We start from the raw sequence: 115,343 nt of genomic DNA on the forward strand, positions 1-115,343 counted from the left end.
CGAGCTACACGTACGATGCCGCGCATCGCCTGACAGATATCACGGACGGCGCAGGTAACACGATCCACTACACGCTGGACAACGCCGGCAACCGGACCAAGGAAGACACGAAGGACAGCGTTGGGGTTCTAGCTCGAACCCTCTCAAGGGTCTTCAACAAGCTTGGTCAGTTGCAGACACATAAGGACGCCTATAACAACGCCGCCGGGTATATCTACGATGCTAACGGCAATGTTGATAAGACGACCGATGCGTTGGGCAGAGTGACGGACGACGACTACGACCCGCTCGACCGTCTAACAAAGACGATCCAGAACCAGGGCGGTCTCAATGTCACCACCCAGTTCCAGTACGACGCCCGCGACCACCTCACCGCGGTCATCGACCCCAAGGGCCTGACCACGGGCTACACCTACAACGGCCTGGGCGACCTGACCCAGCTCAGCAGCCCAGACACTGGCGTCACCGGCTACACCTATGACAACGCCGGCAACCGCAAGACCCAGACCGATGCGCGCGGAGTCACCGCTACGCTCGGCTACGACGCGCTCAACCGGCTGGTGTCGGTCAGCTATCCTGACAGCAGTCTCAACGTCGGCTACAGCTACGACACCGCGGCTACCGCGTGCGCGAACGGCGAGACCTTCGCCGCCGGCCGCCTGAGCCTGATCACCGACGGCAGCGGCAGCACGCAGTACTGCTACGACCGCTTCGGCCAGATGGTGCGCAAGGTGCAGACCACGGCAGGGCGGAGCCTCACCGTGCGCTATGGCTACACCAAGGCCTGGCAGCTGAGCAGCGTTACCTATCCGGATGGCACTGTCGCCGACTACGTGCGTGATGGCCTCGGTCGCACTACCCAGATCGGCGTTACCCGTCCGGGCGGCAGTCGCCAGATCCTGCTGACGTCGGCGAGCTATTACCCTTTTGGTCCGGCTTCGGAATGGGCGTTCGGTAACGGCCGTCTGTTCCAGCGCACGCTGAATCAGAACTATCAGCCTGGCGTGTTCCAGGATCAGAGCACTGGAGGCCTGTCGCTGGGTTATGAGTTCGATGCGGTCGGCAATCTAGCTAAGCTCCGCAATGGCAATCAGGCGAATCCGCCCCTGCGAGTTTATGGTTACGACGCACTCAATCGGCAGACGTCGGCTCAGGACGGTACGACCCAAGCGTTCACCGAACAATACAGCTACGACGCCACGGGCAACCGTACTAGCACCACGATTGGTGGCACAGCAACGGCATACACAATTGCTGCCAATAGCCATCGCCTGACGGATGTCGGTGGCGTGGCGCGCATTTACGACAATGCCGGCAACACTACCGCGATTGGCGGTACCACTCGCGAGTTCGTCTATAGCGACGCTAACCGCATGAGTGCGGTGAAGCAGGGTGGCGTGATCGCCATGAGCTATGCCTATAACGGCAAGGGTGAGCAAGTGCGCCGCAGCAATGGCGCCAACGACTTGCTCGCCGTTTATGACGAGGCGGGGCATTGGCTGGGTACGTACGACAGTACGAATACACCGAAGCAGCAGGTGGTTTGGCTGGACGGCCTGCCAGTAGGACTGATTCTGGAAGCAGCAGCTACAAATCAGCCGTTGCATTACATCGAAGCGGACGCCCTCAAGACCCCGCGTGTGGTTATCGATAGTCTGCGCAATGTCGCCGTATGGTCTTGGCTACTTGTAGGCGAGGCATTTGGTGTCAGTGCGCCGCAGGAGGATACGGACGGCGACGGCACGAGTCTTGTATTCAACTTACGGTTTCCTGGTCAGATCCACGATTCAGTGTCGGGCCTAAACTACAACTACTATCGTGATTACGATGCGGTTGTTGGACGGTATGTCGAAAGCGATCCAATAGGTATGCGTGGAGGTGTCAGCACCTTTTCTTATGTAAGTGATCGGCCTCTTGAAAGCACTGATCGGATGGGCTTGTCCGAGTTCACGAGGGCCGTTCGGGGAGTCGGGATAATCGATACCTACAGAGCCGACTCCGCTTCAGATGATGCGGAAGAAGCAGCAGAAGGCTCCGGATTGCCAGGCCCAATCTCAGGTCCACAAGACGCCTACCGCCATTGCGTGTGGTCGTGCCTCATGACTCAAAGGATTGGGAGCGCTTCTGCAAAATTCATTGGAGATAGCCATGAGCTGGAGGGCCGGGAGAGGCACCAATCTCAGCTCGATGAGGCTATGGATCAAGCCAATAACGCGGCTGGTCGTCAGTGCGGACTCATGAAGGACCAGGACAATTGTCAACAAAGGTGCATGCGAAGAATCTTAGACGGGGGGCTTTTGGGTCCGGGTGGAGTGCCAATGCCGGCTACCGTCCCTGAGCCGCCCAATCCTATGGAGAAGTACCGATGAACAGCTTTGCCAAGTCGATCGCTCTATCCGCGCTGATCTTGCTGTGCGGATGCGGTCAGGACAAACAGTTTGATTCGGCCTCATGGAAGGCGACGCCAGAAGATGAGCGCTATGTATTTGCCGACACGCTGATTGGCAGTGGAATTCTGGTGGGCAAGACAAAGGAGGAGGTCGAGCGTGAGCTTGGGAAGCCTTCACACATTGATGCTGGCGATGGTAGATATTCCTACTTGATCAAGCGTGATGGCACTGGCTTTAACAGAATCACGATGGTGGATATTAAGTTTGGATCGGACGGGCTTGCGCGCGAGGTCTTCCTGCGGGAAGACTGATTCGCGGGGAAGGCTAGCCGACACGTTAGTGCTCTGTGTTGACCGTCCGGCAGCCGCCATTGATCGGAACCGATTGATTACGCGGTTGCCGGGGCGTCGGCGTACACGGCGCTTCATGGGGCTCTACGGGGCTCCATAGGTACAGCACTCCACTTCCATTGACGGCTGCTACGTCGGCATGACGCCAAGCGCCCGCGCCGGGGTTTCTTCACCTGGGCGGGCGTACGATTTTCGCGTGCTCTGGTATTGCGTCTGCCCCGTAGCGAGTAAATGGGCTGTCACCTTTGACACCCAGCGGCGGGCCTTCATCTACGACACAGAGGACGAGGCCCTTGAGGCGGCCAAGGACGCGGCCGAGCGCAACTGGGAAAGGCACCACGTGCCGTCTGGCGTCCAAGTCAAGAAAGGCAAAACGTGGCGGGAAGTGTGTCGGGCTGAGGGCGATCCGCCCCAGATGAGGTGCACACCTGCTCGGCCGACCCGTGCAGCCTGCAGTGAGGTCCTTCCGGTCAGGATTCAACCAGGCGCCGATGTGCTCCCGGCTTGATATTGTTCACCGATATGGCTGGGTATGACGGCGCCACTCACCGGATTCATCGAAGTCGCGGCATTCGTCCAAATCGAACGTCTGCCACACTTCGTCAAGCAATTGCTTTGATAGCGCGCCCGAAGAACTATAGAGGTCTTCTACGCGATCACTAAAGCGCTCCTCATAGATAAAGACTTCGTCGTGAGGCTGCGCGCTTGTAACCTGCTCAAAGCCATTGCCAGCATAAAGGAGGTAATGGCTGCGGATGCCAATCAACGAGATGCCAAACGCCACAGCGCCGGAAAGCCCTTCTCGCGTAAGCAGCTCACTAACCCTTTCTAGAGCGGACTTGGTCTTGTTAGAGCAAGTGATGCTGTCGACGGTGTCTCTTCCGTCGTCCAACCGGTGACGACACTTCCAGGCTACCTCCACCATGCCGCGTCGAAAGCACTGCGCGTACTCCTGAAGTTGGATGTTTGAAGGGAAGGGGCTGAAGAGCAGGCCTTCGCTGTTGTACCGCCTCATCGCGTGCGGGCCGCTACTGAACGCGAAGCCATAGCGTTCCAATTTCTTGAGATCGAATGAGAATTGTTTGGCAAACGAAGCCAGTGGCAACACATGCAGAACTGCATATGAATTGTTGGCGAGCTGCTGGCTTAGCATCAATTCCTGTATGCGTTGCACGCGAGCATGTCGCCACGCCCGCAGTTGCTCCAGTAGCCGGTTTCGTTCGCCGAAGGCATGTCGCAGCTGCATGTAAGTCATTTCCTGATTGACTTGCCCCACCCGACACTTGAACCACATTTTCCCTTCGAGCTGAGCTCGAAACGGGCCATCGAACTGCTGGGGAACTTCGACCACCATTGCGAAGCCCCCCGCGATCTTGACGGAGTCGATTCGCAGTCCGGCGACGCGAGGTTCTATGCAGCCGCTCGCAGCAATATTGAGTAGACGCGTAGCCTCGGCGTCGGCGTCCCCTTGAAGCGGGGCAAATGCACTTGCGCGCCCCTCGGTCTCGACGACGCCGTAGACGATACGGCCACCCCACGTGTTAGCTAACGCAGTGACGTCGTGCAGGAACGACTTCCTGTCCTTGTCGCTAGGGAGTTGGCGCTTGAAATCGAGCGTGACGGTTTCCGGTTCGGCGCGATCGACGATCGCATGAAGCCACTGCTCTGTCGTTTCCATGCGGCCGCTCACATTTGCCGTTCGTGCTCGGGCAGCCGGCCGTGATCGACCAGCAGGTTATGAGGGAAGACCCAGGCGCGTTCGCTGGCGTCGTCACCGACGCGGTCTGCGTCGTCCTGGATGCGCTCGGCGATACCAGCAAAAGCAGGAAAAAAGTCAGCCTCGCCTCGGTACTCGCTCTTCATCTTCGGCATTTCGGCCGCGAGCGCTGGGAATCGGGCAAAGATTTCAGGCCAGGTCAGCATCGGGACTTCCAAGGAGTCGGTGGTAGGTCATGGCCTCGCGCCCGTTGTCGGTCAGCCCGGCGCCAACGCTGGCAATCAGTTGCCGCTCGCGGAGCGCGCGCAGGGTCACGGCCGAAGCATACCGCCCCTCGAATCGAAGCTCTGCCGGCTTGGATCATACGCAGAGTGCCAGCCGCAGCGGCTTGCAGCATCTCGGTCTGCGGCCGGCTCAGGGGCTTCTCGATCCATGGTCTGGGGACTGGCTGCCGCTCGATCACATCGGGTGCAAACCACGGGGTGGCCACCATGCCCGCGCCCACGCTCTCACCTCGCGCCTGCCAGCCGGGCGACCTAGGGACGTAGCGGGGGTTCTTATGGCGCTTCATGGCTGACGCAATTCTGCTCTCCGCTGTCGCGCATACTGCGACCTCCTGTCTGGAGGGCCTTAGGTGAGTGGAACGTGGCTATCGCCTGAAGAGATTGAAGAACTCACCGCGCTAAAGCGGTGGTCCGCGCAGTGTCGTGCTCTAGCGCGGATGGGAATTCCGTTTTTGCCTAATGCTGTCGGCCGTCCGCTGGTGGAGCGGGGTGCGGTTTGTAGTAAGCCGGCACCGGAGCGCACCAAGAAGCGGGAACCGAACTGGGATGCGATGCCGAAGCCCAGGGAAAGGAGCAAGTGATGACCGGAGCGCGTACCCGGTAGTGCCGATGCCGGCTGTTGGCGGAGAGAAGTCGACCACCGCTGGGCGCGGGCGGCAGGTTGAGGCATCTCCATGGCGCAAGCCGTGATAGGCGAGATCGTAGAGTTTGCGGACCTACAGCGCTTGAGTGGCTACCAACGCTTGGCGGACGTGCAGCGATGGGCCGACTTAGCGGGTGTGCCGGCCAAGCCTTGCCGAGGGGGCCTATGGACGACACTCGCGGCCCTGAACTACGCGCTTGGTGTGCGGAATGCGGGGCCGCCTGATGATTCGTATCCGCTGTGGATCGTGTGATTTGCCGGCGGTCGTTTTGAAGAACGGTTGCAGAATAAAAAAGCCCCAGCGCGAGGCTGGGCTTCCTCTTCTTTTGGCGACCGTTCGGGGATGCGCATTCTTCCTGGTCGCGCGCATATTTGCGCATTCGCGGGACATTTCTGGGGCAGCACCGCCGTAAATGCCAAGTATTGGCAGCTACTGAATACAGCAGAAAGGACGGTTTTTCTAGTTGATATCGATTGACTCAAGTTGCTGATTATTATCTCTTTTCGGTCTTGAAAACCGGCGTGGTAGCGATACCACCGTGGGTTCGAATCCCACCGCTTCCGCCAGTTCCGGCCTCGTGGTGAAGCGACACACGAAGGTGTCCGTGGCACCCTGGATTTCCGCACCCACCGTCACGCGACGCGCCGTTCTTTGATGACGGCACCAGACGACGGAATCCGACCAGGATTCCGCCGTCGGCAACGAGATTCGTGCGAGGGGATTACCAGCCCGTCGTGGTCACGCACGGCTGTCGTGGGCCGTTCAGATTGAGCTTGAAGCGCACGGTATTGAAATGCCGCGTCCGCGATGACTGGCAGATCGAAGTCCATTTCGTGCTGGTATACGTCTTGTACTCGGCAATGAAGACCGCCTTGTTGGCCTGCGTGTAGAGCTGCAGGCCAGGTACCTCGGTATCGCTTGTCGGATCGTAGGGCCAGATGCATTCCGAATAGGCGTTGCATTCCTCATTCAACGTCCAGTCGAAATCCCCGACCAGGTCGATGGTCTGGATGATGTCGCCCTTCTGGCCGATCGACATGCCGATTTCGTGAGCCCACTGTGCCAGCTTGCGGTTGTAGTACAGCTGGTCCGCATAGGTGATGGCGAAGCCGGTGGCGCCGTTCTGTGCGCTGGGTTGGTTGGTGGCGGGATCCAGGCTGTTTTCCCATGCATCGATCTCGTCGGGCTCGATGGCGTCGAAGCCCTTGTCCTTGCACATCTGCATGCGCGCTTTCATGACCGGTTCGAGTTCCGCGACGCGGCGGATGTCGAGCCAGTAATGGCCTTCCCAGCCGGCATCGGGCTTGCCCCAGATCTGCGGAGTGATCTGCTGGAACTTCCAGGCATCGCTGCGATAGGTCTCGTAAACGCCTGCGTCGATGTAGCAGATGACTTTCTTGCCACGCGCATGCAGCGCATCGACCGTGCTCTTGGGATTGATCTCGCCATCGATGTCGTAGACATCCGGTTCCGGCAGGGTGCGGCCGGAGAAATCGCGAAGACCCATCTTCACCGGATCGTTCAAATCAAGTGGCGTGGACAGCAGCCAATGGAAGGAGAGCGGTTTGTCCGCGGTTGGCTGCCACCAGGTGACGGACTGCGCGTTGGCGGATGAGGCGAGTAAGGCGCCCAGACCCAGTGTGGTGAGGAAAGCAAAAGCGGGGGAACGAACCATGACGTGCTCCATGTCGGACGGGCGCGATAGCCCGGCGCCACCATAGTTCGCAGTTGTCTCAAATTCTGAGCGCGAGACCTCATCGCGCAGTGCACATCACGCGAGCAGCGGCAAAGCATGCCGCTCCGAGCAGGCGGACTAGTGTTGCGGCAGCGTCACTTCGAAGATGCAGCCGCCGCCCTCACGCGCCAGGCAGCTGACGCTACCGCCATGACGGTGAGCGATCTGCTTGACCAGCGACAAGCCCAGGCCCCAGCCGCTACCGGTTTCCCGACTATTGGCCGGGCGATAGAACGGCTCGAAGATGCGCTCGCGCTCGTCCGCGGCAATGCCTGGTCCGCGGTCGGCGACGTCGATGATGCACGGTCCGTTGTCAGCCATTCGTAGTGAGGCGCGCACGTCCTGTCCGCCATGCTTGAGTGCATTCTCGATCAGGTTGCGAATCAGTTTCCGCAGCAGGCGCGAATCACCTGGTACATCGACGGGGATAACGTCGAAGGGCACATCCAGTCGCACGCATTCCTCCGCCAGCAGCCCCGCGAGGTCCACGCTTTCCGGTACCAATGCGCCTTCGATCGTATCGAGTTTGCTGGCCAGCAGAACTTCTTCGATTTGCGAATCGATCTCCGCGCAATCCTGGCGCATGCCCCGCAGCAATTCGGGGCTGGGGTTGCTCTCGTGCAGGTCGAGCGCCAGGCGCACGCGCGCCAAGGGGGAGCGCAGTTCGTGCGATGCGTTGGCCAACAGGCGCCGATGGGCGTCGAGCAGGTTCGTGACGCGGCCCGCCATGCGGTTGAAGCTCGTACTCAGCGCAGCTACTTCATCGCGGCCGGCGACCGGTGCGCGCGCCGCGAGTTCGCCTTCGCCGAATCGGTCCACGCATTGAGCGAGGGTTTCCAGCCGTAGAGTCAGGCGACGCACCATCGGATACGAGGCCAATGCAACGAGCAGCGTCACCAGCGTGATCACCAGCAACGCGTGCAGATGAAAGGCGCCCGCGTTGGTCCGCATTTGCGCGATCAAAAGGCGTCCATCGCGTAGTCGGATGGAGCGCCATGCGATCGCATGGCCAGCCGATCCCTGCGCGAGGATTGTGGCGTCACCAACGTTCGTCAAAGTGCCTGCGCTGCCGAGTCGTGTGCGCTGCTGGTCGAACAGCGCCACGCCCAGCACCGGCGCGGAGACGAAGTCGGCGAGCGTGCGATCCAGGACGTCGGGAGCCGCGGCGGCAGGCAGTGTGCGATCGAGCAGTGCGGCGACGAAGCGGGCGTGCTCGACTTCGACCGAATGCTGCGAGGTGAATCGCCATGTGGCCACACTGAGCAGGACCACGACGGCCAGCGCGGCGAGCGTGGTGAGATAGATGCGCAGGTACAGATGACGGATCACGCGGACTCGTCCTGGGTTCGGGTAAACAGGTAGCCCGCGCCACGCAGGGTGAGGATGCGTCGGGGTTGCCTCGGATTGTCCTCGATGGCTGCACGGATGCTGGAGATGTGGACGTCGATGCTGCGGTCGAAGGCATCCAAAGCGCGGCCCGATACCAGCTCCAGCAACTGATTGCGGGTCACTACACGGCCCGCACGTTCGGCCAGCGTCACCAGCAGGTCGAACTGGTAGCCGGTCAGCGCACGCACCTGCCCGTCGATGCGCACCTGGCGTGATTCGCGATCGATTTCAAGCCGTCCGAAGCGCAGTACCGGACTAACCACGGCGCCGCCACGCCGCAGCACGGTACGCAGCCGCGCCAGCAGTTCGCGCGGATCAAAGGGTTTGGGAAGGTAATCGTCGGCGCCAAGCTCCAGGCCGACGATGCGATCGGTCGCGTCGCCGCGAGCGGTGAGCATGATGATCGGTACCGCAGTCGTCTCGCGCAGCTTCGTGCAGACGTCCAGGCCGTCGCCGTCGGGGAGCATGAGGTCGAGGATGATCGCGTCCGGCGAGAGGCGACGCTGCTCGCGCAGGCCATCGCCGACCGTGTGGCAGCAGGTGACGCGGTAGCCTGCCTGCGAGAGGTACTGGTCGAGCATGCTGCACAGGCGTTCATCGTCGTCGATGATCAGGAGTTGTTTCGACACGAGTCTGCTCTTGGGCGGTAGTCCCGCTGCCCGGAGGGCAGCGGGTTCGAACGGAGCGGCCCGTTCCGGTATCAGCCGGCATGATGCCCGATGTGCGAAGCGAGCATCTGGTCGAGGGCCGTTCCCAACTTCTGGCGCTGCGCAGGCGTCAACACCTTCGCCACAGCAAGTGCGGTGTCGGTGATGCGACGGCTGGTCGCCGCTGCCAGTTGTTCCTGTTCCGTGCGCACGGCGTCCACTGCGTTCAGATCGATGCCGGGCGCGGTCAGCAGGGTTTTCAGGCGCGTCATGCTGTCGTGGTAACGCCGCAGGTCGGCGTGCTGATCGTCCATTGCACGCCGGACGATGGTCTGGATCTGCTGCTTCTGCGCCGGGTCGGTTCCGACCTCGTCGAGCACCTTCTGGAAATGATCATGCATCGCCGCATGATCCTGGCCGTGCAGATGTGCCAGCAGCCCGCCATTGCTGGCGACCTGGGCCAGCGAAGCGGCGGCTTCCGCCTTGGGCGTGGTGGCCACATAGAGCGTGCCGACGCCGGCGACGAGAGCAAGGGCAAATGCGAGAGCGCGGATTGCGCCAGGGCGGCTTGTGGTGGAGGAATTCGTGTTCATCAGGGCTCCTTGATGTTGGTTGAGAGTCCCCCGTGCGGATCGGGGTGGGGTCAGGCTGACGGAGCCGCGTTCAGCGATCGCTTGCGGTTTGTAAAGATTTGTTGGGGCGCAAACTGGCCGCCAGACACCAACGGAATTGCCTCTGCGCGCGATGGCTTTGGCTGCAGTCGGCCTCCAACTCGGCCATACTCCCGCGTAGGTTCCTCTCCAGCGCCACTGCCGATGGACATCGCTGTCGCCACTCCCGTTACCGATCTCGCACCGACGCTGCAACGCCTGCGCGAAGCATGGTTGAAGCAGCGTCCTTCGTACGAGCAGCGCCGCAATGATCTGCAGCGTCTGCGCAAGGCGTTCCATGCACGCCTGGATGAGATGGCGGAGGCCGTGAGCGCCGACTTCGGCCACCGCTCCACGCACGAGAGTCTGCTCGCCGATGGCATGACCGTGCTCAGCGAGCTCGACCACATGATCGCGAACCTGCGCCGATGGATGCGCCCGCAACGGCGCGGCGTCGGCTGGCAACTGTGGCCGGCGCGTGCGCAGGTGCGATATGTGCCGCTGGGCGTGGTCGGTGTGATCGCGCCGTGGAATTACCCGGTCAATATCTCGCTGGTACCGCTGGCTACGGCGATTGCCGCGGGCAACCACGTGTATCTAAAGCCTTCGGAATACAACCCACGCACGAACGTATTCCTGCGCGACCTGCTGGCCGAAGTATTTCCGCCCGAACGCGTCGCCGTAGCGCTGGGTGGTGCGGATGTTGCCGCGGCATTCGCCGCGTTGCCGTTCGACCACATCATGTTTACGGGCTCGACCGCGGTGGGCCGCAAGATCATGGCCGCCGCGGCGCAGAACCTCACGCCGGTAACGCTGGAGCTGGGCGGCAAGTCGCCTGCGGTGATTGGCGAGGATGCGCCGATGGCGACTACGGCCGCGCGCATCGCCACTGGCAAGCTGTTCAATGGCGGACAGACCTGCATTGCGCCGGATTATGTGCTGGTCCCTGAAGCGCGCCGCGATGAGTTCGTGGCGGCATTGCGCAACGAAGTGGCATCGCGCTACCCGGATCTGGAATCGAGTCCGGACTACACGCGGGTCATCAACGAACCCAACTATCGCCGGTTGCGCGGTTACCTCGACGATGCGCGCGAACGAGGGTTGCAGATCATGCCGCTGGCGGAGCTCAGGGATGCAGCCCTGGCCGAATCAGGGCGCCTGTTGCCGCCGACGCTGGTGATGGAGCCAGGCGACGACGCGAAGGTGATGCAGGAGGAGATCTTCGGACCGATCCTGCCGATCAAGACTTATCGTCGCTTCGATGAAGTGATCGACTACATCAATGCGCACGACCGTCCCCTTGCGCTGTATCACTTCGGTCATGACCGTGAGCAGATCGAACGCCTGCTCGGCAATACGACCGCCGGGGGTGTGTGCGTCAACGAGACCCTGCTGCAGTACGCCTGCAACAACCTGCCGTTCGGTGGTGTGGGTGCCAGCGGCATGGGGCATTACCACGGCCATGACGGCTTCATCACCTTCAGCAAGGCGATGCCGGTGCTGCGACAGGCACGTTGGACACTGTCGGACAAGTTGAAGCCGCCTTACGGCGGCTTCCCCGAGAAGATCATCAGGCTGCTGGTGCGGTAAGGCGGGTCACGACCCGCCGCGCCTCACTTCGCAATCGCAGCGGCAGGCGTGCCGGTCGATTCCGCCGCGTCCCAGCGACGCAGCGCCGCTTCCACGGCATCGACACCGTGCGCCGCAGCGTTGGCATCAATCTGCGCCAGCGTGTCGCCATTGGTGTGGATGACCTGCATCACCTTCGGCATCGCGGCTGGCTTCTTGCCGGCGTACGCGTCGAGGATCGCGGTGATCTCATCGCCGCCCACCATCGAGTACGACACAGCCGGCCAGCCTGACTTGAGGAAGGAGAGGTGGTCGGTGGGCGGGTAGTGTTCGCCTGCGGACAGCTTCAGGCCGTTCGCGCCGGTGCTTTCGCGACTCGCGGCGGTGAGGTTGCCGTTCGCATCGGGCGTCATCATCCACACCGTGTCGCCCCATGCGAACACATCGAAGTTGACATACAGCTCTGGCTTGGCGCCGCCGTTGGCGACGTAGGCCTTGGAGCCCAACAGGCCCTTCTCCTCCAGGTCCCAGAAGGCGATGGCGACGCGATGATGGGCGAGCGGTTTCGCTTTCAGTCGCTGCGCGAGCGCGAGCACCGTCGCGCTACCTGATGCATTGTCGGTCGCGCCCTCGCCCTTGCTGACCTGATCGGAGTGCGCGCCCAGCAGCAACATCGGAGCGGCGCCATCGCCGGAAACATCGGCAAGGATGTTGGTGCCGTTCTGGCCGTCGATCTCGAAAGCGCTGGTGTGCCAGGTGATCCCGAGCTGATCCAGGCGCGTCTGGATCGCGGTACGGCGGCCTGCGCTGGCGTCGGCGTCCGCAATTGCGGCCACGTCAGCGAGCCATGACTTGGCCGCGGCCGACGCCGGTGCCGGAGCTTCGGAAGCGGGGTGCGCGCACGCGGGCAGGGCGAGGGTGCAGGCCAGAATGGCGAAATGCAGGCTGGGGCGCATGGCGTGGGATGTCGGGGTAAGGTCATGCAGTTTGCAACAAACTGGTCGTCGAGGCTTGTGCTGCGCCATGGACCGGTGGACACGGGGTTGGTTGCGCCACCCCCGCGTCGAGGCTAGCCTCGACGCACGGAGCTTCACTCACCAAGGACGGTAAGGATGACCATTCGAGTCTTCATCGTGGACGACCACGCGCTGGTGCGCGCGGGCATGCGCATGATCCTGTCGGCGCAGACCGACATCGAAGTGATCGGCGAGGTGGAAACAGGCGAGGCTGCGCTACCGCTGATCCGGCGGCTACGGCCGGATGTGGTGCTGTGCGACCTGCATCTTCCCGGGCTCAGCGGATTGGAAGTCACCGAGCGGGTCACGCATGGCGGAGACGGTCCGCGCGTGATCATCGTCTCGGTGCTCGAAGATGGCCCGTTGCCAAGACGCCTGCTTGAAGCGGGCGCATCGGGTTACGTCGGCAAGGGCGGCGATGCGCAGGAGCTGTTGAACGCGGTGCGGGAAGTAGCTCGCGGCCGGCGCTACCTTGCCAGTTCGGTCGCCCAGAACATCGCGCTATCGGGAGTAATCGGCACCGTCACTCCCATCGATGCGCTGACCGATCGCGAACTCGAAATCAGCCTGTTGCTGGCGCAGGGCATTCGTCAGAGTGAAATCGCGCAGCGATTGAGCCTGAGCGCCAAGACGATCAATACGCACAAGTCGCGATTGTTCGACAAGCTCGGGATCGGCGACATCGTCGCATTGGTGCGGCTGCTGAAACAGCATGGAATGCTGGATCCAGTGCAAGTGATGTAGCCAGGTCGCAAAAAAAGAAACGGCCGCGATTGCGGCCGTTTCTTTTAGCTGAGCGCCTGCGTCAGGCGCGCTGCTCGTCGTTGTCCTGCTCGGCGGCCTTTGCGGCGGCATCGGCCGGGGCAGGGGCGACCGGTTGCGGTACGTCATCGAACAGTCCCGCCGTGCGCGGCAGTTCCTCGACCGGCAGCTGCGAGGTCGCGGCGGCTGCCGGCTCCTCGTCGATGCTGACCGCTGCTGTCGTGGCAGGCTCGACTTCGGCGCTGACTTCGGTGGCGACATGGCCACCGTCGCCCGGGAGTGCATTCGCGATCTCGCTCTCGTCGGCAGCCTGTTCCAGGCGATCGACGATCACTTCATTCACGGCCTCGGGTTCGACCGGTTCCGGAGCCGGCACGATGCTCGGTTCCACCGCTTCATTGCTGACGACGGCAGCAGGTTCGACTTCGCCGGACGAAGTGACGACGCGAGCGTTGCTATCGCTGACCGCCGGAGTCGGCTGCACTTCGCTGATGACTTCCGCGGCGACATCGGCCGGCGTCTTCCGGGGAGTGGTATTGGCGTTCGACGGAGCACTGACGACGGGTTCGCTAGCCGGCGCGGCGGTGACAACGGCCGACGGCGTGGCAGAAGCGATGTCGTCGAACTCGAACTCCGGCTGCGTGCGCTGCACTGGTGCGATCGGCATCTCGTCGTTGTCGAGAGCGAGGTCTTCGATGTCGATTTCGCCTTCGATGTCGTCGCCAAGCTCGTCCTGCGACAGGCTCTCTTCGTTTTCGCCGGCCAGCGTCGCGGCCTCACCGGCCGCACCCGTACCGCGACGGCGACGACGACCACCACGACGGCCGCGGCGACGGCGACCCGTGCCTTCGGCTGTGCTTTCAGCGCCCGGAATTGCGTTGTTGTCGGCTTCCGTGGCCGGCGCGGCAACGTTGGGGGTGTCAGCGTTCTCGACGCTCACAGTCGCGACAGTCGCCGCGGCAACGGCTGCCGGCGCGAGGGTGGCGACAGTTTCCAGGACCGGAGAAACGGCGACGACTTCAGCCTTGCTGGCTTCCGGCTTCGCCGCCTGAGGCTTCGGCTGCTGTGCCTGCTCGCGCGGGGGCTGCTGTACGCGCTCCTCGCCTTGCTGGCGCTGCGCGTTCTGTTGCTGCTGCTTTTGTTGTTGCTGCTGCTTTTGTTGTTGTTGCGCCTGCTGCTTCTGTTGCTGGGGCTGTTGCTGCTTCTGCTGCTGGCCCTGTTGCTTCTGCTGCTGGGGCTGTTGCTGTTGCTGCTGGCTGCGGCGTTCGTCGCGACGCTCGTCACGGCGGTTGTCGCGACCCTGCTTGCCGCTGCGGCGGTCCTGGCCGTCGCGGCGCGGTCCGCCGCGGTCCTGCGCGCGACCCTGTTGGCTGCGCTCGGCCTGCGTCGGCGCCACCGTGATCGGCTTGCTGCCGCGGAAGAAGCCGAGGATGCGCTCGACGATGCCGACCGACTGGGTCGGTGCCGCTGCAGCGACGGGCGTCGGCGCGGCGGCGACCGGTGCTGCCGGGGTTTCGCGCGCTTCGCGCGGCTCGCGCAGCGGAGCGGGCGAGGTCGGCTTCACGTTGGTCACGGCCGGGAGTGCCGGGATGTTGAGGTGGGCCTTGGTCAGCGCATGCGTCGGCAGCTTGCGTGGGGTGCCGCGCTGGTAGCTGGGCTTGCTCGACTCTTCGCCGAGCTCGTTCTCGCGGATGCGGGTGACTTCGAAATGCGGCGTGTGCAGTTGCTCGTCGGAGACGATCACGATCGGCGCGTCATGACGCTTTTCGATCTCGCTGAGCGCGCGACGCTTCTCGTTGAGCAGGAAGTTGGCGATCTCGGTCGGAGCCTGCACCAGCACCTGGCCAGTGTTCTCCTTCATCGCATGCTCTTCGGCCAGGCGCAGGATCGACAACGACAGCGATTCGACGCTGCGCATGCGGCCATGGCCTTCGCAGCGCGGGCACACGATCTGGCTGGATTCACCCAGCGACGGGCGCAGGCGCTGGCGCGACATTTCCATCAGACCGAAGCGCGAGATGCGGCCCAGCTGGACGCGGGCGCGATCGTGGCGCAGGGCACTCTGCAGGCGATTTTCGACTTCACGCTGGTGCTTGTTCGACGCCATGTCGATGAAGTCGATCACCACCAGGCCGCCCAGGTCGCGCAGGCGCAGCTGGCGGGCCGCTTCCTCGGCCGCTTCCAGGTTGGTGTGGAACGCGGTTTCCTCGATGTCGCCGCCCTTGGTGGCGCGGGCCGAGTTAACGTCGATCGCGGTCAGCGCTTCGGTCTGGTCGATTACCAGGGCGCCGCCGGAGGGCAGGCGCACTTCGCGCTCGTAGGCGCCTTCGATCTGCGATTCGATCTGGAAGCGGTTGAAGAGCGGCGTGTCGTCGGTGTAGTGCTTGAGCTTGCGCAGGTTGTGCGGCATCACCTGTTCGACGAACTCACGCGCTTCCGCATACATCTCCGGGGTGTCGACGAGTATTTCGCCGATATCCGGGCGCATGTAGTCGCGAAGGGCGCGGATGATCAGGCGCGATTCGGCGTAGATCAGGAACGGCGAGGGCTTGCTCAGCGCAGCCTCGGCTACCGACTTCCAGACCTGGAGCAGGTAGTCCAGGTCCCACTGCAGTTCTTCCGCATCGCGGCCTACGCCAGCGGTGCGGATGATCACGCCCATGTCGTCGGGGATGGTCAGCTTGTCCATCGCCTCCTTGAGGGCGGCGCGGTCGTCGCCCTCGATGCGGCGCGACACGCCGCCCGCGGTGGGCGAGTTAGGCATCAGCACCATGTAGCGGCCGGCCAGCGAGATGAACGTGGTCAGGGCCGCGCCCTTGTTGCCGCGTTCTTCCTTGTCGACCTGGACGACGATTTCCTGGCCTTCCTTCAGCAACTCCTTCAGGCCGGCCTTGTTGTGGTCGACGCCGGGCTGGAAGTAGTCGCGGGAGATTTCCTTCAGCGGCAGGAAGCCATGTCGCTCCGCGCCGTATTCGACGAAGGCGGCTTCGAGAGAGGGCTCGAGACGGGTGATCTTGCCCTTGTAGATGTTGGACTTCTTCTGTTCCTTCGACGGCTGTTCGATGTCGATGTCGTACAGGGTCTGGCCGTCGACGATGGCAACGCGCAGTTCTTCCGCCTGCGTTGCGTTGATCAGCATTCGCTTCATTGTTACGTCCTCGCGCGCTTCATTTCCCACCCGAGGGAGGGACGCGCGGAACGCCGTGGGCGTTTCGCCTCTGGATACCGCAAGCCGACTGGCGCGGGGCGAACCCCGGCTGCCGAGATGGCTGACCGCGCGTGGCACGCGCCGTCGGCTTCAATTTCCAGCGCTACGACACCACGGCAGACCGCGGGAGCGCTTTTGTTTCTGTTCCATAAGGCCGGCGACTAATGAGGCCGGAAGCAGATCGGACGAAGGTGAGCCGGCCTGTGCCGTCGCTCGTTTCCTTGGTGCGCCACTTCCCGCTCCCGTCGCACGGGGCGTTGTTCATCTCACGGCGGTTTGACCCACCGGGCGGGAACCGGTTCCGCCGGGCCGTCGCTGCTAACATGGCTGCCCCCAGGGCAGTGGTCAGGCGCGGACCGGATCGCAGGAGCGGGGCTTTCGGCCCCAAAGCCTCTCCGGATGACCGGGGGTTATGGCAACTCCAGCGAAATCAAAACCTTATCTCGCGCCCTCAGTGTAGCAGATCAACCAATCCGATGACCCGTTCAGATACCCCCGCCGCGTCCGGTCCGGGCGCCCGTACCGTTCGCGTGCCCGACGACCGTGATGGCCAGCGCCTCGACAATTTCCTCCTGGGCCAGCTCAAGGGCGCACCGCGTTCGCTGGTCTACAAGCTGGTGCGCTCGGGCCAGGTTCGCGTCAACGGCGGGCGGGCCAAGGCCGAGCGGAAGCTCGCGGCAGGGGATGAGGTCCGGATCCCGCCGGTTCGGCTCGGTGAGCCGAGCGACAAGGGCGCACCTCCCTCCGGCTTCCTGAAGGCCATGGAGGCGGCGATCGTCTTCGAGGACGCGCGCCTGCTGGCCCTCAACAAGCCGTCCGGTGTGGCCAGTCATGGCGGCAGCGGCATTTCCTTTGGTGCCATCGAAACCATGCGGGCGCTCCGTCCGACGCAATCGCTGGAGCTTGTCCATCGCCTCGATCGCGATACTTCCGGCCTGCTGATCATCGCCAAGAAGCGTTCGGCCCTGACTGAGCTGCAGGCCCTGATGCGCGAGGAAGGCGGGATCGCCAAGCGCTATCTCGCCTTGCTCACCGGCCGCATGCCAGACGGGGTGATGACGGTGGATGCACCGCTGCATATCGGCTTGCGCCAGGGTGGCGAGCGGCATGTCCAGGTCAATGCGGCCGGGAAGCCGTCGCTGAGCCACTTCAAGGTGCTCGAGCGTCGTGGTGGCCAGTCCTACTGCGAAGTGCGGATCGAAACCGGCCGCACCCATCAGATCCGCGTGCATGCGCAGCACATCGGACATCCCATCGCGGGCGACGACAAATACGGCAATGCCGACGCCAACAAGCGGCTGCGCGAACAGATCGGCCTGAAGCGCCTGTTCCTGCATGCCTCGACACTGGAGTTCGCCCTCGATGGCGGCAAGGCGCCGTATCTGCTCAATGCACCCCTGGTGCCGGAGCTCATCGACGTGTTGGATCGGTTGGCGTAAGCCGCCGACTGCGTCAGCTCGCGGCGATGGCCGCCTGGTGCCGGCGGGGCAGGGACAGGAATGCCTTCCTGTACGACCAATCCACCAGTTCGCGCAGGTAATCCTCGGGGACGGTGCGCACGTCCACGATCGTGACCCAATGGAACCGCGCCATGAACCGCGCGGGTTTGATTCCCGGGACGTCGGTCAACTCGAGAAAGCGTTCGGGCGTTGTACGGATCGTGAAACGCCATCGCTCGGGCTCGCTGGTCTTGAACCAGGCGAACCGCTTGCCGCCGACGAAGTACACAAGAATGTTGCTGGGGTGGCCGTAAAGTCGGGCTTCCGCGCCGGGAAGCGCCTGGCAATATCGTTTGAGGCCTTCCGTATCCATCCCTACAGGTAGCGATTGCACTCGTCCGGCGGCGGATTCGGCGGATTGAAGGTGACAGGGACCTGCAGCTTGCTCGTCGTCGGTTTGCCATGAACGGTGGCCGGGCGGAACTTCCAGTCGTGCACCGCGGTGACTGCGAGGTCATCCAACGCCTTGCTGCCACTGCTCTGGAAGATATCGATCTTCACCGGGTAACCGTTTGCTGCAAGCGCCACGTTGAGCACGACGGTGCCCCCAATACGCTTGCAGGCAAGATCAGGCGGATAGTTGGGCGGCGGTGTTTCTTGCGCCATCGGCGGCGTGGGCGCAGGTGGCGCCGGCTGCTCCGATTGCGGTTGCTGCTGGCACGCGGACAATAGAATTCCCAGCGGCAGCGCCAACCATGCGATCGATCCCTTGACGAAAAACATGGAGCGTTGCCGACCGGTCATGACTCCTCGCTCAGCCCAGCAGGGCTTCGGTTCGGGCTGCACAGATGAAGTCGTTTTCGCTCAGGCCACCCACGTCGTGCGTGGAAAAGCGCACCACGCAGCGGTTGTAGTGAACGCCGAGGTCGGGATGGTGGTCTTCGCGATGCGCCATATAGGCCAGCGCATTCACGAACGCCATCGTCTCGTAGTAGTTCTTGAAGTTGTAGATCTTGCTGAGCGCATGACCGTCTTCGATCAGCTCCCAGCCGGGGACTTCCGGCATCAACTCGCGCACGCGTGCTTCGCTGAGCTTGTGCTCGCTGCCGCGGCGGGGGAGGCAATGGGCCTGGGAGAGGGGGACGAGATCGCTCATGGGGCTCCTTCCTGAAAGGCGTCGATGCCTCGCCTGAACGAAAATGCATCGGACAATGTCGTAGGGTAGGCACGTGGCGGCTTAAGGCCGCGTGGACCCCGGTAGAATAGCCCGACGCTCAACATTTCCGAATTCGCCCCACCGGCACGTCACTCAAGCCGATGAGCGCGAGACCAAGCCGCATGATCAATATTTCCGAATCCGCCCAGACCCATTTCCGCAAGCTGATCGAGCGCGAAGCGCTGCCCGGTCTGGGCGTCCGGCTGTCGGCCGTCCATCCCGGCACCCCGCGCGCGGACGTGCGCCTGGAGTTCGCCGAACCCGCCGATCTGCAGGGCGATGAGTGGGCGATCGACTGCGAAGGTTTCACCCTCTGGCTCGAAGCCGCCAGCGTCCAGTACCTCGACGGCGCGGAGATCGACTACGAAACCCGCACCACCGGCGGCCAGCTTCAGATCCGTGCGCCGAAGATCAAGGGACACGTGCCGGCCGATTCGGCATCGTTGGTGGAACGTGTGCACTGGGTGGTAGAGAACGAGATCAACCCGCAGCTGGCCGCCCATCGCGGTCATGTTTCGGTGCAGGAAGTGACGGCCGACGGTGTGGTGATGCTGCGCTTCGGCGGCGGGTGTCACGGCTGCGGCATGGCTGACGTGACCCTCAAACAGGGTATCGAGAAGACCCTGCTGGAAAAGGTGCCAGGCGTGACCGCGGTACGTGACGCGACCGATCACGAGACCGGTGCCGCGCCCTATATCCCGCGCGACGCGGCGTAAGAGGGCAGCGGCGCTTGTTTACCGCCGCTGATCTGATCCAAGCCGTGCAGCGGCGGCTGCAGCTGGTAGCTCCCCATCTTCGTCGCCCCCCGGGTGAATTTCCCCCCGGATGGCAGCAATGGTTCGAAGCAATGACCGTGCGCGGCGGCGCCGTCACGGGAGCGACTGCTCAAGCGCTGATCGACGTCATCCTGCAGCGGCCGCTGGCCGAACGCCCGCGGAGAACCGGCGTGCTGACGCGCTGGCAGGCGTTCAACATGCTCTGGCGGCAGGAGTGGCACGGGCCGGAACCAGAAGACCGCAAGGTGCGCTGGTTCGCCGCTGTATTCACGGCGGTATGGCATCTGGTCTTCAGCATCCTGATGCTGTGGTTCTGGTTCACGCAGTCGGCCTACATTGAAGAGGCGACCAAGCGTCGTGGCGAAGTAGTGGTGCAGGTCGAATTCATTGGGCGCGGTACGCCCGAAGAAGTCGGTGGCGGCGAAGCGCAGGAGCCGGCTCCGGAGCTCGAACCGGCGCCCGCGGAGGAAGTCGCCAGCGAGACGCCAGCCCCTTCGACTGATGCGGCGGCACTGCCGACGCCGGCCGTGGAAACGCCAGCGGTCAACGCGCCGTTGCCCGACATCGTGCAACGTGAAGTTCCCGAGCCACAGGTGCCGCCGACTCCACCCGTACAGCAGGCGGTGGCGGTCAGCGCGCCGACGCCGGATACGAGCACCTTCGTGCTGCCACCGCCGACGCCGCGTGTTGTACAGCCGCAAATCCGCGTGCCCGAGATCACGGCGCCCGCGGCATCGATGCAGGCGGTGGAAGTGCCCGAACCGGTGCAACCGATCCAGCGCGAGATCGTGCCGCGTGCGACGTCCTCACCGCGGATCGAGGCGCGGGTTTCGGATGTGGCGCGACGCGAAGTGAGTGCGCCGGTCGAACGCATCGAGCGCCAAGTCGCGACGCCGACCGTCGCACAGCCCACCGTGCGTGCGGCCGAAGCGACGGTTCGCGTACGCGAAGTTCCCGCGCCGGCGACGAGAGCTGCCACTCCAGCGGCCACCGCCGCGCAGGCACCGAGTTCCCCAACCGCGAGTTCGACGGCGCCATCGACCGCCGCGACGAGCGCCCCTGCAAAGCCTGCAGCCAGCGGAACGACACCCGCTGCGGCCAAACCCAGTGGTGCCGCTCCTTCAAACGCGACTGCCGGGCAGGGGCCGAAGCCGATTCCTGCACCGGGCGGTTTCCCGACACCAGTCAAGGCCGACGACTGGGGCGCCTCCAAGCGCAATGTGCCTGGTGGGCAGCGGGGCGAGCCGCATGGTCTCTACAACTCGGAGGGTGGTCCACGCCTGGCGGAACAACCGGTCAATACAGGGCAGCCGCCCGGCACCGTGGACGATCGCATCGTCGACCTCGATCGCTCCGGCACCTGGCTCAAGCGCAAGCCAAACGACTACGAACCGACCACATTCGACAAGTACTGGCGTCCAAACGAAACCCTGCTCGGCGAGTGGGTGCGCAAGGGCATCAAGCGGATGGCAATTCCTATCCCGGGGACGAGCAAGCGCATCGAATGCGTCATATCCCTTCTGCAGCTTGGTGGTGGTTGCGGCATCAACGATCCCAATCTCAACGACCAGCCCGCCAGCGCGCGCCCGCCGCCGGACATCCCGTTCAAGCCGCAGCTGCAGGAAGACAATGGCAGCGTCAAACCAAAAGAGGGTGGCTAGCGCCGCGATTCCAGCGCGATACGTAACCGGTTCGGTTCGGAAAAAGAAAAGGCCCGCTTTCGCGGGCCTTTTTCATGTCCAGCTGGTGATGCCTTACTGCAGGCCGTGCAGGTCGCGCAGGTTGCTGGTGCGCGAAGTGAAGTACGCGCCCAGGTCGGCGATCTGCTGGTCGGTCAGTTCGGCGGCCTGGCCGGACATCAGCGCGTTCTCGCGCTTGCCTTCGCGGTAAGCCTGCAGGGAGTGGGCGATGTAATCGCCGTACTGGCCGGCCAGCTTCGGATAGGTCGGGTCGATCGGCGCGTTGCCTTCGGCACCGTGGCAGTCGACGCAGGCCTGGCCGGTCTTGGCGTTCTTGGTGCTGGCGAGCTTCGCGCCGGCTTCGGCGTTGCCTGCGGGCAGGCCGGCGGAGGAATGCTCGATGGGAGCTTCAGCTTCGGCGCCTTCGGCGGTGGCTTCTTCCGACTTGCTGCAACCGACCAGGGCAACGGCGGCGGTGAGCAGGGCGATGGCGAGGATCTTCTTCGTCATGGTGGGGCTGCTCACTTCAGGGTCGACAGGTAGGCGGCGATGTTGGCGATGTCCTGGTCAGAGAAGCTCTGGGCCTGGGCCTGCATCGTCGGGTGCTTGCGTGCGCCCTTCTTGTATTCGGTCAGCGCGTTGAGCAGGTACTGCTCCGACTGGCCGCCGATCCGGGGCACGTGGTAGCTCGGATACGCGTTCTTGTAACCGGTGATGCCGTGGCAACCCTGGCAGGTGTAGGTGAGCTGCTTGCCGGCGGCGGCATCACCCTTGATGGGTTGTGCGGCCGGGGCGGGTGCGGTCGTCGCCGCGGGGGTGGTGGCGGCCGGCTCCTGCTTCTTCGGTTCGTCGGCAAAAGCGACGGCCGAGGACAGGGCGAGGCAGGCGGCGATCATCAGCGGTCGCATCATGTAATCCGCACTCTCGAAATGGCTGAGTTGTTGTAGGACTGGCGTTTACTAAATCGGGTCGTGCGGGCTGCCGGACGGCCAGGGACGCGCACAAGTCGGCAAGTATAGCCGCGTGAACAGTCGCGACGAAATGCGGCCGGCATCCGACATCGAGAGACGTGCAACCCGACGTCACTGTTTCGCATCCCACAGGACAGATGCCGCGCCCGGCGGAGGCCGTCATGCGGCCACGGAACGAGCCGTGGCGGCAGTCACCATGACCTTCGGCGGATGGCCGTTGTGAAGGTGGGTGATATACCTACATACAACACCGGCATACAGCCAGAACACCAGCCGGAACTTCGTTTAACCGATTGCCCCCAGGGACAGATTCCATGCGCCAGACCCCTCTCAGCCCCAAGTCCACGGTCCCCACCGTGTTTGCCAGCCTGCTCGTTACAGGAGTCCTGGCCCTGGCCGCCTGCAAGGGCGGTGGCGGTGGTGAAGCTGCTGCAGACGGCAAGGATGGAAAGAAGAAGGGGCCGGAAGCGGTCCCGGTGGAAGTCGCCCAGGCCTCGCGCCGCGCGGTGGCTGCCAGCTACACCGGCACCGCCCCGCTGGAAGCCCGCGCCGAAGCCCAGGTGATCGCCAAGGTCTCGGGCGTCGCGCTCCAGGTCCTGGTCGAGGAAGGTCAGTACGTCCACGCCGGCCAGACCCTGGTCCGACTGGATTCGGCTCGTTCGGCGCTGGTGGCGGCCCAGAGCGCCGCCCAGCTGCGCAAGCTCGAGGCCAATTACGCCCGATCGCGCCAGCTGGCCGATCAGAAGCTGATCAGCGCAAACGACAACGACCAGCTGCGTTACGACCTCGAAAACGCCCGTGCCGCCAACAAGGCCGCCAACCTCGAGCTCCAGTACGCCAACGTCACCGCGCCGATGTCCGGCGTAATCGCCTCGCGCTCGATCAAGGCCGGCAATTTCGTCCAGATCAACTCGCCGATTATCCGCATCGTCGATGTCTCGCGCCTGGAAGCCGTGCTCAACGTGCCTGAGCGTGAACTGGCGACGCTGAAAGCCGGCCTGCCGGTCCAGCTCGGCGTCGATGCGCTGCCGGGCAAGACCTTCAAGGGCAAGGTCGACCGCATCGCGCCGGTGGTGGATTCCGGCAGCGGCACCTTCCGCGTCGTGTGCGCGTTCGCCGACGGTGAAGCGCTGCGTCCGGGCATGTTCGGACGCATCAGGATCGACTACGACCAGCGTGCCGACGCCCTCGTCGTGCCGCGCGCTGCACTCCTGGAGGACGAATCCGATCCGGCCGTCTTCGTCGTGCGCAACAAGAAGAGCACCCGCGTCCCGGTCAAGCTGGGCTACATGGATGGCGAATGGGCCGAGGTCCGCAGCGGTATCAAGCAGGGTGAGCAGGTCGTGACCGCAGGCAAGAGCGCATTGCGCGACGGCAGCGAAGTGGTGGTGATCGGCCAGCCGGGCGCCAAGGCGGAATCCGCGGCTCCCGCCACCGCGACCGCGCAGCGCTAAACGGAGGCTTCCAACGTGAGCCACACCTCGCAAGCTTCATCGGGGTTGATCGAGTTCGCCACACGCCGCCGTGTCACGGTGGCGATGGTGACGATCACCTTCGTGTTGTTCGGCCTGATCGCGCTGTCCCACCTCAAGGTCAACCTGCTGCCTGACCTGAGCTATCCCACGCTGACGGTACGCACCGAATACACCGGTGCCGCGCCGACTGAAATCGAAACCCTCATCGCTGAACCGGTGGAAGAAGCCGTCGGCGTGGTGAAGGGCCTGCGCAAGCTGAAGTCGGTCTCGCGCACCGGGCAGAGCGACGTCGTGCTCGAGTTCGCCTGGGGCACCAACATGGACCAGGCCAGCCTCGAAGTGCGCGACAAGATGGAAGTCGTGCAACTGCCGCTGGAAGCCAAGAAGCCGGTGCTGCTGCGCTTCAATCCTTCCACCGAGCCGGTTCTGCGTCTCGCCCTAACGTCGAAGACCGATGGCGATTCCGTACGTGCTCTGGGCGCGCTGCGCCGCTACGCCGAAGAAGACCTCAAGAAGAAGCTCGAGCCGGTCGATGGCGTCGCAGCAGTGAAGGTCGGCGGTGGTCTCGAAGACGAGATCCAGGTCGACATCGACCAGCAGAAGCTCGCGCTGCTCAATCTTCCGATCGAAACCGTCATCCAGCGCTTGCAGCAGGAGAACATCAACATCTCCGGTGGTCGCCTGGAGGAAGGTTCGCAGCGCTATCTGGTGCGCACGGTCAATCAGTTCGCGACCGTGGACGAAATCCGCGAGATGCTGGTGACCACGCAGGCTGCAGGTGGCGGCGCCGCCGCGAACGCGGCTGCCGAAATGGCCCGTGTTGCGGCCGCGACCGGTAACGCTGCGGCGATGGCCGCGGCGCAGTCCGTGCAAAGCGCCAATTCGGGCGGCTCGTCCACCGTGGCCGGCGGCATGCCGGTGCGCCTGAAGGACATCGCCGAAGTCCGCCAGGGCCACAAGGAACGCGAAGCGATCATCCGTCTCGGCGGCAAGGAAGCGGTCGAGCTTGCGATCTACAAGGAAGGTGATGCCAACACGGTCGCCACCGCCGATGCGGTCGAGGCCCGGCTGAAAGAACTCAAGGACCAGATTCCGGCAGACGTCGAACTCACCACCATCGACGACCAGTCGCAGTTCATCCGCCATGCCATCAGCGACGTGAAGCTCGACGCCGTCATCGGCGGCTTCCTCGCGATCCTGATCATCTTCCTGTTCCTGCGCGATGGTTGGAGCACGTTCGTCATCGGCCTGTCGCTGCCGGTGTCGATCGTCGCGACGTTCTTCTTCATGGACCAGTTGGGCCTGAGCCTCAACGTGATGTCGCTGGGCGGCCTCGCACTCGCGACGGGTCTCGTCGTGGATGACTCGATCGTGGTGCTTGAGTCGATCGCCAAGGCACGTGAACGCGGCCTGGGCATCCTCGATGCCGCCATCCAGGGCACGCGCGAAGTGAGCATGGCGGTCGTGGCTTCAACGCTGACCACCATCGCGGTATTCCTGCCGCTGGTGTTCGTCGAAGGCATCGCCGGTCAGCTGTTCCGCGACCAGGCGTTGACCGTTGCGTTGGCGATCGCGATCTCGCTCGTCGTCGCCATGACGCTGATTCCGATGCTGAGTGCGCTCAAGGGCCGCGCACCGATGGCATTCCCGGAAGAGGCACCGCATCCGAAGTGGAAGCCGGCCGCACGCGTGCTCAAGCCGGTCGCGGCCGTCGAACACGGCATTGGCGCGGCGTCGCGCGGCGGGATGTTCGGCATCGCCTGGGTCATCGTGAGGATCTGGCGCGGCATCGTTGCCGTCATTGGGCCGGTCATGCGCAAGGCCAGCGATTTCGCAATGGCGCCTTACCATCGTGCGGAAAGTGGCTATCTGAAGTTGCTGCCCGCGGCGCTGCATCGCCCGTGGATGGTGCTCGGCGCCGCCACCGGTGTGTTCGTGCTGACCTTGCTGACGGTGCCGATGCTGGGCGCGGATCTGATTCCGCAGCTGGCGCAGGACCGCTTCGAGATGACCGTCAAGCTGCCGCCGGGTACGCCGCTGCGCGACACCGATGCGCTGGTGCGTGAATTGCAGCGCCAGCACGCCAAGGACGATGGTGTTTCGGTGCTTTACGGTGTCAGCGGTAGCGGCACTCGCCTGGATGCCAATCCCACCGAAAGCGGCGAGAACATCGGCAAGCTCACGGTCGTGATGGCTAACGGTGGCAGCAAGGCCATCGAGGCCCAGGAAACCGAGCGTCTGCGCGCAACCATGGCCGGCCACGGCAATGCCCAGATCAACTTCGCACGCCCAGAGCTCGTCAGCCTCTCCACGCCGCTGGAAATCGAGCTGCGCGGTACTGACCTCGCCACGATCCAACGCGCCGGTCAGCAGATGGCGGGGATGTTGCGCAAGAACTCGCACTACGCCGACGTGAAGTCGACGGTCGAGCAGGGGTTCCCGGAAATCCAGATCCGCTTCGATCAGGAGCGCGCGGCTTCGCTCGGCCTGACCACGCGCCAGATCGCCGATGTAGTGGTGAAGAAGGTGCGCGGCGATGTCGCCACGCGCTACAGCTTCCGCGATCGCAAGATCGACGTGCTGGTGCGCGCGCAGGAGTCTGATCGCGGCTCTGTGGAAAGCATCCGTCGCCTGATCGTCAACCCCGGCAGCACGCGTCCGGTGACGCTCGATGCCGTGGCGGACGTCGTTTCCACGACGGGTCCGAGCGAAATCCATCGTGCGGACCAGGTCCGCGTGGCGATCGTGTCGGCCAATCTGCGCGACATCGACCTCGGCGGTGCAGTGGAAGAAGTCCAGAAAATGGTCAATGACCAGCCGCTGGGCGTCGACGTGCGCATGCACATCGGCGGTCAGGGCGAGGAGCTGCAGCAGTCGGTGAATTCGCTGCTGTTCGCCTTCGGCTTGGCCGTGTTCCTGGTCTACCTGGTGATGGCGTCGCAGTTCGAATCGCTGCTGCACCCGTTCGTCATCCTCTTCACCATTCCTCTGGCACTGGTCGGTGCCGTGCTGGCACTGCTGCTGACCCGCTCGCCGGTCTCGGTGGTGGTGTTCATTGGCCTGATCCTGCTGGTCGGCCTGGTGGTGAAGAACGCGATCATCCTGATCGACAAGGTCAACCAGCTGCGCGAAGAAGGCGTGGCCAAGCACGAAGCGCTGATCGAAGGCGCTCGCTCGCGACTGCGTCCGATCATCATGACGACGACCTGTACGCTGTTCGGCTTCCTGCCGCTGGCTCTCGCTTTCGGCGAAGGTGCGGAAGTGCGCTCGCCGATGGCGATCACCGTGATCGGCGGCCTGCTGGTTTCGACCATGCTGACGCTGCTGGTGATCCCGGTGGTGTACGACCTGCTGGATCGTCGCGCGGATGCGTACTACCGCGAACGCGGTCTGCGCGCCCGTCGCGAGAAGGCGGAAACCGCCGCCGCCATCGATGCGGATCCGGAGGCGGCAGGATGATCGTCTCCGTCCACTCCATCCTCAAGCAGGGGAGCGACCGCGCATGAGCATTGCCGAGCTGAGCATCAAGCGGCCCGTCACGGCGATCATGTTCTTCGTGTCGCTGTTCGTCGTCGGCCTGATTGCGGCGATCCGCCTGCCGCTGGAAGCCTTCCCCGAGGTCTCGCCGCCTTTCATCTTCGTGCAGCTGCCGTATGCCGGCTCGACGCCCGAAGAGGTCGAACGCACCGTGCTGCGTCCGGTCGAGGAAGCGATGTCGACCATGAGCGGCATCAAGCGCATGGATTCGGAAGCCAAGGCGGACGGCGCCCAAGTCTTCCTCCAGTTCAAGGACTGGAGTCGCGATGCCGCCATCGCAGCTTCCGAAGCGCGCGAAAAGATCGATACGATCCGCAAGGACTTGCCCGACGACCTGCAACGCTATTTCGTCCTCAAGTTCTCCACCACCGACCAGCCGGTGCTCAAGGTACGTCTGGCGAGCCAGACGCAGAACCTGGTCGGTGCCTACGACCTGATCGATCGCGAGTTCAAGCGCCGCCTGGAACGTATTCCGGGCGTCGCTCGAGTCGATATCTCCGGCGCGCCGCCGAATGAAGTTGAAGTCGCGATCCAGCAGGACCGTCTCACCGCGCACGGCATCAGCCTCAACGACCTTACCAAGAGCCTGCAGGCGCTGAATTTCTCGGTGTCGGCGGGCGAGATCGAAGACGGCGGGCGGCGGCTGCGCGTGCAGCCCATGGGTGAATTGACCGACCTGCAGCAGTTGCGCGATCTGGTGATCGCTAACGGGATCCGCCTCAGCGACGTTGCGGACGTGCGACTGAAGCCAGCACGCCAGGACATTGGGCGCCGTCTCGACGGGCGTCCGGCCGTGGGCCTGGACATCTTCAAGGAGCGCAATGCGAACCTGGTCGAGGTCTCGAAGAATGCGCTCAACGAGGTCAAGAAGATCCAGCAAGAGCCGGAGCTTCAGGGTATCCAGGTCAAGATCATCGAAGACCAGGGCGACAACGTCACGACTTCGCTGCTGGAACTGGCCGAAGCCGGCGGCATCGGTCTGATCCTCTCGATCGCGGTGCTGTTTTTCTTCCTGCGCCACTGGCCGTCGACGCTGATGGTGACGTTGGCGATTCCGATCTGCTTCGTGATGACCCTGGGCTTCATGTACTTCGCCGGCGTCACGCTCAACATCCTGTCGATGATGGGCCTGTTGCTTGCGGTCGGCATGCTGGTCGACAACGCCGTGGTCGTGGTGGAGAGCATCTACCAGGAACGCGAACGGATGCCCGACCAGCCACGCCTGGCCTCGATCCTGGGCACCCGTCACGTCGCGATCGCGCTGTCGGCGGGCACGCTGTGCCACTGCATCGTGTTCGTGCCGAACCTGTTCGGCGAGCGCAACTTCATCAGTATCTACATGTCGCAGATCGCGATCACCATCTCGGTGTCGTTGCTGGCGTCGTGGCTGGTGGCGGTGAGCCTGATCCCGATGATCTCGGCGCGTCTGAAGACGCCACCTGCGGTACGCAGCGAAGGCGGCCTGATCCCGCGCATGCAGCGCCGCTATGCCAGCCTGCTGCGCTGGACGCTCGAGCACCGCGGCAAGAGCATCCTCGGCATCATCCTGATCATCCTGGTCAGCTTCGTTCCGATGAAGATGACCAAGGTCAACATGTTCGGTGGCGAAGAGGGCAGGGACACCGAGTTCTACTACCAGTGGAACGGCAGCTACACCAAGGAGCAGATGGCGGACGAAATCACGCGCGTCGAGAGCTACTTCGACGCGAACCGCAAGCGCTTCCATATCCAGCAGATCTATTCCTACTACAGCGAGCAGGGCTTTGCCGGCACGCGGATCACCTTCGATGACAGCGCGGGTCCCATCAAGCCGATGGTCGACACGATCGTCAAGGAGCTGCCCAAGTCGGCACGCGCCACCGTCGGCGCGGGCAACCAGGGCGGGCCTGGCGGCGGTGGTCAGCCGGGGCAGAAGGCGCAGGTGTTCCTGGTCGGCGACTCCACGCAGACGCTGACGGAACTGGGACGTGACATCGTTCCGATCCTCTCCCGTCGCAAGGAACTGCGTGACGTCCGCGTCGACATCGGCGACACCAACAGCGAGCTCAACGTGCGCGTGGATCGCGAGCGTGCGGCGGCGTTCGGCTTCAGTGCGCAGCAGGTGTCGCAGTTCGTCGGTTTGGCCCTGCGTGGTGCGCCGCTGCGCGAGTTCCGTCGCGGCGAGAGCGAAGTCCCCGTGTGGGTGCGCTTTGCCGGTGCGGAGAAGTTCGGCGTCGAAGACATCGCCTCGTTCACCGTGCGTGCTCCAGATGGCCGCACCGTGCCGCTGCTGGCGATGGTGGACGTGGACGTGCGTCCGGCGGCCACATCGATCAAGCGCGCCAACCGCCAGACCACGCTGACCATCACCGCCGGCCTTCCCGACAAGGTGACGATGCCGGATGCGCGCAAGGCGATCGAGGAGTCGTTGAAGTCGGTGTCGTTCCCGGCCGGCTACAGCTACACCTTCGAAGGCGGCGGCTTCGGTGATGACGACGAGGCGATGGGGCAGATGCTCTTCAACCTCTTCATCGCCTTGATCCTGATCTACATCGTGATGGCGGCGGTGTTCGAGTCGCTGCTGTTCCCATCGGCGATCATGAGTGGTGTGCTGTTCTCGGTATTCGGCGTGTTCTGGCTGTTCTGGATCACGGGCACCGAGTTCAACATCATGGCCTTCATCGGCATCTTGGTGCTGATGGGGGTAGTGGTGAACAACGGCATCGTGATGATCGAGCACATCAACAACCTGCGCCGTCGTGGGCTGTCACGCACCGAGGCGCTGGTCGAAGGCAGCAAGGAACGACTGCGTCCGATCCTGATGACGATGGGCACGGCGATCCTGGCGATGGTCCCGATCGCGATCGGCGGCACCAAGATGGGCGGCGAAGGTCCGGCCTACTACCCGATGGCGCGCGCCATTGCCGGTGGTCTGGCGTTCTCGACCATCGTGAGCCTGCTGTTCCTGCCGACGATCTACGCGATGCTCGACGACCTGCGCGCCGGCACCACGCGTGTGATCCAGCGCGCACGCGGTAAGGCTGGGCCGGCGGCGGTCCCGGCTGCGTCCGTTGCAGCGATCCACGCGGAGTGAATTGAGTCGCTCCGCGTCAGCAGCGTATAAAACTAAAGCCGGCCCGCAAGGGCCGGCTTTTTTCTTTCCAGCGATGGTATTGGTAGTGCCTTACGCGTCCTACCTGGATCAGCTCCGCAGTGCGCTTCGAGCTTATCCGGCCAGCTTGCTGGCGATGCTCACACCGGCCAGCCACACGCCGATCATCGTGCCGAAGTTGGTGAGCAGGAAATTCAGCACCACGCGTGCGACGCGATTGCGATACCAGCCGCGCAACGTCTGCGCGTCATCGCGCAGGGCGAGGAAGTCGCCATACGCGGGCTTGCGGCGTTGCGCTTCGATGAGTGCGGTGACCGCACCGGTGGGCACGCCAGGGCGGAACGGCTTCAGCGGAGCCACCAGTGCGGCGGCAATCACACTGAGCGGATGACCGCCGGCCAGGATGCAGCCCAGAGCCGCCAGGCCACCGGTGAACAGCACCCATTGCTTCAGCAGATCCGCGCCAACGGCCATGCCGCCGTGCCAGAAACCCCAGCCAATGCCGGTGAGGATCAGGCCCATGATGATCAACGTGATCCAGGGGATGCGGCGCTTGGCTTTCACGACTTCCAGTTCGGTGCGCAGCGCTTCCGGATCGCGCGTTTCTTCACGCAAGTGTTTGGCCATGCCCTGCAGATGACCGGCACCGACCACCGCGAGCACTTCGCGCGCATCGCCGTGACTCTCGCGCAGACGTGCGGCCATGTAGCGATCGCGCTCGCCGATCACGGCTTCATACAGTTCTGGACTGCTGCTGGCGAATTCGCTGAAGCTGGCCTCCAGCATGTCGCCCTGCTTGAGCTTCTCGATTTCTTCGGCGCCTACTTCGTCATCGGCGAAGAGACTGCCGATCAGTCCGCTGCCGAGCTTCATCCGACCCCAGAAACCCAGCTTCGCCGAGGCACGCTTGAAGGTCAGGCCGACTTCGCGGTCGATCAGGTGTACCGGCAGGTTGCGTTCTCGCGCTTCCAGAACGGCCTGCTTCAGTTCGGCACCGGGCTCGATGCCGAGCTGTTCGGCGAGACGACGCTGGTAAGCCGACAGCGCGAGATTGGCCGCGAACATCGCGACGCGGCCGGTGCGGATGACCTGGATCAGGTCGAGCTTGGCAAGCGCTTCGGGATCTGTGAGGGCCTGCAGGCGCGGCGGATCGAGTTCGACCGCGACGGCATCGAAGCGACCGCTGCCGACGGCTTCCTTCACCGCATCGACACTGGCGCGCGATACATGCGCGGTGCCGAGCAATGTGTAGCGGACGCCGTCGCGTTCAACGATGGCGTGAGGCTGCGTGGTGAGGAAGTCGGCGGGCGTTGCGGTGGCTTCAGCGGTCATCGAGTGTCAACAGGTGCGGCGGAGGACCGCCCGGATTCTTCCAGGCGGCCGCGCAGCATAGTCGTTCCGGGGCAACGCTGTCCGAGGATTCGCGCGATCGCTGCCAGTCCGATTCAGGCAAACCCGTAGGGCAGGTTGGGGCTGGAAACCACACGCTCGCCGACCTGTTCGCCTTGCAGAAAATGCATGGCAGCAGCGATCACGCCAGCATCGTCGGCGATGCGGTTGTGACCAAGGCCACGGGTGCTGAGCAGCCGCGAATCCTGCCAGAAGCGGGCGTAACGCTCGCCCTCGGACCAGGGGACTTCACGATCTTCGACGTCATGCACGATCAGCGCCGGACGGGCGATCTTCGGCGCGTTGTTGTGCGCCTGCAGCTCGTCGACGTCGAAGCGCATGGCTTGCTCGAAGCTCGCGAACATGCGCCGGCCGAGATAGCCGGCCAGCCATACGAAGCGCGAGAAGCGCTCGACCGCTGCGAGCGGATCCGCGGCCGGGGCAATCAGGATGGCGCGTTGCGCTTCCAGCCCGCGTGCCAGCGCGAGAGCGCTGGCCGCGCCACCGAGCGAATGTCCGATCACCGCGGCAGCGGGCCCGAAGTGACGGCCGACCGCAAGCAGGTGAGAGGTGAAGTCGGGCAGGGTGGTGTAGGTGCCGCTGCTGCGACCGTGGCCCGCCTGGTCGAACGCGACCACGGCATAGCCAGCATCGCGTAACGGCTTAAGCCAGGTCGCGATCCGCGTGCCATGACTCGACCAGCCGTGCGCGAACAGGACATAAGGCTGGTGGCCGGGATCGCCCCAGACGTAGGTGTGGATGCGCGTGGCATCGACATCGAGTTCGAGCTCGACGGCGTTTAGCGTTGGCGCCGACAGGGCGCGGGAGCGCGAGGATGCGAACGGCTTCGTAAATAGTCGGCTTGCCTTGCGCACCACGGCCTGGGGTGCGAGCCAGGCGCCGACCAGGAATTCGAACCGGACCGCATAGAGCGGAATAAGATTACGAACGGTCGTGCTAATCGAGGGCGTGCGGTTTGAGGTGACAGCGGCCATGGCAGATACCTCGATGGGGTCAGGGGGAGTTGGCGGCGAACCAGCGCTCGACGGCGCGTTCGCCTAGCACGCGGGCATGGTCGTAACCGAACAGCCCGGACTGGTGATGGACGGTGAGCGGGATCGAATACAGCTCGAAGGCGTATTGCTCGCTGTCGCCGGGGCGCAGATGACCGCATTCGATCGCGAGTTCGATGGCCCGGCGCAGCACGTCGCGCCAGCGCATTTCGTTGCGGGCCACCTGGTCGTGCAGTAGGCCGGGGCGGTCGTCGTATTCGGTGACCGAGCTCATCAGCACGCAGCCGCCCCGGTTGGTCGAGCGGACCCACTCGAACCAGTTGTGCATGATCGCCCGCAGGCGTGGCAGACCACGCGGCTGCGACAGGGCGGGCGTGAGCACCGCATCGCCGAAACGCATGGCGGCGGACTCGATGACCGCCAGCTGGAGTTCCTCGCGCGAACCGAAATGGGCGAAGACGCCGCTCTTTGACATTCCGACCGCCAGGGCCAACGGGCCGATCGACAGACCCTCGACGCCCGAGACCCGGGCCATCTCATAGGCCCGCTCGATGATGGCGTCGCGGGTGGCAGTGCCCTTCGAGGTGGCGGTCATGGCGGACATGAAACGCAAAATAGCACGACCGTTCGTTTAGTGGCGGCCGTTCGTCGGACGACTTCGTGCCGCAGTTTCAGCCTGCGGGGGTTGAGTTGCCGTCGCCCAAGGAGAGTTGCATCTGCACCGTGTCCAGCCAGCGACCATGCTTGCGGCCCAGCCCCTCGAAAATGCCGACGACGCGGAAGCCCATCCGCTCATGCAATGCGATCGAAGCCGTGTTCGAGCGGTCGCCGATCACCGCAACCATCTGGCGATAGCCCATCCCGGTGCAGGTGGCGATCAGGTGCCCGAGCAACGCCCGGCCGATACCGCGCCCATGGAGATCCGGGTGCACATAAACGGTGTCTTCCACCGTCCAGCGATAGCCCTCGCGCATGCGATAGCTGCTGGCGTAGCCATAGCCCGCGAACCGACCGGCGCATTCGGCGACCACGTACGGATAACCCTGCGCGACGATCGCCTGCCAGCGCCGCGTCATTTCCGCATCGTCGGGGACGGTGTACTCGTAAGTGGCGACGCCATCGAGTACTTCACCGGCATAGAGCGCCGTGATGGCCGCCATGTCGGCGGCCGTGGCGGGGCGCAGCACCAGGTCCGCGGGGCCTGCGTGCTGCGTCATATCCATATCAGTCGCGATAACGCTTCAGCAGATCGCCGTAGGCATCGATGCGACGGTCGCGCAGGAACGGCCAGATGCGGCGCACGTGCTCGCTGCGCTCCATGTCGACTTCGCACATCAGGATTTCGGGCTCGTTCTGGTTGGCTTCGGCAAGGAATTCGCCCTGCGGGCCGAGTACATGGGTGGAACCCCAGAACTGGATGCCCGACGTGCCCAGCGGGGAGGGCTCGTGTCCAACGCGGTTGCACGACAGCACCGGCAAACCGTTGGCCACGGCATGGCCGCGGTGACTGAGGATCCAGGCGTTGCGCTGGCGATCCTTCTCCGGCTGTTCGTCTTCCGGATCCCAGCCGATCGCGGTGGGATACAGCAGCAGCTCCGCGCCGGCCAACGCCATCAGGCGCGCGCCTTCCGGGTACCACTGGTCCCAGCACACCATCACGCCGAGGCGACCGACCGACGTATTGATCGGTTCGAAACCGATATCGCCCGGGGTGAAGTAGAACTTCTCGTAGAAGCCCGGATCGTCGGGGATGTGCATCTTGCGGTACTTGCCCGCGGTCGAGCCGTCCTTTTCGAACACGACAGCCGTGTTGTGGTACAGGCCGGTGGCGCGCTTCTCGAACAACGAACTCACCAGCACGACGCCGTGCTGCTTCGCCAATGCGCCCAGGCGTTCGGTGCTCGGGCCGGGAATGGTTTCGGCGAGATCGAACTCACCGACAGACTCGTGCTGGCAGAAGTAAGGGCCGTTATGCAGCTCCTGCAGTAGAACCAAACGCGCACCGCGCTTGGCCGCCTCGGCGACACGGGTTTCGATTACGGCCAGGTTCGCTTCGGCATCGCCGTGGTTGCGTTCCTGGATCAGGGCGACGGGCAGGGTGGTCTTTTTCATGGGCGAATTGTAGGTGCTCAGGCCGCGGCGCACTTCTTCACGGTGTCCCAGGTGCGGGTGGTGATGTCGGTGCCGAAGGTTTTCTCGATCAGCGCCATGAACACGGGCGTTCCGGGCGTGGGTTCGTAGGCGGTAAAGATTTCGCTGCCCTGGATCGCCAGGATCCGGGCGCCGTCCTTTTCGGGCGGCAGCTTGGGCGGAGCATCGAGCGGCTCGCGCAGGAACGTCACGACGCGCTTGGCCGTGGCGGTCAATCGGAAGTCGCGATACGGATCGGCGTCGATCAGGGCTTGAAGGCGAGCGACGGGACGCACCACGGTCCAGAAGCTGCGATCAAGCGACTCCGACATCGCGGCTTCCGCCTTGCGCGCGATTGCGAGCTCGGACCGCGAGGTGGTGTCGAACACGACATTGCCGCTGGACAGCAGGGTCTTGACGTTAGTGAAGCCGGCCGCCTCGAAGCAGCGCTTGAGCTCCGGCATCTTCGCGTTCATCGGGCTGACGCCGCGGAGAAAGGCTACGTAGCGTGGCATGGTCGCTGCGACGATCGGCTCGGGAATTAGGCCGCCACGACGCCGGCGGGCAGCTGCATGGTGATGCAATGCAGGCTGCCGTTCTGCCAGATGAGCGGACGGCACGGGACGGCGACTACTTCGCGATCCGGGAAGGCTTCGGCCAGCACGGCTTGCGCCTGCGCATCGGCTTGGTCGCCATAGGCCGGCATCAGCACCGCGCCGTTGATGATCAGGAAGTTGGCGTAGCTGGCCGCGAGACGGCGACCGTCGTCGATGACCGGTTGCGCCCACGGCAGCGGGAACAGCCGGTACGGCGCGCCGTCGCGCGTGCGCAGCGCGGCGATCTCGTCAGCCATCGCCTTGAGTTCGGCGTAGTGCGAGTCGCTCTGGTCGTCGCAGGCCTGGAACACGATCGCGTCCGGCGCCGCGAAGCGGGCGAGGGTGTCGACGTGTGCGTCGGTGTCGTCGCCCTCAAGGTAGCCATGGTCCAGCCACAGCACGCGGTCCTGGTGCAGCCAACCGGCGAGCTTGCGGGTGATGTCTTCGCGGCTTGCCGCCGGATGGCGCTCGTTGAGGCATCGCCAGGTGCTCAGCAGGGTGCCGTCGCCATCGGTTTCGATGGCGCCACCTTCCAGAGCAAAATCAATGGATTGCCGCGAACTGTTCAAGAAGGTTCCGACTTGCTCGAGGTGCTCGACCAGCTGGTCGTCGAGACTCGCCTCGAACTTGCCGCCCCAACCGGTGAAGCGGAAATCGAGCAGGCGGAAACCGTTGCCCTCGCGCAACGTGATCGGGCCTGAGTCGCGCAGCCAGGTGTCGTCGTATTCGGCGGGAATGAAGTGCACGCGCGAGAGATCCAGCCGCGCCGAACGCAGGCGGGCTTCGGCATAGGTCTGCAGATCGTCGTCGGCAATGCAGATCAGCACCGGCTGGAAGCGCGTGATCGCAGCGACCAGGGCGATGTAGGTCTCCTCGACTTCGCCCAGGCGGTCGGCCCAGTCGGTGTCGGCATGGGGCCAGGCGATCAGGACAGCGGATTGGGTTTCCCATTCCGCGGGGAAGCGAGGGGGGGCTGGATTCATTGGAGGCACAGGCAAAGAAAAACGGCGGGGAATGATAGCCCGCCGTTCCGGATCCGGATTTGGTTTGAGCGACCCGCGCACGAATGCGCGGGTGCAACGCATTACTTGATCGGCGGCTTCGGGCCGACTTCCATCGCGCTGGCCTTGTTGGCCACAACGTCGATCACGCGGCTCTTTTCGAAGTACACGGTGAAGTTCGCATAGGCCCAGCGGTTGATGGTCGGCCACTTGCGCTTCTGGCCACCACGCGGCTCAAGCTTCTCGGAGGGAGCGCCGTACTTCGCTTCGACCTCGGCCATGGTCTGGCCGCGGACTGGCATGGCTGCCTTGTTTTCTTCCTGTACGCGCTCGATCAGCAGCGTGCGGGTCTCAGTCTCGGTCGGGGCCGGCTGGGCTTCAGTAGTTGCAGGCTGGGCCTCGCTCGCGGCGGGCGTGGTCTCGGTCTGGGCCCAAGCTGCTCCGGTCAGGGCCAGAAGGGCGAACATCGGAATGGCGGCAATACGAGCTTTCATAGCGTGGCACTCCCCAGTGGACGGGCGATTGTACGCACAAGCATGCAGAACGCGGCAGCAAGACGCCGTCACGGTTTTGCATGCGGCGTCAGGGCTTGGAAACGCAAAAGGCCGCCTTGCGGCGGCCTTTTCGTCGAACTCAGAACGCTGGCGCTTAGCGCTGGCGAGCCTTGAAACGCGGGTTCGACTTGCAGATCACGAAGACCTTGCCACGGCGGCGAACGACCTTGCAGTCGCGGTGACGGGCCTTCGCCGACTTCAGGGAGGACAGGACCTTCATGACAGACCTCGGACGAAATGGGTGAAAAGGGGGTGGAGCGGAACGAAGCCCGCGATTCTAGAGGGTAAATTGCCGGCAGATCAAGTGGTTGCGTCGAGCGCGTGCGATTCGGGGTGTCGGGACGGCGTTTTTGGGCTTCGTTTCGAGGTCGGATCAGGCGCGGGAGCTGAATCGGTACCCGTCATAATGTCCCGATGACCAACATTATCCCCGTACTCACGATCGACGGCCCTTCCGGTTCCGGCAAGGGCACCATCAGCCGCCTCATCGCCCAGCGCCTGGGCTGGCATTACCTGGATTCCGGCGCCCTGTATCGGGCGGTAGGCGTGGCCGCAGGCTGGGAGGGTATCGACCTGGACGATCACGCCGCATTGGTCCGGTGCACCTTCGATACCACCATCGAGTTCCGGGAGACCGAGGCTGAGCTCAGGGTCGTGGTCAACGGCGTGGATGCGACCGATGAGCTGCGCACCGAAACCGCGGGTGCGGCCGCTTCGGCCATCGCGGCCATTCCGGAGGTCCGCGCCGCCCTCAAGGATCGCCAGCGCGTCTTCCGCCAGTCCCCGGGCCTGGTCGCCGACGGTCGGGACATGGGAACCGTGATCTTCCCCGACGCCCCCTTCAAGGTCTTCCTGACCGCCAGTGCCGAGGAGAGGGCGGAAAGACGCTATAAGCAGTTGATGGAAAAAGGGGTTTCCGTTACATTGAGCGGTCTGCTGCGGGAGATCCTTGCCCGTGACGCCCGTGACGCCCAGCGCGCCGTGGCGCCGTTGCGACCGGCCGATGAAGCCGTCCGCATCGACACCACCGGACTCGGAATCGACACGGTCGTCGAGCAGGTGCTGGCGCTGTTGCCCAAGCACTGAGCGAATCGTCTTTCGCGGCAGATAAAGACCCCATCGCAATTCTGCGATGGGATTTCCATCAACTGGTGCATCGACCCCGATGGCACCGCACAACGGGTGGGTCGCCGGATCCTGGCGGACTTCAACAGTCCCCGTCCCCCGTCTGCGACCCGTGTGTTCAACTGAGTAATTTTCAATGACCGAATCATTTGCCGAACTGTTTGAACAGAGCCAGACCAATCTGGCTAAGCTGAAGCCTGGCTCGATCGTCATCGGCACCGTCGTGGAAGTCCGCGGCGACGTCGTGGTGATCAACGCCGGCCTCAAGTCCGAAGGCATCGTGCCGATCGAACAGTTCCGTAACGATGCAGGCGAAATCGACGTTGCCGAAGGCGACGAGGTCAAGGTCGCTCTCGACTCGATCGAGAACGGCTTCGGCGAAACCATCCTGTCGCGCGAGAAGGCCAAGCGCTCGATGGTGTGGGACGAGCTGGAAGAAGCCCTGCAAGCCAACGCCACCATCACCGGCCGCATCAGCGGCAAGGTCAAGGGCGGCTTCACCGTCGACATCAAGGACGTCCGCGGCTTCCTGCCCGGTTCGCTGGTCGACGTGCGCCCGGTGCGCGACTCGTCCTACCTCGAAGGCAAGGAACTCGAGTTCAAGCTCATCAAGCTGGACCGCAAGCGCAACAACATCGTCGTCTCCCGCCGTGCGGTGGTCGAGAGCGAACATTCGGAAGAGCGCGAGCAGCTGCTTGAGAAGCTGGTCGAGGGCGCCGTGCTGAAGGGTGTGGTCAAGAACCTCACCGACTACGGCGCGTTCGTCGACCTCGGCGGCATCGACGGCCTGCTGCACATCACCGACATGGCGTGGAAGCGCGTGCGTCATCCGTCCGAAGTCGTGGAAGTCGGCGCAGAGCTCGACGTCCGCGTGCTCAAGTACGACCGCGAGCGCAACCGTGTTTCGCTGGGCCTCAAGCAGCTGGGCGAGGATCCGTGGGACAACATCGCCCGTCGTTACCCGGCCAACACGCGCGTGTTCGGTAAGGTCTCCAACGTCACCGATTACGGCGCGTTCGTCGAGATCGAGCCGGGCGTCGAAGGTCTGGTGCACGTGTCCGAAATGGATTGGACCAACAAGAACGTCAATCCGTCGAAGATCGTCCAGGTCGGCGACGAAGTTCAGGTCATGGTCCTGGATGTGGATGAAGAGCGTCGCCGCATCTCGCTGGGCATGAAGCAGGTCACCTCGAATCCGTGGGAAACCTTCTCCGTGCTGCACAAGAAGGGCGACAAGGTGTCGGGCCAGATCAAGTCGATCACCGACTTCGGCATCTTCATCGGCCTGGACGGCGGCATCGACGGCCTGGTTCACCTGTCCGACATCAGCTGGAACACCACCGGCGAAGACATCGTGCGCAACTTCAAGAAGGGCGACACGCTGGAAGCCGTGGTGCTGGCCGTTGACCCGGAACGCGAGCGCATCTCGCTGGGCGTCAAGCAGCTCGAGCAGGACCCGATGGGTCAGTACGTGGCTACCAACGCCAAGGGCTCGATCGTCAAGGGTATCGTGAAGGAAGTGGACGCCAAGGGCGCCACCGTCGAACTCGACGGCGGCATCGAGGGCTACATCTCCGCTCGCGACATCTCCCACGACCGCGTGGACGACGCCAGCAAGGTGCTGAAGGTCGGCGACGAGATCGAAGCCAAGATCGTTGGCACGGACCGCAAGGGCCGCAGCATGCAGCTGTCGATCAAGGCGAAGGACCAGGCCGAGCAGGCCGAAGCCCTGGCTGACTACAACCGTCAGTCGTCGGAAGCCTCCAGCGGCACCACCAAGCTGGGCGCGCTGCTGCGCGAACAGCTGGGCAACAAGGGCGAGTAATCGCCCCCGTTGAGGTAAGTTGTTGAAACAACGAAGGCGGCCCGGTATGCCGGGTCGCCTTCGGTCTGTAAGACGATTCGTGTCCGGGGAGTGTCTCCGGGCACGTGATCGATGAAGGTGGCACTGGGGAGTGCCAGCTTTGCCGTCAGGGGAGTTGAAGCTACGTCATGACCAAGTCCGAACTGATCGAGATCCTGTCGCAGCGTCAGGCCCACCTGAAGGGCGACGACGTGGATCTGGCAGTGAAGGCGCTGCTCGAAATGATGGGCGGTGCGCTTTCTTCCGGCGAGCGGATCGAGATCCGTGGCTTCGGCAGCTTCTCCCTGCATTTCCGCCCGCCGCGCCTGGGCCGCAACCCGAAGACGGGTGAGTCGGTCGCGCTGCCGGGAAAGCATGTCCCCCATTTCAAGCCGGGCAAGGAATTGCGCGAACGCGTCAGTGGCGTGACCCCGGTCGAAGAGAACGACTGACGCCAGTCCTCGAGGTGTCCTGCAAACGGACATCCCATTTGCCCACGCTGTCGGCAAACGACCCCCGATCGACATTTCCCGCCTGCGCGCGTCGCTTAGTCGCAACGCGTCCGTTAAGCTACGTCAGTGACGATGTGGCTCCGGAGGCCGTCATGCGTGTAATCCGCCTGCTGATGGCCTTCGCCTGCATCGCGCTTGGCGCTGTGGTGGGAGCACTCAATCGACAAGGCGCCATCATTGATCTCGGCGCGGCACAGATTCCCACCACGCTCGGCGTCGCACTACTTGTCGCGTTGCTGCTCGGCGTCCTGCTGGGCGGTCTGGCGATTGCAGCCAGCGTCGTCCTGCCGCTGCGACGACGTCTGGCCAGCAGCGAGCGACAACGCACCCCGTCGACCCCCACTACCGGGTCCTGATACATGGAATTCATCAACGAGTGGTTCTGGTTCTTCCTGCTGCTACCGATCGCGGCCGTCAGTGGCTGGGTAATCGGTCGGCGTGGGGGCGAACGCCATAGCGACAGCCAGGTCAGCAAGCTGTCGATGACCTATTTCCGCGGCCTCAATTACCTGCTCAATGAGCAGCCGGACAAGGCCATCGAGCTGTTCCTGCACATTGCGGAACTGGACAAGGAAACCTTCGAGACGCAGGTCGCCCTCGGCCATCTATTCCGCCGTCGAGGCGAAGTCGATCGCGCCATCCGGCTGCATCAGGCGCTGGTGCAGCGTCCGGGCCTGAGCGATCAGCAGAAGGTGCAGGCCTTGCTGGCACTGGGCGAGGACTACATGCGTTCGGGATTGCTCGATCGTGCGGAAACCGTCTTCAGTGATCTGGTTGCGTTGGACACCGCGCCACTGGCACTCAAGCACCTGATCGGCATCTACCAGGCCGAGCGCGACTGGGACAAGGCGATCGAGAACGCGCGGCGCTACGAAGCAGCCACCGGCGAAGCGATGGGCAAGCTGATCGCGCAGTTCGAATGCGAAGTCGCCGAACGCCACCGCGCGGGCGGGGACACCGACGCTGCACGTGCGACCGTGGCGCGTGCGTACGAGGCCGATGCGAATTCGGTTCGGGCCGGAATGATCGAAGGCCGCATCGAGCTGGACGCAGGTAACGATCCGGGTGCGATCCGCGCATTCGAACGCGTGGCGCGCGCTGATCCCGATTACCTCCCGGAAATCCTGCCGCCGCTGCTCTCGTCCTACGAAAGGGTGGGGGACAATCCCGGTGCCAAGGCCTTCCTGGCCGAGATGTGCGAGCACTACCGCGGTATCTCGCCGGTGCTTGCGCTGACCCAGATGGTCGAGGCGGACGAAGGCGTTTCAGCCGCTCGTGCCTACCTTGCCCGCCAGTTGAAGGATCGTCCTTCCGTGCGCGGCGAAGCGGCGCTGATCGACCTTACCCTGGCGGAACAGGCGGATCCGCTCGCCACGCTGCACGATCTCAAGCACATCACCGATCAGCTGCTGGTGCGCAACCCGAGCTATCGCTGCACGCGCTGCGGATTCGGCGCGCGCAGCCATCACTGGCAGTGCCCGAGTTGCAAGGAGTGGGGTTCGGTGAAGCCGTTGCTGAATTACGCGGTGGTCTGACCGGATGCTGATCTGGCTACTGCTGCATTTCACCATCGGGCTCATGGGCACCTGGATGGCCCGGCAATACGCGCTCCGGCGCGAACTGATCGATCACCCGGGCGAGCGTCGCAGTCACCACGTGCCAACGCCACGCGGTGGTGGCCTCTCCATCGTGATAGCGCTGCTCGTGGCCACCTGTGTCGCGGCGTGGCACAGCCCGCAGCAGATCGTGCTGATTGCGGGCTTCGGGTTGGGACTGTTGCTGGTCGCCGGCATTGGCATGGTCGACGACCATCGCCCGCTGTCCCCCTGGCTACGACTTGGGGTGCAGGCTTTCGCCGCCACCGTATTCGCGCTGGCGGTCGCCGGAGCATGGGGCGATCCGTTGGCCGCGATCCTTGCCTTCATCGCCGTGATGGTGCTGACCAACATCTGGAACTTCATGGATGGTATCAACGGCATCGCCGCCAGCCAGGCCGCCGTAGTTGCGGTGGGACTGGCGATGCTTCTGGGCGGGATCTGGGGTTGGATGGCGCTGGCCCTGGCCGCCGCCTGCCTTGGCTTCCTGCCATTCAATTTCCCCAAGGCCCGAGTCTTCATGGGTGACGTTGGAAGTGGGGCGCTGGGATTCGCCTTGGCGGGTCTGTTGGTAGTGGCTTGGAAGCGCAGCGACGTTCCGATGCCTTTGCTGCTGTTGCCGCTTACCCCCTTCCTGGTCGACAGCACGCTTACCCTGCTGCGACGCCTGCTCAGGCGCGAACGCTGGTGGACCGCCCATGCCCAGCATGCCTATCAGCGTTGGGCTTTCCGGCTTGGTAATCACACGCCTGTGACGTTGGCGTACGCAGGCTGGTCGGTCGCGGGGTGGCTGCTGTCGTGGTGGCTGGCGGCCAGGACGGAGAGGGCCATGGTGACCGGATGCGCGATCTGGCTCGCGGCAGCTGCCCTGCTGTGGGCCTTGCTGCAATACTTCCCAGTCAATGAAAGTTCGATTGAAAAGGACAGGAAATGAGTTCCTGGTTTGAGCGATGGAAGAGCCTGCTGCCGCGCCAAGCTGTGGTGCTGCATGACCTTTTCATGGTTTGGCTGGTGTGGCAGGGACTGCACCGTCTGCGCTGGGGCATGGTTCCCAATCCGCCGGAGACCGACCTGTGGAGCACCGAGGTCGCCCTGGTGCTGGCCGCCCAGGGTCTGGTGTTCTGGCAGATCGGCCTTTACCGCGGGCTCTGGCGCTTCGCCAGCGTGCCGGACCTCTGGAACATCGTGAAGGCCTGTGTGCTCGGCCTGTTTGCGATCCTGCTGGGACTGTTCCTCTACAACCGCCTGGACATGGTGCCGCGCACCGTGCTGGTGCTGTACCCATTGGCGCTGATGGCGCTTCTGGGAGCGCCGCGCCTGCTGTACCGCGCCTGGAAGGACAGCCGTACCGAAGGTAGCCGCGAAGGCAGCGTTCGCACGCTGATTCTGGGCGCCGGTCGCGCGGGTGAGGCTCTGGTGCGCGATCTGCGTCGTGTCGGCACGTATCAGCCGGTGGGTTTCCTCGATGACGCTTCCGGACTCCGCGGCAGCAAGGTGCAGGGCATCCCGGTGCTGGGCACCGTGCAGGACGTGGCTGAAATCGCGCGCGAAACGGCGGCGAAGCTGCTCGTCATCGCCATGCCATCCGCCGATGCCAGCGCGATGCAACGCGTATTGGCGGCCTGCGAACGCACCGGACTTCCATTCCGCATGGTGCCGCGTCTGCAGGACGTGCTCGAGGGAAGGTCGTTGCCGGGTGAGCTCAAGGAAGTCGCGATCGAGGACCTGCTCGGGCGTAAGCCAGTGTTACCCGACTGGAAATCGATCCGTGGCTGGCTGGGCGCGCGCACGGTGCTGGTCACCGGCGCCGGCGGCTCCATCGGTTCGGAACTGTGCCGGCAGTGCGCACGCCATGGTGCACGCAGGATCGTCCTGATCGAAATCGACGAACTCGCGCTTATCAACACCGAGACGACGCTCAGGCGCGACTTCCCGGATATCGAGTGTATCCCGTTGCTCGGCGATTGTGGCGACCCGGCGCTGATCAACCACGCATTGAAGCTGACCGAACCCGACGCGGTCTTCCACGCCGCTGCCTACAAGCAGGTCCCGGTGCTGGAGACGCAGTTGCGTGAGGCGGTCCGCAACAACGTGCTGGCGACGAGTACGGTCGCACATGCTTGTCGCGAATACGGCGTGGGTACGTTCGTGCTCATCTCGACCGATAAGGCGGTCGACCCGGTCAACGTGCTGGGCGCTACCAAACGCCTGGCCGAAATGACTTGCCAGTCGCTGGCTGACCATCGTTCCACCCGTTTTGTCACGGTGCGCTTCGGCAATGTGTTGGATTCGGCCGGTAGCGTGGTACCGCTGTTCCGCGAACAAATCCGCCGGGGCGGACCAGTCACGGTGACCGATCCGGAAGTCACCCGGTTCTTCATGACCATTCCCGAAGCCTGTCAGTTGATCCTGCAGGCCTCCGCCATCGGCACGCACGAAGCCATCTATACGCTCGACATGGGCGAACCGGTACCGATCCGACTGCTGGCGGAGCAGATGATCCGCCTCGCCGGCAAGCACCCGGGACGCGATATCGCCATCGTGTATACCGGCCTGAGGCCCGGGGAAAAGCTGCACGAGACGCTCTTCCACGCCGATGAGCGCTATCGCCCAACGGCGCATCCCAAGATCCTACAGGCCGAGCCGCGCCAAGTGTCGGCGCAGAGCATCGAGCACGCCGTGGCCCAGCTGCGAGAGGCCAGCGCACGCTACGACGTCGACGCACTCAAAGTGCTACTGCGCGCCGCTGTACCCGAATTCGAACCAGTCGGTTCGCATGGCGTGCAACATGTGGCGTCTACCGTAGTTGCATTCCCTATTCGTAACGCCAGGAACATTTGATGTCGCCAGCTTCAAAGCAGAACCGCATCCGTATTGCGGTCTTTCCAGTCGCCGGACTCGGCACCCGCTTCCTTCCCGCCACCAAGACGGTGCCGAAGGAAATGCTGCCGGTCATCGACAAGCCTCTGATCCAGTACGCCGTCGATGAGGCCGTGGAGGCAGGCTGCGACACGCTGGTATTCATTACCAATCGCTACAAGCACGCGGTCGCCGACTACTTCGACAAGGCTTACGAGCTGGAACAGAAGCTCGAGCGCGCTGGCAAGGCGGAACAGCTGGACCTGGTGCGCAATGTGTTGCCGTCGCACGTGCGCGCGATATTCGTAACCCAGGCCGAAGCGCTCGGGCTGGGGCACGCCGTGCTGTGCGCCAAGCCCATCGTCGGGGACCAGCCCTTCGCCGTGTTGCTACCGGACGATCTCATCTGGAATCGCGGCCCCGGGGCGCTCAAGCAGATGGCCGACGCGGCCGAAGCGACGGGTGCCAGTGTGATTGCAGTCCAGGATGTTCCGCAGGAACAGACGGCCAGCTACGGCATCGTGGCTACCGAGTCGTTCCAGAATCGTCAGGGTCGGATTACCGCGATCGTGGAAAAGCCGCGCCCCGAACAGGCGCCGAGTACGCTGGCGGTCGTGGGCCGTTACGTTCTCAGTCCGCGGATTTTCGATCTTCTGGAAGCCACGCAGCCCGGCGCGGGCGGTGAAATCCAGTTGACCGACGCCATCGCCAAGCTGCTGGCGGAAGAACCGGTCAACGCGTATCGCTTCCAGGGCACCCGCTTCGATTGTGGCACCCACATCGGCCTGATCGAAGCCACGATCCGCTACGCCCTCGACCACGAAAAGCTGAGTGACTCGGCGCGCCGCTTGATGCAGAACGCCCTGGACGAACTCGGCGTGGAAGACCTGGAGTAAGGCCGCCGGCTACTGATCGCTGCCGCTCCACGGGTTCGGAGCGGCGCGTTTCAGCCGCTGAAATGCCACCAAGCCCAGGCGGCCCATCCGACCAGCAGTCCGGCCAGCGCCAGGGCTGCCGTACCCGCGGCCTCTACCCGTCGCGCCCAGGTTTGCCCAGGCGCGTCGCGTAGCACGCGCACATCGCGCCAGGTCTTCCATTGCGCCGGCGGGAAGCGACCTTCGCTCCTCGATACCTGGCCCAGCTGGCGAAGCGATAGGCCCAGCCCGACGGCGGGGATCGCCAAAGCGATTCCCAAACCGCAAAGCAATAGGCGCACCCAGAACCGGACCGTACTGGGATCGCTGCCGCCCAGTTGCACGGTCAGGTGACTGAGCCACGCCTGCAGTTGCCATAGCAACACGCCGCACATCAGGACGATGCCAGCGAGCAGCCACATGGCGCGCTTGCGATAGGCTTTGTCGGCTGGATGAAGTTCCATCGAGTCTCTCCCCATGGGTTGTAATCACACTCGCGTCGTCCCTTCATGTCCAGTCCGCCTATCAGCTATTACCGCGCTACCGTCACAGAACGCGCATCCGCCGTACCGCTGGTCGCTCCGATCGAGGCGCAGGTATGCGTAATCGGTGGCGGTTTCGCTGGCCTGAACACGGCCTTGGGACTGGCGGAGCGGGGGATGCGCGATGTCGTGTTGCTGGAAGCGGACGAGGTCGGGCATGGCGCTTCGGGGCGCAACGGCGGCTTCGTGTTCGGCGGTTTTTCGCGTGGCGAAGACGCGCTGCTGCGTGAGCTCGGACCACAGCGTGCGCGTGCGCTCTATCAGGGCACGACGGATGCCGTCCGGCTGATCCGTAGCCGCATCGATCAATACGCCATCCAGTGCGATGTCAGCGACTCGGGAATCGTCTGGGCGAATTGGTTCCGCGATCCTGCGGTATTGCGTGAACGACAGGCGTTGCTGGCCGATCACTACGATGCGAATTGGGAATGGTTGCCGCAGGCGGAGCTGCGACAACGCATTCGTAGTGCCCGCTACCACGACGGTTTGTTCGAACGGCACGCGTTCCATTTTCATCCGCTCAAGTACGCGCAGGGCATTGCCCAGGCCGCGAAGGCGCACGGCGTCAGCATTCACGAACGCAGCCCCGTCACCGGGCTGCAACGAATAGGCACACAATGGCGCGTGACTACGCCCCAAGGGGAAGTGCTTGCCAAGGAAGTCGTGCTCGCTTGCGGCGGGTACCTGGCGGGCCTGCGCAGAGCCGTCGATGCAGCGGTATTGCCTATCGCGACTTACGTGATGGTGACCGAGCCGCTTGGTCCGCGCATGAGCGAGGTGCTGTCGACCTCCTCCGCTGTTTACGACACACGTTTCGCTTTCGACTACTACCGGCCGCTGGTGGATGGGCGCCTGCTGTGGGGCGGCCGGATATCGGTGCTCGACCGTTCGCCGGAAGCCGTCAAGCGACTGCTGTACAAGGATCTGCTGAAGGTCTTCCCGCAACTCGAGGGCGTCGGCATCGATTACGCCTGGTCAGGGCTGATGAGTTACGCGCGTCACCAGATGCCGCAGATTGGTCGCATCGATGAGGGGCTGTGGCTTGCTCAGGCGTTTGGTGGACATGGGGTGGCACCTACCACGTTCGCGGGCGAGGTGCTGGCTGCCGCCATTGCCGAGGGTGATGCGCGCTGGCGCGAATTTGCCGATTACGGCGTGGTATCCGCGCTGAAACCCGCGGGGTTCGTCGGTGCCCAGCTCAGCTATTGGTGGGCGGAATTCAAGGACGCATGGAAGGCGGCGCGGAAAGGGAGCGACGACTGACTTCGCAACTTCGACGTTCCATCCACGATGACAATCGGCTGCGCGGAACCGGGCACCATGACAGCCGTTACCGACCAACAGCTGCAACCGGTTATGCAAACCCAGACCATCGAATGGAGCGACTTCGAGAAAGTGATGCTTTGCGCGGGCACTGTGCTGCGCGTCGAGCCTTTTCCGGAGGCACGCAAGCCCGCCTGGAAGTTATGGGTCGATTTCGGCCCACACGGCGTACGCAAGACCAGTGCGCAGGTGAAGGCGATCTATTCCGCGGATGAGCTGATAGGTCGACAGATCGTCGGCGTCGTCAATTTCCCGCCGAAGCAGGTGGGGCCGTTCGTATCCGAATTCCTGTTGACCGGGTTCCACACCGACGAGGGAGTGGTCATCACCACGGTCGAGCGCCCAGTGCCCAACGGTGCACGGATGGCATGACGGGCCGGAAGATGAAATCGAATTAATCTTCCAGACATTCTGCGGAAGGCCGCGGTTGGCTAGCTTCGAAGCGTCATCCAGACCGCGGGGAACTACAAATGCGCCGTTACCTGATGCTTGCTGTTGCTGCCGCCGCACTGTTCAGCATGAATGCCATGGCAGCTACCTCGGGCGCTGCTCCCAAGTCCTTGTCGACGGTTCGCTGCCGCGATGCCAAGGGGCATTTCATCACCTGCGCGAAGAAGGTCGCACCGCAGCATTGTCGTGATGCCAAGGGCAAGTTCGTGGCTTGTTCGAAGTAAGTTTCGAGGTGTGCGGTAAGACAAAGGGCGGCCTAAAGCCGCCCTTTGCATGTTTTTCCGCACACGACGGCTACTTACAGCGCTTCGAAGATCCCCGCCGCGCCCATGCCGGTACCGATGCACATCGTTACCATGCCGTACTTCTGCTGACGACGACGCAGGCCATGCACGATGGTGGCGGTGCGCACGGCACCGGTCGCGCCGAGCGGATGGCCCAGCGCGATTGCGCCGCCGAGCGGATTGACCTTGGACGGATCCAGCTGCGAATCACGGATCACTGCCAGCGCCTGTGCGGCGAAGGCTTCGTTGAGTTCGATCCAGTCGAGCTGGTCCTTGGTCAGGCCGGCCTGTTTGAGCGCCTTCGGGATCGCGGCGATCGGGCCGATGCCCATCACTTCCGGGCGCACGCCGGCGACCGAGAAGCTGACGAAGCGGGCGAGGGGCGTCAGACCGTAGTCCTTGATGGCCTGCTCTGAGGCCAACAGCACCGCGCCGGCGCCGTCGGACATCTGAGAGCTGTTGCCTGCGGTGACCGTGCCGCCGAACTGACCGTTGCGGAACACCGGCTTCAGCTTGCCTAGACCTTCCAGCGACGTGTCCAGGCGCGGGCCTTCGTCGACCTCGACCAGCGTCTTCTTCAGACGGATCGTGTTGCCTGCCAGGTCGGGCAGGTGCGAAACGACTTCGTACGGCGTGATCTCGCTCCGGAATTCGCCGGCCTGGATCGCAGCGATGGCCTTCTGGTGCGAGGCGAGGGCGAACGCGTCCTGATCCTCGCGCGATACCTTCCATTCCTCAGCAACCTTCTCGGCGGTGATGCCCATGCCGTAGGCGATCGCCACGTTCTCGTTGTTGGCGAATACGCTTGGGCTCAGGGCGACCTTGTTGCCCATCATCGGCACCATCGACATCGATTCGGTGCCGCCGGCAAGCATCAGGTCGGCGTTGCCCAGACGAATCTGATCCGCGGCGAGTGCCACGGCCTGCAGGCCCGACGAGCAGAAGCGATTGATGGTCTGCGCGGCCACGGTATTGGGCAGGCCGGCCAGCAGCGCGCCGATGCGCGCCACGTTCATGCCTTGCTCGCCTTCGGGCATGGCGCAGCCGATGATCGCGTCATCGATGCGATTGACGTCGATGCCGGGCGCCTGAGCGACCACGCTGCGCAGCACGTGCGCGAGCATGTCGTCGGGGCGGGTGTTGCGGAACACGCCGCGCGGAGCCTTGCCGACCGGAGTGCGGGTGGCGGCGACGATATAGGCTTCTTGAACTTGCTTGGTCATTGTCGTGATTCCTGTGTCGTCGTCGCTTAGTTGCGCAGCGGCTTGCCGGTCTTGAGCATGTGCGCGATGCGTTCCTGCGTCTTCGGCATCTGCGCCAGGGCGACGAAGTGTTCGCGTTCGAGCTTGATCAGCCATTCCTCGTCGACCAACGTGCCGCGATCGACTTCGCCGCCGCAGAGCACGGTCGCGATCCGGGTGGCGATCTCATAGTCGTGCGGCGAGATGAAGCGGCCTTCCAGCATGTTCACCAGCATCATCTTGAAAGTGGCGACGCCGACGTCGCCGGCTATCTGGATGCGGCGTGCGGGCAGAGGCGGGCGGTAGCCGGATTCGGCCAGCGCACGCGCCTGCGCCTTGGCGACGTGGAGCAGTTCAAAGGCGTTGAACACGACGGAGTCGGTGTCGCGCGCGACCTTGAGCGACTTGGCTTCGAAGGCCGAGGTCGACACCTTGCCCATCGCAACGCTTTCGAACGCGGTCTTGAGCTGGGCGAACACGTCGCCGCCCGGGCCGGCGGCTTCCGAGGCGCGCACCGCGAATTCCTTCAGCCCACCACCGGCCGGCAGCAGGCCGACACCGGCCTCGACCAGACCAACGTAGCTTTCCAGCGCGAACACGGTCTTGGCCGCATGCATCTGGAATTCGCAGCCGCCGCCGAGGGCGAGGCCGCGCACGGCAGCCACCACGGGCACCTGCGCGTACTTGATGCGCTGGCTGGTGGTCTGGAAGTTGGCCACCATGCCTTCGAAGCCCTTGAGGTCGCCGGCCTGCAGCAGGCCCAGCGCGCCTTGCAGATCGGCACCGGCGGAGAAGGGTTCCTTCGGCTGCCAGATCACCAGGCCGCGGAAGTCCCGCTCGGCAATCGCGATGGCTTCCTGCAGGCCATTGAGCACATGGTCGTTGACCGTGTGCAGCTTGGTCTTGAAGCTGACCACGGCGATGTCATCGCCTTCGTCGGCCCACATCCGCACGCCGTCGTTCTCGTAAACCGTGCGGCCTTGCGAAAACTTCTCGCCGATCAGTGCATCCGGGAAACGCTGGCGCGCATACACCGGGTTGGACGAGCGCGGCACCATCGCATGGCGCGATGGGCTGTAGCTTCCGGCGGTGCCGTGCACGCCTTCGCGGCCATCGAACACCCAGTCCGGCAGCGGCGCAGTGCTCATCGCCAGGCCCTTCACGATGTCGTCGGCTATCCATTCGGCGACCTGTTTCCAACCGGCGGCCTGCCAGGTTTCGAACGGCCCGAGCGACCAGCCGTAGCCCCAGCGGATCGCGAAGTCGACGTCGCGCGCGGTATCGGCGATCGATTCCAGGTGATAGGCGGTGTAGTGGAAGGTGTCGCGGAAGCAGGCCCACAGGAACTTCGCCTGCGGGTTCTCGCTGGCGCGCAGGGCGGCGAACTTCTTCGCCGGATCCTTTTCCTTCAGCAGTGCGGCGACGTCAGCGTCGAGTTCACCGGCCGAGACGCGGAAATCCTGCGCCTTGAGGTCAAGGACGAGGATGTCCTTGCCCTTCTTCGTGTAGAAACCGGCGCCGGTCTTCTGGCCCAGTGCGCCCTTTTCGATCAGCGCGGTGAGCCACTTGGGCGCCTGGAAGTACTGGTGCCACGGGTCTTCCGGCAAGGTGTCCGCCATCGTCTTGATGACGTGGGCCATGGTGTCCAGGCCGACTACATCCGCGGTGCGATAAGTCGCCGACTTCGGACGGCCGATCGCCGGACCGGTCAGTGCGTCGACGGTGTCGAAGCCGAGGCCGGACTGCTCGGTGTGGTGCATTGCGGCCAGCATCGAGAACACGCCGATGCGGTTACCGATGAAGTTCGGGGTGTCCTTGGCGTAGACCACGCCCTTGCCGAGCGTGGTGGTCAGGAAGGCTTCGAGGCCTTCGAGCACCGGAGCGTCAGTGGTGCGGGCCGGGATCAGTTCGGCCAGGTGCATGTAGCGCGGCGGGTTGAAGAAGTGCACGCCGCAGAAGCGGTGGCGCAGTTCTTCCGGGAGCACCTCAGCGAGCTTGTTGATGCCCAGGCCAGAGGTGTTCGAAGCCAGCACCGTATGTGCTGGCACGAACGGCGCGATCTTCTTGTACAGGTCCTGCTTCCAGTCCATCCGTTCGGCGATGGCTTCGATGATCAGGTCGCAGTCCTTCAGCAGCTCCAGGCCCGTCTCGTAGTTGGCCGCCACGATGCGCTCGGCCAGCGCCTTGTCGGCGAGCGGGGCGGGGCTGAGCTTGGCCAGATTGGCGATCGCCTTGGTGACGACGCCATTGGGATCGCCTTCCTTCGCTGGCAGGTCGAACAGCACGGTATCCACGCCGGCGTTGGTGAGGTGGGCGGCAATCTGCGCACCCATCACGCCCGCGCCCAGAACCGCCGCGCGACGGACCAGTAGTTTGCTAGACATGTTTCACAAGTCCTTGATTTATAGCGGGACGAACCCGCCGTTGGGTTGCTTGAAGCAGAAGAGGGCGAAGCGTCTTACGGACTACGGAAGCCCGCGGCCGCGAATGTGATGAGTTCCCGCGCCGCACGTTCACGATGCGCTGCTTCGGTGACACCGACAGGACGCTTGATCAGGCCGAAATCGGCCATGGCGTAGGTCAGCGCGCCCACCACGATGTCCAAGCGCCAGTACAGGGATTCCTTGCTCAGCGCGGGCAGGCAGGCGGCGATGGCCTTGGAGAATTCGCGCAGGACATGGCCGTAGTGCTCGGACAGGAACTTGCGCAGGGCGTCGTTCTTCTCCGCGTAGGCACGGGCGATCATGCGAGCGAAGGCGCCGTTGTGGCGGTCCTGCGCCATTGCCAGGGCCGGCTCGACGAAGGCGGCGAGGATCGGCTCGAGCTCGCCGGGGTGGTCCTTCTGGGCCGTCTTCAGCGCGGTGAGGCGCTTCTGGCTCATTTCGTCCATGCGCCGGCGGAAGACCTCATTGACCAGGTTTTCCTTGCTGCCGAAGTGGTAGTTGACCGCGGCGATATTGACGTCGGCGCGGCTCGTGACCTGGCGCAGCGAGGTGCCGGCGAAGCCGAACTGGGCAAAGAGCTCCTCGGCGGCGCCGAGGATCCGGTCCTTGGTGGAGAAGGGGTGCGGGGTAGCCATTCGTGCGGGCGTTTCAACGGGTGGATTCAAACGTGCGTTTGATGCTGAACCATACGCTACCGCACGTCAACCACCCGAAGGTGAACAGGTGCTCCAAACCGAGCCCTACTTGGGCTAGAATTTGCCCCAGCCATATTGGCTAAACCCGCGATTCGACGCGGGTTTTTCTGTTATTCTCGGGCGCGAACACGGACTGTTTCGCGGCCCGCCTATCCGGAGATATTTCCCATGGCGCTGGAGCGCACCCTTTCGATCATCAAGCCCGACGCCGTCGCCAAGAACGTCATCGGCGAAATCTATTCGCGTTTCGAAAAGAGCGGCCTGAAGGTCGTCGCCTCGAAGATGACGCAGCTCTCCCGCAACGAAGCCGAAGGCTTCTACGCCGTGCACCGCGAGCGTCCGTTCTTCAGCGCGCTGGTTGAATTCATGATCAGCGGCCCGGTGATGATCCAGGTCCTGCAGGGCGAAGGCGCCGTGCTGAAGAACCGCGACCTGATGGGCGCCACCAATCCGAAGGACGCTGCGCCGGGCACCATCCGCGCCGACTTCGCCGACAGCATCGACGCGAATGCGGTGCACGGTTCGGACTCGCTGGAGAACGCGGCGATCGAGGTCGCCTACTTCTTCCCGGCGACCGACGTCTTCGCCCGTTGATTTGAAGTAGAGCAATGAACCAGACCCGCGACATCGCCATCGACATCGTCCCTGCTGCTGCCGACGAGGCGACGCAGGCGGCGCTGCGCGAGTCTGTGAGCAAGACCGCGCCGTCGGAGTCGAAGACAAACATCTTCGACTTCGACCGCGCCTCGCTCGAGCGCTTCTTCGAGGAAGAGCTCGGCGAAAAGAAATTCCGCGCGCACCAGGTGATGAAGTGGATTCATCACCGCTACGTCACCGACTTTGCCGGGATGACCGATCTGGGCAAGGTGCTGCGCGCCAAGCTTGAGGAGCGCGCCGTCGTGCATGCGCCTCAGCTCATTTTCGACAAGGAATCCACCGACGGCACGCACAAGTGGCTGCTCGGCATGGATCCCAAGAACGCGATCGAGACGGTCTACATCCCCGACAAGGGCCGCGGCACGCTGTGCGTGTCCTCGCAGGTGGGCTGCGCGCTCAACTGCCAGTTCTGCTCGACCGCGACGCAGGGTTTCAATCGCAATCTGTCGACCGCCGAGATCATCGGCCAGGTCTGGATCGCGGCGCGCCATCTCGGCAACGTCCCGCACCAGCAGCGCAAGCTCACCAACGTGGTGATGATGGGCATGGGCGAGCCGCTGGCGAATTTCGACAATGTCGTGCGCGCCATGAGCATCATGCGCGACGACCTGGGCTACGGCCTGGCCAACAAGCGCGTGACGCTGTCGACGGCCGGCATGGTGCCGATGATCGATCGCCTGGCTGCCGAGAGCGACGTCTCGCTCGCTGTGTCGCTGCATGCGCCCAACGACGAGCTGCGCAGTGAACTCGTGCCGCTTAACAAGAAGTACCCGATCGCCGAACTCATGGAGTCCTGCGTGCGCTATGCGCTGCGCAAGCGCGGCACTTCGGTGACGTTCGAATACACGTTGATGAAAGACGTCAATGACCAGCCGCAGCATGCACGCGAACTCATCCGCCTGATGCGCGAATTCGATCGTCGCGTGCAGATGAAGGATGCGGCCAAGGTCAATCTGATTCCGTTCAATCCGTTCCCGGGCACGCGCTTTTCACGCCCGGACGACGAGGCCATTCGTGGCTTCCAGAAGCTGCTCAACAACGCTGGAATGATCGCCCCCGTGCGACGCACGCGTGGCGACGACATCGACGCGGCGTGCGGTCAGCTGAAGGGGCAGGTGATGGATCGCACCCGCCGCCAGGCGGAATTCCGCAAGCGCCTGAATGCTCAGGGAGCAGGTGATGCCGCAGCGTAAAGCGCTGATGTTGGCAGTCGTTATCGCGGCGATCGCCAGTGGCGGTTGTGGCAACAAGAGCTATGTGCGTACCAGTCTCGGCGAGCGGCACTACGTCGAACCGGCGGTAAATCGCATCAGCGAAAAGCGCAGCAACAAAGAGCGCGATGGCGAAGCCAGCGCACAGCGCGATCTCGCAGAAATGGAGCGCTATCTGTCTGAGGGTGACTTCGCCTCGGTAAAGCAGACCGCGAACGCACTCCTCAAGCGCAATCCCGCGTCGATCGAAGCGCATACGTACTTGGCGGTGGCCTTGGACAAGTCCGGTGACGAGCCTGGCGCCGGCCAGCACTATTTGCGGGCGGCAGAGCTGGCTCCCACCAACGGCGGCATGCTGGGCAACTACGGCATCTGGCTTTGCGAGCAGGGACGGGTGGACGACGCCATGAACTGGTTCGATCGCGCCCTGGCACTGCCCGGTTTCGCCGACTCGCCGGTGATCCTGGCGAACTCTGGTGCCTGCGCCGACAGGGTCGGGCAACAGCAGCGCGCCCAACGTGATCTGCGTCGCGCCATCGAGCTCGATCCCCAGAACCCGGTGGCTCTTGCTGCGCTGGCGACACGTGAGTTCAAGGCGGGCAACGCCTTCGAAGCCAGGGCATTTTCGGAACGGCGTCTCGCTGCTGCACCAGCCGACCCGAAAGCGTTGTTGCTTGCGTCACAAATTGAACAAAAACTCGGCGACAGCAGTGCAGCTGCGCGCTACGTTTCGCGACTGAAAACGGAGTTCCCCGATGCACCGGAAGCACGGAACTCCGCCAAGGGGGATGGTGGCAGGCAATGACGTATTCCGACCAGATGACGGGTGCCGGTGCTGGCGCTGCCCTCAGGCAGGCGCGTGAAGCCGCAGGCATGTCCATCGAGCAGGCGGCCTCACAGCTGCGCATGACCGTGCGCTCCGTGGCCAATCTTGAAGCTGAAGACTGGAGCTCCCTGGGCGCCCCCGTTTTCGTCCGCGGCCAGTTGCGCAGCTATGCGCGCCTGCTGGGCGTGGACATCGAACCCTACATCGAGCAGACGCCGGTGGCCGTGGTTGCGCCGTCGACGCTCGTGAGCCATACCCACACGCCCGGTTATCAGCGTTTCGCCGAACAACTCGGCCGCCGCGCGATCTACGTGGCCATCACCGCGGCAATCGCGGTGCCGGTATGGCTCGGCACGCGTTCGCATTTCGGCAATGGCCAGCTGGCGGTTCAGTCGCTCGACGTGCCGGCAACCACCGCCCAGACCGAAATCGCGACGCCGTCGCGAGCCGCTGCTCCCGACCGCACGCCACTGGTGGCGTCGATCGCATCGCTCCCGGCGGTGCCGCCGTCGGCCGCGGCGCTCACGATCTCGTTCAAAGGCGACAGCTGGGTGGAGATCCTCGGCCCGAACGACCAGGTGCTCGAGCGCGGTCTGCTTGCCGCTGGCCAGCAGCGCATCTACAAAGCCGGCGAAGTCGCGCGCGTGAAACTCGGCAACATCAATGCGGTCGAAGTGAAGCGCGCTGGGGTTGCCGTTGACCTGGAACCGTTCAGCCGCGCGAATGTGGCGCGCTTTACGCTATCCTCTGACGGTTCCCTCGCGCCGGTCGCCAACTGACCCGCGACGCGGGTCACCTCCCACCGGCGACAGCCGGTCTCCTGACGAACCCTGCCTGACCTGGTGGGGCGGAATTCCATGGCGATCGACGAACTTCTAGACGAACACGAACAGAGCGAGCGCGTCCGCGAATGGCTGCGCCGCAACGGCAGCGCTCTCATCTTCGGCATCGCGCTGGGCCTTGCGGCCATCGGCGGCTGGCAATGGTGGCAACGCCACCAGGACGCGAAGCAGTCGCAGGCAGCGGCTGACTACCAGGCTGCCGTAGATGCGATCCAGGCGAATGACAAGGCTGCAACCGCCAAGGCGCAGGCGGTGCCGGAAGGAATCTTCCGGGCGCTCGCGCAGCTGGAGCTGGCCAAGTCGCAGATCCAGGCCAATCAGACGCAAGCCGCAATTGCGACCCTGAAGTCCATCCAGACGCAGAACCCCGCCGTGGCAGCCATCGTCAATCAGCGCCTGGCGCGTTTGCTGATCGATACCAAGCAGGCCGACGCCGCGCTCAAGCTGATGGCGAATGCAGATTCGCTGGCCGCGCTCGAAATCCGCGGCGACGCCCAGCTGGCGCTCGGCCAGCGCGATCAGGCTCGCGACAGCTATAACAAGGCCCTGCTCAAGGCGGAAGTCGGTGCGCCGCAGCGTCGCGTGCTCGAGCTGAAGCTCACCGAAGCCGGCGGTACGCCCCCCAAGACCGAGAGCCAGTCCTGATGACGTCCAACACTAGCCCGACCTTCCGCATGCCGGCCGCACCGGTATTGCTGCGTTCTTCCGCGGTGCTGCTGTGCGCGTTCGCGCTGACCGGTTGCTCCACGGTCCAGGGTTGGTTCGGCGGCAAAAAGAAGGAAAAGCCGAACGAACCCGCAGCCCTGACCGATTTTGCACCGTCGGCGACGGTTACCAAGCTCTGGTCGGCGCAGGCAGGCAAGGGTGAAGGGCGCACGGGTGTCCGACAGGGCCCGGTCATTGCCGATGGTCGCGTCTATGCCGCGGCGCTGGAAGGAGGTGTGCATGCCTTCGACCTGCAGACCGGCAAGCAGGTCTGGCGCTACGAAAGCAAGCTGCGCCTCTCCGGTGGTCCGGGCGCTGGCGATGGACTGGTGGTGATCGGCGGCCTTGAAGGCGAAGTGATCGCGCTCGATGCCGCGACAGGCGCCGAGAAGTGGAAGGCCAAGGTTCCGGCCGAAGTCATAGCCGCCCCCACCATTGGTCTGGGCAGCGTGTTCGTGCGTTCCAACGACGGGCATGTAACGGCATTCGATGCCGCCAGCGGCGAGCGCCGCTGGTTCTGGGTGTACGAAGTCCCCAACCTGAGCCTGCGTGGCAACGATGCCGTGGTCGTGGGTCCGGGCTACGTCTTTGCCGGCAATGACGATGGTTCGGTCAGTGCCCTGGCGGCTACCGATGGCCACACGCTGTGGAACCTGCCGGTGGCAGTGCAGGAGGGCCGTAGCGAGTTGGATCGCCTTGCCGATGTCGACGGCACCCCGGCGCTGGACGGCAGCACCCTGTACGCGACCAGCTTCAAGAAGCAGACCGTGGCCATCGACGCGTCGAACGGTCGTGGGATCTGGGCTTCGCAGTTCGGTGGCGCGGGACGCCTGGGCGTTGGCAGCGATCGACTGGTCGTCGCCGACTCGTCTGGCAGCGTGTATGCGCTCGACAAGAGCAGCGGTGCATCCCTCTGGCAGCAGCCCGCACTGGCGCACCGCCTGCTGACGTCCGCCGTGGTACAGGGCGATTACGCCGTGGTCGGTGACTACGATGGCTATCTGCACTGGATGAAGCTGGAAAATGGCGAGTTTGCCGCGCGCGCCCGTGTCAGCGGGGACGCGCTGCGGGGTTCGCCCGTAGTCGCCGACGGCATCCTCGTGGCCCAGGACATCGACGGCGAGCTGGCCGCGTTCCGCCTCGGCCAGTAACCCTCGGTTGGTCTTTTGCATGACCCCGGCCCGTGGCCGGGGTTATTGTTTGTGCGGTTCGAAGGCTCGTCCCGATCCGCCCCCTTGATTGGCAGGTTTGCATGCTTCCCCTCGTCGCCCTGGTGGGCCGCCCCAATGTCGGCAAGTCGACACTGTTCAACGCACTGACGCGTACCCGTGACGCGCTGGTGCACGACCAGCCCGGCGTGACCCGCGATCGCAACTACGGCGTCTGCCGGCCGGAGGGCCTGCGCCATTTCGCCGTGGTCGACACCGGCGGCATTGCAGGTCACGACGAGGGCCTGGCCGGCGCCACCGCGCGCCAGGCCCGCGCCGCGGCGGAGGAGGCCGACCTCGTCCTGTTCGTGGTCGATGGCCGTGAAGGTCCGTCCGCGCTCGACGACGACATTCTGAAATGGCTGCGCAAAGCCGCCCGGCCGACGGTGCTAGTGGTCAACAAGACCGACGGCATCGACGCCCGCGCTGCGATGGCGGAATTCGCGCGCTACGGCTTCAGCGATGTGATCGCGATTTCGTCCGCGCACCGGATGGGCATCGACGAGCTGCTCGTCGACATCCAGAAGCGCATGCCCGAAGCCGGCAGCTCGGTCGAGCTCGACAACGACCCGAACCGCATCCGTGTCGCCTTCATCGGTCGCCCCAACGTCGGCAAGTCGACGCTGGTGAACCGACTGCTGGGCGAAGAGCGGATGATCGCGTCGGAGGTGCCGGGCACCACGCGCGATGCAGTCTCGATCGACATGGAACGCGACGGCCGCCTGTATCGCCTGATCGACACCGCCGGCCTGCGCCGCAAGTCGAAGGTCGAGGAGGTGGTCGAGAAGTTCTCGATCGTGAAAACCCTCGCTGCGATCGAGGAATGCCAGGTCGCCGTGGTAATGCTCGACGCCGGCGAAGGCGTGACCGACCAGGACGCCAGCGTGCTCGGCTATGCGCTCGATGCAGGTCGTGCCCTCGTGGTTGCGGTCAACAAGTGGGACAACCAGACCGAATACCAGCGCCAGCAGACCGAGAATCTGCTGATGCGCAAGCTGTCCTTCGTCGAATGGGCCGAGAAGGTGCGGATCAGCGCGAAGCATGGCTCGGGCCTGCGCGAGCTGTTCAGCGCGATCCATCGTGCGCACCGTTCGGCAACCACAGAGCTGGGTACCAGCGAAGTCACCAAGGCGATGGAAATCGCCTACGAAACCAATCCGCCGCCCGTGGTGCGCGGTCATGTCGCCAAGATGCGTTTTGCGCATCCGGGTGGCGTGAATCCGCCGACGTTCATCATCCACGGCACGCGCCTGCGCACGCTGGCCGACAGCTACAAGCGCTATCTGGAAAACTTCTTCCGCAAACGCTTCAAGCTGGTCGGCACCCCGGTGCGGTTCGTCTTCAAGGAAGGCGCCAATCCGTACGAGGGCAAGAAGAACGTGCTGACCGAACGCCAGGTGGCGAAGAAACGTCGCATGATCCGGCACGTGAAGCGCGGCAAGTAACGCCTGCGCGGGCATCGCACGGCACTGTCCTTGCTTCCCATCATTCCGCCGGATCAGCTGACGCTGGGCGTTCTTGCCGGTGGTCGCGCCACGCGGCTGGGTGGCGTCGACAAGGCGTGGATGCAGCGTGACGGCGTCCCGCAGGTGCTGCGCTGGCGCCGTCGCTTTGCCGCTGAAGCCAGCGCGATGCTGGTCAGTGCCAACCGCGATTTTCATCGTTACCGGGAAGCAGGCATCGATGCCGTCGCTGATCGTGTTGAAGGCGACTTCGGCCCAATCGCAGGCATCGAGGCGCTGCTGGCGCATTGCCGTACGCCCTGGTTGCTGACCCTTCCGGTTGACCTGGTCGGCGTCAACGATTGCCTGGCGCAGACGCTATGCGCGGAACGCGCACCCAATGGTGCCTTTGCGCGCGACGAAGACGGCGATCAGCCACTCGTTGCACTGTGGAATGTCGAAGTTGCCTTGCCGGCGGCAGGCGCTGCGATCGAGGGCAACGAAAGAGCCATCCATGCCTTGCAGGCCCGACTGCAAATGCCAGCGGTGCACTTCAATGGCGTACGCTTCGGCAACCTCAACACTCCCGACGACCTGCTAGCTGCGGGGATTCGCCATGACTGATTTCCCCACGGGCCTGTTGTTCGACGAAGCCATGTCGCTGCTGCGCGAAACCGCAGTCCGACACCGTCTCGAAACCGAGTCGCTTGCACTGTCGCGCTGCCACGGGCGCGTACTGGCCGAGGACGTTGTCGCGTCGATGCCGCTGCCGCCCTTCGACAACAGTGCGATGGACGGCTTCGCATTCCGCCAGGCTGACTTGCAGGGCAACGAAACCGCGCTGCGCCTGGTCGGCGAACAGTTCGCGGGCCTCGCCCAACCGCTCTCGCTGCAACCGGGCGAATGCGCGCGCATTACGACCGGCGCGCCGATGCCACCGGGTTCGGACACGGTCGCTATCAAGGAAAACTGCCGGCTCGAAGACACAACGATAATCGTGCCGGGCACAACAGCCTTCGGTGCAAATGTTCGTCGTGCCGGCGAAGATGTGCGCGCAGGAGACCTCGTCCTGCAGGCGGGACAGATGCTCACGCCTGCCCGCGTCTCGCTTGCGGCCTCATTGGGAGTAGCGTCGCTCCGCGTTTCGCGCAAGCCGACCGTGGCGGTCTTCAGCACCGGTGACGAGCTGGTCGAGCCCGGAATGCCTTTGGCGCACGGCCAGATCTACGACAGCAACCGCGATCTGCTGATGGGGCTGCTGCGCGCGGATGGGCTTGAGCCAACCGCATGGCCGCGATTGTCCGACGATCCCAAACAGGTGGAAATCGCACTGCGCGATGCCGGTTGCGCGTTCGATCTGATCATCACTGCCGGTGGCGTGTCCGCGGGCGAGAAGGATCACCTGCCGGGCGTGCTGGCCCAGTTCGGACAGACGCATTTCTGGAAGGTGAAGATGAAGCCAGGCATGCCGCTGCTGTTCGGCAGTCTCGATCAGTCCCGCCTGCTCGGCCTACCGGGCAATCCGGTGTCGGTTCTGGCGACGTATCTGACCTTTGGCCGCGCGTTGATCGACGCCTTGCAAGGAAGAGGCGAATCCCGGCCGGTTTGGCATGCCCAACTGGTTGCGCCGCTCGACAAGGTGCATCCGCGTCGGGAATTCATCCGCGGCCACCTCTCCAGTGGCAGCAATGGCGCACTTCATGTCGAAGCCAACGCGGCCACCGGATCGCACCGACTGCGCGCCGCAGCAGATTCGAACGTGCTGATCGTGGTGCCGGAGGGCTCGCAGCGATACGCGGCAGGTCATGTCGTCGAAGTAATTCCCTTATAGCGCGGGTCTTGCACCCGCCCCAGGCGCCTATCGATCCCATTAGGCTTGGTGCATGCCGTAAAGCGATAATGTGCTCATGGCCATTGTCATCATTTCCCCGGCAGAAGCACTGCGCCGCCAGCAGTCCGGCGCGGTGCTCGTCGACGTACGCGAAGCGCACGAGCGCGCGACCGGCTTCGCTACTGGCGCGGTGGGCATCGCGCGTGCCGATCTCGAAGCCGATCCCCACGCCACGCTCGCGCAGACGGATATGGAAGTTCTGCTGATCTGCCAGAGTGGGGCGCGTTCGATGAAGGCCGCACAGGCCCTGGAGCTCGCTGGCTACAGCAACCTTGCTTCGGTCGAGGGCGGCACCACGCGCTGGATCGCCGACGGCCTACCTTTGACGAAGCCGGAGATCGACACCGACTTCTACGACCGCTACTCGCGCCACCTGCGCCTGCCGGAAGTAGGCGAAGCCGGCCAGCGCCGGCTCGAAGCCGCGCGCGTGGCGATGGTGGGTGCAGGCGGGCTCGGATCGCCTGCTGCCTACTATCTGGCCGCGGCCGGTGTCGGCACCTTGGTATTGGCAGACGATGACGTCGTGGATCGCAGCAACCTGCAGCGGCAGATCCTGCATACCGACGCGCGCATCGGCGTCGCCAAGGTCGAATCGGCGCGCATTGCGCTGTCCGCCCTGAATCCGCGCCTGAAGATCGAGAGTTTTCCCGAACGCATCACCGCCGCCAATGTCGAACGCCTGATCGAAGGCGCGGATGTAGTCGTCGATGGCGCCGACAACTTTCCGGTGCGTTACCTGCTCAACGATGCCTGCGTAAAGTTGCGCAAGCCGCTGGTGTATGGCGCCGTGCATCGCTTCGAAGGGCAGGTGAGCGTTTTCGATGCGGGCCGGCATCGTGGTGAGGCACCGTGCTATCGCTGCCTGTTTCCGGAACCGCCACCGCCGGAAGCCGCGCCCAATTGCGCCGAGGCCGGCGTGCTTGGCGTGCTGCCCGGCGTCATTGGCTTGCTGCAGGCGACCGAGGCGATCAAGCTGATCCTCGGGATCGGCGATGCGCTCGCGGGGCGCCTGCTGAACTTCGACGCGCTGGCGATGCGTTTCCGCGAAACCCGCCTGCGTGCGGACCACGATTGCGCGGTATGCGCGCCGGGGCGCGAGTTCCCGGGCTACATCGACTACGCGAGGTTCTGCGCGGGAAGCTGACGGAGGTCGCGATGGGCAGCGGTAGCGGGCGGAAGGGATGGTCGGACATCGTTTCCTGCAGGGCGGCCGCTGCAATCGGCCTGCTGGCATTGGCCAGGGTCGCTTCAGCGGGAAATCTGTGCGAAAGGATTCCGCAATCGCCGCCGAGCTATGCCTCTCGCATCGCGCTGCTCGCCTGCAGCGAAAATGCGATGTGGTACGGGCCGTTCATCGACGCGCAGGGTCGACTGGCGAGCATCACGGTGGCCGAGTCCGAACGCCTGCGCCTGCAGGATGGTTCGCCTGCCTGGCAGCGCGTGGCCGACTACTGGAAAGGCAGCGGCCTGCTGGGGCAGATGGCCGGATATCCCGGGGCTAGCGACTGCAGCTTCACCAGTGCACCAGCTGGCAATGGACACCTGCAAAGCGCCTCCTGCCGCGCCTTCCTGACCGATACGCCATGGTCGGCGGCATTCGTGTCCTACGTGCTGACCCGGGCCGGACTGCCTGGGTTCACCGCGTCGGCGGGCCATATGGACTTCATCCGCGCCGCGTACCGGCATCCGGACACGTCGCCTTATGTATTGAGCGATCCGGACAGCGCGACGCCTGCTGCTGGCGACCTGCTTTGCTTTGCGCGCGGTCGCGAGCCGATTGGCGCACAAGGGCTGCGTGATTTCCTCGCCAGTGGCAACGGCAATGGATTGAACATGCATTGCGACATCGTCATCGCCGCCAATCCCGATGACGACAGCCATCTGTATCTCGTCGGGGGCAATGTTCTGCAGGGCGTGACCCTCAGGGTCTTGCCGCTCAATCGTAATGGCGTGATCTGGGGGCTTCCGCGGCGAACGGGGCTTCCGGCTGACTGCCTGCCGGACAACGAATCGATGTGCAGCTTCAACCGGCAGGACTGGGTCGCGCTGCTGAAGCTCAAGCCTCTACCGGCCCCCAGCGGCATGCCGGCCGTGCCAGAGGTCCCAACGCAGCCCCAGTGCTGCACGCAATGCCCGCTGCCGATGCCTGCCGATCTGCAGCGGTGTCCGCTGCCGCCCATCGATGCACAGCCGCCTTCGGGCGGCTGAGTCTTCTGCGACTGGGTATTTTGCGAACTTCAGGTCACGCGGTCGGGCACGGCCGACGCAGCGGACTTGCGCCGCGGCTTCGCGCGGGGATCCAGCTGCACGTGGAGCACGGCGTTGCAGTGGATGCAGCTGTAGCTGAGGCAGCGGATATCGTCGCTGCCGGTGTTCTGGCCCATCACGCTCTCGATGCGGACATGGAACATCCGCTTGCCGCACTTCGGGCACTCGCCTTGGTTCATGACAGCCTTCTCCGGGTCGGACGGGGTGTCGATCGACGGGACTTCGCGCCTGCGGACGCACGGCGAGTATGCGCCGCAAAGAAGTTCGTGAGGGTGGTGAAAAAATCCGGTGCTTCGGTGAAATTGCCGTGATCGGCACTGGGCAATTCGAGCACCTGCGGCCGATGGGGCAGGGAATCGATCAGGCGCTGGGTATTCGCCGCCGGGATGACTGTGTCGTTGCCGGCGCGGACCACCAGGAGCGGATTGCGGTAGCGGGACAGGTTCGCTATCGAGTCGTAACGATCGCGAGCCAACAGGTGGATGGGCAGCCAGCGGTAATGCGCCTGGCCGACATGCGCCAGGGTGTCGTAGGGCGTGATCAGCGCCAGGCGGCGCACCGGGCGCCTGGCGGCGACATGAGCGGCCACGCCCGTTCCCAGGCTGCGCCCGATGACATCGACGCCGGTCCCGGGATGTCGCCTGCGTACCCGGTCAAACAGAGCCACGGCATCGCCTGCCAGGGCTTCTTCCGAAGGGATGCCCTCACTGGCGCCAAAGCCGCGATAGGCGAGGAGGTACACCGTGTGGTTGGGGAACCAGTGGGCAAAAACGTCGCGGTTGACCTGTACCGGCTCCTTGTTTCCGCCGAAATAGATCAGGGCCTGTTTCTGCCCCGGATTGACCACCCAGCCGCGCAGCCTCACCCCATTGCGTACCAGCGAGAAGTCGGTCTGCTCAACCTCCACCCGGGTGTTCTGCGGGTAATACACGAGGTCGCGCTGGCGCGCGTACATGTAGCCGCAAAGCCCCAGGTACACCAGCGTCAGTGGCATCGCGATCCAGATCATGGCCGTCGCAGCACTCGCGTTAACGAGTTCGAGTTACGAGTTCGAGCCTATCGCCGGCAATGTGATCCGGACGCATTCCCCTCGTCCTTTCGCCGATCGCTTTAGCTTTGGTTATGCAAACGCTGCGCAGCCTCGAACGCGGCCAGTTGTTCCGGCGAGGCCTCGCGTTGGTGCTTGGCCTTCCATTGCGGAAAAGGTTCGCCATAGACCGCTTCGCGCGCCTCGTCCTTGGTCATGGTGATGCCGCGTTGCTCGGCGGCATCGCGGTACCAGTCGGCCAGGCAGTTGCGGCAGAAGCCGGCCAGGATCATCAGGTCGATGTTCTGCACATCGGTACGCTCCTGGAGCAGGTGCTCGCGCAGGCGGCGGAAGACGGCGGCTTCGATCTGGGTGGTTTCGAAATCGGTATCGGACATGGAATGCCGGCAAGCGGCCGGATCGGTTGGGGGATGGGCGATAATGTGCGCCTTCGTCGCTTCGATTCCCACCGGCCCACGCATGACCGCCCGCATCCTTGACGGCAAACGCATTGCCGAAGATCTGCTCGACAACCTCAAGGCGCAGGTCGATGCCCGTGTCAAAGCCGGCAAGCCGGCGCCAGGCCTGGCGGTGGTGCTAGTGGGCAACGATCCGGCCTCGGCCGTATACGTCAAGAACAAGCGCCGCGCCGCGCAGAAGGTCGGCATCCGGGCGATCGACTACGACATGCCGGCGGACACCACCGACGAGCAGCTGCTGGCCCTGATCGATCAGCTCAATGCCGACCCCGAGGTCCACGGGATCCTGGTCCAGCTGCCGCTGCCGGGCCACCGCGACGCCACCCAGCTGATCCACCGCATCGACCCGCGCAAGGACGTTGATGGCTTCCATCCGGAGAACGTCGGCCATCTGGCCCTGCGCCAGTTCGGCCTGCGTCCGTGCACGCCGCGCGGCATCACCACACTGCTGGCCTACACCGACCGGCCGGTACGCGGCCAGAGCGCGACGATCGTGGGCGTCTCCAATCACGTCGGCCGCCCGATGGCGCTGGAGTTGCTGATCGCTGGGTGCACTGTGACCAGTTGCCACAAGTTCACCCCCAAGGACGTACTCGAGCAGTCGGTCCGCAATGCGGACATCCTTGTGGTCGCCGTCGGCAAGCCTCAGCTGATCCCGGGCGACTGGGTGAAGCCGGGCGCGGTGGTCATCGACGTGGGCATCAACCGGCTCGACGACGGGCGCCTGGTGGGCGACGTGGGCTTCGACGCCGCGGCCCAGCGCGCCAGCTGGATCACCCCGGTGCCAGGCGGGGTAGGACCGATGACTGTCGCCACGCTCATGCAGAACACGCTTGAGGCTGCCGAGGCCGCCGGTTGAGCCGCGTAAGCGCGTCGCACGAGGTTTCCCACGCGCTGCGGCGCGTTCCGGCGTCCCGTCGCGTGAAGTCTGGTCGAGGCGCGATGCAGAACACGCTGAAAGCGGCTGACGCGGCGGACAGCTGAGTAGGGCGGGGCTCGATCCGCCGCTCGGCAATGCCAATGGCGGGTTAAAACCCGCCCTACGCAACGACGCATCCCAACTTAGTGAGCGCCGAAACCCCGAAACGGGTTAGAATGACGAGCTTCATCCATCCGGGACCGCCCATGCTGCGTATCCAGGCTGAAGCGCTGACCTACGACGACGTTTCGCTCGTTCCCGCGCATTCTTCCGTCCTGCCCAAGGACGTTTCGCTCTCCACGCGTCTGACCCGCAATCTGTCCCTGCGTCTGCCGATCGTCTCGGCGGCGATGGACACGGTGTCCGAAGCCCGCCTCGCGATCGCGATGGCCCAGCTCGGCGGCATCAGCATCATCCACAAGAACATGAGCCTGGAGGCGCAGGCGGCGCAGGTCGCCCACGTCAAGAAGTTCGAAGCGGGCGTGATCAAGGAGCCGTTCACCGTCGGCCCCGAAACCACGATCGCCGAAGTGCTCAAGCTCACCCGCGCCCGCAACATCTCCGGCGTGCCGGTGGTGGAGAACGGCCAGCTGATGGGCATCGTCACCAGCCGCGACATGCGCTTCGAAAAGAAGCTGGACGATCCGGTCCGCCACATCATGACCAAGAAGGATCGCCTCATCACCGTGCGCGAAGGCGCGTCGGACGAGGAAGTGCTGCAGCTGCTGCACAAGCACCGCATCGAGAAGGTGCTGGTGGTCAATGACGGCTTCGAGTTGCGCGGCCTGATCACGGTCAAGGACATCCAGAAGAAGTCCGACAACCCCAACGCCGCCTACGACAGCAGCGAACGCCTGCTGGTCGGCGCCGCAGTGGGCGTCGGCGGTGACACCGAAGCGCGCATCGCGGCACTCGCCGCCGCCGGCGTGGACGTGGTGGTGGTCGACACCGCGCACGGTCACTCGCAAGGCGTGCTAGATCGCGTGCAGTGGGTGAAGAAGAACTTCCCGCAGCTGCAAGTCATCGGCGGCAACATTGTCACCGGCGATGCCGCACTGGCACTGATGGATCACGGCGCAGATGCGGTGAAGGTCGGCGTCGGCCCGGGTTCGATCTGCACCACGCGCATCGTCGCGGGCGTCGGCGTGCCGCAGGTCACCGCGGTCGACATGGTTGCCGAAGCGCTGCAGGACCGCATTCCGCTGATCGCGGACGGTGGCATCCGCTACTCCGGCGACATCGGCAAGGCCATCGTGGCCGGAGCTTCCACCGTGATGATCGGCGGCCTGTTCGCCGGCACCGAGGAAGCTCCGGGCGAAGTCGAGCTGTTCCAGGGCCGCAGTTACAAGAGCTATCGCGGCATGGGTTCGCTGGGCGCGATGGAGCAGGGTTCGAAGGATCGCTACTTCCAGGATGCTTCCGACGCCGACAAGCTCGTGCCTGAAGGCATCGAGGGCCGCGTCCCGTACCGCGGTCCGCTGCGTGGCGTAGTCCACCAGCTCGCCGGCGGCCTACGCGCGACGATGGGTTACGTCGGTTGCGCGACGATCGAGGAAATGCGCAAGAAGCCGAGCTTCGTGCGCGTGACCAGCGCCGGCACGCGCGAGAGCCACGTGCACGACGTGCAGATCACCAAGGAACCGCCGAACTATCGCGCGGGTTGAATGTGAGCGAAGAAGGGAGACGTCAGTTTCCCTTCTTTGTTTTTGAGTCTCCGTTTTTCCATTTCCGTAGATCGCCGCCCCCATGACGACGAACATCCATAACGACAAGATCCTGATCCTCGACTTCGGCGCGCAGTACACCCAGCTGATCGCCCGCCGTATCCGCGAAATCGGCGTGTACTGCGAAGTCTGGGCCTGGGACCACGACCCGGCCGAAATCGCCAAGTTCGGCGCCAAGGGCATCATCCTGTCGGGTGGCCCCGAATCGACCACGGAGTTCGGGGCGCCAAAGGCGCCGCAGGAAGTCTTCGATTCCGGCCTGCCGATCCTCGGCATCTGCTACGGCATGCAGACGCTCGCTGCGCAGCTCGGTGGCGCTACCGAAGCCGCCGACGCACGCGAATTCGGTCACGCCGAAGTCGAACTCGTCGCGCACGACGCGCTGCTGGGTGGCCTGAGCGACCACGATGGCGAGCCGCGCATCGACGTATGGATGAGCCACGGCGACCATGTCGCCAAGGCGCCGCCGGGCTGGACGATCACCGCCGTCACCGACCGCATCCCCGTGGCCGCGATGGCATTGGAAGATAAGCGTTGGTACGGCGTGCAGTTCCATCCGGAAGTGACGCATACCAAGCAGGGACAGCAGTTGCTGCGTCGTTTCGTCGCCGAAATCTGCGGCTGCCAGACGCTGTGGAACGCCGCGAACATCATCGAAGACCAGATCGCCCGCGTGCGCGAGCAGGTCGGCGATGATGAGGTAATCCTCGGCCTCTCCGGCGGCGTGGATTCGTCCGTCGTCGCGGCGCTGCTGCACAAGGCCATCGGCACGCAGCTCACCTGCGTCTTCGTCGACACCGGCCTGCTGCGCTGGAACGAGGGCGACCAGGTGATGGCGATGTTCGCCGAGCACATGGGCGTCAAGGTCATCCGCGTCAATGCGGCCGACCGCTATTTCGACAAGCTCAAGGGCGTCAACGACCCGGAAGCCAAGCGCAAAATCATCGGCAACCTCTTCATCGAGATCTTCGACGAGGAATCGGCCAAGCTCGCCAATGCCAAGTGGCTGGCGCAGGGCACGATCTACCCGGACGTGATCGAGTCGGCCGGCAGCAAGACCGGCAAGGCACATGTGATCAAGAGCCACCACAACGTCGGTGGCCTGCCGGAGAACATGAAGCTCAAGCTGGTCGAGCCGCTGCGCGAGCTGTTCAAGGACGAAGTGCGTCGTCTCGGCGTCGAACTCGGCCTGCCACGTGAGATGGTCTATCGCCATCCGTTCCCGGGTCCGGGCCTGGGCGTGCGCATCCTCGGCGAAGTGAAGCGCGAGCACGCCGAACTGCTGGCCAAGGCCGATCACATCTTCATCGACGAACTGCGCAAGGCCGGCTGGTACGACAAGACCAGTCAGGCATTCGCGGTGTTCCTGCCGGTGAAGTCGGTAGGCGTGGTCGGCGACGCGCGCGCCTACGAGTGGGTGATCGCGCTGCGTGCGGTCGAAACCATCGACTTCATGACCGCGCACTGGGCGCATCTGCCGTATGACCTGCTCGGCACGGTGTCGAACCGCATCATCAACGAGCTGCGTGGCGTGTCGCGCGTGGTCTACGACATCAGCGGCAAGCCGCCGGCGACGATCGAGTGGGAATGATCCGGAGTCGCTTGCGTGACAGCCGAACCGCGTAACGACGAATACTGGATGCGCCATGCTCTCGAGCTGGCGCATCGCGCCCAGCACGAGGACGACGAGATCCCGGTGGGTGCGGTCCTCGTCTCGGCGGAAGGCGAAATCCTAGGCGAAGGCTGGAACCGCAACATCACCGAAAGCGACCCGACCGCCCATGCCGAAGTCGTGGCGATGCGCGCAGCGGGTGTGAGGCTGGGCAACCATCGCCTGTTGGGCAGCACGCTCTACGTGACGCTCGAGCCGTGTGCGATGTGCGCCATGGCGATGGTGCATGCGCGCGTCAGTCGCGTCGTCTACGGTGCAAGCGACCCGAAGACCGGTGCGGCTGGCAGCGTATTCGATCTGCTGACCGATCCGCGCCACAATCATCGGGTGGAAGTGCAGGGTGGGGTGCTCGCAGAAGAAGCGAGTACGCGGCTCACCAACTACTTCCGCGCCAAGCGCGGCAAGCCGCCGATGTAAACCAATTCCGGTTTGGTTTTGTAGAGCGGAGCTTGCTCCGCTGCCCTTGCGGCGCGAAAAGCGCACTGCGCAGGCGCAGCGCTACAAATGCAGCAGCCGTCCAAACCGCGATCAGCTCCGCTTTCGCGACAGTTCCTGATCCAGTTCGTCGTCGAAACTGCGCACCGATAGACTGACCTCGCTCCCCATCGCCAGACTGGCAAGCAGCAGGAAGCTCACACCGATGATGGCCAATACGGTCGGCATCACGCCCAACCGGAATCCCAGGAAAGCATCGATTGCCAACGCCAGGCTGGTGCCGACAAAGGCGCCCAGCCCAGCGTAGAGAAGTTGGCAGGCGCGCAGCACCAGGTAGGCACGTTGCCGGTGTCTACGGATCTGCAGATCGCGATAGGCGCGGTCGGGGGCCTCTTCCTCCCACGCGACGATGAGCGAACGTAGCCGGTCCACGACGCGCGCCAGCCGCGCGTTGGCCGATACCAGCAGGGAGCCGGTAGCCGCCATCAGCAAGGCGGGCGCAAGCATCGCGGTGAGGATGGCGTAGTGGCCAGGCGAACCGGGATCGAGCATGAGCGGGTTGATCGTGAAGCGGCGGTCACCGCGTGCTGGGCTATGATGCGCCGTCCCGACGAACAGTGCGAGCGCATGGCAGCCCAACCGCAGAAGGAACAACGCCTGATCTGGATCGATCTCGAGATGACCGGGCTCGATACCGACAACGACTCCATTCTGGAAATCGCCACCGTCGTCACCGACGCGCAGCTCGAGATCCTCGCCGAAGGCCCTGAGTTCGCCATTACCCACCCGCTCGAACGACTCGAAGGGATGGACGAATGGAACCGCAACCAGCATCGCAAGTCCGGGCTATGGCAGCGCGTGCTGGAGCACGGCGTCACGATGGAAGAAGCCGAGCAGCGCACGCTCGATTTCCTCGCGCAATGGGTGCCGGCCAATTGTTCGCCGATCTGTGGCAACTCGATCTGTCAGGATCGCCGCTTCCTGCATCGCTGCATGCCGCGGCTGGAAAAGTACTTCCACTACCGCAACCTCGACGTCAGCACGATCAAGGAGCTCGCGCGCCGCTGGGCGCCGGACGTGCTCAATGGAGTCCGCAAGGACGCCAAGCACACTGCACTGAGCGACATCCACGATTCGATCGCGGAGCTGCGGCATTACCGAGTGTTTATGGGCAAGCTCGGCGGTCAGGTCTGAGTCAATAGATGTCGTCGTGTAGTTGCGCGACGACAGCGTGCTGACGGTGCAGCTTTCAGATCAACCGTTGGTCGGGATCTGACCGGCAGGTGCAGACGGCGCCTTGGTGCTGTCGATAGCGGTGTTGTTCAGCAGCTCGCCCAACGCACGCCCATCCATCCCATGATGGAACACGCGTACGTCGCGCGTTGATGTGGGCAGTCCCACGCCCAGTTCAATCATGCCGTTACGGATGGCTTCGGTCAGCTCGCTGCGGGCCTGCTGGACGTCGGCGGTGCGAACCCAGGCGCGCAATTCCAGATTCAAGCGATTGTCGGCCGCGAGACCAGTGGCGATCAGCACCGGTTCCGGTTCCTGCAGTACCTTCGAATGCGTCTTGGCGATCTCGACCAGACGAGAGCGCGTGGCAGCCAGGTCTTCGGCGTGACCGATGCTGGCCGCGACATCGATGCGACGCTTCATGGTCGCAGTGAAGTTGGTGATCGCCGCGGCCGTGATCAGGCTGTTGGGCACGATCACCACGCGGTTGTCCGGCGTGCGCAGTCGCGTCTGGAAAATCCGGACTTGTTCGACCGTACCTTCGAGGCCGGCCGCGAGGATGTAGTCGCCCGCCCGAAACGGGCGCTGCACGATCAGCTGGAAGCCTGAAGCAAGGTTGGACAGCGAGTCCTTGAGCGCAAGACCGATACCCAGGCCGGCGGCGCCAAGTACCGCGAGGAGCGAGGCGGGGGTATATCCCAGCGCCTGCAACGCGGCGAGGATCACGATCACCACCATCGCCGCATAGGCGATGTTGCGCAGGAAGCCACGCAGCGTGGCCTCCGTATGCGTGCGCTCCAGCACCCGATCCAGGGCGCGGGACAGGCGCTTGGCCAGCCACAGACCGATCAGCAGGATCAGCACCGAACCCAGCAGGCGCAGGCCGTAGACCTCGGCCAACGCCCGCCAGTGTTCCAGCGAGTGCAGTTCCTTCAGCGAAATCGTGGTGCTGGCCTGGTCCATGGCGTAGCGATCAGGCCGCAGCCTTCACCTTGGCCAGACGCAGCCAGGTGTCGACGACGGTGTCCGGATTCAACGACACCGATTCGATTCCCTGCTCCATCAGCCACTCGGCGAGGTCCGGATGATCGCTCGGACCCTGGCCGCAGATGCCGACGTACTTGCCCTTGGCGCGCGCGGCCTGGATGGCCATCGACAGCAGCTTCTTCACCGCCGGATTGCGTTCGTCGAACAGGTTGGCAACGATCGCCGAGTCGCGGTCGAGACCGAGCGTCAGCTGGGTCAGGTCGTTCGAACCGATCGAGAAGCCGTCGAAGATGTCGAGGAACTCGTCCGCGAGCAGCGCGTTCGACGGCACTTCGCACATCATGATGACCTTGAGGCCGTTTTCGCCCTTCTTGAGGCCATTGGCTTCCAGCACTTCGATGACCTTGCGGCCTTCTTCCAGCGTGCGCACGAACGGGATCATGACCCAGCAGTTGGTCAGGCCCATTTGTTCGCGCACCTTCTTCACCGCGCGGCATTCCAGCGCGAAGGCTTCGGCGAAGCTCGGATCGATGTAGCGGCTCGCGCCGCGGAAACCGATCATCGGGTTCTCTTCGTGCGGCTCATAACGTGAGCCGCCGATCAGGTTGGCGTATTCGTTCGACTTGAAGTCGGACAGGCGCACGATCACCGGATTTGGCGCGACCGAGGCGGTGATGGTGGCGATGCCTTCGGCGAGACGGTCCACGTAGAAGTCGACCGGGCTGCCATAGCCCGCGATCTTGGCGTCGATCTTCTTCTTGGTTTCGGCGTCCTGCGACGCGTATTCCAGCAGCGCCTTGGGATGCACACCGATGTGGCTGGCGATGATCATTTCCAGACGTGCCAGGCCGATGCCGGCATTGGGCAGCATCGCGAAATCGAAAGCGCGTTCCGGGTTGGCGACGTTCATCATCACCTTGAGCGGCGCCTCCGGCATCTTGTCGAGATCGGCGACGTTACGCTCGAAGGGCAGGGCGCCTGCGTAGATGTAGCCAGTGTCGCCTTCGGCGCAGGAGATGGTGACTTCCTGGCCGTCCTTGATGGTGTCGAGCGCGTTGCCGGTGCCGACGACAGCAGGAACGCCCAGTTCGCGCGCGATGATCGCGGCGTGGCAGGTGCGGCCGCCGCGGTTGGTCACGATCGCGGCGGAGCGCTTCATCACCGGTTCCCAGTCCGGGTCGGTCATGTCGGCGACCAGCACGTCGCCGGGCTGCACGCGGGCCATGTCATCGAGCGAACGCACGACGCGAGCGACGCCGCTGCCGATCTTGTTGCCGATGGCGCGGCCTTCGGCGATCACGTCACCGCGCTTGAGCAGCGCATAGCGCTCGATCTGCGTGGCATGCGCGCGCGACTTCACCGTTTCCGGACGCGCCTGCACGATGAAGAGCTTGCCGCTGACGCCGTCCTTCGCCCACTCGATGTCCATCGGGCGGCCGTAGTGCTTTTCGATCACTAGGGCCTGCTTGGCGAGTTCGTGCACGTCAGCATCGTTGATCGAGAAGGTGTTGCGCAGCTCGGTCGGCGTTTCTTCGGTCCTAACGCGCTCGCCGGGCTTGTCCGAGTAGACCATGCGCAGCTGCTTGGCGCCGATCGAGCGACGCAGGATCGCCGGCTTGCCCTGTTGCAGAGTGGGCTTGTAGACGTAGAACTCGTCCGGATTCACCGCGCCCTGTACGACCATCTCGCCCAGACCGAAGCTGGAGGTAATGAAGACGACGTCGCGGAAGCCGGACTCGGTGTCCAGCGTGAACAGCACACCGGACGAGCCGACGTTGGAGCGAACCATCAGCTGCACGCCCGCCGAGAGGAACACGTCTTCGTGCTTGAAGCCGTGGTGGACGCGGTACGCGATGGCGCGATCGTTGTAGAGCGATGCGAAGACTTCCTTGACCTTGTGCACGACGTCGTCGGCACCGGTGACGTTGAGGAAGGTTTCCTGCTGGCCGGCGAACGAGGCGTCGGGCAGGTCTTCGGCAGTGGCGGACGAACGCACAGCGACGGCGACGTCGGAACCGCCGTTCTCGTCGCACAGCTGCTTGTAAGCCTTGCGGATGTCGGCATCCAGCTCAGGCTGCAGCGGCGCCTCGATTACCCAGCCGCGGATTTCCTTGCCGGCGGCGGTGAGGGCGGGCACGTCCTCGACGTCCAGGGTCGCCAGCTTGTCGTAAATGCGCTGGTGCAGGTCGTTGTGGGCGATGAAGTCCTTGAAGGCTTCTGACGTGGTCGCGAAACCGCCCGGGACAGAGACGCCCAGATTGGCCAGATTGCCGATCATCTCGCCGAGTGAGGAGTTCTTACCGCCCACGCGGGCCAGGTCGGACAGGCGAAGCGCGTGCAGCCAGAGGATGTTCTCGTTCAAGACGGGGGCTCCGTGGGGGTAAGGGCCGGAGGCGGCGGCCGTAGATGTGAAAGGTCGCTATTATCGCCGCTGCGACGCCCCCGGACAAACTTGCCGGGGTGTGATTTCTAGCAATGACCAAGCCCTTGACGAGGTAAGCGATGCCTGGAGTGCGGCCGGTTTTCTATGTGTCCGACGGCACGGGCATCACCGCCGAGACGATCGGTCACAGCCTGCTGACACAGTTCACCCAGACCCAGTTCGTCACCGATCGCTATCCCTTCGTGGGCACGGTCGAGCGCGCCCAGGAATTGGCGGCGAAGATCAGGGCCTCTGGCGAGATGCACGGCGTGCGCCCGGTGGTGATCAATTCATGCATGGACAGCAACGTCGGCGCGGCGTTGGCCGAGAGCGGGGCGTTGATGCTCGACGTCTTTGCGCCCTTCATCGAGCCACTGGAGCGGGAATTGGGCGAGGTGCGGGAGCGTCGCATCGGCCAGGCCCATGGCCTGGTCAATTTCGAGACCTATCACCGCCGCATCAACGCGATGAACTTCGCGCTGACCCATGACGATGGTGCTGCCACCGACTATGCCGGTTCCGACGTGATCCTGGTGGCCGTGTCGCGTGCCGGCAAGACGCCGACCTGCGTGTACCTGGCGCTGCATTACGGCATCCGCGCGGCGAACTATCCCTTGACCGAGGAGGATCTCGAGCACGACCGCCTGCCGGCTCGTTTGCGCCCCTATCGCAGCAAGCTGTTCGGCCTGACCATCGATCCGGTCCGTTTGCAGCAGATTCGCCAGGAGCGTCGTCCGAATTCCCGCTATGCCCAGTTCGACACCTGCAAGCGGGAGGTCGCGGCGGCAGAAATGATGTTTAGGGGTGAGGGGATTCCGACCCTTAGTACGACGCATACGTCGATCGAGGAAATCGCCAGCAAGGTGCTGACGACACTTGGCATCCATCGGGAGATGTTCTGAACCCGACGTACTGAACGAGATGCCCTGAACAGGGCGTTCAGGAGCCCATGTCGCTGAAGCCGCGGAAAGTGGATTTTTCGCGGGAAGAACTGTGACCTTAGGCGCGTTCAACTTGTGCGTCAACGCTGCCGCCGCGAGGGTTGCGCGTGTAGCATCGGGTCCATGCAGCAACTCATTGCCCGTACCACGCACACCGACACCCTGGGTCGCCTGCGGCTCGGCAAGTTCGGCTGGCTGATGGCGCTGTACGCCGAGAACCACGCGCGACTGCAGCGTCTGTTCGAACCCGCCGACCTCGCGCCGGGCCGTTACGTCTCGGATATTGGCGATAGCCTGCCTTTGCAGCTGGATGTGATGGAGCAGCATCGCTATACGACCGAACTGCGCCTGACCTACAGCATGCTCGACCCGGTGACCGGTGAGCCCGATCCTTCGGCCTATCTTCGCGTCTATCACGATGCCCGCCAGGTCGAGGCCACGCACTGTTATGTGGGCCGCCGCTGGCAGGACGTGATCGGAATGTATCCGCCGCCGGCGGAAGTGATCGGACATCGGCTGCGGATGAACACCTTCCTCGGCAAATGGCTCCAATACCTGGCCGAGAGCGGCCATGGAGTCGCCACCCTGCGTCCGATTGGGCAGGAAATTGGTCCGGAAATCGAAAAGGTGGCTTGACGCCCCTTAATGGGCCCTCTAAACTTTTCGTCTTTCCAGCGCCGTGGGGCCATAGCTCAGCTGGGAGAGCGCCTGCATGGCATGCAGGAGGTCGCCGGTTCGATCCCGGCTGGCTCCACCACTTGGTACAAGTTTCAAAAACAGGCCGGCTTTCAGCGAAGAACATTTCGATGAAAGCAAAAGTTTTACAGCGTCCCCATCGTCTAGAGGCCTAGGACATTACCCTTTCACGGTAGCGACCGGGGTTCGAATCCCCGTGGGGACGCCACTCTTCAAGCATTCAGGGCTCGGGAAACCGGGCCCTGAGTGTTTTTGCATCCGATGATTTGTAGAGCGGAGCTTGCTCCGCTGATTTTTCTTTCTTGTCGACGGGAAAAGCAGCGGAGCAAGCTCCGCTCTACAAAGACTGCGGCTGGTGCGCGAATGCGTGGTCAAGCGTCCCTGCAGTGGCGTCAGATTCTCCAGAGAAGAAGCGATCACGTGTGGGCGCAATCCACGCATTCGATATTACGCAACTGAAGTTTGGCGAGGTGTTGTCGCGCTACAGTGTTGCCATGCTGGCTCGCTCGCAGCTTGTCGAAAGCGCAGTGCGAGTTTAGGTGTGAGTCTTTCGACTCATCAGCAAAAAGATGTTTGCAGCGCGCGTCTTTTACTTTAGACTTGCGCGCTTTCCAGCGCCGTGGGGCCATAGCTCAGCTGGGAGAGCGCCTGCATGGCATGCAGGAGGTCGCCGGTTCGATCCCGGCTGGCTCCACCACTTGGTACAAGTTTCAAAAACAGGCCGGCTTTCAGCGAAGAACATTTCGATGAAAGCAAAAGTTTTACAGCGTCCCCATCGTCTAGAGGCCTAGGACATTACCCTTTCACGGTAGCGACCGGGGTTCGAATCCCCGTGGGGACGCCACTCTTCAAGCATTCAGGGCTCGGGAAACCGGGCCCTGAGTGTTTTTGTGCGTCCGGATTCGATCAATGCGCGCTTTCGCTTCTGCGCAAAGGCCTGTCATGCGCGCGCCTTGATGCTCGAGGGCAGCGCGACAAAGTCTTCCGTGCGTTCAAGCGAGTTCATCGCTGCAAATAGCGCGGGCGGTGGTGCGATCAACCTGCGCTCGTTCAAGTCCAGCCATCCGCCGGCACTGGTTACCCGTGCAGCCAGTTTTCCATCCGGTCGAAAGATTTCGTGACGCAGCAGGAAGCGGCTTCCGTCCTCCGCATGGCCAGCGAGCGCATAGGTCACGACGATCTGTTGCTGTAGCCCGACTTCCTTGAAGTATTCGAGCTCATCTTTCATGACGACTGGCCCGACTCTCAGCCGGGAGAACTCCTCCATCGGGAAGCCATGTTCCATCAGGAACATCTGTCGGACGTCGGCCGCCTTGTCCAGGTAGGCGGTATTTCTCATGTGCGAGTTGAAGTCCATGTCGCCCCAGCCGGCGTAGAGGGTCTTCGAGTACATGTGATCGCTCCCATGAAACTTCCGGCTCCAGACTACCGGGATTCGTGGACGCCTTCTCAGCCATCGCCAGTGCGTCCATCGTTTAGTGGAAATCGCGGGAACTCGTATTCAGTCCCGACAGCAACGAGGTCAGGTTATGCAGGCGTGTGGCGATCAGGTGCTGTACGCCGTCGGCATGTTCGATCCGTCCCTCGATGGCCATCAGCCTCGATTCAAGAAATTCGCGACGTTGCCGTTCGGCGACGTGCTGCCAGACCACGGCATTGACCAGGCCGTCTTCATCCTCGAGCGTGATGAAGGTGACGCCGCTCGCGGTCTGTGGCCGCTGGCGCATGGTGACCAAGCCGGCAAAGCTGACCCGCTGGCCATGCTTCATCTCGCGCACTTCCGAAGAACGCTTGAAGCGGCGCGCCCGCAATTGCGCACGCAGGAAGCTCAAGGGATGCCGCCCGAGCGTGAGCCCGGTCATCGCATAGTCGGTGCGGACATCTTCGGCTGGGCTGGGTAGTGGCAGGGAAATCGAAGGCTCCGCAATCGCACCCAGCGGATCAAGCAGCGGCATCTGCGCTTCCACACCAGCGGCCGCCCAGCGCGCCTTGTGCCGATGTCCGGCCAGTCCACGCAATGCGGCGGCATCAGCGAGGATGCCGCGCAGGCGTTGATCAAGATCCGCGCGCAGGCACAGATCGGTCACGTCGCGGAAGGCCTGCCGGGCACGTGCGGCTTCGATGCGCAATGCCGCGTCTTCGCGGAAACCGTTGACCATGCGCAATCCGAGCCGCAAGGCCGGTTGCGCACCTGAATCAGATGCGCGGGATTCCAGCGTGCAATTCCAATGGCTGTAACGCACATCGACCGGCCGCACTTCGATGCCATGTCGTCGCGCGTCCTGCACGATCTGGCTCGGCGAATAGAAGCCCATCGGTTGCGAGTTGATCAACGCAGCCGCGAATGCCGCCGGTTCGTGCCGTTTGAGCCAACTGCTGGCATAGGCGAGCAGGGCAAAGCTGGCAGCGTGAGATTCCGGGAATCCATAGCTGCCGAATCCCTTGATCTGCTCGAAGATGCGTTCGGCGAAATCCAGCGCATAGCCGTTCTTCAGCATGCCGCTGATGATTCGCTGGCGATGGCCCTGCATGTCGCCATAGCGCTTCCATGCCGCCATGGAACGACGCAGCTGGTCGGCTTCCCCCGGCGTGTAGCCCGCGGCATCGACCGCGAGCTGCATCACCTGTTCCTGGAATAGCGGCACACCCAAAGTGCGCTCGAAGATGTGCCGGAGTTTCTCCGATGGATAAGTCACCGGTTCTTCGCCATTGCGGCGGCGCAGATAGGGATGAACCATGTCGCCCTGAATCGGGCCGGGACGCACGATCGCGACCTGGATCACCAGGTCGTAGAACCTTTTCGGTTTCAGTCGCGGCAGCATAGCCATCTGCGCGCGCGATTCGATCTGGAACACACCAATGGTGTCGGCGGCCTGGATCATTTCGTAGGTCTTCTCGTCCTCTCGCGGAACGCGATCCAGGTCGAGATCGCGACGTCCGCTCTCGCGCAGCAGTTCGAACGTCTTGCGGATGCAGGTGAGCATGCCCAGCGCGAGACAGTCGACCTTCAGCAGTTTCAGTACGTCGAGATCGTCCTTGTCCCACTGCAACACGGTGCGATCGTCCATCGCCGCATTCTCGATCGGACCGATCATCGAGAGCGGCGATTCGGAGATGACGAAGCCGCCCGGATGTTGCGACAAGTGCCTGGGGAAGCCGAGCAACTGGTCGGTCAAGGCGATCACTCGCCGCATCACCGGCGAGTCCGGATCGAAGCCGTGCTCACGCAGGAATTCCGCTGGCGGCACTTCCTCACCCCAACGGTCCATGGTCTTGGCGAGTTCCTCGATCTGGTCCATGGGCAGGCCGAGTGCCTTGGCCACGTCGCGTACCGCGCTGCGTCCGCGATAACGCGTGGCCACAGCCGTCAGCGCCGCGCGCTCGCGGCCGTAGCGGTTGAAGACGTACTGCATGACTTCTTCGCGGCGCTCGTGCTCGAAGTCGACGTCGATGTCTGGCGGCTCGTCTCGTTCCTCGGAAACGAAGCGTTCGAACAGCAGTTCCATTTCGCCCGGCTGCAGCTCGGTAATGCCCAGCGCGTAACAGACGGCCGAATTGGCTGCAGAGCCACGTCCCTGGCAGAGAATTTCCCTGCTGCGGGCAAAGCGCACGATGTCGTGCACCGTGAGGAAATACGATTCGTATTGCTTCGTCGCGATGATCCGCAGCTCCTTGCGGATCAACTCGACGGCTTTGCTTCGTTGCGGAGCGTCCGAGTGCTTCTTCTGCCAGCGCTCGCGAATTCCTATCACTGTCAGGCGGCGCAACCAGCTCCGGGGCGTGTGGCCGGGCGGGACCAGTTCGTGTGGATACTGATATCGCAGCTGGCGCAGGCTGAAATGGCAGCGTTGTGCGATCCGCACCGATTCGGCGAGCAGCTGTTCGGGATAGATCGCCGATAGCGCCTGGCGCGTGCGCAGATGGCGTTCGCCATTGGGGAAGAGGGCGTGGCCCGCTTCAGCCAGCGTGCGATGCAAGCGGATGGCGGTCATCGTGTCCTGCAGGGCGCGGCGATTGCGCACATGCATGTGGACGTCGCCGCTGGCGACGGCGGGAATGTCCAGCTCCAGAGCCAGTTGCTGCAGCGAATGCAGGCGACTGACGTCGTCCGGACCGCGATGCAGTTGGATGGCCAGCCAGGTGCGCTGCGGAAACTTGGTCTTGATCCAACGAGCTTCATCCGAAGCAGGTTTGTCGCCAGGGATCCACAGCACCAGCAACCCTTCGTTCATGCCTTCGAAGTCCTCCGGCAGCGAGCGATAGGAGCCTTTTTCCGCGCGCCGTCGCGCCAGCGTTATCAGTTGGCATAGGCGCTGGTAACCCGCGAGGGTTTCGGCCAGCAGCACCAGTTTTGGGCCGTCTTCGATGCGGAATTCGCTGCCGACGATCAGCTTGAGATCGATGGCTTCCGCGGCTTCCAGTGCACGGACGATGCCGGCCAGACTGCATTCGTCGGTGATGGCGAGCGCGGCATAGCCCTGTTGCTTGGCTCGCTCGAACAGTTCGCGGGAATTCGAAGCGCCGCGCTGGAAGCTGAAGTTCGACAGGCAATGGAGCTCCGCGTAAGCGGGGAGGGAGGTCATGGCGCCCTCGCTGGCCGTTGCCCTTGTTGCTGTTGTTTTTGCTGTCTTTGTTTTTTCTGTCTTTGCCTTTGCTCGTCATCCCGGCGCAAGCCGGGATCCATTTTGCTTTTGTCGTTGTTTTTTCTTTTAAAGGCCAAGGCAAAGTCAAAATGGATCCCGGCTTGCGCCGGGATGACGACAAAAGCCAAGCCCAAGCCCAAGCCCAAGCCCAAGCCCAAGCCCAAGCCCAAGCCCAAGCCCAAGCCCAAGCCCAAGCCCAAGCCCAAGCCCAAGCCCAAGCCCAAGCCCAAGCCCAAGCCCAAGCCCAAGCCCAAGCCCAAGCAACCGCTCATGCGAACCACCCATGCAGCATGAACGGCCCCGCCTGCTCGCCAGCGCTACGGAACCCCCACGCACGTTGCCCCTGCGTGGTTTCGATCAGGTAGTAATCGCGGCGGACTTCGTCGTCGTCCCACCAGCCCGACTCGATGCGCTCGGGGCCGGCGAGCACACGCTGGACCCGGTCGCGCAGGGGCATCGGTTGCGGCAACAGCCAGCCTGGGCGGAGCAAGGACGGCGCAACGGCCGTTTTGGGCAGCGGCTTCCCGCCGGTGACGACGTGCTCGGGGCGATGATCGGGCCACCAGCCGATTTCCTGGACCGCGTCATCGCCCAGGCGAGCCCGCAGGCGCTCGCGCAGCTGCGTCCATGGCACGGCCTGCTGCGGACGCGGATCGAACAGGTCGCGTTCGGCGGGGACGAAAGCGGGAAGTTCGCGCGCGACCAATTGCATGCCGCGCACCGGCGCGGGTACCTGCGCCTGCTCGATGCGGCCTCGCGCGAGTTCGAACAACATTGCCGGTTCGCGTTCGGCGGCCAGCAGGCCGACTTCGACTTCGCTGTGCGTGATGTATTCGTGTTCCAGCACGACGGTAAAGCGTTGCACGCCACCATCGCGGCCAGCCAGAAAGGCGGCAAGATCCGCCGTGAGCCGGCGCAGCGGGAACAGCAGGGCCTGGCTGGATTCGACTTCGTGTTCGAACTCGATGCGGCCTTCGAACACGTCCGGCGGCTGATACCACGTCAGCGGCGCATCGGCGCCACGCAAGCGGTCGAGATGTTGCAGCACCTCGCGCGGGAAACGCCGGTTCAACGTATCCCGGGGCAGGGCGAACACCTGCCGCAGCTTGCGCAGGCCCATGCGCGACAGCGAATGCGCGACTTCCGGTGGCAAGCCGGCGCGTTCCACCGGCAATTGTCCCAAGGCGTTGATCAGCGCGTTTTCACCCACGCCCAGGCCGTCATGCACGTTGGCCAGGACGCGGGCAGCGTGGGGATTCGGCGCGGCGACAAGGCGATGACGGAAGCCGAGCGCGCGCAGCTCTTCGCGCAACTGCGCTTCCAGGCGCGGCCAGGGTCCGAACAACTGCAGGCTGTGGCCGACTTCGAGCACGATGGCGTGTGGAAGGTCGGTGCTGACCTGCGAACTGAAGCGGTAGGCCCAGGCGGCCAGCAGCTGGCGCCAGCGTTCGTCGTCGCGTGGATCGTACTCGGCCATGGCGAAGCTGCCGCCCAGCGCCTGCGCAGCGGCAAGCGGCATCCCCGGACGCAATCCCAATGCACGTGCCGCCGGATTGATGGCGTGCAGCACGCGGCGCTGCGCAGGGCCGCTGATCAATGCGAGCGGCGCGTCTGGATCAGGATGGCGACGCAGAATGCCGTCGATCGCCAGTTGCGGGAGGAGCAGGCAGGCCCAGCGCATGGTTCAGGCCCCGATGCCCGCTCTGTCCGGCGCGCTTTGCGCGAGTTCCAGAGGAAGGAGCGGACTGATGCCCGCAGGCCGCGGAGGCCGGATGGAAGGCAGTGCGGACGGCTTGCTGATGAGCGGCGCACGAATCGAAACCGGTGCATCGCACTGTAGCGCGGGCAACGGAAGAAGCGACTCGGGATGTCCCTGCGTCGGGAAAGGAATCGCCCGTACCGGCGGATTGCCACCGCGGCACTTCAGTACGCGCAGTTGCCGCGGCGAGGCATCGACTGCGATGCGCAATGCCGCCGGAGACGGGTTCAATGCAGCCTTCATCGGCCGGAAAGCGAAGCCCAGTGCCTGTCCGGTTTCGGCCGCCACCTGCAATCGTCGCAAGGCGCGATCGTCGGCCTGCAGCGGCCAGCACAGCACGGCATCGCAGGCACCGGAGCGGAGGCACTGTTCGGCCGCCCACAGCGCATCACGTGGCGTCTTTGTCCGGATGACCTGCAGCGCGCCGAGCCTGACTCCAGCGGCTTGCCAGGCCGGCGGATACGGGTGGTAGGGCGGTGCGATCAACGCGATGACGCCGTCCTTGGGCTGGCTCAGACGGGAGAGGGTTGGCCACAGCAACTGGAGTTCGCCAACACCGTCGGCGGACAGCAGCAATTCGCTCAGCGCCGCAGCGGGCCAGCCGCGTGTGGGCAGGAGGGCATCCAGACTGGGCCAGCCCGTGGGTTGTTCCAGCGCAGGAGCCGTAGCCGCGGATTGTCCGCGCCAGATCCGTCGCTGGGAAATAAGCCCATCCAGCAGAGGATCGGAGGCCGCCGCCGCATTCCCGCCAAGCGCTGTCACCGTGCCCATGGCGTGTCTCGGGTAGCTAGGCGGAAGGGGCGGGACTGCATATTAGCAATATTACTAATAATGCGGTCTCAAAGGTTAAGACTTTCAACTTCAATAGGTTACTTGCCCAACTTAAAGCGCCTTGGCGAACAGGTGCGGATTGTCCGTTCCGCCGCCGTCCCCTCGTTCCTAACTAGACAGTGATGAGGATGGCGCCGGCGGCGTCCATGGGCAGGCCGGATGCTGCAGACCAATACCAATCAGGGCATCGCGTCGCAATGGCGACGCGTCCTGCTGCGCGAAGCCTTCGAAAGCGCGTTGCCTGCTCCCGAATGGCTCGCGCAACCAGCCATCAGCGTGCATGTCGCCCTGTTCGATCTTCACGATTGGTGGCCCTGGTTGCCCGATGCGTACGCGCTGCTGGACATGGGGGAACTGAGGCGCGTGCATGGCCGGCGCCTCACCGTGGATCGGGACCAGCTTGCGCTCGGTTATTCGCTGCATCGCATGCTGCTGGCAAAGGTCCTGGGTCGCGATGCCTCGGAAGTCGCGATTGGCCGCGACATGAAAGGCTGCCCGCGTCTGTCGGGCAGCTCCCTGTCCACGAGCTTGAGCCATGCCGACCATTGCGTTGCGGTGGCCGTTGCGACGGAAGGTCCGGTCGGTGTGGACATCGAATTGACCGAGCATGCACCGGTGGTTCCGGAAATCGCCGGCCGGATATGCCATTCGTCCGACACCGGAATCGTCGCCTTGCCCGGATTGGCACGAAATGAAGCGCTGCTTGCACTGTGGGTACGCAAGCAGGCCTATCTGAAAGCGGCTGGGATAGGCCCCCAACGCGAGACGCCCACCTTTGCTGCCGTGGATGGGGCATTGGTTGCCCTGCCATGGGGCGGATCGGTCAGGGTGCAGATGCTCGATGCCGATCATCCATGGACGGTCGCCGTGGCGTCCGCACCCCAGCTGCCTGTGCTCAGCGCGCAACTACGTCCATACGCCACTGCGCTTGGATCCGAACACGACTGAATCCTGGCCACGCCTTAGCGGCCGGGACATTGCATCCATCGCGTTCTCATCAGAGAGCCAGCTCGTTTGGATCGAAGCCCTTTACTCCCGAATACGGACAGGACGGAGCATGCGATATGACCCATTGCAGCAGGAGAGGCCGTGAGTATCGCTCTAGCCAGTCGTAAGAGTCGCGCACTACTCCTGCTATGGTTGGCCGAGCTCGCACTCCTGATGCTCGCGGTGCTTCTGGCGGCATGGTTGCGTTTCCTTCGCGATCCCGCAGGCTTCGCGCAATTCTTCGAATCGGCGCCGTCGCGCGCCGTCGTATTCGCAGTTTTCATCACGGTGTCGATGGTGGCCTTCGGGCTGTACCAGGTACACGTGCGGCACAACCGCATGGAGTTTCTTGTCCGCTTGTTGCTGTCGTTTGCGTTCGCGGGCGTCGCGTTGCTGGTGCTCTATTACCTGGTTCCCGTGACCTACATCGGTCGTGGCGTGCTCGCCATGGCACTCACCCTGGGATTGATCGGGCTGGCTGGATTACGACTCGTCGTCGATCGGCTGTTCAAGACGGATGTATTCCGACGCCGCGTCTTGATACTGGGTGCCGGCAACAACGCGGATCTCATCAATAGCCGGTTGCGTCGCAACGCCGACCGGCGATCGTTCATCGTGGTGGGGTTCCTGGCGATTCCGGGCCAACCGGTGCAAGTGCCGGAAAAGCTCCTGCTGAGTACCGACTTCTCATTGTCCGAAATCACCGAGTGGTTGCAGGTCTACGAAATCGTGGTTGCTCCGGACGAGCGTCGCGGTGCGCTACCGATGGAGGAAATGCTCAAGTGCGCACAGCGCGGAGTCACCATCACCGACCTTTCCACCTTCTTCGAACGTGAAGCCGGAATGGTGAAGCTGAGCGTTGCGGACCCCTCCTGGCTGGCGTTTTCGGGTGGGTTCGATCATTCGGTTCCGCGCCGCCTCAGTAAACGCTTCTTCGATCTGGTCGCCGCAAGCTCACTGTTGCTGGTCGCTTGGCCGTTCATGCTGATCGTGGCCGCATGCATCGCCCTCGAGTCTCGCGGGCCGATCCTGTATCGCCAGGAGCGCATCGGCGAGGATGGCTGTACTTTCAAACTGATCAAGTTCCGCAGCATGCGCGTGGACGCCGAATCGGACGGTGTCGCTCGCTGGGCCAGCCAGAACGACGATCGCACGACGCGCGTCGGACGCATCATCCGTCTCTCACGCCTCGATGAGCTGCCGCAATTGTTCAACATCCTGCGCGGCGACATGAGCTTCGTCGGGCCGCGTCCGGAGCGTCCGCAGTTCGTCGATCTGCTCAGCAAGGAAGTTCGTTACTACAACGTCCGCCACTGCGTGAAGCCAGGCCTGACCGGCTGGGCGCAACTGCGCTATCCCTATGGCGCGTCAGTGCAGGATGCCGAGGAAAAGCTGACGTTCGACCTGTTCTACGTCAAGAACCACGGCCTCGTATTCGACCTGATGATCCTGCTGCAGACAGTCGAGGTCGTGCTGTTCCATCGCGGTTCGCGTTGACGAACCCAGCCCTCAGGGAGAGTGCGGCGAAGGTTGGCCAGCGGGATGAACGGCGAATGCCTCTTCCACCGCGGCGCCTTCGAAATGGATCTGCACATCTCCGAAGCGTCGGGAAAGATGGCGGAGCAGGGAGTGGATGAGAATGATCACGCCCGCCATTTCCATGCCTTCTTCCAACGCCACGGACAGATGGAAGGCGATCGTCCGATAGGAATGCTCTTCGCGCCACCAGCCTTCGAAGAGTTCTACACCCACCGCGCCACCCAGATAGATCGCGCCAGAGACGACAAACGCAATCATCGACCGGCGCGGCAGTCGTCGCAGGAAGGGCAGGAAGTACACGCCAAGCACAGCGACCAGTACCAGGGCCGGAAGGACCCATGCGAAGTGCAGGATTCCCAGGTGTCCGCCGCCCAGAAGGTGTTGCATGGGCCCGATCAAGCGTTCGTGGAAGGCGAGGTTTTCATCTACGGCCATGACCGCGAAGCCCATCGCCAGGATCTGCCACTGGCGAAAATCCCTGGATCCGCCCACGCGTTCGACCATGGCGACGAAGGCGAACAGCGCGGAAGCCGCAACCAGAAGGAAGGTGGAGAACAGGGATGGGAGGCTTTGCTCCTTGTCCAGGCTCAACCATGCGAATCCACTGACGTACTCGCGGTGCGAGAGGATCCAATACGACGACATGGCGATGTGGATTGCCACGAACAGCGCGGCGGCCAGGGCCAGCGGTCGTGTCACGGTCCACGGGTTGAGCGAGACTTTCTGGATATCCATTGCCCCAATCTCGATGCCGCGACCATTCGCGTGGGTCGTTGGGGAAAACGGGGAGGCCGGCCCATCTCGGTCAGCTTGATGCTTCCTCCACATTTCGTAACAGGAGCTATCTGAGCCACTCTCCAGAGGCGACCGCAACCAGGATGAAGAGGACCACCAGCAACGCCATCGCGACCCAGAACGCGATGCGCAACGGCGGCGGCGCCTGGTCGTCGGAGGGTGAAGCGCTGTAACTGGTCGGAACATGCTGCACGCTGCCGCGATGCATCGAGGCAGTCGTACCCACATGCCCGTGTGGGGCTGCACCCGGCAGGCGCCCATAGCGGCGATGGAAGCGGGTGGCGCTCGTGTACAGCCAGATGAGGTCGCGCAGGACGGCTACAGATTCGGGCGACTGCACGCCGCCATTGCGATGCGGCTGCAGTTCAGAGATCCGCCTGCGATAGGCGAGCTGAAGCTCTGCAAGCGTGCAGTTGGGCTTCAAGTCGAGTTCTGAATAGAGCAGCGTCAAGTCGGGTTTCATGGCACGGCTCTCCATATCCCTATCGTAACGCGCGATTCGGCCGTGAAAAGCCCGAAGCGGAATCTCAGTGGGATGGCCGCATGAGCGTGCCCAGGACGTTTCCCACGATATCAGCGCGATCTGCATGGCCGCCCCTCGGGCCCGTGGATGATGCCCAGGGGACACGAGTGGGCAGCACAAAGGGCCGATTCACGCCTGGAGGTGCGAAACACGGGGATTGGGAAGAGGCATGAACGAGCGATTCGACAGTCCTTCACCGTGCGGCCTCGCGTCCGACCAGGCGTGCATCACGCAACAGATCGAAAAGCAGGCGGCCACCCGTCCCGACGCAATTGCAGTCACATGCGATGGCGCCAGCCTGAGTTACCGCGAACTCAACGAGCGCGCCAATCAGGTTGCACACCGCCTCCGTTCGATGGGCGTGGGGCCGGAAGTCCTCGTTGCCATCGGGTTGGAACGCTCGCTCCAGATGGTGGTGGGGCTGCTGGGTATCCTCAAATCCGGTGGCGCCTATCTGCCGATCGATTTGGCGTATCCGCGGGATCGCGTGCAATTCATGTTCGAGGACGCGCGGCCCGGGGCACTGCTCACTTCAACCTCGCAACACGGGACGCTACCTGAGACGGATGTCCCCGCACTCATGCTCGATGACTGGTCTGCATTCGCCAACGAGCCGATGCACGATCCCGAACCTTCGGCGAGGCCAGAGGACCTTGCTTACGTCATCTATACCTCGGGCTCGACGGGCAAGCCGAAGGGCTGCCAGATAACGCATGCCAATGTCGCGCGGCTGTTCACGTCGACCGACCCTTGGTATGGCTTCGGTCCGAGCGACGTCTGGACCTTCTTTCATTCGCACGCTTTCGATTTCTCCGTGTGGGAAATCTGGGGAGCGTTGATCTACGGCGGCCGTGTCGTGGTGGTCCCGTATCTGGTCAGTCGCTCGCCGGAAGCCTTCCATGCATTGCTGGTGCGCGAAGGCGTAACCGTGCTCAACCAGACGCCATCGGCATTCCGCAATCTGATCCATGCCGATCTGGCCGCAGGTAGCGATGCATCGCGCCTCGCGCTGCGGTACGTGATCTTCGGCGGCGAAGCACTCGAATTGCAGATGCTGCGTCCGTGGTTCGAACGCCATGGCGATTCCAAGCCACGGCTGATCAACATGTACGGGATCACTGAAACCACCGTGCATGTCACCTACCGGCCGATAGGCCTGACCGAACTAAACCGCAATGCCGGTAGCGTAATCGGCGAGCCGATTCCGGACCTGCGTCTGTTCGTGCTCGATGCCAACCTGATGCCGGTTAGGACCGGTGAAGAAGGAGAAATCTACGTTGCTGGCGCCGGCGTTTCCCGAGGCTATCTCAACCGCCCGGACCTCACTGCCGAGCGGTTCTTCGAGTGGCGCTCGCCTGACGGCGAAAATGTGCGCCTGTACAAGACGGGCGATCTCTCACGGCGGCTCGACGATGGCGATCTCGAGTACCTCGGCCGTAGCGATCACCAGGTAAAGATCCGCGGCTTCCGCATCGAAACCGGCGAGATCGAGAGCGTCCTGGCGCGGCACGAATCCGTGCGCGCATGCGCGGTGATCGCGCGTGCTGATCGCAGCGACGGCGACGCACGACTGGTTGCCTACGTGGTGCCAACGGGCTCGCCGGCATCGCAAGCCGAGCTGCGTACGCACTTGGCGGCTTCGTTGCCCGATTACATGATCCCCAGCGCCTTCGTTGTGCTCGGCGCATTGCCGCTGACGGAAAACGGCAAGCTTGATCGCAAGGCGTTGCCGGCGCCCGCGCGGCAACGCCCCGAACTGGCTTATGCCTGCGAACCGCCCGTTGGACCGCTGGAAGACCTGCTGTGCGAATCGTTTGCCGAGATACTCGCGATCGAGCCAGTGGGACGGAACGACAACTTCTTCGATCTGGGCGGCGATTCCATGCTGGCTACGCGGCTGCTGCACCGCGTCGCCCAGGCACGTGACCCGTCCAGCGTAATTCCCACCGCATCTTTGTTCCGCAACCCGACGCCTGCCGCACTGGCTGCCTCGCTGGAAGGTAGCGACGACGCGGCCATTGATCTGCAGCGGTTTTCCTCCGCGCGCCAAGCGGGCGGCCAGCCCGTTGCCGAACCCATCGCGATCGTTGCCATGGCCGGGCGCTTCCCGGGTGCCGCCGATGTCGAAGGCTTCTGGAAGAATTTGTGCGATGGCCGCGATTCGATCACGTTCTTCGGGCCCGATGAACTCGATCCTGGCGTCAGCGACCAGGATCGCAATGATCCCGCTTACGTGCCGGCGCGCGGAATCATCGACGGGGTGGAGCAGTTCGACGCCGCGTTCTTCGGCATTGGCCCGAAGGAAGCCGAACTCATGGATCCGCAGCAGCGGATCTTCCTGGAGTTGTGTTGGGAATGCCTCGAACGCGCGGGTCATGTACCCGATACGTCCGGCCCCGTTGGCGTGTTCGCGGGCATGTTCAACGCGAGCTATTTCCAGCGCCATGTGGCTGCGCATCCGGACCTGATCGACCGGGTCGGTGCGTTCCAGGTGATGCTGGACAACGAGAAGGATTTCATCGCCACGCGAGTGGCGCACAAGCTCAACCTCACCGGCCCGGCGATAAGCGTGCATACCGCGTGCTCGACGTCGCTGGTGGCGATCTGCCAGGCGATGGACAGCCTGCAGCTTGGCCAATGCGACATGGCGTTGGCAGGCGGAATCACGGTGACCTGTCCGCCGCGCAGCGGCTACTTCCATCAGGAAGGCGCGATGCTGTCGCCTGACGGCCACACCCGGCCGTTCGATGCCGGCGCCGGCGGCACGGTGTTCTGCGATGGTGCGGCGGTCGTGCTGCTCAAGCGGCTTTCCGACGCGATCGACGATGGCAACCAGGTATTCGCCGTGATACGCGGCGGTGCGATCAACAACGACGGCAGCGTCAAGGCCAGCTTCACAGCGCCCAGCAGTGAAGGGCAGGCTGCGGTGATCGCGATGGCGCATGACCGCGCGCGGGTCGATCCGCGCAGCATCAGTTATGTCGAAACCCATGGCACGGCCACGCCATTGGGCGACCCCATCGAAATCGAGGGCCTGACCCGCGCATTCCGTCGCAGCACGCAGGACGTGGGCTTCTGCCGGGTTGGATCGGTGAAGAGCAATGTCGGCCATCTCGTCATCGCTGCTGGCGCCGCCGGGGTGATCAAGACGGCGCTGGCGCTTACCGAAGGGAGAATTCCCGCGACAGCGCATTTCACGGAGCCCAATCCGGCCATCGACTTCGCCAATTCGCCCTTCGTCGTCAATGCGGCCCTGAGCGAATGGACCTCAACGGACGGGCCGCGGCGCGCCGGTGTGAGTTCGTTTGGTGTCGGCGGCACCAATGCGCATGTCGTTCTGGAAGAGGCGCCTCAGCTGCCCCTATCGGACGCCGCAATCGGACCGCAGCTCTTGGTGCTGTCCGCGCGCACGCCGGCCGCACTTTCGCGCGCAGCGGTACGCCTCGCGGACCATCTGGAGCAGGAACCGCTGACCAACCTGGCCGACGCGGCCTGGACCTTGTCGATGGGTCGCAAGGCGTTCGCGCATCGAACCGCCGTCGTCGCCGATGACCTAGGCAACGCGATCGCGCAGCTGCGCGGTCCCGACCTGGCCAGTACGATCGGGCGGACGCGGCCGGCGCGCCAAAGCGACGTCGTGTTTCTGTTCCCGGGGCAGGGCGCGACCTATCCTGGCATGGGACGCGAACTGTACGAAAGCGAACCGGCCTTCCGCATTGCCTTCGATGATTGCGCTGACGCACTTCGCACGGAGCTCGGCTTCGACCTGAGCGAACGAGTGTTCTCCGATGATCCGGAATCGCTGTTGCAGACCGCGGTCATGCAGCCGGCAACCTTCGCCATCGAATACGCACTGGCCCAATTCTGGATGAGCCATGGCGTCGTGCCGGCGGCAATGATCGGTCACAGTGTCGGCGAATTCGTCGCGGCGACGATCGCCGGGATATTCACGCTCGCGGATGCGCTGCGCCTGGTTGCGCGACGTGGCGCACTGATGCAGGCACAGCCTGCGGGCGGAATGTTGTCGGTACGGATGCCATTGTCCGAGCTCACCGCGCGCCTGCCCGAGGACCTGTCTCTGGCTGCCGAGAATGCGCCAGGCAGTTGCGTCGTTTCAGGCCCGCTCGATGTCATCGCCCGCTTCCAGGAACAGCTTGAAGCCGATGGCATCGCCTGCCGCGCGCTCCGGACTTCGCACGCCTTCCATTCGCAAATGATGGAGCCGGTGGTCGCACCGTTCCGCGCCGAAGCTGCCGCGTTGACACTGTCGGTCCCACGCATTCCGATCGTTTCGACCGCCACCGGCGACTGGCTCGACCCCGCGCAGGCGATGTCGCCAGACTACTGGGCCATGCATCTGCGCCAACCGGTGCAGTTCGCGACCGCTCTGGGTCGCGTGATCGACACGCCTGCGCGCGTGCTGCTCGAGGTCGGTCCACGCAGCACGCTTGCAGCACTCGCGCGGCAGCATCCGGGCATGCAGCAGCATCACCTCAGCGCAATAGCGACACTGGCCGATACCCCGGCAGGGGAGCCCGCGAATCTGCGGCTTGCGGCTGGTCAGCTATGGGTCAAAGGTGTGGCCATCGACCCGGCCATGTTCGATCGCCGTCATGTCCGGGCGCGCATTCGGCTCCCGACGTATCCGTTCGAACGCCAGCGTTACTGGGTGGAGGCGGGCACAGCGCCAGCTTCCAACGTGGTTTCGCATCCCACCCTGGCCGCCTCGCGGGTAGATGTCGAGGCGCCTGCGACCGCAGCGAACAGCGCGACGACACCAGCGACCGTAGATGCATCGCCACTGATGGCACGGTTGAAGGATGTATTCCTGGAGACAGCGGGATTCGATCTCTCCGAAGCCGATGCCGACGCCAACTTCATGGAACTCGGCCTGGACAGCCTGATGCTGACGCAGGTGTCCCTGCAGTTGCAGAAGGCTTTCGGAGTAAAGGTCACTTTCCGTCAACTGATGAGCGAGTGCAGCAGCATCGGGCGTCTCGTGGAAATGCTCGAGGCGGAGGTGCCTGCAGATCGCAGCTCGGCTCAGTCGCGAACGGAAGCAGCAACCATCGACCCGATCAAGGCGCGGACTGAAGTCGCGCCCGGCGCCGATGAAGCCGAAGCCGCGGTCTACAAGTACGACGTGAAGAAAGCCTTCGGCGCGATCGCCCGCATCGACAATAGCGGCGGCACTGTGCTCAGTACTCACCAGCGCAGCCGCCTTGATGCCTACATGCAGAGGTATGTTGCCCGGACACAGAAATCGAAGGCGTACACCGCCGCCAATCGCGCGCATCTCGCCGATCCGCGAGTCGTCAATGGATTCCGTCCGCTGACCAAGGAAGTCACCTACCAGATCGTGGTCGAGCGCTCAAAAGGGGCCCGACTGTGGGATCTGGACGGGAACGAGTACGTGGATGCCACCAATGGCTTCGGCATGAGCCTGTTCGGATGGCAGCCTGATTTCGTTCTGGAAGCGGTGAAGCGCCAGCTTGATAGCGGTTACGAGATTGGTCCGCAGACGCCGTTGGCGGGCGATGTAGCCAGGCTCGTCTGCGAGTTGACCGGGAATGATCGCGCGGCGTTGTGCAATACCGGATCCGAAGCCGTGCTCGGCGCATTGCGCATCGCACGCACCACGACCGGTCGCGAAACCATAGTGTTGTTCACGGGCTCCTACCATGGCATCAACGACGAGGTGATCGTCCGCGGCACCCGTTCGCTGAAATCCGTTCCGGCGGCCCCAGGCATTCTGCGCAATACTTCCGAACATGTTCTGGTGCTCGATTACGGCACGCCGGAATCGATGCGCATCATCCGGGAACGCGCCCGCGAGATCGCCGCTGTGCTGGTGGAACCCGTGCAAAGCCGGCGGCCCGATTTCCAGCCCGCCGAGTTCCTGCGTGAATTGCGCCAGGTGACGAAGGATTCCGGCGCGCTGCTGATCTTCGATGAAGTTGTCACCGGCTTCCGCTCACATCCGGGTGGCGTGCAGGCGCTGTTCGACATCCGGGCCGATTTGAGCACTTACGGCAAGGTCATGGGTGGCGGCTATCCGATCGGCGTGATCGCCGGCAAGCGCGAATACATGGATGCCCTCGATGGCGGCGGTTGGCAGTTCGGCGATGAATCCATGCCGACGGTGGGCGTCACGTATTTCGCCGGTACGTTCGTACGCCATCCATTGGCGATGGCGGCGGCGAAGGCCGTGCTGGAGCACCTGCGACGCGAAGGCCCGCAATTGCAGGAACGGCTGAATGCGAACACGGCCGCGATGTGCGCCGAAATCAACACATTCTGCCGCGCGGCCGGCGCGCCCATCGAAGTACGGCACTTCGCATCGGTCTGGAAGACATTCTTCCTTGAGGATCATCCGCTGCAGGACCTGCTGTTCGGGATGATGCGCAGCCGCGGCGTGCACATTCTCGAGAATTTCCCGTGCTTCCTGACGACCGCGCATGGCGTCGCCGATATCCGGGCGATCGTCAATGCATTCCGGGAGTCGGTTTTGGAACTGCAGGAAGCCGGTTTCCTGCCACAGCCCGCGGTCCCCGAGCAGATGCCGGCCGCCGCGGGACTGGCTGTGGCGACCAAGACAGCGAGTCCCATTGCGCGTCCCGAGGGGGCGCCCGACGTTGAGCCGGTGCCGGCAGTACCGGTGCCTGAGCAAGGTGGAGTCATGAATGCCACGGCAGCCTATCGATCCGAGCCGATGGACTTCGGGCCGTTCGCCGGGCGCGAGCTCGCGCTCTGCGTTCCCACCACGGAGGCGCAGCGAGAAATCTGGCTGGCGGACCAGCTGAGCCAGGAAGCCTCGCTCGCGTTCAACCTGTCGGTGCAATTGCGCTTCACTGGCCCTCTGGATACCAGCGCGCTGCAACGGGCGGTCCAGGAAGTCGTGGATCGCCACGACGCATTGCGCGCCTGCATCAGCCCCGATGGCCAGACGCTGGCGATCCTGCAGCGCTACACGATTCCCATCCCGAAGATCGATATCTCCGCCGGTGATTCTGTGCGGCGCGACCAGGCCGTGGCCGAGCACGTGCGCGCGTCGGTGGAAACCCCGTTCCAGCTCGATTCGCCGATGTTCCGCGCCGCCTTGCTGCGGCTTGGCGCAGAGGAAAACCTGCTGCTGCTCTCGGCGCATCACATCGTGTGCGATGGCTGGTCCTGGTGGGTGCTGGTGCGCGAACTTGGCGTCCTGTACGGAGCGTACAGCGGTGGTGAAGCAGAGCCGCTGCCGATGCCGGCGTCGTTCGCCGACTATGCCTTGGCCGAAGTCGAACAGCAGGACGATCCGTTGCACGAAGCGGACGGCGCCTACTGGGTATCGCGTTTTCCGGACCAGGCTCCGGTACTCGAATTGCCCACCGATCGCGCGCGCCCCGCATTACGAACTTTTGCTTCGGATCGCGAGGACCACGTGCTGGACGAGACGCTGTTTGCCGACCTGCGCAGGCTGGGCGGGCGCCACGGCGTCAGCCTGTTCGCCACGTTGCTCGCGGGCTTCTCGGGCCTGCTTTCACGACTGACCGGACAGACGGACGTGGTCATCGGCATACCGGCTGCCGGCCAGGCCGTGGCCGGTCTCGATGATCTGGTGGGGCATTGCGTCAATGCGTTGCCGTTGCGATACACGGTGGACCCGGCGATGCCTTTCAGCGCGCTGCTCGATGCATCGCAGGGTCTCCTGCTCGATGCGCTCGATCATCAGCGCCACACCTTCGGAGAGCTGCTCAAGAAGCTGCACGTGCGGCGCGACCCCGCGCGGATGCCGCTCGTCAGCGTGCTGTTCAACCTGGATCAGGCGCTGGACCGCCAGAGCTCGGCGTTCCCCGGCCTGGCGATGGAATTCGACAGCAATCAACGCAGCTACGAGGCTTTCGAACTGTTCGTCAACGCGGTACAGACGAGAGGCGAGCTGCGCCTGGAGTGCCAGTACAACAGCGACTTGTTCGACGCGGCGACCGTGCGTCGCTGGTTGCGCGCCTACGAAGCCCTGCTGCGCGTGGCGGTCGAGCGTGAGACCAGTGCGTTTGCGAGCCTGCCGCTGGTCGATGCCGCCGCACGCGTGGAACTGGATGCATTGCAGCCGCGCGCCATGGAGTTCGATCGCCGCCAGCGCATGCATCAGTTCTTCGAGCATCAGTGCGACGCGACGCCGACACGCATCGCACTGCGGGCCGGTGCCGTGGCAATGAGCTATGCCGACCTGGAAGCGCGCGCCAACCGCATCGCGCATGTGCTGCGTGGGCAGGGCGTAAGGCGCGGCAGTCTGGTCGGGCTCGCACTGGATCGCAGCCCCGACATGCTTGCGGCATTGCTGGGCATCCTGAAGGCCGGGGCAGGGTATGTACCGCTGGATCCACAGTTCCCGCGCGAGCGACTCGCCTACATGGCGGCGGATGCGGGCCTCGCGATGCTGGTCACCACCCGCGAGTACGCCCCGTGCTTCGATCTCCGCGGACGCCCCTTATTGCTGGTCGACGAGCACGCGGCCGATCTGGCTGCCGCGTCCACGACACGGCTTGAAGCGAGCGCGGAGGCCGCTCAACCGGAGGATCCGGCGTACGTCATCTACACGTCGGGCTCAACCGGACGGCCGAAGGGCGTGATCGTGCCGCATCGGGCCGTTGCGAATTTCCTTGTCAGCATGCAGCGCGAGCCGGGACTGACTGCGAACGACCGCGTGCTCGCCATCACTACGCTGTCGTTCGATATCGCCGTACTCGAGCTGCTCCTGCCCTTGTCGGTCGGTGCGCAAATCGTGCTGGCGGACAGGGAGACGGTCGGTGATGGCACTGCGTTGCTGGGACTGTTGGAGAACAGTCGCGCGACGGTGATGCAGGGCACGCCTTCGAGCTGGCGCCTGCTGCTGGACGCCGGCTGGAGCGGTTCGCCGGACTTCAAGGCCCTGTGCGGTGGCGAAGCAATGGCCCCAGATCTGGCCGCGTCGCTGCTGACGCGTTGCGGTGCGCTCTGGAATGTCTACGGCCCGACGGAGACCACGGTGTGGTCGACCTGCGCGCGCATCGCCTTGCCGCACGGCAACCAGGCACCGGACGTTCACATCGGTCGGCCGATCGCCAATACCAGCATCTGGGTGCTCGATTCGCACGGCGAGCTGTGTCCCTTCGGCGTGCCGGGAGAAATCTGCATCGGTGGTGCGGGCGTCACCAAGGGCTATCTGAATCGGCCAGAGCTCACCTCGGAGCGCTTCATTGCCGATCGCTTCAGCGCGACTGCATTGCAACCGGGTGGTCCCGCGCTGCTGTATCGCACGGGTGATCGCGGGCGTTGGCGTCCCGATGGCAATCTCGAGCACCAGGGACGTCTCGACCACCAGGTCAAGGTGCGCGGTTATCGCATCGAGCTCGGCGAAATCGAAGCCAATCTCGCTGCACGTGCCGAAGTTGCCCGCGTCCTCGTGATCGTGCGTGAAGACCGCACAAACGACCGGCGCCTGGTGGCCTATCTGGTCGCGCAACCGGGAATAAGCGTCGACGAAAGTGTGTTGCGCACTTATCTGCGCGATCAGTTGCCGGCCTACATGATGCCGCAGCACTTCATCGTGCTCGACGAATTGCCGCTGTTGCCCAATGGAAAGATCGACCGGCATGCATTGCCGGCTCCGATGCGCGAAGAAGCCGGTGTCGTTGCCGCGACCGTGGACGCTGCGACGCTCGATCCGCGCGTGCGCTACCTGTCGGAAGTCTGGTCCGAGCTGCTGGGCCTGCCTGCCGGCCCCGATGACAACTTCTTCGATCTGGGAGGGCACTCCATGCTGGCCGTGCAGATGGCCAGCCGCGTCGAACGTGGCACGGGTCATCGCATCAAACTGATCCGCCTCGGCGCAGAAACGTTGGCGCAGGTAGCCGCGGGACTGCCCGCACCCGCGGAAGAACCCGTCAAGGAACGTGTGGGCGGAAAGCTCAGCAGCGGCCTGCGGCGGCTGTTCGGGTTGGCAGCGGGATCCGGCTCTTGAGCCGCGCGGACGCCATTCGGAGACAGGCGCGATGAGCATTGGAGCGTGGGAACCCATTTGGATCGGATCCTCGACGTGTCCGTTGTATGCAGCACTGCATGGTGCGCCTGGAGCGACCGGCGTTGTCCTGGTGCCGCCGCTGTTGCATGAACTGCCGCGCAGCCGGAGGTTTCTCGCTGAAGTGGCCAACGAATTCGCCACCATGGGTCTGCCGTGCTTGCGCTTCGACTTCCATGGTACCGGCGACTCCAGTGGCGAAGGCGAAGCGCTGGATTTCGCTTCGATGCAACGCGATCTGGATGTCGCGGTGACCGCTTTGCGTGAGAGGACCGGTATCGAGAGGCTCGCCCTGGTGGCCTGGCGCGGCAGCGCGCTCGCCGTGGAGGCGTGGCTGCAACGCGGCGGCAATGCCGAACTCGTCGTGTTGTGGGAGCCCATTGTCGATGGCGCAGGCTGGCTGCAGGAAATGCTGACGGCGGATATCGGCGAACGGGCATCGCGGCCACCGCCGCGGCCAGGTGTTCCACGCATGACCGATCCTTCGGATGGTCAACTGATGGGCTTTCCTGCGTCGCGACGCCTGCGTGAGGATTTGGAGCAATCGCAGCTGCATGGCGGTCAGGCGCGTCGCACTCCGATTTGGGCGGTCGTCCGTTCGGATGCGGGCGCATTGCCCTTGCCGCTGGCGAAAGTCCTTTCCCTGCCTGCCGGTGCGCCGAGCTTCCATGTCGGTGCAGCGATGGACGCCACGTTCTTCCTGACGCCGTCCATGCGCGAGCTCGTCAGCGAACTCGGTCAGGCGATGCGGAAGGAGGCGTTTGCATGAGCGCCGTGCTCGACGCCAATCGTTTGGCGGCCGCAACCGCGGGCAGCGACGTCTTCGTGCGTTTCGGGCCCGACGAGCAGTTGTTGGGGGTGCTCAGCGGTCCGGCGGGTGCAGGTCCCGTGCTGCTGTTGCCGAGTGCCGGGTTGCAGCCGAGGTCCGGTCCGTTCCGATTGCACTGGAATCTGGCGCAGCGCTTGGCAGCTGCCGGCATGCGCAGCTTCCGCTACGACATTCCCGGCGTCGGCGAAGCGCCGCGATTACCCGGGTGCGATGCCACTCAGGCGACCATCGCCGCCATCGACAGACTCGAAGCGATGCATGGCTGCCGCACGTTTGCCATTGGCGGCATCTGCAGCGCGGCCGACATCGGTTGGGATGTCGCCGTCAACGATCGTCGCGTAGTGGCGCTGTTGCTGCTCGATGGCATCTGTTTCCGTGGGCCGTGGTATCGCTATGCACGCCTACTCGGTCTGTTGAAGCGTCTTCCGAAGGAATGGATGCATTTCGCGCGCAAGGCGTCGGGTCGCCTGCGTCGCGGAAATGCGAGTCTGGATTCCAACGCGTTCCGTACCTGGCCAGGTCAGGCGGAGGCTCGCGTGCAATTCGCGCAGATGGTTGCGCGTGACATGCAACTGCTATGGATTTTTAGTGGTGGTTACGAAGACCGCTTCCTGCATCCGCGGCAGTTCCAATGGTCGTTTGGTTCCCCGGCCATCGATCCGCGCGTGACGATGCACCACTGGCCGGATTGCGATCACACCTATTTCGGTAGGGCACAGCGTGAGCGCCTGCTCGCCAGCGTCGTGGAATGGATGGCCGCGCTCCCGGGATGGCAGCGTCCATGACGAATGCGCAGCCGCGGCCGACGCCTCTGTATCCAGCCCCCGATGGGCTGAAGAGGCCGCTGCGGGTGGTGCTGGTGGGGCCGCCGCAGATCCCCGGCTGGGTGCAAGCGTTTGCGGGTCTCGTTTCTGCTTACGACTGGATCGAACTGAGCACCCTTGCGGTGGCCGATGCCGCGCCGCCACGCGTGTCTGGAGTCCGCGCGGACCTGCGCGCCCTGATCGCATTCGAGCAACTGGCGCTCGGTGACAGTTCCAGCTTGAGGCCAGTGCCCTTGCAGGCGAATGCAGGGCAGGGCAGCGACGTGCTGTCCACGCAAGTCGAGGCGCTGCGACCGGACCTGATCATCCTGCTGGGTCCCGCGTCGTGGGCCGGGTCCCTGGCCGCTCTCGCCCCATTGGGTTGCTGGCATCTCGATGCGAGCCTTCTGGACCGGCGGTACGCCGGGCTTTCGCTCATGTCACCGTTGCTGCGCGGGGAGATGGCTACGCAGATGGCGCTGGTGTTGCGCGACGCGGAAGGCCGGCAGAGCGATTTGGCGGCGAGCTGGGGCAGGACTCATTCGACGTCGTTCTTGAAACAACGCGAGGAGGGGTTCCGGAAGCTTCCACCGCTATTGCTGCGCGGTCTGCGACGATTGGCCGCCGGCTACGTTCCTTCGACACCGCATTCGGTCGCGACCCTGCAGCTACAGTCGCAGCCGCCTGTCGGGTTGAGAGCCGTGCCGCATTCGTTGCTGCTGATGGCGCGGGCATCCCTGCGCTGGCTTTCGGGCCGGAAACGCAAACGCCGTATCGGCTGGACACTGGTATTGCGACTGGATAGAACGCCGCTGGATCCGGGGGCGCCTGCGATTGGACCGCACGTCCTGCTGCGTGCGGCCAAAGGATGGTGGGCGGATCCTTTCATCGTCGCGACACGCGGACGCCGGTTCCTGTTTGTCGAGGAAATGGCTGCGCCGGATCTCAACAACGCCAACATCGCCTGCGTGGAGCTCACCCAGGGCGGCGCGGTCCGTCTCGGCATTGCGCTCGACGAGCCTGGCCATTTGTCCTTTCCCCAGGTCTTCGAGTGGGAGGGGCAGTGGTACATGACAGTGGAATCCAGTTACGACCAGCGGATCAGTCTTTATCGGGCGAGCGATTTCCCGATGCGATGGGAGCGCCTGACGGATCTGGTGACCGGGCGGGTTTGCGTCGATCCGACGCTGCACCATCACGAGAACCACTGGTACCTGTTCACCAACGTTTCGGAGAACGGAAGCAGCACCAGCGACGAACTGTTCCTCTTCGTTTCCGAACACCTGGAAGGACCGTTCGTTCCACATCCGGCATCACCCATCGTGTGTGACGCGCGGCGGGCACGAATGGCGGGTCGGCTGTTCCACCATCACGGCCGGCTCATTCGTCCGGCGCAAGACTGCGGCCCGGGCTACGGCAATGCCGTGGTGTTCAACGAAGTGCTGGAACTGGGGCCGACCATTTACCGCGAGCGCCAACTCTCGCGACTTGCGCCCCGCCTCAAGCGCCAGGTGGCCGGATGCCACACCTACAACGTCTACGCAGGCGTTGAGGTCCTGGACGTCCTAGGGCGGCAACCCGGCAGCGCTGCACGGCTACAGGTCTTCGAAGGTGGCGAGAATGTCGATTCTGAACAACGAGGGGAGCTCCCGGATCGGAGCCGCCCCATGACATCCACTGGTCGCGTCGTTCCAGACGCGCGTCCCCGATGATAGTGGTCAAGGAATGAGCACTCAGGCAGAGATCGCAACCGACAACGAACGGGGCGCACACGCCGAGTCGCATGTGCGTACAGACATTGCCACACACTACCTGCGCTATTCGATTTCGAATGGCTTGGTAATGCTGCTCGGGTTCATTTCGTTCCCGATCCTGGCGCGATTTCTCGACAACACCCAGTTCGGCATCCTCAGGTACTACGACACCCTGATGCTGCTCGGGGTTGCGCTGGTCAAGTTCGGCGCGCCACACGCGATCGTGCGCTTCTATCCATATGGCGATCCGCGGGGAATGCGCGACTTCGGGACCAACATGGTCCTGCTGCCACTGCTAATGTCCGTGTCGATATGGGCATTGGCCATCATCTGCCTGATGCTCTGGAGTTGGACGGGCGAGGGTACGTTCACGCCCCTGTTCTGGTGCGCCGCGGTCATGGTTCCGATGCTGGCCGCGACGAACATCGTGCAGATGGTGGTGCGCGCCAGCGAACGGTCCGACATCCTCATGACCACGCGGGTCATTGCGCGCATGCTCGAGCTGGTGCTCGTACTGGGCGCGGTGATCCTGGTGCAGCACAGCGCGCTCGCCGTCTACGGAGGAAAGCTCGTCGCGGCCGCGCTGCTGTTGGGGTGGCTGTTCCATTGGATGTATCGCAACGTCCAGGTGTCGCGTGATGCTGTCGATTGGACCGTATTTCGCGAGGGGCTGATCTACGGCTTTCCACTGATGGCCAACGAGCTGGCTTACAGTGTTCTGGCGAATCTCGACCGGGTTCTGCTCAAGCACATCACGGGCGACTTCGCCGCGGTGGGCATCTACTCGATCGGCTATTCGCTGGCCATGCAGTTGAATGTATTCATAAGCGCCACGTTGTCCGAGGCCTTCACGCCTGTGGTGATGCGCGCCTATGAAACGGGCGGCAACGATGCGGTGCGTGCACTCAAGGAACGCGTGCTGTTGCCGATGACCTACGCGGTGGTGGCGTTGATTGCAATGCTGCTGGTGGCGGGTCAGGACCTGATGGTTGCTCTGGCCGGACGCGAGAAGGCAGCATCGGGCGAAGTCTTCATCATTGTCGGGATCACGGTATCGGCCTATGCACTGTTCGCCATTGCGAACTATGGCCTGCAATTGAAGAAGCGAACGATCCAAGTGTTGTTCATCACCTTGGGGGCGGCGCTGCTCAATGTTGCGATTAACTTCACCCTCATTCCGCGGTTGGGCTACATCGGAGCAGCATGGGCGACAGCGATCAGCTATGCCGCCCTAACCATCTCCCAGTTCCTGGTTTGTCCCCATGGCCTGGCCAAGCTGCCCAATGCGCGCGCAACGCTGATTGCGTTGGGCTGCGCCACGACACTGGTGGTGGTTGCGACGCAGACCGGCCATTTTGGCCTGCAGAGTACCTGGGGCCGCTTGGGCGTCTCAGGGGGGCTGTTCCTGCTTCTCTACGCACTGCCGGTGCTGACGTTTGATTCCACGTTGCGTGGCATGGTCATGGCGCTCGTAAACCGGTTGCGGTGATCCGTGGCTTGGCTGCTGTCACCGCTAGCATGGTTGTTGTTTGCCGGCGTCTTCCTTTCATGGGCCTGTTTCCGGCATCGGACGTGGACGATCGTCGTCGGTGTGTTGTTGGCAGCAGTGTCACTCGGTGCGATGACGCCCCTGGGATCCAACGCGTTGGCTCGATCGCTGGAGCGCCCCTTCCTTGGCGCCGATGGTTGCGCCGAAGATGCACCGTCCGTAGCAGTCGTCCTCGGCGGAGGTGTCGACGGAAGACCGCGCGGCAACAATGATTTCTCCGTGCTCAACCTCGCCAGTCGCCGTCGCGTCGATCGTGCGATCGCCTGGTGGCGCGGTGGTGAGCACCGCGTGTTGCTGCTGCAGGGCGGCGCGCCGAACCCCGGCCTGCCGCCACTGGCGGAGCTGATGTCAGCTTATGCGCAGCGTCAGGGCGTTCCGGCGGCTGCGCTTCGGCTCGAAACCCACTCGGTCGATACCTGGGGCAATGCGGTACGTGCCGCGGAACTCTCCCCCTCGATCCCAAGGCGTGTGGTGCTGGTGACTTCGCTGATCCACATGCGGCGCGCACGGGAAGCATTTGTCGACAATGGATTCGAGGTTTGCCCATTGGGTACCGACATTCGCCGACTGCCATCGAGGATTCCATGGGCGCTGGTTCCCAGGACCAGCGCATTGGCCAATGCGGAAGTCGCTCTGCACGAATGGTCGGGCCTGATTTACTACCGCTGGAAGAGCAAGCGGTAAGCATCGGACGAGCAAAAAGAAAGGGCCCCGGAATTCCGGGGCCCTTGGCTTTTGGCGGATCGCTTAGTTGACCGAGAACGAAGTGGTCGCGACCTTGGTCATGCTGCCGCTGGTCGCCGTGGCGCTCAGCTGGTAGGTGCCGATCGAGCTCGGACCCGTGCCGGACACGAAAGACACGCGGGCATAGCCGTTGCTGTCGGTCGTGCCGGTGAGCTTCACGCTGTTGACCTTGTTCGGCTTCAGGGCGGTGAAGTTCACGCTGGCGCCGGCAACCGCAGCACCGTTGAGCGTCACGCGGGCGGTCATGGTGACCGTCTCGCCCGCCGTGTAGCTCGACTTGCTCGTGCTGATCGTTTCGGCAAGCGAAGGCGCAGCAACCGAGTAGTAGTTCGCGATACTCGCCGTGTGCAGGCTGCCCGCGCTGCTGCTGGTGCCCGCACCGACGCTGTAGCGGCCGGCGGCGGCATTGGCCGGCGCGGTCACGTCGAGAGCCACACCACCCGTCACGCCCGGAGCGAGCACGATCGAGGTCGACGAGAGCGTGCCGGTCCAGCCCGACGGGATGCTACGGGCCAGAGCGAACGTGGTGTTGCCGCAACCAGCGCTGTCCTTGTTGGTGACGCGGAAGACGTAGCCAAGCTTGGTGCCAGCAGCGACCGAACTCGTGGTCGGGGCCTGCAGCTCGATCGCGGGAGCGGCGCGAGTGCAGGTCGACGGAGTCGGGGTCGGAGTCGGAGTCGGGGTCGGAGTCGGAGTCGGAGTCGGAGTCGGAGTGGTGCCGGCGCCCGCACCGTACTCGTACGCACCCACGTCGTTGGCGGCGCCGGTCGGACGCGCACCCATCACGAAGTCGGTCGTCACTGCGCTGATCATCGGCGCCTTGTCGATGACCGGGCTGCCAGCCTTCGGCTCCGCGTCGAACGAAGCGAGCGCCATGTTGGTCAGCGTCGGGTTCTGCGTGCAGGTGCTGCCCGATGCGCAGGAGCGCACGTTCCAGCCCATGTTGCCGGAGAAGCTCTTCACCGCCGGGGCGCTGCCCGCGGCCATCGACGTGTTGGTCGAGGTGTTGGCGTAGTACGGGAAGCCGACCACCAGGTTGTTCTGGACGTACACCTTGTCGGTCGACGTGCCTTCGCCGTAAGCGATCTGTGCGTCGCCTTCGCCGGCGATGGTGTTGTGACGCACGGTCGCGACGTCGTTACCGGTGAGGATCAGCAGCAGCGAGCTGCCGTACGCACGGCACAGGTCGCCTTCGGTCATGTAGAACTTGCCGCGGAAGTAGGTGCACTGACCCACCAGCACCGAGTTCTCGATCGTGGAGTTGCCCTTGATCTTGACCTGGTTGCCCGCATTGGCGACCGAGTAGATGCGACGCAGCGTCACCTTCGTGGTGTCGGCGCCGTCCATGTAACGCATGTCGAGGCCGTCGGAGGTGTTGTGGTGGATGAAGGCATCTTCGACCAGCCAGGTACCGGCGGTGTCGACCGTGCCGAAGCCGTCGCCATAGCCACCGGTCTGCTGCGCCCAGCACGCCCACGGCTCGCCGGTCGAGACCTTCTCGCCGCAGCCGTTCCAGGCGATTTCGAGGTTGCGCAGGGTCATGTTGCCGGAGTTCGAACCGCCGGTGCCGATGTTGCCGTCCCAGCCGGCGGCGCCGTTCTTGTTGATCTTGAAGCGCTCGATGGTCCAGTTGCTCAGGCCACCGGCGTTCACGCCGTTCTTGGCCATGCCGTGGATGTTGACGTCATGCACCCAGACATTGTTCGAGGCACGGGCATAGAGGCCCACTCGCGCCCAAGGCATCGAGCTGGTGCACGCCGCCGCCGCCTGCGAATGGTTGTAAACGCAGTCGCTGTTGTCGGTGACTTCGAGGTTGCCGAGTTCGACGTTCGAGCTGCCGTCGAGGTTGAGCACGCGGTGGATGCCACCGATGCCGATCAGCTTAGGCGCGGTGCTGCCGTTGCCGAGGATGCGGGTCTTGGCGGACGAAGTGCCGCTCGGAACCGACTGCATATAGCCGCCGCTACCGATCTGGTAGGAACCAGCACCGATCAGCAGGGTATCGCCACCGGCAATCCGGGCCGAACCCGAATTCGGAAGCGCGATATTGGGATTCTTCCAGGCGCAATTCTGGGCGGTGCCGCTGCCCGGATAGGCAGCATCGGCGCGGCCGTTGCACTGGGTGCCATCACCGCCATCGGTACGGACGTAGTACGTCGCCGCTTGCGCGGAACCAATGGCAGCAAGACCGAGGGAGAGGGAGACGAAAAGCTTGGACAGCTTGCGGCTGTTGGTGAGGGACAAAGACATCTGGCGCAACTCCATAAGACCAATGGGGGATTGGCCAGGAGCTCCCTCCCTTGGCCGAGGGCGGACTCTACGGAGGGGGTCTGAGGGGGTTTGTGCGACTCGCCACACTTCGGTCCCGCATGGCGTGGCAGCGCGCGTATGGCGCGCTTAAGAACTTCGATCAGCTCGGATTATTCAGCTGGAAGTTCAGGAGGTGAAAATCATGAATAGGGAAATCCCTATTCATGATTCCTCGCGTCCGCGCGTGTGCGCGCGAAGGATAGCCTTAATGCGCAGGAATAGCGGGTCGCGAAAATTTGACGTACGTCACGAATTGACTGTGCTGGCGGAAACCGTGCCAACTTTCAGTCGAGACCGGATTTGAAGAAGCCGCAGTCGCGGCAGAGGCACGCCTATTCAGCGGCCTTGGACTTGCGGTCGCACGACAGGGCGCCAAACCTGCCGAGTGCCGGACTTCCCTTGAGCGGCCTGGCATCGAACGATGCGAGGCTCATGTTGGTCAGCTTCGGATCTGCCTTGCAGTTCGTATTCGAAGGACAGTCCCTCACGCTCCACGCCATGTTGTCGGCAAAGCGCTTGGTCGCCGTGCTCTTTCCCGCGTTGAAGGCGGAGAGCGAGTTGGAACTTCGGAAATACGGAAACCCGATCACCAGGTTGTCCTCGATGACGATGCGGTCCGAAGCATCGCCTTCGCTATGCCCGATCTGCGCGGCGCCTTCGCCCGCGATCGTGTTGTGGCGAACGATGGCCGTATCGTTGCCGGTCATCACCAGTTGCAATGTGCTGCCATCGGCACGGCAAAGATCCTTGTCGAGCATGAAGAACCGGTTCTTGAAGTAGCTGCAATAGCCCACGAGCACGGAGTTCTCGATCAGCGCGTTTCCCTTGACCTTGACCTGATTGCCCGCGTTGGCCACGGCGTGGATGCGGCGCAGGGTAACGTTCGTGGAATCGGTGCCATCCATGTAACGCAGGTCGAGGCCATCCGACGTGTTGTGGTGAAAGTAGCCGTCCTCGATCAGCCAGCGTCCGCCGGTGTCGGTGGTGCCGAAGCCATCGCCATAGCCACCGGCCTGCTGCGCCCAGCATGCCCAGGGCTCCCCGCTGGCAACACGTTCGCCGCAACCATTCCAGGCAACTTCGATCCCACTGAATGTCATCCGGCCGGAATTCGAGCCATTGTCTCCGACGTTTCCATCCCAACCCGCGCGACCATTCTTATTGAGCTTGATTCGTTCCACCGTCCAATCGTGCAGATCGCCTGCGTTGATTCCGCGCGCGGCCAGCCCGTGAATATTCAGGTCATGCAGCCAGACATTGCCGGATGCGCGGGCATACAGGCCCACGCGCGCCCATTGCATGGCACTGGTGCACGCGACGCGTGGATCGGAATGCTTGTAGATGCAGTCGCTGTTGTCCGTGATCTCGAGATTGCCGATCTCGACATTGGAACTGCCTTCCAGACTCAGCACGTTATGTATCCCGGCAACGCCCAGCAATTTCGGTATGGCTCCTGGTTTGCCGAGAATGCGGGTAGGGGCTGCTGGACTGGGTCCGCCGGGGATCGGTTGCATTTCCCCAAGATCCCCAATCGGGTATGTGCCTGCGCCGATCACCAGGATGTCGCCACCGGCGATGCGCGGCAGGCCCGAGGTTGGCAGGGCAATGCCGGGATGCTTCCACGCGCAGGCGCGAGCGCTACCCGTGCCCGGATACGCCGCATCCGCGCGACCGGTGCACTGCCTGGCATCGCCACCGTCGACACGCACGTAATAGGTGGCCGCGTCGCGCGACGCTGTCATCGAGACCGGTATGGCTGAAGCGGTCAGCCGTTCCGTCGGGCACGAATTCGCGGGTGGGCCCGCGTAATCGGCGTGAATGGAGAAGCTGACCAGCACGACCGCAGCTGGCAGATACCGCGCGCATGCCGCAAACGAACCCGCAAGCCGCACCGAGCGCGACGCTCTGACGCCTGCCCGGCGCGAATCGGATAGAACCTCAGTGCCGTGCATCCCTGGTCAAGCCAGGCAGTGCCCGCGCGGCGAGCGGAAATCGATGTCCAAGCGGCACTGCGTTCCGGTGCTCCGTATTTTCGGCCACGACCTGTACGGCATGCGTCTTGAGATTGCCGTAGCGCTCCATGAGTCCGCAGAGGATCCAGAAATTGGACATGATCAGGCTGTCGAAGAAGGGGCTCCCGTAGAGGTTTCCCAACGCCATCGAGATGATGGCCAGCGTGAATCCGCGTTCCAATGCCTGATCCGCGGATTGCGCGGCGCTGGAGCGACGGAGCCAACGCGCCAGCCGCGCCAGCCGCCAGAAGACCCAAAGCAGCGCCAGCAATCCCAGCGGCCCGCATTCGGCCAGGGTCAACAGGAAGCCGTTGTGCGCGTCCTTGCCGGCGTAGTTGGTATAGCTGCCGATGTGATCGTTGAACCTGCCCAATCCCACGCCATTGGGATGATCGCGCAGCATCTGCAGCGTTCCGCTCCAGATTACGAAGCGGCTGGCCGTGCTCGGATCCAGCACCATTTCCCCGGTCCCGTCCGACTGTTCCGTCTGCTCAACACGGTCGATCACACTCCTGGGCACGAACGTGATCGCGGCGACCCCCAGGACCACCGCGGCAAGCAGCGCCACGGGAATGCTGCGCCAGATCAACAGGATCATGACCCCGAACAACGCAATCAGGTACGCCTGCCGCGAAAAAGTCAGGAGGATCGCAGTGGCCAGGATCAGGCTGCCTGCGATTGCCGCAAGGCGCACGGTGCCTTTCTGGCGAGGTTGCAGCGCCAATGCCACCAGGAACGGCAGGAACATCGCAAAGAAGATGCCGGCGCGATTGGCCATCTTCAGCTCGCCAAACGGGCCGGTTGCCCGCTGCGTTTCCGAGAACGTGCCCAGGTCAAAACTGGCCCCTTGGTATAGGGCCTCCAATCCGGCTCCAATCGCGACGACTAGGACGAGGACGATGAGTTGACGGGTGCGTTTGAGATCCAGGCCGCAGTGCAGGTAGGCGAGGTAGAGGAATGGAAACAGCAGCGCGACCTTGCCTTCGCGTACGTCCTTGTCCAATCGGGATATGTCGTGCCACTGCGCTGCGACGAAGCCGACCAGCATGGCCAGGAACAACGCCACGAGCGGCGCGGTCATGAAGCCCCTTCGTGCCAGATTGCCTGGGTCGCGATCGCCCAGCAGCATCGCCATGATCAGCAGTGCGGCCGAAGCCGCGACACTGATATCCGCGGGCAGGTGTGCCGTGTTCGGCAGCAGGATGATGGGGATGGCGTAGATCAGGCGCATTGAGTCAGTTCGCTATGGTCATCCGGGTGTTCGTGTTCACTTGCCCGCTCCATGCACCAGGATGTGAGTATCCGACGGCGTGGGATGAAGACAGCGTTCATAGACCTGCGACGTGGCCGACACGAGCGCGGCCTGGCTATGGTTCTTTTCCACATGCAGCCGGGCTGCCTGTGCGAGCGCTGCACGCAATGTCGGGTCGCAAATGCGTTCGATCGTCTTCGCAAGCGCACTGGCATCGTCGCTCGGAAACAACAGGCCGGTGCGGCCGTCGTCGATCAATTCGGCGCTGCCGCCAACCGCGGAGGCAATGACCGGGCAACGTGCCGCCATGGCTTCGAGCAACGCATTGGACAGCCCCTCAAAATGCGATGGCAGGACCAGGAAATCCGCAGCCTGCATCAGCTGTGTGGCGTCCGGCCGTTCGCCGAGGAATTGCACGTCGGACGCCACGCCGCATTCCACCGCCAATTGCTGGAGCGCCTCACGCAGCGGTCCATCACCGACGAGAGCCATCTGCGGGCGTTGCGCGGGCTCGAGCAGTGACAAGGCCCGTATCAGGCAAGCCAGATTCTTGACAGGAACCAGGCGTCCTACGAACAGGCCCAGCAGACGCTGATCAGGAACGCCGATCGCAGCCCGGATGTTGCCGCGATGTCCGGTATCGATCGGCGCCGGTAGCTCGACGTCGTTTGTGATGGTGGTGAACAGCGACTCAGGCATGCCGGTTCGCTGCGCCGTCGATCGCGCGCCCGAGCTCGAATTGGCGATCACAGCCGCACAGCGGCCGAGCACCAGGCGCTTGAGTCGCCAGTACCAATCGGGCCGGTCGCGCCGCTGCGAACTGCGTTCGGAGGCCACTAGCGTCGGCCGGCGGCCGGCAAGGAAGCTGGCCGGCAGCGTCCACAGCTCCGCCGTCAGCGAGTAGGCGTGCACTAGAGCGTAATTGCGTTCTCGCAACAGCCGCGCGTAATCGAACAGAAACCGCAGATCGATCCGGCTTCGCTTGGGCAGGTAGTGCACGGGAATTCCGCTATCGCGAACTGCCTCGACCAGGAACGAGTCGCAACGGAAATAGGCCAGCTCCGGTTCCCAGCGCTGGCGGTCTAGCCCGGCAAGCAGATGTTGGACCTGGCGCTGGCTGCCGCCGATCTCCATGCTGTCGATCACGACCAATACGCGCTTGCGCTCAGCCATGGCACGCGCTTCCGAAATGTTTGAGCAGCCGGCCTGCTTCGATGCGAACGTCGAAGTCGCGTTCGACTTTGCGTCGTCCCGCGATGGCGAATGCCTCGCATTGGCCTGGATCCTGGAGAAGTTCCTCGATCGCGGTGGCGAGTGCGCTCACGTCGCCTGCCGGAACCAGACATCCATTCACCCCGTCCTCGACCAGTTCCGGTATTCCGGATATGCGCGTGCTGATTACGGGCAATCCGGTCGCCATGGATTCCATCAGGACGTTGGGAATTCCGTCCGACTGGCCATTGGGGGCGACGACGCATGGCAATACCATCAGCGTGGATTCGCCCATGTGCCGGACCACCGCGCTTTGTGGCATCGCTCCGGGGAGTTCCACTGCTGACTCCAGGTCGAGTGCGGCCCGCAGCTTCTCCAGTCGTTCCCGTTCCGGCCCCTCGCCGATGATGGTGCAGCTGACCTCGATGCCGCGCGTGCGCAGTTGTGCCAGTGCAGCCAACAGAAGGTCGAAGCCCTTCATCGGCACGAGCCGGCCAACGGAAAGCAGCTTGCTTGATGGGCGGCCGCCTCGCACGAAGGTCAGTTCAGGCAGGTTGAGCGCCGAATGAACTACTTCGACTGGAATCGCTCCCGGACTGGGCATCCAGCGCGCCATGTAGCGCCGGTTGTACTCGGTGATGGTGACCGCCAGCGCTGCGTTCGCCAGCTTGCGAGTCATCATGTGGTCGTCAATGAAGATGTCGTGCGCGCGACTGGTGAAGCTGAAGGGTCGGTCGAGTAGCCGCGACAGCAACCACGCGACGGTCGCCGGATAGGTGGCCCATGGCGCATGAACGAGCTCTGGTGCGAATCCACGCATTTCGTCGATACGTCCCACCGCACGGAGAATCGCAACCAGGCTCTTTGCCAGGATCACCGGCCGACGCCACAACTCGGACAGCATGGTTGCCAGGAATCCCAGCGTGATGAGCGGTCGACGTAGCAGGGTTGTGATGCCGGCCAGTAACGTTCTTCCATGGCCAACGGGATACCAAACGCGATCGACCATCGCGGTAGCCTGCGGCTGCACGATTCGCTCCGCAGGGATCTTTAGCGAAAGGATCCTAACGTCCACGCCACTATCCATCAGTGCGCGTATCTCGCGGACGATGAATGTTTCCGACAGGCCTGGGAACTGGGACAACACATACAGGACACGGCTTGGCGCAGTCATTGTGGCAGCGTCCGTCCAGGCGTTTCCCGCGGCGTCATCCTGGCGCGACAACCGCGACCCGGTTGTCGTATCGGAAGTGCGCAGTTGGGCAGGATGGACGACCATTGCGTGCTCCTAGCGCAAGGGCGTCCAGGTCACCATGCGTTCCCCTTGAAGGAATCGGAACAGGCTGACCGCAGATGCCAGATTTGTGAGCAGGAAGTAGTAGGGCTTGGATAGCAGGCGCGAATTTCCCATTTCGCGCAGCGGGGTGAATCCGATCGCCCCGGAAAGCAACAATGCCAGTTGCATGAACAGCAGCCACAGGTATTCCCCCTGCAGCGCGAGCACGACATTGGCCGCGAACGCGATCAGCCAGAAAACGGGCGACAGGTAACGAAGCAGCTTGTGCGACCACAGTTGCAACGCAAAGACGCCGAAGCGGAACGGATTGAGGAACCGCTTCTGCGCCGCCAGCGCCACCAGGCTTCGCACACCCACACGCACGCGCATCGAGAGTTCGCGGTCGGGCCGATCCAGTGTGTCTTCGTAGCACACGGCTTCGGGTTCGAGCACGGTCCGCAACCCTTGTTCCCGCACCACCATGGCCGTCACGAAGTCGCTGATCAGCTCCGGCGATATGGGGCGGTATGTCTCGCGGCGCAGTGCATACAGGCAGCCTGAGACGCCGATGAGCGAGCCCAGCGAGCTCTCGGCCATTCGCAACATGATCTCGTAACCCCAATAGGAGGTTCCGCCTTGCCCAGTAGCTTCATCGCGCTGCGCGATATACGCGAGCCGGCCAGCCACGCAGCCCACCGAGGCATCGCTGAAATTCGCGGTCATCGCGTGCAGGGCATGCGGTTCGATGAGGGTGGTCGCATCGGTGAACAGTAGGATGTCGCTGGACGCGACTTCGGCCGCGGCATTCTGGCAGGCGGTCTTTCCGCGCCGTCCTTCGACCCGCAGCAAACGGACGTTCGACGCCTCGAATTCGGTAACGATGCGGTCGGTGGCGTCGCTGGAAGCATCCGACGTCACGATTACCTGCAACCGGTCTGCGGGGTACTCGAGATCGAGCACGTTTCGCAGTTTTTGGGCGATGTGCTTCTCTTCGTTGTATGCCGCGATGACTACGGTCACGGTGGGAAACTGCGTCGCCTTGGCGACCGGGCGCGGACGCAGACGCGCTATCGCGATCGCAAGTGCTGGATAGCCCACGTAGATGTATGCCAGCAGGAAGAGCGCGCACCAGAGCAATGTTTCGGACATCTACGTAGCTCCGTTTCAGCGCTTCCACCAGATCGTCAGGTAGACGGCCTTTTCCTTGTACTCGGGATCTGGCTGATTGGAATCGCGGTCGTTCCTGAGCACCGAAGCGCGCCAGCCCAGGTGCCTTGTGCGCTGTTGCTCGATTCCGAGGGAGTAAACGTGGTCGTGGTCCTTCTGGCCGGTATCGAAATAGCGCTGACGCTCCATGCCACTAAAAGCCAGCGTCGTCAGGGGATTGAGTCGATAGCCGATCTGGAACGCGACGGATCGCTCCGTGCGGTTATTGGTGAACGTGTCGATGTAGTCGAGGGTGCGATACCGGGGGCGCACGCGGTAGTTGAACCGCTCGCCGGTGGCACGGTAGTCGAGCTCGAAATCCTTCTGGCGATAGACGCCACCGCTCACCAGAGACGACGACGAATCCACCAGGTCTGGAGCAAGGGATTCGTCAGGATCGCTCAGCCGGACGATCAGGTCCTGGACCTCGTCCGCGAACTGCCGCCGCCCGCGGAAGCGAAGGCGGGTATCCGGATTGATGTCCCACTGGAACACGCCGCGAACAAGGGAGTAGGTAACGTCGCCGGCCGAGCGTCTATTCAATCGCGACCCCCCCAGGTCCAGCTGGTAGAGGGTCTTGCGCATGTGGTGCTCATAACTCCCGAAGACATCATGCCGGGTGTAATCGATCGCTGTCAGGTCGTCGAAGTTGACGCGGGTTGAAGTCAGATGAACCGATGCATTCGACGTCGGGCTCAAATCATGCTGCAGTACGGCCGCGGCGCTGTAGCGCTTTCCATCGAACCCCTGAGCTACTTCGGCATACGTATCGGCAGCCCGGAGGTCGAGCTGGAGACGGGTGGCATCGCTGAAATGGGCATAGAAGCTCGGACCGCCGAGAAATATATTGACGTTCTGCAGGTTGCCCGGGTATCGCCCGTCGCGGAAGTTGATCGACTCCTCGCTGAGATAGTCCTCCAGCACTATGTTCATGCGGTTGGGGAAGACCGACCAGTTCAGCTGACCGGCGAACCGGCTGCGGGTCTCGTCATCGAAGCGGGTGTCGGAATAGTGGCGTCGCTCAACCTCGCCGCGTGCCTTGATCCTGACAGCGGAACCTTCCTCGCTGAAGTCGAACTTCACGCGAGGAATCAGCACGGACTCCGGAGCCTCGTTGTCCTCGCTGAGATTGATGTTGTCGCTGTGGAGATGCGTCAGCTCGATCTGGTAATTGAGCCTGGCGGCCTGGGCATCATCGACGGCCATGACTGCGAACAGCGCGAGTGACAGGGCCGCCGGCCTCAGCATTCGCGTGAGTACAGGAGGGCGATCCTTGCGCTCAGGCATTTTCATTGAAGACCACGCCGGCGAATTTACGTGGGTCGAAGTTGCCTGCAGCGGTGGCGATTTCTGCCGATGTATTCCGGCCGTATCCGGCGACCAGAACGACAACGTCGGCGAGTTCGGACAGCATGCGCGCATCGGGGGCTCCCAGGGCAGGCGGACTGTCGAGGAAAATGTAGCGATCCGAGTAGCTGCTGCGCAGAGAGTCGAGCAGCAGCCGCATGCGGAAAGATGCGAAGTGTTCGGATTCCATGTCGCCGTAGGTTGAACGCCCGGCAGGGATCAGCTTGAGGCGCGGGATGCCGGTGCTGTACATCATGCTGTCGACTTCGGCTTCCGGATCTTCCAGATAATTGATCAGGCCGCCATGCGAGGCATCGATCCTCATTTCGCGGTCCTGTACCGGGTGACGCAGGTTGCAGTCGATCAGCAGGGAGGTCTTGGACTGGTCGAACGTCACCGACAGGGCCAGGTTGCGCGCGACGAAGCTGCCACCGCAGCCGTCGCTCACAGGAGCAATCAAAGTGATGAAATTCTCGTTGGAGATCGCCATCAAACGCGTGCGCAGGTCGCGGAAGGAATCGACCAGCGGTCGGTTCGCACCGTCCAGATAGGGGATGATCGCCCGGTCGGCCAGCTGCCCCGGCGTCAGTGCAGTCGTCTCACTGCGGCGTACCACGCTGCGGTGTTCCGCTGCCATCTTGGCCAGTGCGTCCTCTGCGGACTGGTTGAAATCGTTCATAGCACGTCCATCATTTTCAGCAGCAGTACCACGCCGTAGGTCACCGGTACTGCGGCGATCAATATCGAACCCAGTCGTAGCTGTCGGGCACGATGCTCGGACTGGGCACGCGAGATGTGCAAGGGAATGGTTGCGAGCACGGGCAGGCCGGCTTCCCGCTCGATCTGCAGCGGAACCCGGACGCGCGGATCGTGTTTGACCAGGATGGAGAGCAGCAGGCAGGGAATGAAGATCGCCACTGCCAGGCCAGCGACCGCAAAATGCATCAAGCGCAGGCCCGAAGGCAGCAGCGGCATGGAAGCGGGTTCCTGGATCTGGAAGCCGAGGCTGCGGCCGTCTGCGTCGAGATGCATGGATACGCGCGCGTTCTCGCGCCGCTTGAGCAAATCCTCGTACATTTCCTTGTTGACGTCGTGGGCGCGCGTGAGCGCCGTCGTCTCGCCACTGTTCTCCATGATCTGGCGGCTGCGCTCGTACTCTTCGCGCAGCAGCGCCTGTGCGGTGGCGACGCGGGAAGCTGCCGCGGCGCCTTGACGGCGGACCTCGGATAGCTGGCTGCGCAGTTGTTCGTAGACAGGATTCATCGTGGGTGTCGCTCCCGGCGACACGGA

The 115,343-nt window shown here is 63.7% G+C and carries 96 protein-coding genes, 4 tRNA genes and 2 pseudogenes (2 of these 102 only partly in view); 55 read left to right on the forward strand and 47 right to left on the reverse strand.

Features of this window, described 5'->3' with window-relative positions; translation table 11 throughout:
- The 3 genes from ACYVGK_RS12640 to ACYVGK_RS12650 all read left to right on the forward strand — a co-directional run.
- Positions 1-2,369, forward strand: the 3' portion of a protein-coding gene (locus tag ACYVGK_RS12640; protein ID WP_460734185.1) for an RHS repeat-associated core domain-containing protein. The gene continues 2,110 nt to the left of window position 1, outside the view; only the last 2,369 of its 4,479 coding nucleotides appear in the window; its start codon lies off the left edge, out of view; the stop codon is at positions 2,367-2,369.
- Entirely contained in the window at positions 2,366-2,701 is a 336-nt protein-coding gene (locus ACYVGK_RS12645; RefSeq protein ID WP_460734187.1) for a hypothetical protein, read from the forward strand. The genes ACYVGK_RS12640 and ACYVGK_RS12645 overlap by 4 nt, the downstream gene beginning before the upstream one ends.
- Positions 2,702-2,879: 178 nt before the next feature.
- The gene (locus ACYVGK_RS12650; protein WP_460734189.1) at positions 2,880-3,248 is read left to right on the forward strand and encodes a DUF2188 domain-containing protein; all 369 of its coding nucleotides are present in this window, start codon (positions 2,880-2,882) and stop codon (positions 3,246-3,248) included.
- A gap of 6 nt (positions 3,249-3,254) precedes the next feature.
- Here ACYVGK_RS12650 and ACYVGK_RS12655 read toward each other — a convergent pair whose 3' ends face one another.
- Positions 3,255-4,418: an AlbA family DNA-binding domain-containing protein gene (locus ACYVGK_RS12655; RefSeq protein WP_460734191.1), complete on the reverse strand. Its 1,164-nt coding sequence runs from the start codon at positions 4,416-4,418 to the stop codon at positions 3,255-3,257.
- A gap of 8 nt (positions 4,419-4,426) precedes the next feature.
- Positions 4,427-4,663: a hypothetical protein gene (locus ACYVGK_RS12660; protein WP_460734193.1), complete on the reverse strand. Its 237-nt coding sequence runs from the start codon at positions 4,661-4,663 to the stop codon at positions 4,427-4,429.
- 428 nt (positions 4,664-5,091) lie between these two features.
- Here ACYVGK_RS12660 and ACYVGK_RS12665 point away from each other — a divergent pair, with 428 nt between their 5' ends.
- Positions 5,092-5,322 (forward strand): DUF4224 domain-containing protein, encoded by a 231-nt coding sequence (locus tag ACYVGK_RS12665; RefSeq protein WP_460734195.1) that lies wholly within the window; start codon positions 5,092-5,094, stop codon positions 5,320-5,322.
- Between the two features lie 784 nt (positions 5,323-6,106).
- On the opposite strand, the gene ACYVGK_RS12670 is transcribed toward ACYVGK_RS12665, so the two are convergent.
- The 4 genes from ACYVGK_RS12670 to ACYVGK_RS12685 all read right to left on the reverse strand — a co-directional run bounded on the left by ACYVGK_RS12670 (position 6,107) and on the right by ACYVGK_RS12685 (position 9,749).
- Positions 6,107-7,060, reverse strand: a complete 954-nt coding sequence (locus ACYVGK_RS12670) for an endo alpha-1,4 polygalactosaminidase (protein ID WP_460734197.1) — start codon at positions 7,058-7,060, stop codon at positions 6,107-6,109.
- Positions 7,061-7,198: 138 nt separating this feature from the next.
- A complete protein-coding gene (locus ACYVGK_RS12675; RefSeq protein ID WP_460734200.1) occupies positions 7,199-8,449 on the reverse strand; it encodes a sensor histidine kinase in 1,251 nt (416 codons plus the stop codon).
- Complete coding sequence (locus ACYVGK_RS12680; protein ID WP_460734202.1) at positions 8,446-9,138, reverse strand: response regulator; 693 nt, start codon at positions 9,136-9,138, stop codon at positions 8,446-8,448. The genes ACYVGK_RS12675 and ACYVGK_RS12680 overlap by 4 nt, the downstream gene beginning before the upstream one ends.
- A 71-nt stretch (positions 9,139-9,209) precedes the next feature.
- On the reverse strand, positions 9,210-9,749 hold the full coding sequence (locus ACYVGK_RS12685) for a Spy/CpxP family protein refolding chaperone (protein ID WP_460734204.1): 540 nt from the start codon (positions 9,747-9,749) through the stop codon (positions 9,210-9,212).
- 222 nt (positions 9,750-9,971) lie between these two features.
- Between ACYVGK_RS12685 and ACYVGK_RS12690 the strand changes: the two genes are divergently transcribed.
- Entirely contained in the window at positions 9,972-11,396 is a 1,425-nt protein-coding gene (locus tag ACYVGK_RS12690) for a coniferyl aldehyde dehydrogenase (RefSeq protein ID WP_460734206.1), read from the forward strand.
- Positions 11,397-11,419: 23 nt separating this feature from the next.
- Here ACYVGK_RS12690 and ACYVGK_RS12695 read toward each other — a convergent pair whose 3' ends face one another.
- Positions 11,420-12,331, reverse strand: a complete 912-nt coding sequence (locus tag ACYVGK_RS12695; RefSeq protein WP_460734208.1) for a M28 family metallopeptidase — start codon at positions 12,329-12,331, stop codon at positions 11,420-11,422.
- A 156-nt stretch (positions 12,332-12,487) separates the two neighbouring features.
- Between ACYVGK_RS12695 and ACYVGK_RS12700 the strand changes: the two genes are divergently transcribed.
- Positions 12,488-13,135 carry a response regulator gene (locus tag ACYVGK_RS12700; RefSeq protein ID WP_460734210.1) on the forward strand — a complete coding sequence of 216 codons (648 nt, stop codon included), beginning with the start codon at positions 12,488-12,490 and terminating at the stop codon, positions 13,133-13,135.
- Between the two features lie 73 nt (positions 13,136-13,208).
- On the opposite strand, the pseudogene ACYVGK_RS12705 reads toward ACYVGK_RS12700, so the two are convergent.
- Positions 13,209-16,292: pseudogene (locus tag ACYVGK_RS12705) on the reverse strand (Rne/Rng family ribonuclease); the annotation flags it as partial.
- A 545-nt stretch (positions 16,293-16,837) separates the two neighbouring features.
- Here ACYVGK_RS12705 and ACYVGK_RS12710 point away from each other — a divergent pair.
- Complete coding sequence (locus tag ACYVGK_RS12710) at positions 16,838-17,800, forward strand: RluA family pseudouridine synthase (RefSeq protein ID WP_460734212.1); 963 nt, start codon at positions 16,838-16,840, stop codon at positions 17,798-17,800.
- Positions 17,801-17,813: 13 nt separating this feature from the next.
- Here ACYVGK_RS12710 and ACYVGK_RS12715 read toward each other — a convergent pair whose 3' ends face one another.
- From ACYVGK_RS12715 to ACYVGK_RS12725, 3 genes are read right to left on the reverse strand one after another with little or no spacing between them, the layout of a single operon-like run.
- Entirely contained in the window at positions 17,814-18,173 is a 360-nt protein-coding gene (locus tag ACYVGK_RS12715; RefSeq protein WP_460734214.1) for an MmcQ/YjbR family DNA-binding protein, read from the reverse strand.
- 2 nt (positions 18,174-18,175) lie between these two features.
- The gene (locus tag ACYVGK_RS12720; RefSeq protein ID WP_460734216.1) at positions 18,176-18,646 is read right to left on the reverse strand and encodes an energy transducer TonB; all 471 of its coding nucleotides are present in this window, start codon (positions 18,644-18,646) and stop codon (positions 18,176-18,178) included.
- Positions 18,615-18,956, reverse strand: a complete 342-nt coding sequence (locus ACYVGK_RS12725; protein ID WP_460734218.1) for a 4a-hydroxytetrahydrobiopterin dehydratase — start codon at positions 18,954-18,956, stop codon at positions 18,615-18,617. The genes ACYVGK_RS12720 and ACYVGK_RS12725 overlap by 32 nt, the downstream gene beginning before the upstream one ends.
- Positions 18,957-19,138: 182 nt before the next feature.
- Between ACYVGK_RS12725 and ACYVGK_RS12730 the strand changes: the two genes are divergently transcribed.
- Together ACYVGK_RS12730 and ACYVGK_RS12735 are read left to right on the forward strand one after the other, a co-directional pair.
- A complete protein-coding gene (locus ACYVGK_RS12730; protein WP_460734220.1) occupies positions 19,139-19,732 on the forward strand; it encodes an NfuA family Fe-S biogenesis protein in 594 nt (197 codons plus the stop codon).
- A 131-nt stretch (positions 19,733-19,863) separates the two neighbouring features.
- On the forward strand, positions 19,864-21,453 hold the full coding sequence (locus ACYVGK_RS12735; RefSeq protein WP_460734222.1) for a DNA polymerase III subunit gamma/tau domain-containing protein: 1,590 nt from the start codon (positions 19,864-19,866) through the stop codon (positions 21,451-21,453).
- A 93-nt stretch (positions 21,454-21,546) separates the two neighbouring features.
- Here ACYVGK_RS12735 and ACYVGK_RS12740 read toward each other — a convergent pair whose 3' ends face one another.
- Both ACYVGK_RS12740 and ACYVGK_RS12745 read right to left on the reverse strand, forming a co-directional pair.
- Entirely contained in the window at positions 21,547-21,981 is a 435-nt protein-coding gene (locus ACYVGK_RS12740) for a c-type cytochrome (protein WP_460734224.1), read from the reverse strand.
- 11 nt (positions 21,982-21,992) lie between these two features.
- On the reverse strand, positions 21,993-22,379 hold the full coding sequence (locus ACYVGK_RS12745; protein WP_460734226.1) for a c-type cytochrome: 387 nt from the start codon (positions 22,377-22,379) through the stop codon (positions 21,993-21,995).
- A 377-nt stretch (positions 22,380-22,756) separates the two neighbouring features.
- On the opposite strand from ACYVGK_RS12745, the gene ACYVGK_RS12750 reads away from it, so the two are divergent.
- From ACYVGK_RS12750 to ACYVGK_RS12760, 3 genes are read left to right on the forward strand one after another with little or no spacing between them, the layout of a single operon-like run.
- The gene (locus ACYVGK_RS12750; protein WP_460734228.1) at positions 22,757-23,896 is read left to right on the forward strand and encodes an efflux RND transporter periplasmic adaptor subunit; all 1,140 of its coding nucleotides are present in this window, start codon (positions 22,757-22,759) and stop codon (positions 23,894-23,896) included.
- 15 nt (positions 23,897-23,911) lie between these two features.
- Positions 23,912-27,376: an efflux RND transporter permease subunit gene (locus tag ACYVGK_RS12755; protein WP_460734230.1), complete on the forward strand. Its 3,465-nt coding sequence runs from the start codon at positions 23,912-23,914 to the stop codon at positions 27,374-27,376.
- Positions 27,377-27,419: 43 nt separating this feature from the next.
- Positions 27,420-30,527, forward strand: coding sequence for an efflux RND transporter permease subunit (locus ACYVGK_RS12760; protein ID WP_460734232.1), 3,108 nt, complete (start codon positions 27,420-27,422; stop codon positions 30,525-30,527).
- A 132-nt stretch (positions 30,528-30,659) separates the two neighbouring features.
- Here ACYVGK_RS12760 and ACYVGK_RS12765 read toward each other — a convergent pair whose 3' ends face one another.
- The 9 genes from ACYVGK_RS12765 to ykgO form a co-directional block, all read right to left on the reverse strand.
- Complete coding sequence (locus ACYVGK_RS12765; RefSeq protein WP_460734234.1) at positions 30,660-31,877, reverse strand: TraB/GumN family protein; 1,218 nt, start codon at positions 31,875-31,877, stop codon at positions 30,660-30,662.
- Positions 31,878-31,990: 113 nt separating this feature from the next.
- Positions 31,991-32,929, reverse strand: coding sequence for an alpha/beta hydrolase (locus ACYVGK_RS12770; protein ID WP_460734236.1), 939 nt, complete (start codon positions 32,927-32,929; stop codon positions 31,991-31,993).
- 19 nt (positions 32,930-32,948) lie between these two features.
- Entirely contained in the window at positions 32,949-33,542 is a 594-nt protein-coding gene (locus tag ACYVGK_RS12775; RefSeq protein WP_460734238.1) for a TetR/AcrR family transcriptional regulator, read from the reverse strand.
- Between the two features lie 76 nt (positions 33,543-33,618).
- Positions 33,619-34,164, reverse strand: coding sequence for a GNAT family N-acetyltransferase (locus tag ACYVGK_RS12780; protein ID WP_460734239.1), 546 nt, complete (start codon positions 34,162-34,164; stop codon positions 33,619-33,621).
- 7 nt (positions 34,165-34,171) lie between these two features.
- Positions 34,172-35,059, reverse strand: a complete 888-nt coding sequence (locus tag ACYVGK_RS12785) for a carbon-nitrogen hydrolase (protein WP_460734241.1) — start codon at positions 35,057-35,059, stop codon at positions 34,172-34,174.
- A 17-nt stretch (positions 35,060-35,076) separates the two neighbouring features.
- Positions 35,077-35,592: a DUF1697 domain-containing protein gene (locus ACYVGK_RS12790; RefSeq protein ID WP_460734243.1), complete on the reverse strand. Its 516-nt coding sequence runs from the start codon at positions 35,590-35,592 to the stop codon at positions 35,077-35,079.
- Positions 35,593-35,618: 26 nt separating this feature from the next.
- Positions 35,619-36,656, reverse strand: a complete 1,038-nt coding sequence (locus ACYVGK_RS12795) for an agmatine deiminase family protein (RefSeq protein WP_460734245.1) — start codon at positions 36,654-36,656, stop codon at positions 35,619-35,621.
- Positions 36,657-36,757: 101 nt separating this feature from the next.
- On the reverse strand, positions 36,758-37,168 hold the full coding sequence (locus ACYVGK_RS12800) for a hypothetical protein (RefSeq protein WP_460734247.1): 411 nt from the start codon (positions 37,166-37,168) through the stop codon (positions 36,758-36,760).
- A 154-nt stretch (positions 37,169-37,322) separates the two neighbouring features.
- Positions 37,323-37,448, reverse strand: coding sequence for a type B 50S ribosomal protein L36 (ykgO, locus tag ACYVGK_RS12805; protein ID WP_010342887.1), 126 nt, complete (start codon positions 37,446-37,448; stop codon positions 37,323-37,325).
- Between the two features lie 194 nt (positions 37,449-37,642).
- On the opposite strand from ykgO, the gene cmk reads away from it, so the two are divergent.
- From cmk to galU, 8 genes are all read left to right on the forward strand, one after another.
- Positions 37,643-38,314, forward strand: a complete 672-nt coding sequence (gene cmk, locus ACYVGK_RS12810; protein WP_460734249.1) for a (d)CMP kinase — start codon at positions 37,643-37,645, stop codon at positions 38,312-38,314.
- Between the two features lie 175 nt (positions 38,315-38,489).
- Positions 38,490-40,178 carry a 30S ribosomal protein S1 gene (gene rpsA, locus ACYVGK_RS12815; RefSeq protein ID WP_460734251.1) on the forward strand — a complete coding sequence of 563 codons (1,689 nt, stop codon included), beginning with the start codon at positions 38,490-38,492 and terminating at the stop codon, positions 40,176-40,178.
- A 167-nt stretch (positions 40,179-40,345) separates the two neighbouring features.
- A complete protein-coding gene (locus tag ACYVGK_RS12820) occupies positions 40,346-40,648 on the forward strand; it encodes an integration host factor subunit beta (RefSeq protein ID WP_460734253.1) in 303 nt (100 codons plus the stop codon).
- 152 nt (positions 40,649-40,800) lie between these two features.
- Positions 40,801-41,064, forward strand: coding sequence for a hypothetical protein (locus ACYVGK_RS12825; protein ID WP_460734255.1), 264 nt, complete (start codon positions 40,801-40,803; stop codon positions 41,062-41,064).
- A 3-nt stretch (positions 41,065-41,067) separates the two neighbouring features.
- Positions 41,068-42,243, forward strand: a complete 1,176-nt coding sequence (gene lapB, locus ACYVGK_RS12830) for a lipopolysaccharide assembly protein LapB (protein WP_460734257.1) — start codon at positions 41,068-41,070, stop codon at positions 42,241-42,243.
- 4 nt (positions 42,244-42,247) lie between these two features.
- Entirely contained in the window at positions 42,248-43,237 is a 990-nt protein-coding gene (locus ACYVGK_RS12835) for an MraY family glycosyltransferase (protein ID WP_460734259.1), read from the forward strand.
- A complete protein-coding gene (locus ACYVGK_RS12840; protein ID WP_460734261.1) occupies positions 43,234-45,144 on the forward strand; it encodes a polysaccharide biosynthesis protein in 1,911 nt (636 codons plus the stop codon). The genes ACYVGK_RS12835 and ACYVGK_RS12840 overlap by 4 nt, the downstream gene beginning before the upstream one ends.
- A complete protein-coding gene (gene galU, locus ACYVGK_RS12845) occupies positions 45,144-46,058 on the forward strand; it encodes a UTP--glucose-1-phosphate uridylyltransferase GalU (protein WP_460734263.1) in 915 nt (304 codons plus the stop codon). Before ACYVGK_RS12840 ends, galU begins: the two co-directional genes overlap by 1 nt.
- A 50-nt stretch (positions 46,059-46,108) precedes the next feature.
- Here galU and ACYVGK_RS12850 read toward each other — a convergent pair whose 3' ends face one another.
- The gene (locus ACYVGK_RS12850) at positions 46,109-46,540 is read right to left on the reverse strand and encodes a hypothetical protein (RefSeq protein WP_460734265.1); all 432 of its coding nucleotides are present in this window, start codon (positions 46,538-46,540) and stop codon (positions 46,109-46,111) included.
- 45 nt (positions 46,541-46,585) lie between these two features.
- On the opposite strand from ACYVGK_RS12850, the gene ACYVGK_RS12855 reads away from it, so the two are divergent.
- The 3 genes from ACYVGK_RS12855 to ACYVGK_RS12865 all read left to right on the forward strand — a co-directional run bounded on the left by ACYVGK_RS12855 (position 46,586) and on the right by ACYVGK_RS12865 (position 48,615).
- Positions 46,586-47,881, forward strand: a complete 1,296-nt coding sequence (locus ACYVGK_RS12855) for an NAD(P)/FAD-dependent oxidoreductase (RefSeq protein ID WP_460734267.1) — start codon at positions 46,586-46,588, stop codon at positions 47,879-47,881.
- A gap of 57 nt (positions 47,882-47,938) precedes the next feature.
- A complete protein-coding gene (locus ACYVGK_RS12860; RefSeq protein WP_460734268.1) occupies positions 47,939-48,313 on the forward strand; it encodes a tRNA-binding protein in 375 nt (124 codons plus the stop codon).
- A 98-nt stretch (positions 48,314-48,411) separates the two neighbouring features.
- Positions 48,412-48,615, forward strand: a complete 204-nt coding sequence (locus ACYVGK_RS12865; RefSeq protein ID WP_460734270.1) for a hypothetical protein — start codon at positions 48,412-48,414, stop codon at positions 48,613-48,615.
- A 74-nt stretch (positions 48,616-48,689) separates the two neighbouring features.
- Here the strand turns inward: ACYVGK_RS12865 and ACYVGK_RS12870 are convergent, their stop codons facing one another.
- The 3 genes from ACYVGK_RS12870 to ACYVGK_RS12880 all read right to left on the reverse strand — a co-directional run bounded on the left by ACYVGK_RS12870 (position 48,690) and on the right by ACYVGK_RS12880 (position 52,995).
- Positions 48,690-49,898 carry an acetyl-CoA C-acyltransferase gene (locus tag ACYVGK_RS12870; protein WP_460734272.1) on the reverse strand — a complete coding sequence of 403 codons (1,209 nt, stop codon included), beginning with the start codon at positions 49,896-49,898 and terminating at the stop codon, positions 48,690-48,692.
- A 26-nt stretch (positions 49,899-49,924) separates the two neighbouring features.
- Positions 49,925-52,300, reverse strand: coding sequence for a 3-hydroxyacyl-CoA dehydrogenase/enoyl-CoA hydratase family protein (locus tag ACYVGK_RS12875; RefSeq protein WP_460734274.1), 2,376 nt, complete (start codon positions 52,298-52,300; stop codon positions 49,925-49,927).
- A 74-nt stretch (positions 52,301-52,374) separates the two neighbouring features.
- Positions 52,375-52,995 (reverse strand): TetR/AcrR family transcriptional regulator, encoded by a 621-nt coding sequence (locus ACYVGK_RS12880; protein WP_460734276.1) that lies wholly within the window; start codon positions 52,993-52,995, stop codon positions 52,375-52,377.
- A 228-nt stretch (positions 52,996-53,223) separates the two neighbouring features.
- On the opposite strand from ACYVGK_RS12880, the gene ndk reads away from it, so the two are divergent.
- The 11 genes from ndk (at position 53,224) to ACYVGK_RS12935 (ending at position 64,045) form a co-directional block, all read left to right on the forward strand.
- Positions 53,224-53,649 carry a nucleoside-diphosphate kinase gene (gene ndk / locus ACYVGK_RS12885; RefSeq protein ID WP_460734278.1) on the forward strand — a complete coding sequence of 142 codons (426 nt, stop codon included), beginning with the start codon at positions 53,224-53,226 and terminating at the stop codon, positions 53,647-53,649.
- Positions 53,650-53,663: 14 nt separating this feature from the next.
- Positions 53,664-54,905 carry a dual-specificity RNA methyltransferase RlmN gene (gene rlmN, locus ACYVGK_RS12890; RefSeq protein ID WP_460734280.1) on the forward strand — a complete coding sequence of 414 codons (1,242 nt, stop codon included), beginning with the start codon at positions 53,664-53,666 and terminating at the stop codon, positions 54,903-54,905.
- Positions 54,892-55,728: a tetratricopeptide repeat protein gene (locus ACYVGK_RS12895; RefSeq protein ID WP_460734282.1), complete on the forward strand. Its 837-nt coding sequence runs from the start codon at positions 54,892-54,894 to the stop codon at positions 55,726-55,728. The genes rlmN and ACYVGK_RS12895 overlap by 14 nt, the downstream gene beginning before the upstream one ends.
- Entirely contained in the window at positions 55,725-56,528 is an 804-nt protein-coding gene (locus ACYVGK_RS12900) for a helix-turn-helix domain-containing protein (RefSeq protein WP_460734284.1), read from the forward strand. The genes ACYVGK_RS12895 and ACYVGK_RS12900 overlap by 4 nt, the downstream gene beginning before the upstream one ends.
- 78 nt (positions 56,529-56,606) lie before the next feature.
- Positions 56,607-57,236 (forward strand): YfgM family protein, encoded by a 630-nt coding sequence (locus ACYVGK_RS12905; RefSeq protein ID WP_460734286.1) that lies wholly within the window; start codon positions 56,607-56,609, stop codon positions 57,234-57,236.
- Positions 57,237-57,265: 29 nt separating this feature from the next.
- On the forward strand, positions 57,266-58,447 hold the full coding sequence (bamB, locus tag ACYVGK_RS12910; RefSeq protein WP_460734450.1) for an outer membrane protein assembly factor BamB: 1,182 nt from the start codon (positions 57,266-57,268) through the stop codon (positions 58,445-58,447).
- Positions 58,448-58,548: 101 nt separating this feature from the next.
- Positions 58,549-59,949, forward strand: coding sequence for a ribosome biogenesis GTPase Der (gene der / locus ACYVGK_RS12915; protein ID WP_460734288.1), 1,401 nt, complete (start codon positions 58,549-58,551; stop codon positions 59,947-59,949).
- Between the two features lie 30 nt (positions 59,950-59,979).
- Positions 59,980-60,570 carry a molybdenum cofactor guanylyltransferase gene (mobA, locus tag ACYVGK_RS12920; protein WP_460734290.1) on the forward strand — a complete coding sequence of 197 codons (591 nt, stop codon included), beginning with the start codon at positions 59,980-59,982 and terminating at the stop codon, positions 60,568-60,570.
- Positions 60,563-61,777, forward strand: coding sequence for a molybdopterin molybdotransferase MoeA (locus tag ACYVGK_RS12925; RefSeq protein ID WP_460734292.1), 1,215 nt, complete (start codon positions 60,563-60,565; stop codon positions 61,775-61,777). Before mobA ends, ACYVGK_RS12925 begins: the two co-directional genes overlap by 8 nt.
- Before the next feature lie 76 nt (positions 61,778-61,853).
- A complete protein-coding gene (moeB, locus tag ACYVGK_RS12930; protein ID WP_460734293.1) occupies positions 61,854-62,981 on the forward strand; it encodes a molybdopterin-synthase adenylyltransferase MoeB in 1,128 nt (375 codons plus the stop codon).
- 11 nt (positions 62,982-62,992) lie between these two features.
- The gene (locus ACYVGK_RS12935; protein ID WP_460734295.1) at positions 62,993-64,045 is read left to right on the forward strand and encodes a DUF2272 domain-containing protein; all 1,053 of its coding nucleotides are present in this window, start codon (positions 62,993-62,995) and stop codon (positions 64,043-64,045) included.
- Between the two features lie 29 nt (positions 64,046-64,074).
- On the opposite strand, the gene ACYVGK_RS12940 is transcribed toward ACYVGK_RS12935, so the two are convergent.
- The 3 genes from ACYVGK_RS12940 to ACYVGK_RS12950 form a co-directional block, all read right to left on the reverse strand.
- Complete coding sequence (locus ACYVGK_RS12940) at positions 64,075-64,284, reverse strand: hypothetical protein (RefSeq protein ID WP_460734297.1); 210 nt, start codon at positions 64,282-64,284, stop codon at positions 64,075-64,077.
- A complete protein-coding gene (locus ACYVGK_RS12945) occupies positions 64,281-65,114 on the reverse strand; it encodes an alpha/beta hydrolase (RefSeq protein WP_460734299.1) in 834 nt (277 codons plus the stop codon). The genes ACYVGK_RS12940 and ACYVGK_RS12945 overlap by 4 nt, the downstream gene beginning before the upstream one ends.
- A 101-nt stretch (positions 65,115-65,215) precedes the next feature.
- The gene (locus ACYVGK_RS12950; RefSeq protein ID WP_460734301.1) at positions 65,216-65,530 is read right to left on the reverse strand and encodes a DUF1244 domain-containing protein; all 315 of its coding nucleotides are present in this window, start codon (positions 65,528-65,530) and stop codon (positions 65,216-65,218) included.
- A gap of 82 nt (positions 65,531-65,612) precedes the next feature.
- On the opposite strand from ACYVGK_RS12950, the gene folD reads away from it, so the two are divergent.
- From folD to tadA, 4 genes are all read left to right on the forward strand, one after another.
- Complete coding sequence (folD, locus tag ACYVGK_RS12955) at positions 65,613-66,470, forward strand: bifunctional methylenetetrahydrofolate dehydrogenase/methenyltetrahydrofolate cyclohydrolase FolD (protein ID WP_460734303.1); 858 nt, start codon at positions 65,613-65,615, stop codon at positions 66,468-66,470.
- Positions 66,471-66,736: 266 nt separating this feature from the next.
- A complete protein-coding gene (guaB, locus tag ACYVGK_RS12960) occupies positions 66,737-68,194 on the forward strand; it encodes an IMP dehydrogenase (protein ID WP_460734452.1) in 1,458 nt (485 codons plus the stop codon).
- A gap of 82 nt (positions 68,195-68,276) precedes the next feature.
- Positions 68,277-69,845 (forward strand): glutamine-hydrolyzing GMP synthase, encoded by a 1,569-nt coding sequence (gene guaA, locus ACYVGK_RS12965; RefSeq protein WP_460734305.1) that lies wholly within the window; start codon positions 68,277-68,279, stop codon positions 69,843-69,845.
- 15 nt (positions 69,846-69,860) lie between these two features.
- Positions 69,861-70,343, forward strand: coding sequence for a tRNA adenosine(34) deaminase TadA (gene tadA / locus ACYVGK_RS12970; protein WP_460734307.1), 483 nt, complete (start codon positions 69,861-69,863; stop codon positions 70,341-70,343).
- A gap of 111 nt (positions 70,344-70,454) precedes the next feature.
- Here the strand turns inward: tadA and ACYVGK_RS12975 are convergent, their stop codons facing one another.
- A complete protein-coding gene (locus tag ACYVGK_RS12975; protein WP_460734309.1) occupies positions 70,455-70,913 on the reverse strand; it encodes a DUF2721 domain-containing protein in 459 nt (152 codons plus the stop codon).
- Positions 70,914-70,988: 75 nt separating this feature from the next.
- Between ACYVGK_RS12975 and orn the strand changes: the two genes are divergently transcribed.
- Positions 70,989-71,555, forward strand: a complete 567-nt coding sequence (gene orn / locus ACYVGK_RS12980) for an oligoribonuclease (protein WP_460734311.1) — start codon at positions 70,989-70,991, stop codon at positions 71,553-71,555.
- 60 nt (positions 71,556-71,615) lie between these two features.
- Here the strand turns inward: orn and ACYVGK_RS12985 are convergent, their stop codons facing one another.
- Both ACYVGK_RS12985 and ppsA read right to left on the reverse strand, forming a co-directional pair.
- On the reverse strand, positions 71,616-72,557 hold the full coding sequence (locus ACYVGK_RS12985; RefSeq protein WP_460734313.1) for a mechanosensitive ion channel family protein: 942 nt from the start codon (positions 72,555-72,557) through the stop codon (positions 71,616-71,618).
- Positions 72,558-72,567: 10 nt separating this feature from the next.
- Positions 72,568-74,943: a phosphoenolpyruvate synthase gene (gene ppsA / locus ACYVGK_RS12990; protein ID WP_460734315.1), complete on the reverse strand. Its 2,376-nt coding sequence runs from the start codon at positions 74,941-74,943 to the stop codon at positions 72,568-72,570.
- A gap of 140 nt (positions 74,944-75,083) precedes the next feature.
- On the opposite strand from ppsA, the gene ppsR reads away from it, so the two are divergent.
- The 6 genes from ppsR (at position 75,084) to ACYVGK_RS13020 (ending at position 77,484) form a co-directional block, all read left to right on the forward strand.
- On the forward strand, positions 75,084-75,905 hold the full coding sequence (ppsR, locus tag ACYVGK_RS12995; protein WP_460734317.1) for a posphoenolpyruvate synthetase regulatory kinase/phosphorylase PpsR: 822 nt from the start codon (positions 75,084-75,086) through the stop codon (positions 75,903-75,905).
- A gap of 162 nt (positions 75,906-76,067) precedes the next feature.
- Positions 76,068-76,580: a DUF1249 domain-containing protein gene (locus tag ACYVGK_RS13000; RefSeq protein ID WP_460734319.1), complete on the forward strand. Its 513-nt coding sequence runs from the start codon at positions 76,068-76,070 to the stop codon at positions 76,578-76,580.
- A 45-nt stretch (positions 76,581-76,625) separates the two neighbouring features.
- A tRNA-Ala gene (locus tag ACYVGK_RS13005) sits at positions 76,626-76,701 on the forward strand.
- Positions 76,702-76,772: 71 nt separating this feature from the next.
- Positions 76,773-76,848, forward strand: a tRNA-Glu gene (locus tag ACYVGK_RS13010).
- A 413-nt stretch (positions 76,849-77,261) separates the two neighbouring features.
- Positions 77,262-77,337: transfer RNA gene (locus ACYVGK_RS13015), tRNA-Ala, on the forward strand.
- A 71-nt stretch (positions 77,338-77,408) separates the two neighbouring features.
- Positions 77,409-77,484, forward strand: a tRNA-Glu gene (locus ACYVGK_RS13020).
- Positions 77,485-77,580: 96 nt separating this feature from the next.
- On the opposite strand, the gene ACYVGK_RS13025 is transcribed toward ACYVGK_RS13020, so the two are convergent.
- A complete protein-coding gene (locus ACYVGK_RS13025; protein ID WP_460734321.1) occupies positions 77,581-78,033 on the reverse strand; it encodes a thioesterase family protein in 453 nt (150 codons plus the stop codon).
- Positions 78,034-78,115: 82 nt separating this feature from the next.
- Entirely contained in the window at positions 78,116-81,223 is a 3,108-nt protein-coding gene (locus tag ACYVGK_RS13030) for an error-prone DNA polymerase (RefSeq protein ID WP_460734323.1), read from the reverse strand.
- Here ACYVGK_RS13030 and ACYVGK_RS13035 point away from each other — a divergent pair.
- Both ACYVGK_RS13035 and ACYVGK_RS13040 read left to right on the forward strand, forming a co-directional pair.
- A complete protein-coding gene (locus tag ACYVGK_RS13035; protein WP_460734325.1) occupies positions 81,222-81,353 on the forward strand; it encodes a hypothetical protein in 132 nt (43 codons plus the stop codon). The genes ACYVGK_RS13030 and ACYVGK_RS13035 overlap by 2 nt on opposite strands.
- A gap of 41 nt (positions 81,354-81,394) precedes the next feature.
- Entirely contained in the window at positions 81,395-81,577 is a 183-nt protein-coding gene (locus tag ACYVGK_RS13040) for a hypothetical protein (protein WP_460734327.1), read from the forward strand.
- Here the strand turns inward: ACYVGK_RS13040 and ACYVGK_RS13045 are convergent.
- Positions 81,552-82,964 carry a Y-family DNA polymerase gene (locus ACYVGK_RS13045; RefSeq protein ID WP_460734329.1) on the reverse strand — a complete coding sequence of 471 codons (1,413 nt, stop codon included), beginning with the start codon at positions 82,962-82,964 and terminating at the stop codon, positions 81,552-81,554. The two genes, ACYVGK_RS13040 and ACYVGK_RS13045, sit on opposite strands and share 26 nt — an antisense overlap.
- A 204-nt stretch (positions 82,965-83,168) precedes the next feature.
- Positions 83,169-83,813, reverse strand: a pseudogene (gene imuA, locus ACYVGK_RS13050) (translesion DNA synthesis-associated protein ImuA); the annotation flags it as partial.
- 219 nt (positions 83,814-84,032) lie between these two features.
- Here imuA and ACYVGK_RS13055 point away from each other — a divergent pair.
- Positions 84,033-84,821, forward strand: coding sequence for a 4'-phosphopantetheinyl transferase family protein (locus ACYVGK_RS13055; RefSeq protein WP_460734331.1), 789 nt, complete (start codon positions 84,033-84,035; stop codon positions 84,819-84,821).
- A gap of 141 nt (positions 84,822-84,962) precedes the next feature.
- Positions 84,963-86,357 carry a TIGR03013 family XrtA/PEP-CTERM system glycosyltransferase gene (locus tag ACYVGK_RS13060; RefSeq protein ID WP_460734333.1) on the forward strand — a complete coding sequence of 465 codons (1,395 nt, stop codon included), beginning with the start codon at positions 84,963-84,965 and terminating at the stop codon, positions 86,355-86,357.
- Positions 86,358-86,369: 12 nt separating this feature from the next.
- Here the strand turns inward: ACYVGK_RS13060 and ACYVGK_RS13065 are convergent, their stop codons facing one another.
- Both ACYVGK_RS13065 and ACYVGK_RS13070 read right to left on the reverse strand, forming a co-directional pair.
- Positions 86,370-87,134, reverse strand: coding sequence for a hypothetical protein (locus ACYVGK_RS13065; RefSeq protein WP_460734335.1), 765 nt, complete (start codon positions 87,132-87,134; stop codon positions 86,370-86,372).
- Positions 87,135-87,240: 106 nt separating this feature from the next.
- Positions 87,241-87,657 carry a hypothetical protein gene (locus ACYVGK_RS13070; RefSeq protein ID WP_460734337.1) on the reverse strand — a complete coding sequence of 139 codons (417 nt, stop codon included), beginning with the start codon at positions 87,655-87,657 and terminating at the stop codon, positions 87,241-87,243.
- Positions 87,658-87,886: 229 nt separating this feature from the next.
- On the opposite strand from ACYVGK_RS13070, the gene ACYVGK_RS13075 reads away from it, so the two are divergent.
- The 6 genes from ACYVGK_RS13075 to ACYVGK_RS13100 all read left to right on the forward strand — a co-directional run bounded on the left by ACYVGK_RS13075 (position 87,887) and on the right by ACYVGK_RS13100 (position 103,378).
- Positions 87,887-97,702, forward strand: coding sequence for an amino acid adenylation domain-containing protein (locus ACYVGK_RS13075; RefSeq protein WP_460734339.1), 9,816 nt, complete (start codon positions 87,887-87,889; stop codon positions 97,700-97,702).
- A 181-nt stretch (positions 97,703-97,883) separates the two neighbouring features.
- Complete coding sequence (locus ACYVGK_RS13080; protein WP_460734341.1) at positions 97,884-98,528, forward strand: alpha/beta hydrolase family protein; 645 nt, start codon at positions 97,884-97,886, stop codon at positions 98,526-98,528.
- Positions 98,525-99,373 carry an alpha/beta hydrolase family protein gene (locus tag ACYVGK_RS13085; RefSeq protein WP_460734343.1) on the forward strand — a complete coding sequence of 283 codons (849 nt, stop codon included), beginning with the start codon at positions 98,525-98,527 and terminating at the stop codon, positions 99,371-99,373. Before ACYVGK_RS13080 ends, ACYVGK_RS13085 begins: the two co-directional genes overlap by 4 nt.
- Complete coding sequence (locus ACYVGK_RS13090; RefSeq protein ID WP_460734345.1) at positions 99,337-101,103, forward strand: glucosamine inositolphosphorylceramide transferase family protein; 1,767 nt, start codon at positions 99,337-99,339, stop codon at positions 101,101-101,103. The genes ACYVGK_RS13085 and ACYVGK_RS13090 overlap by 37 nt, the downstream gene beginning before the upstream one ends.
- 13 nt (positions 101,104-101,116) lie before the next feature.
- Complete coding sequence (locus tag ACYVGK_RS13095; protein WP_460734347.1) at positions 101,117-102,634, forward strand: flippase; 1,518 nt, start codon at positions 101,117-101,119, stop codon at positions 102,632-102,634.
- Positions 102,635-102,766: 132 nt separating this feature from the next.
- A complete protein-coding gene (locus ACYVGK_RS13100) occupies positions 102,767-103,378 on the forward strand; it encodes a YdcF family protein (protein ID WP_460734349.1) in 612 nt (203 codons plus the stop codon).
- Positions 103,379-103,441: 63 nt separating this feature from the next.
- Here the strand turns inward: ACYVGK_RS13100 and ACYVGK_RS13105 are convergent, their stop codons facing one another.
- From ACYVGK_RS13105 to ACYVGK_RS13145, 9 genes are all read right to left on the reverse strand, one after another.
- Positions 103,442-105,688: a choice-of-anchor Q domain-containing protein gene (locus tag ACYVGK_RS13105; RefSeq protein WP_460734351.1), complete on the reverse strand. Its 2,247-nt coding sequence runs from the start codon at positions 105,686-105,688 to the stop codon at positions 103,442-103,444.
- 392 nt (positions 105,689-106,080) lie between these two features.
- On the reverse strand, positions 106,081-107,490 hold the full coding sequence (locus ACYVGK_RS13110) for a hypothetical protein (protein WP_460734353.1): 1,410 nt from the start codon (positions 107,488-107,490) through the stop codon (positions 106,081-106,083).
- A gap of 196 nt (positions 107,491-107,686) precedes the next feature.
- Positions 107,687-108,895 (reverse strand): O-antigen ligase family protein, encoded by a 1,209-nt coding sequence (locus tag ACYVGK_RS13115; protein WP_460734355.1) that lies wholly within the window; start codon positions 108,893-108,895, stop codon positions 107,687-107,689.
- Between the two features lie 132 nt (positions 108,896-109,027).
- Positions 109,028-110,185 carry a glycosyltransferase gene (locus ACYVGK_RS13120; RefSeq protein WP_460734357.1) on the reverse strand — a complete coding sequence of 386 codons (1,158 nt, stop codon included), beginning with the start codon at positions 110,183-110,185 and terminating at the stop codon, positions 109,028-109,030.
- Positions 110,178-111,398 (reverse strand): glycosyltransferase, encoded by a 1,221-nt coding sequence (locus ACYVGK_RS13125; RefSeq protein ID WP_460734359.1) that lies wholly within the window; start codon positions 111,396-111,398, stop codon positions 110,178-110,180. Before ACYVGK_RS13125 ends, ACYVGK_RS13120 begins: the two co-directional genes overlap by 8 nt.
- Positions 111,399-111,512: 114 nt before the next feature.
- Positions 111,513-112,649, reverse strand: coding sequence for a glycosyltransferase family 2 protein (locus ACYVGK_RS13130; RefSeq protein ID WP_460734361.1), 1,137 nt, complete (start codon positions 112,647-112,649; stop codon positions 111,513-111,515).
- Positions 112,650-112,664: 15 nt separating this feature from the next.
- Positions 112,665-113,954, reverse strand: coding sequence for a hypothetical protein (locus tag ACYVGK_RS13135; RefSeq protein WP_460734363.1), 1,290 nt, complete (start codon positions 113,952-113,954; stop codon positions 112,665-112,667).
- Positions 113,955-113,985: 31 nt separating this feature from the next.
- Positions 113,986-114,732, reverse strand: a complete 747-nt coding sequence (locus ACYVGK_RS13140; RefSeq protein WP_460734365.1) for a P-loop NTPase family protein — start codon at positions 114,730-114,732, stop codon at positions 113,986-113,988.
- Positions 114,729-115,343, reverse strand: partial view of an XrtA system polysaccharide chain length determinant gene (locus ACYVGK_RS13145; protein ID WP_460734367.1) — the 3' portion only. Its footprint extends 906 nt past the window's final position; only the last 615 of its 1,521 coding nucleotides appear in the window; its start codon lies beyond the right edge, outside the window; the stop codon is at positions 114,729-114,731. Before ACYVGK_RS13145 ends, ACYVGK_RS13140 begins: the two co-directional genes overlap by 4 nt.

The sequence above is a fragment of the Lysobacter tyrosinilyticus genome, from assembly GCF_054779815.1.

Bases quoted from the DNA above. Each gene is read 5' to 3' on its own strand.
- ACYVGK_RS13045 (WP_460734329.1), bottom strand. From the start codon at position 82,964: ATGCGCTGGGCCTGCCTGCTCCTCCCGCAACTGGCGATCGACGGCATT.
- ACYVGK_RS13085 (WP_460734343.1), top strand. From the start codon at position 98,525: ATGAGCGCCGTGCTCGACGCCAATCGTTTGGCGGCCGCAACCGCGGGC.
- ACYVGK_RS12780 (WP_460734239.1), bottom strand. From the start codon at position 34,164: ATGACGCAGCACGCAGGCCCCGCGGACCTGGTGCTGCGCCCCGCCACG.
- folD (WP_460734303.1), top strand. From the start codon at position 65,613: ATGACCGCCCGCATCCTTGACGGCAAACGCATTGCCGAAGATCTGCTC.
- galU (WP_460734263.1), top strand. From the start codon at position 45,144: ATGTCGCCAGCTTCAAAGCAGAACCGCATCCGTATTGCGGTCTTTCCA.
- moeB (WP_460734293.1), top strand. From the start codon at position 61,854: ATGGCCATTGTCATCATTTCCCCGGCAGAAGCACTGCGCCGCCAGCAG.
- ACYVGK_RS12935 (WP_460734295.1), top strand. From the start codon at position 62,993: ATGGGCAGCGGTAGCGGGCGGAAGGGATGGTCGGACATCGTTTCCTGC.
- ACYVGK_RS13105 (WP_460734351.1), bottom strand. From the start codon at position 105,688: ATGTCTTTGTCCCTCACCAACAGCCGCAAGCTGTCCAAGCTTTTCGTC.
- lapB (WP_460734257.1), top strand. From the start codon at position 41,068: ATGGAATTCATCAACGAGTGGTTCTGGTTCTTCCTGCTGCTACCGATC.
- ACYVGK_RS12730 (WP_460734220.1), top strand. From the start codon at position 19,139: ATGATCAATATTTCCGAATCCGCCCAGACCCATTTCCGCAAGCTGATC.
- rlmN (WP_460734280.1), top strand. From the start codon at position 53,664: ATGAACCAGACCCGCGACATCGCCATCGACATCGTCCCTGCTGCTGCC.
- ACYVGK_RS12875 (WP_460734274.1), bottom strand. From the start codon at position 52,300: ATGTCTAGCAAACTACTGGTCCGTCGCGCGGCGGTTCTGGGCGCGGGC.
- ACYVGK_RS12945 (WP_460734299.1), bottom strand. From the start codon at position 65,114: ATGATCTGGATCGCGATGCCACTGACGCTGGTGTACCTGGGGCTTTGC.
- ppsR (WP_460734317.1), top strand. From the start codon at position 75,084: ATGCCTGGAGTGCGGCCGGTTTTCTATGTGTCCGACGGCACGGGCATC.
- ACYVGK_RS12870 (WP_460734272.1), bottom strand. From the start codon at position 49,898: ATGACCAAGCAAGTTCAAGAAGCCTATATCGTCGCCGCCACCCGCACT.
- ACYVGK_RS13125 (WP_460734359.1), bottom strand. From the start codon at position 111,398: ATGACTGCGCCAAGCCGTGTCCTGTATGTGTTGTCCCAGTTCCCAGGC.
- ACYVGK_RS13030 (WP_460734323.1), bottom strand. From the start codon at position 81,223: ATGACCTCCCTCCCCGCTTACGCGGAGCTCCATTGCCTGTCGAACTTC.
- cmk (WP_460734249.1), top strand. From the start codon at position 37,643: ATGACCAACATTATCCCCGTACTCACGATCGACGGCCCTTCCGGTTCC.
- ACYVGK_RS12645 (WP_460734187.1), top strand. From the start codon at position 2,366: ATGAACAGCTTTGCCAAGTCGATCGCTCTATCCGCGCTGATCTTGCTG.
- ACYVGK_RS12800 (WP_460734247.1), bottom strand. From the start codon at position 37,168: ATGAAAGCTCGTATTGCCGCCATTCCGATGTTCGCCCTTCTGGCCCTG.
- ndk (WP_460734278.1), top strand. From the start codon at position 53,224: ATGGCGCTGGAGCGCACCCTTTCGATCATCAAGCCCGACGCCGTCGCC.
- ACYVGK_RS13110 (WP_460734353.1), bottom strand. From the start codon at position 107,490: ATGACAGCGTCGCGCGACGCGGCCACCTATTACGTGCGTGTCGACGGT.
- ACYVGK_RS13130 (WP_460734361.1), bottom strand. From the start codon at position 112,649: ATGTCCGAAACATTGCTCTGGTGCGCGCTCTTCCTGCTGGCATACATC.
- ACYVGK_RS12950 (WP_460734301.1), bottom strand. From the start codon at position 65,530: ATGTCCGATACCGATTTCGAAACCACCCAGATCGAAGCCGCCGTCTTC.
- ACYVGK_RS12985 (WP_460734313.1), bottom strand. From the start codon at position 72,557: ATGGACCAGGCCAGCACCACGATTTCGCTGAAGGAACTGCACTCGCTG.
- ACYVGK_RS12650 (WP_460734189.1), top strand. From the start codon at position 2,880: ATGACGCCAAGCGCCCGCGCCGGGGTTTCTTCACCTGGGCGGGCGTAC.
- ACYVGK_RS12750 (WP_460734228.1), top strand. From the start codon at position 22,757: ATGCGCCAGACCCCTCTCAGCCCCAAGTCCACGGTCCCCACCGTGTTT.
- ACYVGK_RS13115 (WP_460734355.1), bottom strand. From the start codon at position 108,895: ATGGCGATGCTGCTGGGCGATCGCGACCCAGGCAATCTGGCACGAAGG.
- ACYVGK_RS12690 (WP_460734206.1), top strand. From the start codon at position 9,972: ATGGACATCGCTGTCGCCACTCCCGTTACCGATCTCGCACCGACGCTG.
- ACYVGK_RS12940 (WP_460734297.1), bottom strand. From the start codon at position 64,284: ATGAACCAAGGCGAGTGCCCGAAGTGCGGCAAGCGGATGTTCCATGTC.
- orn (WP_460734311.1), top strand. From the start codon at position 70,989: ATGGCAGCCCAACCGCAGAAGGAACAACGCCTGATCTGGATCGATCTC.
- ACYVGK_RS12710 (WP_460734212.1), top strand. From the start codon at position 16,838: ATGACCCGTTCAGATACCCCCGCCGCGTCCGGTCCGGGCGCCCGTACC.
- ACYVGK_RS13055 (WP_460734331.1), top strand. From the start codon at position 84,033: ATGCTGCAGACCAATACCAATCAGGGCATCGCGTCGCAATGGCGACGC.
- ACYVGK_RS13000 (WP_460734319.1), top strand. From the start codon at position 76,068: ATGCAGCAACTCATTGCCCGTACCACGCACACCGACACCCTGGGTCGC.
- ACYVGK_RS12790 (WP_460734243.1), bottom strand. From the start codon at position 35,592: ATGCCACGCTACGTAGCCTTTCTCCGCGGCGTCAGCCCGATGAACGCG.
- ACYVGK_RS13140 (WP_460734365.1), bottom strand. From the start codon at position 114,732: ATGAACGATTTCAACCAGTCCGCAGAGGACGCACTGGCCAAGATGGCA.
- ACYVGK_RS12900 (WP_460734284.1), top strand. From the start codon at position 55,725: ATGACGTATTCCGACCAGATGACGGGTGCCGGTGCTGGCGCTGCCCTC.
- ACYVGK_RS13025 (WP_460734321.1), bottom strand. From the start codon at position 78,033: ATGTACTCGAAGACCCTCTACGCCGGCTGGGGCGACATGGACTTCAAC.
- ACYVGK_RS12745 (WP_460734226.1), bottom strand. From the start codon at position 22,379: ATGCGACCGCTGATGATCGCCGCCTGCCTCGCCCTGTCCTCGGCCGTC.
- ACYVGK_RS12700 (WP_460734210.1), top strand. From the start codon at position 12,488: ATGACCATTCGAGTCTTCATCGTGGACGACCACGCGCTGGTGCGCGCG.
- ACYVGK_RS13135 (WP_460734363.1), bottom strand. From the start codon at position 113,954: ATGCTGAGGCCGGCGGCCCTGTCACTCGCGCTGTTCGCAGTCATGGCC.
- bamB (WP_460734450.1), top strand. From the start codon at position 57,266: ATGCCGGCCGCACCGGTATTGCTGCGTTCTTCCGCGGTGCTGCTGTGC.
- ACYVGK_RS12840 (WP_460734261.1), top strand. From the start codon at position 43,234: ATGAGTTCCTGGTTTGAGCGATGGAAGAGCCTGCTGCCGCGCCAAGCT.
- ACYVGK_RS12760 (WP_460734232.1), top strand. From the start codon at position 27,420: ATGAGCATTGCCGAGCTGAGCATCAAGCGGCCCGTCACGGCGATCATG.
- ACYVGK_RS12895 (WP_460734282.1), top strand. From the start codon at position 54,892: ATGCCGCAGCGTAAAGCGCTGATGTTGGCAGTCGTTATCGCGGCGATC.
- ACYVGK_RS12715 (WP_460734214.1), bottom strand. From the start codon at position 18,173: ATGGATACGGAAGGCCTCAAACGATATTGCCAGGCGCTTCCCGGCGCG.
- ACYVGK_RS12735 (WP_460734222.1), top strand. From the start codon at position 19,864: ATGACCGTGCGCGGCGGCGCCGTCACGGGAGCGACTGCTCAAGCGCTG.
- ACYVGK_RS12880 (WP_460734276.1), bottom strand. From the start codon at position 52,995: ATGGCTACCCCGCACCCCTTCTCCACCAAGGACCGGATCCTCGGCGCC.
- ACYVGK_RS12740 (WP_460734224.1), bottom strand. From the start codon at position 21,981: ATGACGAAGAAGATCCTCGCCATCGCCCTGCTCACCGCCGCCGTTGCC.
- ACYVGK_RS12775 (WP_460734238.1), bottom strand. From the start codon at position 33,542: ATGACCGCCACCTCGAAGGGCACTGCCACCCGCGACGCCATCATCGAG.
- ACYVGK_RS13035 (WP_460734325.1), top strand. From the start codon at position 81,222: ATGGCGCCCTCGCTGGCCGTTGCCCTTGTTGCTGTTGTTTTTGCTGTC.
- ACYVGK_RS13090 (WP_460734345.1), top strand. From the start codon at position 99,337: ATGGATGGCCGCGCTCCCGGGATGGCAGCGTCCATGACGAATGCGCAG.
- ACYVGK_RS12865 (WP_460734270.1), top strand. From the start codon at position 48,412: ATGCGCCGTTACCTGATGCTTGCTGTTGCTGCCGCCGCACTGTTCAGC.
- ACYVGK_RS12685 (WP_460734204.1), bottom strand. From the start codon at position 9,749: ATGAACACGAATTCCTCCACCACAAGCCGCCCTGGCGCAATCCGCGCT.
- ACYVGK_RS12975 (WP_460734309.1), bottom strand. From the start codon at position 70,913: ATGCTCGATCCCGGTTCGCCTGGCCACTACGCCATCCTCACCGCGATG.
- ACYVGK_RS12835 (WP_460734259.1), top strand. From the start codon at position 42,248: ATGCTGATCTGGCTACTGCTGCATTTCACCATCGGGCTCATGGGCACC.
- guaB (WP_460734452.1), top strand. From the start codon at position 66,737: ATGCTGCGTATCCAGGCTGAAGCGCTGACCTACGACGACGTTTCGCTC.
- ACYVGK_RS12660 (WP_460734193.1), bottom strand. From the start codon at position 4,663: ATGCTGACCTGGCCTGAAATCTTTGCCCGATTCCCAGCGCTCGCGGCC.
- ACYVGK_RS12825 (WP_460734255.1), top strand. From the start codon at position 40,801: ATGCGTGTAATCCGCCTGCTGATGGCCTTCGCCTGCATCGCGCTTGGC.
- ACYVGK_RS12765 (WP_460734234.1), bottom strand. From the start codon at position 31,877: ATGACCGCTGAAGCCACCGCAACGCCCGCCGACTTCCTCACCACGCAG.
- ACYVGK_RS13040 (WP_460734327.1), top strand. From the start codon at position 81,395: ATGACGACAAAAGCCAAGCCCAAGCCCAAGCCCAAGCCCAAGCCCAAG.
- ACYVGK_RS12905 (WP_460734286.1), top strand. From the start codon at position 56,607: ATGGCGATCGACGAACTTCTAGACGAACACGAACAGAGCGAGCGCGTC.
- ACYVGK_RS12925 (WP_460734292.1), top strand. From the start codon at position 60,563: ATGACTGATTTCCCCACGGGCCTGTTGTTCGACGAAGCCATGTCGCTG.
- ACYVGK_RS12770 (WP_460734236.1), bottom strand. From the start codon at position 32,929: ATGGCCGCTGTCACCTCAAACCGCACGCCCTCGATTAGCACGACCGTT.
- rpsA (WP_460734251.1), top strand. From the start codon at position 38,490: ATGACCGAATCATTTGCCGAACTGTTTGAACAGAGCCAGACCAATCTG.
- ACYVGK_RS13120 (WP_460734357.1), bottom strand. From the start codon at position 110,185: ATGGCTGAGCGCAAGCGCGTATTGGTCGTGATCGACAGCATGGAGATC.
- ACYVGK_RS12785 (WP_460734241.1), bottom strand. From the start codon at position 35,059: ATGAAAAAGACCACCCTGCCCGTCGCCCTGATCCAGGAACGCAACCAC.
- ACYVGK_RS13075 (WP_460734339.1), top strand. From the start codon at position 87,887: ATGAACGAGCGATTCGACAGTCCTTCACCGTGCGGCCTCGCGTCCGAC.
- ACYVGK_RS13100 (WP_460734349.1), top strand. From the start codon at position 102,767: ATGACGCCCCTGGGATCCAACGCGTTGGCTCGATCGCTGGAGCGCCCC.
- ACYVGK_RS12695 (WP_460734208.1), bottom strand. From the start codon at position 12,331: ATGCGCCCCAGCCTGCATTTCGCCATTCTGGCCTGCACCCTCGCCCTG.
- ACYVGK_RS12855 (WP_460734267.1), top strand. From the start codon at position 46,586: ATGTCCAGTCCGCCTATCAGCTATTACCGCGCTACCGTCACAGAACGC.
- guaA (WP_460734305.1), top strand. From the start codon at position 68,277: ATGACGACGAACATCCATAACGACAAGATCCTGATCCTCGACTTCGGC.
- ACYVGK_RS12850 (WP_460734265.1), bottom strand. From the start codon at position 46,540: ATGGAACTTCATCCAGCCGACAAAGCCTATCGCAAGCGCGCCATGTGG.
- ACYVGK_RS13095 (WP_460734347.1), top strand. From the start codon at position 101,117: ATGAGCACTCAGGCAGAGATCGCAACCGACAACGAACGGGGCGCACAC.
- ACYVGK_RS12725 (WP_460734218.1), bottom strand. From the start codon at position 18,956: ATGAGCGATCTCGTCCCCCTCTCCCAGGCCCATTGCCTCCCCCGCCGC.
- ACYVGK_RS12820 (WP_460734253.1), top strand. From the start codon at position 40,346: ATGACCAAGTCCGAACTGATCGAGATCCTGTCGCAGCGTCAGGCCCAC.
- der (WP_460734288.1), top strand. From the start codon at position 58,549: ATGCTTCCCCTCGTCGCCCTGGTGGGCCGCCCCAATGTCGGCAAGTCG.
- ykgO (WP_010342887.1), bottom strand. From the start codon at position 37,448: ATGAAGGTCCTGTCCTCCCTGAAGTCGGCGAAGGCCCGTCACCGCGAC.
- ACYVGK_RS12655 (WP_460734191.1), bottom strand. From the start codon at position 4,418: ATGGAAACGACAGAGCAGTGGCTTCATGCGATCGTCGATCGCGCCGAA.
- ACYVGK_RS12860 (WP_460734268.1), top strand. From the start codon at position 47,939: ATGACAGCCGTTACCGACCAACAGCTGCAACCGGTTATGCAAACCCAG.
- ACYVGK_RS13070 (WP_460734337.1), bottom strand. From the start codon at position 87,657: ATGAAACCCGACTTGACGCTGCTCTATTCAGAACTCGACTTGAAGCCC.
- ACYVGK_RS12795 (WP_460734245.1), bottom strand. From the start codon at position 36,656: ATGAATCCAGCCCCCCCTCGCTTCCCCGCGGAATGGGAAACCCAATCC.
- ACYVGK_RS13065 (WP_460734335.1), bottom strand. From the start codon at position 87,134: ATGGATATCCAGAAAGTCTCGCTCAACCCGTGGACCGTGACACGACCG.
- ACYVGK_RS12670 (WP_460734197.1), bottom strand. From the start codon at position 7,060: ATGGTTCGTTCCCCCGCTTTTGCTTTCCTCACCACACTGGGTCTGGGC.